Origin of the sequence: Cytobacillus sp. (assembly GCF_032154635.1) — a bacterium.
Lineage (GTDB): Bacteria > Bacillota > Bacilli > Bacillales > Cytobacillaceae > Cytobacillus.
This window is the reverse complement of record NZ_JALDXW010000010.1, coordinates 1-115,343: the sequence shown is the minus strand read 5'-3', so window position 1 is coordinate 115,343 and position 115,343 is coordinate 1. Positions and strand designations below refer to the sequence as shown.

Genomic DNA, 115,343 nt, shown 5'->3' with positions numbered 1-115,343 from the left:
TTAATAAGTAAATATAAACGAATCCATTTAAAAGTGAAGAAATAATTTCTTGTTCCTTAAAGTCAATCTTTACCTCGTCAATAGGGATATTCTTCATTAAATAAGAATAGTTTATATCTTTTTTTGGCAGCTGTTGAATGAATTTAATAACATATTCATTAACTGTTTCAGCCTTAATTAAATTTTTCATAAAGACGATTTCCAGACAATCTCCAGCGACCTCAATTGTCCTGCAAAGTAAATCTGGTGATTGGTTGAGGATATATTTAATTTTTTTATAATTTGGGCAGTTATTGTTATTTGGTGTGTTTGACATTTGAAAAAATCCTTAATAATTTTTACTTATTATTTGAAAAGAAAACAATTTTATTCATGGCTTTATAAAAAAACAAGTCCACAAAGTAGTTTATGGACTTGTTTTGAATTGAATTGTAAAGATAAAAGATGTAATAAACTGTGTGGAAACAGGATAAGTTGCTGCGTAATCAAAGAGGGTGATAAATCCTCATTTAGATACAACACGGTGAACCGTATCATAAGTAAATAAGGTTATTAAATTTATTAGGTAAACAGTCTAATTGTTTTATACAGTTAGGCTGTTTTTTCATGATAAAAGAAAGTTTTTAGATTGGTATTACTTCGTTTGTTGAAACAAAACCGGATATTCACACGGGTGAAGTAATAAGTGACGCACAGCGATTACGTGAAGTGGCAGAGGAAATTATCTTATGAGATAGGACTAGATGTATTTGGGATAGGTGAGCATCATTATGTATGTACCATTGAGCACGATGCCATATGACCAAGTGATAAGAGTTATTGAACTTCTGGGAATAGAGGTAGCTCCCAGAGTTCGAGAAGAAATAGACAAGTGGGAAGCTGAAACGGAAGGGAAAGTAGGAGAGAATAAATGAATTTCATAGAGATAGGTTAAAAGTAATTGACTAAGAAAAGAATCTACTAGTAAAGGTATGCAGTATTTAGATAGCCTCCTAATGGTCAAAAATCTGTAACACAAAACCTCGTCTAAGAATAGTTTGTAAAGGGAGTAAATTGGAGGAGGTTATTTTTGTGCAACCATATATTAATCAGAATGCCCTAGATGCTGAAAGAGATAGGAAGGATTTCCATAAAAAGTGTAAACAACATTTGTATCAAATTATTCAAGTTGAATTAAATGATGGCTCTATTTATCAGGGGATACTTCATAGTTATGACAGGGACAAAATGTATATCCTTATGCCAAGGATGGAGCATTCTCATATGTCCATGCATACAATGGAAGAAAGCAGCGAGAGCAGACAGTTTTTCCCTTTCTTTGGACCGTTTGGGTTATTTGGGTTCCCTTTCATTGGGGTCAGAAGATTCGGGCCATTCTTCCCATTCTTTATTTAAATATCATACAAAAAAGGCTTGTAGTGGATATGTCCCTACAGGCCTTTTCTATATAAAAGATTACATGACAATTACATGCTGGGTCTAAGAGCAGTTCATCATGTCCATATGAAAGTTTCTAAATCCCTATTTAGTACATAAAAATACTCTATAGTCCAAAGTTCCCTGATATTTTGCTATTATATTAAAATGCTGATGCATGATTTCATATAGTTCAGGTTCAATATACTCTGAGTAATGGAATTCGGGCATTGAGTGGTTTTGAAGAATAGGCGTTTTTCTTAAAAAAGTCTTTATATTTTTGAAACCGGTCTGTTTAAATAAAGCTATCCAGTCCTTTTCCATGAGGGTAGAATCTAACCCATAAAATCGTTTAATTTCCTCCTCAGCATTCGTCCCAATTCTTCTGTTAACGGTAAGCTCATTGGCAATAAACCTTCCGTCACGTTTTAATAATCGAAAAATTTCCTTAAGTGCTTTAGGCTTGTTAACAAAGGAAAGAACAGATTCGGAAATAATAAAATCATATTTATTGTCTGTTAATGGACATTTCTCTATGGAGCCCTGAATAATTTCCACTGGTAATTGGTATTTTATCATTCTGCTTTTGGCTTTTTCCACCATAATAGGGTTTATATCCATTCCTGTTACTTTTGCACCATAACGTGCCGCTAAATAAGCAGCTGTTTGGCCAGTACCACAACCTACATCTAAAACATGGGAAAGTTTGTTAATCTTTTCGTTCTTGAATATTTTCTTTGTTAGTTTAATCCCACCGGGATGTGCACCACTAATACCAAATTTAGACAAAAAATCTAAATACATTGAGATTCCAATAAGAACCACCTTCTCCATCATCTTATTTGTATAATATGATGATAAAAATAAGATGGTTCCTTCCAATTCTAGATCATTATTCAAAGAAAAACGGCTTCTTTTAAAGTTACGGTGAACCCGTACCATAAGTAACGGAGGAAAATTGGGGTGAGAGGGCCAGAGGTCTGTAAGAGCGATAATTTATAGGAAATGCTAGCCCTCTCTCAGTCCTTGTCCAATCCTAGATTATTTGGCTTTTTGTTCCGGAACGTTTCATGCTAAATTCATTCCAGATCGAGTCCTTTTCATTCAGCAATTCTTTTCCATTCCAAATTATATCGTAAATGTCACCCTCGTAAGCAATGGCTCGGCCAAATGCAAATGAAATAAAATAGTCCTTCCAGGATCCGAAGAATTGGCTGGCATCATCAGCAGCTCTCTCTATATAGTCCCATGCCTGTTCTTCGGTGATATAACCGAGTATGTAGCTCCATCTTGCAATATTTACAGCTCGGTCAAAATCCCAGGCAGCAATGGAGTCTATCTGTTCAAAATCGGACTTCGTAAAGGAAAGCTTATTCATCATCGCTTCTTGGGCTGCTTCATAGCATTCCTGCGATTTCCCAACTTCATCCTCTGTAAAAGACTGGCCAGCTTTTAATGCGATAAGAAGCTGATCATACCTCGCACGATGGCCTTCCGTAAGTAGCCATTCCAAGGTTTGTACAGCTTCCTCCGTATTACTAACGTCCCAGGATGAAGAAAGGCCTTCCTTCAAAGTATCATAATCTACCTTCACCGGCAGTATCCGTGGCGACTCAGAGCGGTAAAGAGAGAGGTTGGCACCGTAGGCAAGCAAATGCTGTTTCTCCTTCGGCAAAGTGTTAGCCATCTCCATTTCTACTCGCGATTTTTTATTCTTTTTCTCAATACGTTTGCTCGCTGTAATCAAACCTGCGATTAGTAAAATTACAATGGCAGCAATAATTCCCACAATCATTAGAAAAGTCTTCAAACCATCACGTCCCTCTCCATGGTATTCTTTGGCACAGTTAAAAAGGCCATGTTGTTTAGTGTTAACTTTTTCTTACATTTCGTATGTTATTGTAACACAATAAGTGGTAGATTCAACTAATATTTTACATAATAGGGACAAATTCGGAATATCGCTATACACCTATGACCTTATAAATACAAAAGAAATAATAAAGTGCCAGCCCCCATTTTATTTGTAGGCTGGCACTGTTAGTTTTAGTTTGACATTTGTTGCAAGAAGTTATTTTTATCACTAAATGGTAACTGAATAATAAAACGAGTTCCCTTTTCCAAAATACTCTTTACTTCAATTTTCCCATTGTGAGAGACGACATATTGTTTGGCAATGGCAAGACCTAAGCCTGTTCCTCCAGTGTATCTTGTGCGTGCTTCATCGGTACGATAGAAACGGTTAAATAAATGCGGCAGATGTTCAGGCTCAATGCCTATTCCTGTATCCTCGACGATAATTTTTAAAAAATCGTTATTTTCTTTAATTAGGCGAAAATAAATGGTTCCTTGAAAGGGTGTATAGCGTATGGCATTGGTTAATAAATTAAGAAAAACTTGTTTAATGCGATTCGGATCAACCAATACCGCTGTATCATTTGTTTGTACATCTAGATGAATGGAAATACTTTTATCTTCGGCAATTGGCTTCAATGCCAATATAAGTTGGTTAGCAATGTCCATCATATCGATAGGGATTTTATTTAATGTTAATTTCCCTGCTTCGGCTAATGACAAGATTCTTAAGTCTTCTACTAATTGATTCAAGCGGAGAAGTTCATCTTGTAACGGCAACAATGACTCAGGTTTGATCATTTTCCCCTGGTGCTGTAAATAATCTAATTTTCCACTTATGATGGTCAACGGTGTTCTAAGTTCGTGAGCAACATCGGCGGTGAGATTCTTGCGAACGATTTCCGCTTGCTCTAACTCCTTTGACATACGATTAAAGGCTTCGGTAATTTTTCCGTATTCATCTGTCGTATTGGCAGGGACTTGGATACCAAGTTCACCTTTCCCTAATCGGTCAATCATCGGCAGCAGGTTTCGAAGTGGAGCAGCTAGCCACTTTGATAAACGATAGGCAATGATAAGGGAGATGATAATCAGTACAGACCCGCTTAAAAGGAGCAGAAAAACGACTGATATCGGAATCCCAATCATGATTTTCTTGAAATTTGCCACCTCGGGGTCATAATAAAAAAATTGGCCAACTTTCATTTTGTCTACGCTTATTTCACTATTTATGCCTAAGTATTGGATTAATTTCCTAGGTGAGTTTCCTACTTTTAAAACTTGATGATCGTTGTCCATCACGACTATTTCTGGATGATCCTGATGAATATTTTGCAGTACATTTAATTGTTCCAAATCATTCCAAGAATGATGGTTCTCCATATAATAAGTAGTTAGTACTTTGTTGAGTTCAGTGATTTCCTGTCCTCTTGTTTCCTTTATGCCAGCTTCGATAGAGCTCTTCACGGTAAGATGAGTAAGGAAAATAAAGACAATGCTGATTCCCACTATTGAAATAACTAATGATAAAAAGATCTTTCGGTGTAAACTCATGATTAATCACCGAATCGATAGCCAAACCCATATACAGTTTGAATGTATTTTGGATTAGAAGGATCATCCTCTATTTTTTTTCTTAACCGGCTGATATGAGCATCAACCGTTCGTTCCAAATTTAATAGATCATCTTCTAATGCGGTTTTTAACAGCTGTAGCCGGCTATAAACAATCCCTGGTTTTTCTGCTAGGGTTAGCAAAAGTTTAAATTCCGTTGGTGTCATCGTAATTTCATTGCCATTCTTCCAAACACGATACTGTGAAACAGAGATGGAAAGATTTCCACGCTCTAAATTTTCTTCGGTTGATTGAACGTCTCCCATTCGACGCAATACGGACCGAATACGAGCTAATAATTCCCTTAATGAAAAAGGCTTAGTGATATAATCATCTGCCCCTACCTCAAGACCAACAATCTTGTCCATTTCATCTGATTTTGCCGTTACCATAATAATCCCCACTCTACTCACCTTTCGAATCTCGCGGCAAACATCAAGTCCACTCATATTGGGCATCATCCAATCGAGTACGACTAACGCTGGATTCACTCTTTTTATTTTATCGAGAGCTTCTATTCCTGATTGAGCCGTAACGATTTCATATCCCTCATTTTTCAGAAAAGAACGCATAATTTCAAGCACTTTTGCTTCGTCGTCTACTAATAAGATGGTTGTAGCCATCATTATTCCTCCCTTTCCTATCTATTTTCCACATTATACTCTAAGCTTCATTAGCTTTTGTCAATTTCATTGAAACTGTAAAGGATTGCAACAAGTTCACAACATTCCTTTGGTAAATTTAAAAAGATCTGAGATCAATCAGTGGATTCATACGTGTGAAATCAGGAGGTCATGTCTTATGGCATATAGATTGAATCAAAAGAAAAAAAGCGTATTAGTAGCCATTCATGTATTATCTGTTGCTTCATGGATTGGTGGAACACTGGGGATGCTGCTGTTATGTGCTTACCTACAAAACGCTGCCAATGGAGAGCAGCTTTTCTATACTCTGATAAGTATGGAAATCATAGATGAAAACCTGCTTAAATATCCTGCTTTATTGACACTAATAACAGGTATTATGTTGTCAGTATGGACGCAATGGGGCCTCGTTAAGCATTATTGGGTCATGGTCAAACTCGTGTTAACCATTTTGACAATTATGATTGGAATTTTATTTTTAAACAAATGGACAGTATTCTTAGTTGAAACAGTAGAGGATTTAGGCTTTGTAGCTCTACAACACACACCATTTCAATCTACTTGGTTATCGATTATTATCACGTCTAGCTTCAATCTATTATGTTTAGCTTTTATGACCTTTATTACGTACATGAAACCTTTTGGCAAGGTGCAAAGAAAAAATAGAAAAAGTAAGCAAGCTGCCTGACACAAAAAAGAAGGGAAAGGTAAGGATTCATATGACAAATTTAGAGGTATTCAAAAACAATATTGGATTAATTCTAGGTTTAGGTGCAATAGCGCTTATTAGACCAATTATGAAAATAACAGGAATCATGGATATAATCGGGCAACAGTTTGGAAGTATTCTAATGACAGTTATCATTTCGTTGGTCTGGATTTTCATTGTTGTGAAGAAAAAGAGTCCATATGTAATTCGCATATTGGTTTTTGCTGGAATCAGCTATGCTGTATTTGCGATTATCCTCAGTGGGATCTTATCACCGATCCTCCATGGTGAGCTACAAGGGCCATTAACCAATCCATTTGCCATTATAAGCGTCTTAGTTACCAATATTATTTGGGGATTACTATCAGGATTCATTGCTTGGGCTTTAAAGAAATTGACAGTTTAGTTAAAAACATTTGGTCTCTAACAGATCCATATTCAATAGTGTTGACAAAATGTCAACACTATTTGTATATTGGTAAAAGATTGAACTAGTTAGGAAGGAAAATGAGTATGGAACAAAAAAACAATGAAATAGGCCAGCTGCTGAAGAACTTGCTGAAGGAGCGGTCTTTATCCATGAGGAAATTAAGCCAGATGACGGGAATCGATACAGCAATTATCTCAAAAATTATTAATGGGAAACGCAAAGCGACCCCTGAGCATTTGGAGCGGTTTGCGGACAATCTTGGAGTTTCTATTTCCCGATTGTATGAGGCAGCGGGGTATTTGGTTGATCGAAAGCCGACGGAGCTGAATGAGTCGATTGCCCAAATTCAAGTTATCCTTGAATCTACTCAATTAGTAGATAAAGAGTTTCGGATGGAGGATGTGAAGCAGGAATTAGATAAATACGAACAGCTTTCGCAAACCGAGGAAGGGGAAGAAACCATAAGGAACAAGTTTGAGGGGAAGGTAGAAAAAGTCGGAAGCATCGGCCCTTTTATTCATTATTTAAAGGACATGTACGAAAAATTTTCCCTTAAAAGGGGGACAAAGTGGGAGCTTGCCTTAATGGGCGGTGCCCTCCTCTACTTTATCGCGGCTGTTGACTGTATTCCAGATTATATCTTTCCAGTCGGTTATATAGACGATGCACTGGTCATCAATTGGGTCATGAATGGACTGGCACTGAAAAAATAAATGTCAACGGCTGCAAATAAAAAGGATTGGAGAAAAAAATGAGCAGACAAAAACGCTATAAAAGAAAAAGCAGTGTTCTTAAAGTTGCTGCAGCATTGCTGGTAGTGTGTGTGGCTGCGATCGGATATTTTGTCTATCAATACCAAGCGGGTGTGAGTATGGCAGAATCAGTGGAGCATCAGGAATATGAATTCAATGGGGAGAAAAGTCTCGATGACAAAGTCAATGTCCTGTTGCTGGGAGTTGATGCCCAGTCGGATGAAGGGAAATCCCGAACGGACTCCATTATGGTCGCACAATATGATCCGAAGGCAGGGTCGGCTAAGATCATCTCTATCATGCGGGATATTTACACAGAAATCCCCGGATATAAGAACTACAAAATCAATACGGCCTTCTATCTAGGCGGACCGGAATTGCTGCGTGAAACCTTAAAAAACGATTTTGACTTGGATATTGAATACTACGCACTGATCGATTTTACAGGCTTTGAAAAAATGGTGGATGCTCTTGCTCCGGAGGGCATTGAAATCGATGTTGAGAAAAAGATGTCTGCCAACATCGGGGTTTCTCTGGAGCCTGGATTGCAAAGGCTTAATGGGAAGGAATTATTGGGGTATTCCCGCTTCAGGAAGGATGCAGAGGCAGATTTTGGGCGGGTAAGGCGCCAACAGCAGGTCATTAATGCATTAAAGGACGAGCTATTGAGTGCAAATGGTGTGGTAAAGCTACCAAAACTGATTGGAACTGCCCAGCCATATATTCAGACGAATCTTCAAACCGCGGACCTTCTCACCATTATGACGAGTGTTGCTATGCACCTGCCTGAAAAGATCGAAACACTGACCGTTCCCGTCCAGAATTCTTATACAGATGTAAGGTATGAGGGGGTAGGACTGGCGCTGGATATTGATTTTGAGAAAAATAAAGAGGCGATTCAATCCTTTTTGGAAGGGGATTCCGCGAATCAGGAACCAGGTCCCCTATCAGTGAGTGAAGAAAATGGCTAACGGCTGATCTTGTTAGGAGAACTTTAATATGGGTTATACATTTTTGAAACGGCTGGATAAATCAGTTTTGTTCATTATTTGTACATTTAGCATCCTGAGCATCCTTTCTATTTACAGCAGCCAGGGGACCGGCCAATACGGAGACCAGAATTTTGCGCTTAAGCAGGGTGTTAGCTATATGATCGGGTTCATCCTGCTGATTGCTGTTGCCTATCTCGATACAGACCAGATTGAAAGAATTGCCTGGCCCTTCTTTCTTGTTTGTTTTGCGTCCATCGTTCTTTTGCCGCTTATGCCTCCTGCGGTGGCACCGTCTATTTTAGGAGCGAAAAGGTGGTATAGTCTCCCATTGCTTGGCTCTATACAGCCATCTGAGTTTTTTAAAATCGCCTTGCTTCTGTTAATTTCCAGGTTAGCTCATCAGCATAATTTAGTATATCAAGAGCGGACGGTTTGGACTGATCTGCTATTAATTGGCAAAGTCTTATTAGCAGCGGGAATTCCATCCTTATTTGTCTATCAGCAGCCTGATACTGGGATGGTCGTTCTATATTTGGCTGGCGGCGCCACCGTTCTCTTCATGTCTGGCATCCAAAAGAAAATTCTTGCTGCAGCGGCCATTATTCCAGCAGCAGGCGCAGCCATTCTTTTGTATATCTACTTTCAGTATCCATCCGTCCTCTATGATCAACTGGTTCCATTATTAAAACCCCATCAGCAGGAGCGGATCTTAGGCTGGCTTTCTCCTAATGAATATGCAGATCATGCTTACCAGACAAATAAAGCCATACTGGCGGTTGGCAGCGGGGAATTAAAGGGAAATGGATTTGGCCACGGAACTGTCTATATTCCTGAAAAGCATACGGATTTCATCTTTGCCACCATAGCGGAAGAAGGCGGTTTTATTGCATCTGCTTTTGTCCTTAGTTTATTCTTCCTCCTGTTGTACCGAATGGCTATGATCGGCGATAACGCAGAATCTCCCTTTGGCTTATACATTTGCTCCGGGGCAATGGCTATGTTTGCCTTACAAATCTTTCAAAACATCGGAATGACAATCGGGGTCATGCCAGTCAAGGGGATATCTCTGCCTTTATTATCTTATGGGGGAAGCTCATTGCTCTCCAATATGATATTCATGGGGATCATATTATCGATACGAAAGCCGTACCGAAAATATATGTTTGAAACCAAATGAAAAATAAACAAAACAAAAAGGCGGCAAGCCTTTAGCGAAGTTGGCTGCCCTTTTGTTTTGCTTGGGAAAAGAAAGTAAGGGAAAAACAAAAATGATCATTTGCTTTATGAATAGTTGAATGTGCCTTTGCGTTTTTGAGTACTCTAATAGTCTCCTTTGATTACAAAAAACGAGCCCCGAATGGTTCCAGCCAATTTAGATTTCTGCCTAGCAAACTTAAACTTTCCTTCTAACTCCTTTGGTACTTCCATCCCCTCAGAAAGCTTAAATCCAACAGCCCGCTTCTTAGGGTTATCAACTGTATACATGACGTTGACCCCAAGGCCATCCTCAAAAAAGACGAAGGCCCATTTGATATTTTCCACTTGAAAACGTGATGTTTCTAAAGGTTCGGCCGCAAACTCAATATCTCGTTCTTCCTTCAAAATTTGGTTCACATAGTCAAGAGTCTCCTGGCTTTCGCTAGCTGGTTCAACTGTAAATTCATGCTTATATTTATTCATAAAGTAACGGGCTTCATTCGCACGTAATCCAGCCAGTGCGTCTGCTACAGGTGAAGACTCTAAGCCAACAGTAGACACTTTTTTAAAATCAACGGTATAGGACATTACTACGCTCCTTTTATTTTTTATTTCCTAACAACAGGAATCCACATTTCACCATATAATAAGCCGTTTTGCTGCCCCATCTCAACAGCTGCATTGGGCCCTCCAACATAAGCGACATTTTTTGCTTCTGGCAAAACTTGACCGAAGGCCATGCCAGTAAGTATATGACTCAACTCCTCAGATGTCTTAGCTTCCCCTTTAACAACGAGGTATTCCCCTTTAGGGAATTGAATCACTCTTGATGCTTCTGGCAGTGACTCTTCTGTCATGACGCCAGCATAATGCATCATCTTGTTATTCACCGCTTCGTTCACGACAAAGATGTAATCATTTTTGGCGATGGATTTTAATTTTTCAAGCCTTCCGTCCTCTTTAACTGCCTGCCAAAATTCTGCCTTTTCCTTATTAATGCCTGCATAGTCTGTATAATCGCTCTTAAGTTCAGTCCCAATGCCTAATACAGTAAAGCTTTCTTTTTCTTCTAGGATATAATTTGTCATAATCAAAACCTTCCTTTTTTTAAAAATTGATCAAATGATTTGTCTTTTCACTTGATGAGTTTATAATAGCCTTAAATCATGTCAAAAAATGATACTGTTTAGGAGGCGCCAATGAAAAAAGTTGAACGGATTAATGTAATGATGCGGTATATCAACAACCGCGCCCACTTTACAATTTCTGAAATCATGCGGGAATTTAACATTTCTCGTTCGACAGCGATTAGAGATATTAGAGAAATTGAAGCCATGGGGATGCCGCTAGTCGCTGAAGTTGGAAGGGATGGGGGTTATTTTGTCATGAATAACTCTGTCCTTCCTACCGTTCGTTTTACTGATAATGAGATCAAAGCTCTTTTTATTGCATTTATGGCTACTAGAAATCTACAACTCCCTTATCTAAAGAGCCGTCAGTCTTTAGCTGAAAAATTACTTGGCCTCATCTCAGAAGCCCAGCAGGAAGATATTGTTTTATTAAATCAAATTTTGCTATTTGAAGGGACCAATCCTAATAATCCCGACCTGCTTGATCTTTCAGACCTCCCTCATCCGATGTTGGAAAAACTGATTCAAACGCTCCTGTTAGATAGCTATCTATTAATTACAATCACTGAAGAGAAAGCAATAAAAACTTATTCCATTTTTCTTCTTCACCTTTACCGCGAAAAAAGTCTTTGGCTAATTGAAGGCTTCGACTTAAAGGCTGAAAAGCGGAGAATTTTCACTGTTGATAATCTTATCGATGTTCAACTATATCCGACGAAAAAAAGAATAAGTAAAAAGAAGATTTTAGAAAAATTAAGTAAGCAGGAGGAAGTAATAAACCTTATCCTTGAACTTGGCCCAAGGGCGATTGCCCAGTTTAAAAAATACCATCCTTTAAAAGTTTCAATTTCCTATACGAATCCATACCAAACTACAGCTATTCTAAAGACTTTTATTAATGTGAATCATTCAGAAGAGCTGACCGAAATAACTAATTGGCTGCTTTTCCTCGGTGAAGATATTAAGGTTAGGGAAATGCCGGAAGAAATCTTAGAAGTTTTACAGGGGAGATTACTCCTATACTGCCCATAAGTAGTGCCAGTTAAAACCTCTAAAAATTTGAGTTTGACGAGCTGCCGGTCCTTTAGGGATCATGCCTTTAAATTATCAGATTATTCTAAAATAATGATATAATATGACTCAGCGTCTATTTATTTCTCTATATCAAGAGTAAGAGAAGTGAAATCTATCTTACGGATATAACCAAATAAATAGATAGAAAGTTAGATATGATTGTTCAAATTCTTACATATTTGAAGAATAAGGAGGGATTGCTTTGGATTTAAATGATGTAATATTCGGACATAGATCCATTCGAGACTATGAAGATCGTGAAGTAAGTCAAGAACTGCTAGAGCAAATAATAGATGCAGGCATTCGAGCCTCGTCAAGCGGCAATATGCAGTCTTATTCGATTATTGTCACAAAAGACAAGGAGCTTAAGCGAAAGTTGTACACCGCACATATGGAACAATCGATGGTTGTAGATGCACCGATCCTATTAACCTTCTGTGCTGATTTTAATAGAATGAGAAAATGGCTTATGCTTAATGACGCACCTGTCCATTTTGATAATTACATGAGCTTTATGATAGGGGCGATTGATGCGTCTCTGGCAGCGCAGAACTGTGCTTTAGCAGCAGAGAATGCCGGGCTAGGCATCTGTTATATGGGTTCGACGCTTGCTAATTGTGATCAAATCGGTAAACTGCTAAACTTGCCGCCAAATGTCGTACCAGTTGTAGGTTATTCATTAGGCTATCCTGCGGAAAATCCTGCCCCGCGTGATCGGTTGCCAAGACATGGGATTGTTCACTATGACCAGTATCATGATTATTCAGAAGAGGAAATTTTAGAAATCTATAAAGATAGAAATGAAAAGGGATGGAAACGCTATATGGACATTCCAAGGCTAAAGGAAATGACAGAACGACTCGGATTAAAGAATCTGGCTCAAGTTTATACCATAGCCAAATATACGAAGGAATCTCACATTGAATTTTCACAGACGGTTCTGAATTACTTGGAGAAGCAAAACTTTATGAACAATGATGATTGATTATTAAGTAAAACAATTCAGAGAATCTTAATCTAGGAGATTTTCCTTTTATGTTGCTGTTAAAAAGATGAGATTTATCTAAATCAGATAAATCTTATCTTTTTATTTTGGTTTCATATAGAGAGGAGGAAGCTACGCAGTAACAAAGCAGGGGCTATTAATGAAATTCATGCTTTTTATTGAGACTATTAGCTAGAACTTTAAAGTATTCTTTTACAAACACACTGAATTGCTGTGCGGTCTCCGACAGATATCTTCTTTTTGACCAGGCTATTCCAATAGTCCTCAGGCAATTTGGCTCTGTAATATGCAGGCTATGCGGAAAACGGTCTTGTTGATGAAGCAATGTAATTTCTGGAATAAAAGCAACGCCTAATCCTTGTTTCACCAAATCCCCTATAACGGTTGAATCATCGCCTTCAAAGGCAATATGAGGTTCGAAGCCAGCTTCATGGCAAAACTGGTCTGTTAAATTCGGAAACCCGTAGCCGGTATGCATGTTGATGAAAGATTCATTTTTTGCTTCCGCCAATTTGATTGTGTCCCGGCTGGAAAAAGGGTGGCTAGGGGGGACGATCAGGTAAACTTCTTCGGTTATTAGAGGCTCCCATATGATATCCGGACCCTCAATGCGAACAGAGGAAATACAATAGTCTATGTTTCCCTCAATCAGTTGCACCTGCATGGAGGAAGTAGACTGAAGGAATTGTTGAAATTTTACATTCGGGTACTTGGATAGGAATGCCTTTTTAGTTGAACCCATTCGAATGGTGCTCTTGCCCTCTTAAGAGGAATTCCTGATGCAAATTTAACGATCCATCTCCATGTTCCTGCCTGGGTAAAAAGATAATTGCGGATTCAATTGGTTTTCTTTTGCCGTTCGTGCACTGGGAGTAAGTCTAAAAACCGCTGTATGACTTCCCAGGGAAGAGCGATATTTGTCAACATGGGCTTGAGAAAGGCTTTTATCGTAATAGCCGGGTACGTACTTATCTAGCATGGCTTGCATGGCTGCGGTCGCTTCTGTTAAATCACTTACCATTTCTAGTTCCCCGAACAGCATCACACTCATATAAGCAGTATCTGTCTTGGCAGGTATAGGACTTACCATCGTTCCGTAATCTTCAGACACTGTGAAACAACACTTAGGATTGGCATGAATCAAATTGATTTTTCTTCCTTGTGAAGCTCCATGGAAATACAAAGCTTCATTCATCCAGATAAAATTTAAAGGAACAACATAAGGATGCTCCCCGTCTGTTAACCCAAGGTAACCTGTCCGTGCACGGCTTAAAAACTGATCAATACGCTTATCATCTGTACATATTAATTTTTCCTGGCGGATCTTATGCATTTTTCATCCCAGCTTTCTTTATAAATGATAAAATCATTGTAAGAAATTTCTGTACATAGAAAAAGTGCCAGAATTAAATAGTTTAATAGGGACAGATGGAGGGCTAACTGTGGAAATTACCCCGTTTTTACAAAGGGAGCTGCCAGAACCGTTATACAGCCAGTTGTATCATTGGATTAAGAAGGAAATTGAAGAAGGCAGGCTCTTGCCTGGAATGAAGATGCCGTCTATTCGTCAGCTAACAGCACATTTAGAGGTTAGCCGGAATACGGTTGAGTCAGCATATCAGCAGCTGCAATCAGAGGGATACCTTGAAAGTGTCCCTAAAAGTGGCATATGGGTAGCTGAGATCGAAAAGCCTTTACTGCATCCGATCGAGCTGAAACATCCGGTTATGCCGGAATGTAAGCCTTCAAGTGATGTCCGTGTGGATTTTGAATATGGAAATGTCGATCTTGACAAATTTCCCTTGAAGCAGTGGAAGAAATGTCTCTCAGACGCAGTTGGTCAAGAAAACAATTGGTTATTTGAGTATAGTGAAAAACAAGGTGAGTCTGCATTGAAGCGGGAGATTTCAAACTACTTACTTCAATCAAGAGGTGTACGCTCTACACCAGAACAGATCCTTATAACCGCAGGAACACAAACTTCTATGGCGTTGATCTGCCGTCTCCTAGCATTGCGAGAACAGACAGTGGCCATAGAGGAACCAGGTTATATTGGAGTTCGATCGGTCATTGAAGACGAGGGGTGCTATATTGATCCTGTGCCACTTGAAAAGGACGGATTATCAGTAGAGCACGTTGAAAGGAGCAGGGCAAAGGCCGTATATGTAACACCTTCTCACCAATTTCCTTTTGGTATGATTCTGTCGATTTCGAAAAGAATGCGGTTGCTAAAATGGGCTTATCAAACAGGGGGATACATTATTGAGGATGATTATGACGGTGAGTTTCGATACCAGGGACAGCCAATACCTTCGCTGAAATCCCTAGATGAAGAGGAAAAGGTCATTTATTTAGGTACATTCTCTAAATCATTTCTTCCTTCGGTCCGGTTAAGTTATATTATATTTCCACCATCTCTAATGGATCAATATTCACGAAATTTCGCGGTTTATAACCAATCTGTCTCTCCTATCATTCAGAGGGCTATGGCCCTGTTCATGCAATCCGGAGAATTCGAAAGGCATATTCGAAGAATGCGGAAAATGTATCAAAGAAAACACCAGACTCTGCTAAAGAGTATTGAACAACATATGGGCACTAAAGTAAAAATTATTGGAGAAAAGTCAGGCTTGCATATCTTATTGCAGCTAAAAGGCATATCCACTATAGAGCTGATTGAAAAAGGGCTGCAAAAAGGGGTCAAAGCTTACTCCCCGATCCGTTTTTGGCTGAATCCACCTCCTGAAGGCAATTCCTATATCATGTTAGGGTTTGGAGGATTATCAATAGATGAAATTGAAAAAGGGGTAAGATTACTCGCTAGCTGCCTCCCAGAAACGGGAGATTGAAGCTATAAATCAAATGATCGTAGAAAAAGCTATATTATATATGCTAAGGTGAACCCGTCTCACAAATAGGCTGTTGTATCTCTTAAAGTAGTCATTAAGACTACTTTTTTATCTTTCAAACCTTTTAATCATCGTGTCACTCCCCCAATAAAAAACCTTAAGAAAATCTTAAGAATTCTATCCGCTAGTTTCTAAGATTTTATCATTAAGATAATCTCATTAGAAAAAAATTAGACCATAAATGAGTGGGAGGAGCGTTTCTTTGACTAATTATCATTCCTTGTTATTTCTACAATCCTTTATCCGTAAGCCAAAGGAAATCGGCAGTGCATGGCCAAGTTCAAGATTTTTGGCTAGAAAAATGGTTCAGCAGGTCGCATGGGAAGACGTAGGTGCAATAGCGGAGCTGGGTTCTGGTACAGGTGCGATTACAAGAGAAATTCAATCCCATGTACGAAAAAAAGCAACGGTCCTTCTGTTCGAAAAGGATGGGGAAATGAATGGAAATCTTCAGAATGAATTCCCGGATTACTTGTGTTATCAGAATGCTGTTGAGCTGCTGAAGATAATGGACCACCATCGTATAAAGCAATTAGACTGTGTCATTAGCGGACTGCCCTTTTTTAATTTTTCAAAGGAATTGCGTGAAAGGTTACTTACTCAAGTGATTGATTCATTAAAGCCAGGGGGCTATTTCATTGCTTTTCAATATTCATTACAAATGAAAAAGCTGCTTTCAAGAACTTTCCAGATTGAGAAAATTCATTATGTCCCGCTAAACTTCCCGCCGGCTTTTGTTTATGTTTGCAAAAAGGTTAATTAAAAACGAATAATAGAGGGAGGGACAGGACGTGTAGCTTATTTTAGGAGTGAACATAGTGAACATATTAGTTTGTGATGATGATAAGGCAATTGTTGATGCAATAGGAATTTACTTGGAAAATGAGGGCTTTTCCGTTTTTAAAGCTTTTAATGGTTTAGAGGCAATTGAATGGATTGATAGACAGGAAATCCACCTAGTGATTATGGATATTATGATGCCTACGATGGATGGAATAAAAGCTACCAGGAAGATTAGAGAAGAAAGCAACATCCCGTTGATTATGCTTTCCGCCAAAACAGAGGATTACGACAAAATATTAGGATTAAATTTAGGAGCAGATGACTATATTACTAAGCCCTTTAATCCTTTGGAGCTAATTGCGAGAGTTAAATCCCAGCTAAGAAGGTACACAACTTTAGGAAGCCTTGAAACGAAGAGTAGTGTATATAAAACAGGCGGGCTCATGATTGATGACGAAAGTAAAATCATTACTGTTGATGGAGAAACAGTTCAACTTACTCCAGTACAATATAAAATCTTAAAGTTTTTGACCGCAAATGCAGGACGAGTGTATTCTATCGAGGAGATTTACGAAAAGGTTTGGAATGAAACAGCCTTTAGCCCGGAAAATACAGTATCCGTTCATATAAGGAAAATTAGAGAGAAAATAGAAATTAATCCGAAAGAGCCAAAATATTTAAAGGTGGTATGGGGAATTGGATACAAGGTGGAAAAAATATAGCCACTCAATGACAACAAAATTGATCATCTTTATATTCATGCTTGCGTGTTTTTCTGGCGTGATGCAGGCGATTGGAAATTTAGTCTCAACGAATGATGGCGATATTGGAATCGTTTTTGAAGATAATTATTTCCATAGCCATTCTTATGTGAGAGAAAGTGAAAATCTCATAAGTGACCTTACTAGGCTGTTGGGAAATTATAAAAGTGAAGAAAATATTCTAAAGGGTGGAACAATCGATAAAGATGAACTAAGAATGGAAGAACAGAACTTATTTTCAGATTTTCAGTTTCATTCCAAAAGTTATAATCCCAACCTAAGTGAAGCAGAAAATTATGAGAAGTTCAAAGTTGATTATGCTGATAAAATTGCCCAGGTAAAGGATCAAATGATAAAGAGGGATTTAAGAGAATTTCATTTTCTATTGGAACATATCAAAAAGGTTAAAGATCCGTTGTATTATGCCAGCGACGGTGTAAATATTTATACAAATAGTACAATGGAAGAAAAACAACAATTTAAAAACCAACCATCTTACATGGTGTATGAGGGATATAATAGAGAGGTCTTTCCAAAAGAAATAGAGGAAAATAAATATTTTAATCGGGCTACAATGGAATTGGAAGAATGGGGCTCTGAGAACCATGCCATGTATATTGCTTTTTCAAAGAAGTTTTTAGATTCAAAAATAAGTGAGTGGAAAGAAAATAAAGTGAGTGCCACAAAGGGCTTTTATCGTCTACTAGGATTTTTAGCAGGATTTATCCTTTCTTTTTTCTATTTGGCACTTGTGACCGGGAGAACGTTCTTTAAGGACGAGGAGCTGCGCTTATATGCAGTCGATAAATTATATATTGATTTGAACATCTTACTATGTATAGGTCTTATAACGCTTTGGCTTATTATACTTGAATTTCTTGAACTTCCGAGCAACATAAACTGGGTCATTCTACTAACGATATTGTTTTCTTCTGCTTGTTTCTTACTGATTTTATCAATGGTGAGGCATGTTAAAAATAGAACATTGTTTAAGCATACCCTTATTTATCTAATAATCAAAGGACTTGTCCAATTTGTAAGAAATGTCTATGATAGCGGAAATGTGGGAGTAAAGACCGTTCTGATTGTCATCGGATATCCGCTGGTGATTGCTTTAACATTTTTTATGTTTCCAATAACCATAGGGTTTGCCGCCTGGTTTGCATTAAAGAAAGTTAAGTCCTTTCAGGCAATAAAAAATGGAGTAGAGAGAATAAAAAATGGGGACATCCATCACAGCATTGAATTGGATGGAAAGGGAGAGTTTGCGAGTCTGGCTGCTAATATAAACAGTATTACCGATGGGTTGAAAAATGCAGTAGATAACGAACTAAAAAGTGAAAGATTAAAAACAGAGCTTATCACGAATGTATCCCATGACATACGAACACCGTTAACATCTATTATCACATATGTCGATTTACTCAAAAATGAAAAAGACCTTTCAAAGATAGCGGAGTATACCGAAGTACTGGATCAAAAGTCTAAAAGGCTAAAGTTCCTAACGGACGATTTATTTGAAGCTGCTAAAGCTTCAAGCGGAAATATCCCAGTTCAGCTTGAGAAAATTGATATTGTCTCATTAATCACTCAGGGGCTTGGAGAAGTAAGTGAAGAGATTGAAGAGCTGGATTTAGAATTCAGGTTCAACTATCCCAATGAAAAAGTCTATGTAACAGCTGATGGGAAATTATTGTGGCGGTCTATTGAAAACGTATTATCAAATATATTTAAGTATGCTCTTAAAGGATCAAGGGTTTATATCCATATCGAAGAGTTAGAAAAAGAAATTCTACTTACATTCAAAAATATTTCAGCATATGAATTAAATATTTCAGCTGATGAATTAATGGAGCGTTTTAAAAGAGGGGATGAATCTCGATCCAGCCAAGGAAGTGGATTGGGCCTTTCCATTGCCGAAAGCCTGATTGGCATACAGAAAGGAAAATTTATGATTCAAATTGATGGGGATTTATTTAAATCGGTCATCTACATCCCTAAGCATAAAACGGAGTGAGTCATTAATAAATCCCATCAGAGGAGACGTTTCACGTGAAACAAAAGGATGACCCGAACGATTTTACGACACTTTCATTGAGTGTTTTGTAATCGTTCGGGTTTCTATTTATATTGCTTTGTTATTTTTAAAATCATTTGGTTTGCATAATTAACAAATTAGTTACGTTCCAGCCTTTTTTGAAAGAATGTAAGACTATGAGCAATAAAGAACTGGGCTGTGTAATAGGTGGTCATGATTAGAATAGATGAATAGGGAATATCGGATACAAACCGATTCCAAGCAAGTATCGAATCAGAAATAACGAATAAAAGACTCCCCGCGATGGCCCATTTATTGCCGGTCATTACAGCGGCCCATGCCATTGCAGAAATGATCATTGTATATAAAATAACTGGAATGATTAAATCATTATTGCCTTTTTCGCTAAGAGATTCAGCAAGGATACGACCAATAAAAATGGCATAGAAACTGATAGGAATAATAGATGAAGCTCGGATAAGGGAAAAACGCCACTCCTTAAAAAAACCAATACTATAGAAAATATGGCCGATTAAAAAAGCTGATAGTCCTATCAGGAACCAATGAAGTAAACCATCACCAAACATACAAAACAGTAGCCCTGTTAAAAGAATCCTGCTGGTGAAGGAACGGTTTTCCTGCAATCGCTTATACGCATAAGTCATAATTAACCACATTGGAATTAGCTTGAAGAGAAGATTACGAAGAAGAGGTTCGTCAGGAATAATAAAAATATATAATGCACTCGTACTTAAAATGAGTAGTGGCAAAAACAACTTTTTCAATTCTTCACACCTTTCTATAAGTTTATTTTTTTACACTATATTAGATGATTCTCTATTTAATACCTGGATCCTTTTGGTCGTCTTAGATTTCATATAAATGATTGGAGAAGTTGCGTGTGCAGAAACTTTTTCATAAATGTCTTGACCTTCAAGTAACTTGAAACTGTAACATTGGATTAAAGGAGTGAGGGATTTGAGCAAGCTCATGACAATACAGGAGTTTTCCGTGAGAACCGGTATCTCAAAAAGTGCTTTGAGGTATTATGAGTCAAAAAATTTACTGCGTCCAGCAGGCAGGGATTCCAGCGGGTATCGAGTCTATTCAGAGAATCAGGTTGCAATCATTAAGTTGATATCCAGTTTGCGTTTAGCTGATGTACCGATTAAGGACATCCAAGCATATTTAAAAGAGAAAGATAAAAACAGGCGAAAAAATATGATGGATCATTGGATGGAGATGATTAGGAAAAGGCTTGATATCTTGAAGGTAAGTTTACGATATTTAGAGAGTGATTCGATAGAAGATCAAATGTATCTGATTGAAAAAGCAGATGAAAATATCATCTGGTTCTCAGCGGAGTCTGAAACAGGAAAGTTCAGCGAACACTTTATAAAAAGAGGAAAGGAACTTGAAAAATTAAATATACCCATAAAAAGTGGTTATTTAAAATATCTATCGGGCAAAGACTTAATTAAAGCACATATAGGCTTTGGCGTACCTTTTGGCATCCAAACAGGCGGACTATCTGAAGTTGAATCAGTAGAACTTCTACCATCAAGCATATATATTGCCTTCTCTTTTAATGAGCCTATATCTGAAATACAAAATGGCTATTGGAAATTAATAAACTATGCAAAGGATCACAAATGGATTCCAACAGGCTCCATACTGGAATGGTATCGTGGGGATGACTTCTCAGAGCTTGATTTACTAATGCCGGTCACTAAATTGGAAACAGAGAGGATATAGGAAAATGTATAAAAAAGAAGAGCTGGTCGTTAGAATAGTAGAATTAAGAGGGGATTATTTTCAAATGGGCTTGGAACAAGGGAAAGAATTAAATTCATTATCAGGCTTCTTACAAATAGACCAGCTAAGGGAATGGACTAGCCAAGCGAATGGACAAAAGTCTAAGGAAATGGTAGAGGTTTTTTCTCCGGAACTTTTCCAGGAACTGAGGGGCCTGGCAGAAGGGTTAAATATGGAATTAGAAAGCACGATTAAACTATTCAGTGGGTATGATGTCGTTTTTCCAGAAATGGGGTGTACTACTTTAGTAAATGATGGTTATTACGTGCGCAATTATGATTTTAGCCCGGAAATGTATGATGCGAGACTTGTATTTATGCGGCCATGTAATGGCTATACTAGTATAGGTTTTAGTCAGCAAATTATCGGAAGACTTGATGGAATGAATGAAAAGGGGCTCGTTGTAGGGCTGCATTTTGTAAATGATGAACACAAAGACGAAGGCTTTATTGCAACGACGATTGTCAGAATGCTGCTCGAACGGTGTGCAAATATCGACGAGGCGATAGCCTTCATTACAACTATCCCACATGGCTATTGCTACAATTACTCGATTACAGATAAAAGTGGAAAAAGCCTTCTAATAGAAGCTTCTCCGCAACAACAGGTTATAAATTTTACCGATCCTCTCATATGCACAAACCATTTTAAATCAGAAAGATTAAGAAGCAAAAACAGAACAAATATACAAGGCTCAGTAAAACGGATGGAATATGTGAGTTCCTTATTAACTAGAGAGCTATCACCGATGTCAATTTACCATCATTTTAACAAAGAAAATTCCCCCTTGTTCTTTAAACACTATAAAGAGTACTTTGGTACGTTGCATACAGTTGTCTATTCACCAAAGGATTTAAGCGTCATAATTGGTATTGGAGAGAATTGTACACCGATGATATTTTCTCTTAAAGAATTTATCGAAGGGAGATTGACACTTCCTGAATATATAAAAGGGACAATCAATCAAGCTCCCCGTAAGTAATAGAGGTAAAGTACACTGTACGGTGTGGACGTTACCTTTATTACAATATAATGGAATAGGAGAGAATAATGAGATATTGACTATTCTAATATAGTATTATAAAGTTAGGGACGTAATAATTTCATATCATAAATCCTCATCAAACCGATGAGGTAGAGGTTGCAGTTTTTATTAGTAAAACGGACGAGATGCAGAGACATCATTTGACTCCGTTTGAAAGGAAAATCTGCCGAAGTGTGCTTGTCTCTCTGGTTAAGCATGCTGGGGCTGTCTCCAAATAGGAACAGAACTGTCACGATTGGTCCTACCAGCCATTCGTGTTGGGCTATCTTTCGGAAGGTATGATGCGGGCTATTTTTAATGTCACCTGAATCTGCTTCGGTGACATTTTTTATTCCAAGCTCCTTCCAGATTAGACAAGCTGATGGATCTTTTAGTTAAGACCCTGTGCTAGAAAAATTGAAGAAAAGGAGTAACATCGATGAAAACAGCAGAAGAAATAAATGATACCTTTAGTACTGGTGAACTTTCTTCCAAGAAAGAAACAACCGGCTTAAAACGCAGTTTAAAGTCACGTCACTTGACAATGATTTCTCTAGGCGGAACCATAGGGACAGGCCTTTTTCTCGCTAGTGGCGGAGCAATCCATACCGCGGGTCCCGGAGGAGCGATCCTATCCTATCTTGTGATTGGGGTTATGGTTTATTTCTTAATGACAGGTCTTGCGGAAATGGGTGCCTATATGCCTGTTGCGGGAAGCTTTAGCACATATGCTGCCAAGTTTGTTGATCCATCCCTTGGATTTGCTCTAGGCTGGAACTATTGGTATAACTGGGCGATAACGATTGCGGCAGAATTATCAGCTGTCACCATGATTATGAAATTTTGGTTCCCTCATACTCCTTCTATTATTTGGAGTGCGGTTTTCTTAGTAATCATGTTTTTATTAAACTATCTATCAGTAAAAGGCTTTGGTGAAACGGAGTATTGGTTCGCCTTAATTAAAGTGGTTACTGTAATTATCTTTATTATTATTGGTATTTTAATGATTTTTGGAATCTTAGGTGGTCAGGTAATTGGCTTTAAGAATTTTACGGTTGGAGATGCACCATTCCATGGCGGCTTTATGACAATGCTTGGCATCTTTATGGCGGCAGGCTTCTCTTTCCAAGGAACAGAATTGCTTGGTGTCGCAGCGGGTGAAACCGATGATCCTGGTAAATCCATCCCAAAGGCTGTAAAATCAGTTTTTTGGCGGATCCTTTTATTCTATATTCTAGCGATTTTTGTGATCGGTTTAATCATTCCTTATACAAATGGGAACCTTGCAAGCAGTGAGGTAACGGTTAGCCCATTCACGATTGTTTTCCAAAAAGCAGGAATTGCTTTTGCTGCTTCTGTAATGAATGCAGTGATCTTAACAGCCGTGCTGTCTGCCGGCAACTCAGGAATGTATGCTTCGACACGTATGCTTTGGAATTTAGCCCGTGAAGGAAAAGCGCCTAAGTTTCTTGGAAAATTAAATAAAAGAGGGGTTCCTGTAAATGCGCTGATTGTAACATCTTTAGTCGGAACACTTGCTTTCTTGGCTTCATTATTTGGTGATGGTACTGTTTATGTTTGGTTATTAAACGCTTCAGGGATGTCAGGATTTATCGCATGGCTTGGAATTGCCATATGTCACTATCGATTCCGCAAGGCATTTGTTGCTCAAGGAAAAGACTTAAACCTCTTACCCTACAAAGCGAAATTATTTCCATTTGGCCCTATTTTCGCGTTCGCGGTTTGTGGCTTTGTCGTATTAGGACAAAATTATTCGGCATTTCTAGGGGATCATATTGATTGGAATGGGATATTAGTTTCTTATATAGGATTACCTTTGTTCCTTATTTTATGGCTTGGATATAAATTTACGAAAAAGACGAAATTGATCCCGCTAAAGGATTGTGATTTATCAAATTAATTTTTTTGCACGCAGCCAGCGTGCTTTTTTTTACTTAACAAAAATATGTTTTTGAGGACTATAAGGGATGAGAGTTGTGTTTTACTTTGACTATAGTAACATGTAAGCTTCTATACGATTTATTTATATAAAAAAACCTTAAGATTATCCTGTTTATCAAGGGTGGCTAATAGAACATCCTTTACCTCGGTCTGATATAAACTTTTTAAATTAGAAATAACCCATTCTTCGCTCTTTTGAATCTGTTTTAACTCCTTGGAGTTAATTTTCCCTTCTTTAATAATGGTCTTTGGGAAATCGAATGGCTGTGTTTCCAGCTTCATGAATGAAGGGGTTAAAGGTTCGTATTTTGGATCCAAAAATACTGAGAACTTCCCATCTGCCTCCCAAATGGCTAAAGCTACTTTCTTAACATCTTCTATTTTTTCTTCCCGTAATTCTTCTAGTAACACATCAATGGATATTCTTGCTTTTTTTAATCCTTTATAAATGATCTCACCATTCTTGACGATGGTAATGGGTGCGGGAGTAATTATTCTCCTAAACCATGGCCATTTTAGGATTGTATAAATGCCGCCAAGATATAAGACCACTAATACGCTCGTTGTTATGATCGATCCTTTAAGCCCAAGTTTTTCATCTGATAGTGGATGGGCAATAATGTTTCCAATGACTAATGCAATTGCGAAATCAAGTGGCCTTAATTGGGAAATGGCACGCTGACCCAATACTCTCGTAACAACTAATAAAAAGAAAAAAGCTGCAACAGCTCGAAGGATCCACTCAAAGCTGGTAAGTGTTTCTTGGCTTTGGAAAAAATCCATATAAGACACATCCCTCACAAAAATACTAGTACATAGTTTAACACGGATGTTATTTTAATAAACTGCAATGAATCTAAAGATAAATATAATCGCAGCGAATGAATGGAATTGAGTCTATATGTATTGTGTTAACAAGCAAAAGGGAAGACCTTCCGCGATGATTTTGCTTATCGGAAGGTCTTTTTAAAGGAAGGTCCGTTGATTTACATACTTATAAAAAAGATGAGACTTATCTAACCAGATAAATTTCATCTTTTTTACTAGGATTGTGAAGTTGAAAATATTGGATGGATTTCGAAATGATTAACAGGACAGTTAAATAGAAATGAGAACTTCCTTTCTAAGTTCTAGTTTCCGATATACAAGCGCAATCAGCATGGCTGGCAAGGCACAAACAATCATTCCGATAAAGGCATATTGTGGTTTAATTTCGTATAAATAGCCTCCGAAAATTGTAAACACTGCGGTGCTCCAGCTGAGAGCAAGTGCTGAGTATATGCCTTGTGCTTTCGGTATCTGCGCATGTGGAATGTTGCTGATTAAATATTTCATAAAGGCATAATGCCCCATAGCAAACGAGAAAGCATGGAATGTTTGTGCGATACAGAAAACAATTACATTTGGAAAGGCAAATATTACGATCCAACGAACGGAAGAACCAATTGCTGATACTGTCAGTAGAGTACCTACGGAAAATTTATTAAAGCGTTTGTCTGCAATTGAGAAGAAGGCAATCTCTGCAAGTACGGCAATGTTAATAATCAGGCCAATCAGAGGGATGGGTGCATGGATATCCTTCAGAAAAATATACCCATAATTATAATAGGTTGCATGTGATGCTTGCAGTAAAATGACAATCATGAGTACCAAACCAAAGTGTTTGATCCGGAATAAATGTAGCATGCCTGCTTTCTGTATTTTATCTGCTTGCGGCTTTTTAGATAAAATATCGGGTGCATGCATGAATCCAAGACAAACAAATCCAATTATTCCAAGCAATAGGGCCCAAAAAATCATTTCCTCTCCAAACATGCCTGTAAATATGGTTAAAATCATACCGACAGAGACAAATCCGATGGATCCCCATTGACGGCTTTTTCCATAGTGCTTTAATTGTTTACTTTGTACAAGGACACTGGCAGCACTATCTAAAGCAGGCATAAGTGTAGGATAGAAAATATGTAAAACGATTGTTACTATTAGTAAACCTGTAAAGGAGCTTGCTGGAATATAACAAATAATAGATACCAATGTGCCGATTCCCGCCACATGTAAAAGACTTTTACTGCTAAATCTCCCGGATAAATAAGGAAAGGCAAATAATGTGGACAGGCCTCTCGCGATTAATCCAAAGCTCATGATTAAGCTAGCTTGTGAGACAGTAATTCCTTTTGTATAAATCATCCACCCAGACCAATAAGGCAGAAAAATGCCCCATGTCATAAAAAAACTAAAAAAATGTGTACCCATCCAGCGTTGTGTGTTCATTATTATCCTCCTCATTGGTTGCATGATATCATGGAATGAAATGAGTATAATATGAGATATCTCATGTTCTGGGGTGAAATATGGAAGTCTACAAAGGTGAGAAAAAAAGATTATATTTGCAGAATCACTCAATTGCCCATCTATTTTCCTTTCCAGTAGAAGCATTTATAGAAGTGCACGAATACCAACGGGATGAATGGATGATTCAAGAGGGCATGAGACCGGATTTTTTATTTTATGTAATGGAAGGGAAAGCCAAAATATATGTAACACATCAAAATGGAAAAGTATCATTAATAAATTTTATTAATGCCAATGATTACATCGGGGAAATGGAATTATTAAATGATGTGTATTATACAAAGGGAATCCAAGCATCAACAAAGACCATTTGCTTTGCGATTCCGTTTCATCGATATCGCCCCCAATTGCTGAATGATGCAAAATTTCTACGAGAATTAACTAAATTTTTAAGTGTAAAAGCGACGCAAATGGCAGCAAAATATTCTCAGAGCCTCGCTTTTCCCCTCGAAAATCGGCTTGCGGATTTTATATTGCAGACGGCAGATAAAGGGTTCTATAAGGAGAAGCATGTAACCGTTTGTGATTATTTAGGAGTATCCTATCGGCACTTGCTGCATGTATTAACACAATTTTGTGAGAAAAATTATTTGCAAAAGGAAGGACGGAACTATCAGATTAAACAATACCACTCCCTTTGTGAACTTGCCGGGGTATTAAAGAATACATGACTATTTTGATTAGAGGAAAGACTAGGGATTAATGGTTCCATTTCTTGTCCTTGATTTTTACAATTTCTTTATTACATCTTTGTTTAGAACTATAATTATGTTAAAGACAGGGGAAGGAGGAGCATAATGGAAAGAATCAATCAAGTCATTTGTGAGAAAAGGTCTTATTCTAGAGAGTTTAAATCTCACCAGCATGAGTTCGGGCAATTTCTATTCCCATTACAAGGCTCCTTAGAGATACAAACGAAAGGACAAGAGATAAAGCTGAATTCAGATTCCTGTTTCTATCTTCCTCCCCAATTTGTTCATACTTACCGATCTATGGATAGGAATGAGTTTTTAATTTTAGATATTCCCATACAATACCTTCCAGAGAATACACGAAGCATGTATATGGAGTTAGATAGACAGTGGACTTCTATCCGTTATTTGTTATTGGAGGAGGCGAGGAATCAGGCGAATACAGCCTCTTTAGTAGATTTAACTAGATATGTGACCAACAAACTGCCTGGTTCTAATACACCATCTATTGACTATATCCATAAGCATTTTAAAGAACCAATTAAGTTAGAAACTTTAGCAGAAATAGAACACTATCATCCAGTATATTATTCAGCATGGTTTAAGAAGAGAACAGGGAAGAGTCCGAAAGATTATATTTCTGATCTTCGTTTGAAAGAGGCTAAACATTTATTAAATTCAACAATGTGGACCATCTCAAAGATTAGTGAGGAATTAGGTTTTGAGAATGCCTCATCGTTTACTAGATGGTTTGTCCGCTGTGAGTCAATAGCTCCGCAAAAATATAGAATTCTTAATAATGGATAAAAGGGTTATTAAACTTGGTAAAGGAAATTTTTAAAAAATTTTCTATGATAAGTTTACTATCCTTTTTATTTTTTTATTGAGGTGAGCAGCATGAAAGGGAAATTGTCTCCTTTATTAATATTACTTGCAGCCATACTATGGGGGACCACGGGGACCACTCAGGCATTTGCCCCAGTAACAGCACATCCGATTGCCATTGGAGCCACTCGCCTTGCGGTAGGAGGGATATTTTTAGGATTAATGGTTCTGCTAATAGGAAAATTAGATTTTAAACATTGGCCAATCAAGGCAACGATATTGGCTTCATTAAGCATGGCATTGTATCAGCCCCTATTTTTCTCGGCAGTATCGATTACGGGAGTGGCCATAGGGACTGTGGTTGCTATAGGGAGTGCCCCTATCTTATCAGGTTTCATCGAATGGCTATTTTTTAAAAAACGTCCAGCTAAGGTTTGGTGGTGTTCAACTTTCTTATCAATAATAGGGTGTCTATTGCTCTTTAGTAATAAAGAATCTGTATATGTAGATCCTATCGGTATAGCAATGGCTCTTGGGGCTGGCTTATCCTTTGCTATTTATGCGCTTGTCAGTAGTACTTTAGTTGAAGGCCGTTCATCATTATCAGTAGTAGCAGTTGTTTTCACTCTCAGTGCGATCTGGTTATCTCCCTGTTTATTTATTTTTGATATGTCTTGGATATTGAGTGTTCGAGGTGTGGGGGCAAGTCTGCAACTTGGTATTATGGCGACGGGGATTGCCTACCTCCTATTTGCTAAAGGTCTTATCCATGTCTCTGCATCAACTGCCGTTACACTTACGTTAGCCGAACCATTAACAGCAGCGGTATTAGGCGTTTTCTTATTAGGGGAGTACTTAAACATAACTTCTTTGTTGGGGCTTCTTTTTTTACTACTTGGAATTGGAATATTAATATGGCCATTCAAAAGATCTGCTAATGAAAAGGAACTTAGTTTGGTTCAGAAATGATTGGGCAATGGAAATAGTATAAAGGTGGTTAGTTAAGTATGGCAAAACTAGAAGACTTTCTAAAATTAGACATTCGTGTAGGCACTGTCATTCGGGCAGCAGCTTTTCCTGAAGCAAAGAAACCTGCAATAAAACTAGAAATTGACTTTGGAGAAGAACTCGGCATAAAACATTCTTCCGCACAAATTACACGGAGATATAGACCGGAACAGCTTTGTGGACGTCAAGTGGTAGGAGTCGTTAATTTTCCGCCAATGCGTATTGCAGGGTATAAATCTGAGGTATTAGTAATCGGCGGAGTTCCGGAAGAGGGGGATGTCGTACTTTTAAAACCTGATGAACTTATTAGGAATGGAACAAGAATATCATAAATCTAATCAGTTTCTTGATATTCTGCTACTTCAACTCTATTAATTATGGCGAAATGAAAGATTCTCTCATATACCTTTCCTTTCTGCTAGTTATATTTCCTCAAAAGTGCAAGCAGAAGGAAGCCCCTTCTGCTTACTAGCTATCCTATTATTCGCAACGATTCCTGAACAAATGCTGGTATGTCATCCGGCTGTCTGCTAGTAACTAGCTGATTTTGGCAAACAACCACTTCTTTATCATGGACGTTTCCGCCGGCATTCTTTAAATCTACATGAATAGATTTATATCCGGTCACATCACGTCCTTCAAGTGTTTCCGCGGTGATGAGCAGCTGTGGGCCATGACAAATAGCTAATACTGGTTTTTTCGCATCCATAAATGCTTTGCTAAAATGAACAAAACGTTCATCGGCACGAAGAATATCTGGAGAAAAACCCCCTGGGATGAATAATGCATCAAAATCCTCTGGGGAAACATCATTTATACTTTTATCAATAATGATTTCACTCTGTCCTTGTTTTCCCTTTACTTTTTTTCCTTCTTCGATTTCAATGGTTGTTACCTCATAACCTTTTTCCTTAAACACTTTTACTGGTTCTGTGTATTCTGAGTCCTCAAAATGATCTGTTACTAAAACAGCAATTTTCTTCCTCATTTCTATCAGCTCCTTCATTTGTAATCTACCCCTTTTTTCATGGGTGAAACTAGTTTAGTAGTTTTGAACCTGATCTTGTCTTATCGATTCCAGAAGCGGTCTTGGGCAATGCCTTTAATAAATGATTCAATCGTGGTGTCTGATAAATTAAACACTCCTTCACCCTCTAAATTTATCCTGCTGGAATCTAATGCATGAGGATTACTTAGAGCAAGAGCTAAAGGTTTATAGTGTATAAAGGTTGTTTCCATGAATTCAAGGACAGGTGTCGGTATAAGAGATTCATTACTAATGACTAAAACAGCATCAAAAAAGCAGGGATCTGTTGTGTTATACGTATCGGTTACTTTTAAGAAATCATCGAAACGAGAAACCTTTTTATCAACGATGCTATAATTTAAACGGTGATTTGCTAGAGTCTGAACCCATTCTGACAGAAGGGGCAGATTCGGATTCCCATTCAATACAATCGCGACATTTTTGGAATCGGGTTTGTAGATAGTATTGGCCATGCTTAGTGCAGGAGATATTTTATCTGATTTTATTTCGAGATTTTCCTTAGGCAAAGGCACGCCGATATTGTCAGCTATCCCTTGTGCCAATTGGCGGTCAATATGATTCAAAAGAGCTACTGCATTAGCTTTCACCCTATCAGATTTGCATTTTCCAAGTTCGAAGCTAAATGCATCTTTTACATGCTGCCGTTCGAATGGAGCCAGGCTGTTATAGAATAATTTTGCTTGGGAATAAAAGTCTAGAAAGCTTTCACTGCGTCCTCTAATTTTATGTCCGTCAATCTTTTCTTGAAAATGCTCGTATCCTCCTTGTTCGATTGGAACGGGAGCTGGCTGATTATCATTTATGCCGTTGCGGTGATAGCTTGTTTGGCCTTGATGAATCGCCATTTGGTGCATGCCCTCTCGCTGATTATTATGAAAAGGACACACAGGCTGATTGATTGGGATTTGGTGGAAGTTCGGCCCGCCCAACCGGGATAATTGTGTGTCAGTATAGGAGAATAGCCGGCCTTGCAAAAGAGGATCATTTGAAAAATCAATGCCAGGTACAACATGACCAGGGTGAAAGGCCACTTGTTCTGTTTCGGCAAAGAAGTTATCGACATTCCGGTTTAATGTCATTTTGCCGACTCTTTTCACGGGAATTTCTTCTTCTGGCCATAATTTTGTCGGATCTAGAATATCAAAATCAAATGCATGTTCCTTCTCTTCCGGAATTAACTGTAATCCGAGCTCCCATTCAGGAAAATCTCCCTTTTCAATTGCTTCGTATAAATCTTGCCGATGGAAATCTGGATTTTTCCCAGCAATCCTTTGTGCTTCATCCCAGACTAATGAGTGAACACCTAAGGCGGGTTTCCAGTGGAATTTCACAAAATGGGCTTGTCCTTCTGCATTAATGAGCCGGAAGGTGTGAACGCCAAAACCTTCCATCATTCGGTAGCTGCGCGGGATGGCTCGATCACTCATGTGCCACATAACCATATGAGCTGACTCTGGATTCTGTGCAATAAAATCCCAAAAGGTATCATGTGCGCTGGCCCCTTGGGGGATATCATTATGAGGTTCTGGTTTGACCGCATGGACAAAATCAGGAAACTTAATTGCATCTTGAATAAAGAATACAGGCATATTATTTCCGACTAAATCATAATTGCCCTCATCTGTATAAAATTTAGTGGCAAATCCGCGTACATCCCTTACTGTGTCATTAGACCCTCTTGATCCCTGTACTGTTGAAAAGCGTACAAACACGGGTGTTATTTTGGAAGGATCTGTGAGAAAATCGGCTTTCGTGTATGCTTCTAGGGAATCATAAAGCTGAAAAAAGCCATGTGCTCCAACACCGCGTGCATGAACAACTCGTTCAGGAATCCGTTCATGATCAAAATGGGTCATCTTTTCACGAAAGTGAAAGTCCTCCATGAGGGTAGGGCCTCTTTGCCCGGCCTTTAAAGAAAATTCATCCTCAGCCATTTTTAATCCCTGGTTAGTCGTTAATGCGTGCTTTCCTTGGTTATCGATGATGTATTGTTTTAATTGTTTCGTCTTTTTATTTTCCACTAGAATCCTCCTCCATTCATATTCCTTTGGTAGATACCCTTTTTATTGGAATAAAAACATATAGTTGATTGCTAATTAACAATAAACGAAGCGATTAAGAAAGGAGAGAGGATTTTTAAAAATTACAGAAACCGGTTTCTGAAAAAATGTTGATTTTTCAGAATATTAGGTTTATAATCTGGATTGAAAGCGGTTTCTTTTATAAAAAACACGAAACTTCTTCACGATTTTAGAAATCGGTTTCCGAGTTATCTTGCAATAATTTTGTTTTAAGGCTCAAATTTCAAAAAAGAAGGTGAATAATACAAAAAGGAAATTGATTGCTTTAGTGGGGTTTTTGATTTTGTAAATGATTAATAGCTAAAAAAAGTGGGGGGAATGAAAAGTGAGAAGCTTAAAAAAACTGGTCGCTATAGGATTATCGACAGCCCTGGCATTTACATTAGCAGCTTGTAATAATAATGAAAAATCATCTTCAGATGATGTTGAAAACGAAGATAAACAAATTACCTTAAATTTTTGGACGTTTGGTGCAACTGGCTATGAAGAATTAGCTAAAGAATACGAAAAAGAAAATCCAAATGTAAAAATAAAAGTCCGAGCGGCTGAAACAGCAGAGCACCATGATGCATTATTCACAGCATTATCGGCTGGAAGCGGTGCTCCAGATATTTCAATGCTAGAAATTGACCAGTTAGACCGTTTTAAAGCAGCGCAAGATCGCTTTGAAAATTTATATGACCTTGGAGCAAAGGATATTAAAGATCAATACTTGGATTGGAAATGGAGCACTGGTGAAAACAATAAAAGAGATTTCTTAATAGGTTTACCAACAGATATCGGGCCGAAAGCATTATACTACCGCATGGATGTGTTTGAAGAAGCAGGTCTGCCGACTGAACCAGATGAGGTAGCGAATTTAATTAGTTCACCGCAGGCATTTGAAGAAGCGGGTTTAAAAGTAAAAGAACAAACGGGCAAACCGTTTATTGATAGTATTGAAATGGCATTCAGAGCTTATTTAGATGCAGCAGAAGAAACATTCCTTAATCCTGAAGGAGAATTATTGCTGGAAGAGGACGGCAATGCGGTTAAAAACGCCTATGACTATGCAGTTAAATTAAATGAGTTAGGCATTGTAGGGAAATTTGAAATGTGGTCGCCGGAATGGGCAAATGCAGTTAATAAAGGAGAATTTGCAGCAGAGTTAGGTGCAGGCTGGCTGAAAGGCTGGATGGAAGGGAATGCAACAGAAGCGATCGGTAAATGGAGAGTAGCTACCCTGCCATCAGAATTTGCAGCAAACTGGGGCGGCTCTTTTATCGCCATTCCAAAGGAAACAAAAAATGCGAAAGAAGCATATGAATTTGTTGAATGGTTAGTTTCACCTGATAATCAATTGAAATCATTCCAGACTAAAGGACTATTTCCATCTGCACCTTCTGTTTATGAGATGGATGAATTTAAGAATAATGAGGATGAGTTCTTTGGCGGGCAGGCAACAGCACCTGTTTTTGCGAAAGCTGCCCAAGATATCAACGGCGCTATCTACAAAGGGGAAAAGTATTTCCCTGTTTACCAGGAAGTGTTAAATGCCTTAAAGAATGTCCAATCTAAAGGGGCAGATCCAGAAAAGGAATGGAACGAAGCTGTTAAGCGTGCGAAGGATTTATTAAATCGCTAGGTTAATAGATTTTAGGGGTGGATGTGGAGCTTAAGGGCTTCACTTTCCGCCTATTGATCGGAAAAGAGGTGTGAAAATGCATGTTGAAAGTAATAAGGAAAAGGTGAGGAAGAAGGGAGACATGAGTACAGATCTAGTGCCAAGGAAGAAAAAGGTAAGAAAGAGGCGATATCGGTCTGAGGAGAAAAAGGATATGATTTCGGGCTATCTATATATTGCACCTTTCTTTATCATTTTTTCCCTTGTTGGTTTATATCCAGCACTATTTAGTATTTATTTAGGATTCCAAAAATGGAATGGCTTGAGTCCAATGGAGTTTGTTGGATTATCAAATTTTAAAATTGTCTTAATGGATCCTCTATTTTGGAAATCAGTTTATAATACAATTGTTATGGGAATTATGGGCACCGCTCCGCAATTAGTATTTGGAATCATTTTTGCTTTTTTGCTGAACCTGGCTTTTTTAAAATTTAGAAACTTTTTCAGAGTTACGATTTTTATGCCGTATATTACTTCTATGGTGGCTGTAGCCCTTATTTTTAGCGTACTGTTTAGCGATCACGAATCTTCCTTGGTCAATTATTTGTTAAGTTTGGCAGGCGTTGATCCGGTCAATTGGAGCAGTTCTGAATGGGGGACGAAAATGGCTATTTCCATTATGGTATTTTGGAGATGGGTAGGCTATAACACAATAATATATCTTGCTGGCATTCAAAGTATTCCAAATGACTTATATGAAGCGGCGACGATTGATGGGGCAAATAAATTTCAGCAGCTGATTTACATTACGATGCCGATGCTGAAGCCATTTATCATCTTAACAGTATTCACCTCGACTGTTGGGGCATTACAGCTATTCTCAGAACCTACCGTCTTTTTAGGAAATAGTGCATTTACGAGAGATGAGGCGATGACAATTGTTATGTATTTGTATCGGGATGCATTTAAATTGCAATCCTTTGGTACAGCATCTGCAACGGCCATTATTCTTTTAGTGCTGATTACCGTATTTGCAGTTATTAATACAACTTTAATTGCAGGGAACGGCAGAAAGAAGCGGGGGGAAAACGCATGAGTGGATTGGAAAAAAGAAAAAGCACCCCTGTTAGCAGAATCCTCATTTATGTACTTTTGTCCATCGTATCATTATTTTCATTGTTCCCGTTTTATTGGATGTTCGTCATGGCAACGAGTCCTAGTTCTGCTTATAACTCTATTCCTCCAACCATTGCACCAGGGAGCTTGTTAATCGATAACTTTAAAAAGGTTCTGGATAAAATTGATTTCTTTCAAGCGATGTGGAATTCATTCATTGTTTGTTCGATTGTAACCATTGTTGTTTTATTTATTAGTTCATTAGCTGGATTTGCCTTTGCAAAATTTAAATTTCGAGGAAAAAATATTTTGTTCACGGCCATTCTTTTAACGATGATCATTCCTCCGCAATTAGGATTAATCCCACAGTATTTCTTAATATCCAAGGCGGGATTCCTCGATACATTGCCAGGTGTGATGATATTATTCTTCTTAAATCCGCTCGGTATTTTTCTAATGAGACAATATATTAGTGAATCTATACCTGACGAGCTAATCGAAGCTGCGAAATTAGATGGGTGTTCCAATTTTAAAATTTATCGAAGCATCGTACTTCCGATTATCCTTCCAGCATTTGCAACGTTAGGGATTATCGTCTTTTCTGCAGCTTGGGGTGAGTTCCTCTGGCAGTTTACCGTATTAAGAGATCCGGAAAAGTATACGATACAAGTAGCCTTAGCCCAATTGAGCAATACACAGAATGTTGATTTCGGAATGATTTTGTCCGGAGTATTCTGGGCAACTGTGCCGCTTTTAATTATTTTCTTATTATTTAACCGTTTGTTTATTTCAAGTATTACCGAAGGTTCTGTTAAATAGGAGCTTTTCGTGAAATATCCTTGTTATCTGTTTAAACTCTTAGTAATCTAGCAATTAATTATCAAATATTTCCGCAAGAAATAGAAGGGATTAGAGATGAATTTAACGATTAAAGATATAGCACAAATGGCGGGTGTTTCCCAAGGCACTGTTTCAAAGGTAATTAATAATTATGCAGGCGTTAGTGAGAAAACGAAGAAACAGGTAATGGATGTCATTACGAAAATGGGGTATGAGCCCAATTTTTCTGCTAGAACATTAGCAAGGAAAAAGTCTAATCTGATCGGTCTTATTTATGCCGGGAAAATTAATGTTGATATGACACACCCTTACTTTAATGAGGTGATATCATCATTTAAAAAAAATATTGGTTTACTTGGCTATGATATTTTAATGTTTTCCAATGAACTTTTTCAATCAGATAATGGGAGTTATTTAGCACGATGCAAACATTTCCATGTAGATGGCTGTTTAGTCATTGCAGGGGAGGAGGTTGAGGAAGCTGTCTTTGATTTAGCAAAGGAAGGTTTCCCTTGCATCGGGATTGATATTGAATTAAAGGGTCCGAAATCTAGTTACATCATGACGGATAATATTGATTTATCAAGAAAGGTAGTTGAGTTCTTTTACCTACATTCAATAAAAAAGATTGGTTATATAGGAGGGAAATGGGATTCAACCATTTCTAATTTAAGAAATAAGGGATTCTTTGAGGCTATGAATCAATTTGGTTTAGATGTTCGGGAAGAATGGATTCAGTATGGGGATTTTCATGAGAAAAGCGGGTATGAGGCAATGAAGAAAATCCTAAAATGCCAAGAATATCCTGAAGCTATTTTTGCCATCTCTGACTTGATGGCGCTTGGTGCATTAAGGGCACTGAAGGAGGAGGGACTTCAGGCTCCTCACGATATTCGCATAATTGGATGTGATGATATTGCTGCCTGCCGTTATAGTGACCCAAAACTTACTTCAGTTAAACAGGATAAAGAGAAATTTGGAAAATTATCAGCATATATGCTGAATGACTTAATAAATGGAGAATCACAACTAAAGCCTGTATTAATTGACTCCGAATTAATTATCCGTGAGTCATGCGGAACAAAACAGTGAACATCTCCATCCCGTTTTAATAGGTAGTAAGACCTCATTGAGAGATATTCTGTTTTAAATGGTTGATAGGAGGTTGTTTGGTGAATTACTATGCGGTTCTAGATGTTGGAGGTTCCTCTATTAAATACGCTCTTATGAATGCATCCGGGGAGTTTATAGAAAAATCCTCTGTACCTACTCCTAAAGAGAGTCTCGAATTGTTTGTGGAACAAGTATATTTTATTGTAAAGGACTATCAAAAAATTCATGATTTAAAAGGAATGGCTATTAGTATGCCAGGTGCCGTAAATGTTGAAACAGGGTTTATTGCTGGCCTAAGTGCTCTTCCTTATATTCATGGACCGAATATGAAGAAACTTCTTCAGGAAACAACACAGCTGCCGGTTGAAATGGAAAATGATGCAAACTGTGCTGCGTTAGCTGAAGGGTGGATTGGTGCTGCAAACGATGTAATGGATTATCTATGTCTAGTGATTGGCACCGGAATTGGCGGAGCAGTAGTTCTTAATAAAAGGATTCGCCATGGGAAAAATCAGTTTTGTGGTGAATTTGGCTATATGATTATGGAAGATTATCTCGGAAAGTCAGAAGGAGAGACGTTCAGCTCTGTAGCTGCGGTTGGGGGATTAATTAATAAAGTAGCCAAGCGAAAAGGAGTGGACCCAGATAGCCTTAATGGCAAAAACGTGTTCGAATTAGCTGAAAATGGGGACGAGGAAGTTAAGGATGAAATAGACAAATTCATGAAACGCCTAGCCGTTGGAATTTATAATTTGCAGTATATGCTGGATCCGGAGAAGATTTTGATTGGCGGAGCCATCAGCAGCCGCACAGGTTTTATTGAACAGATTAATGAAATTCTATATCAGATGAAGCGCAGCCAAAATGACTTAACGATTCAGGTTGAAAGATGCCAGTTTGGCAATGACTCCAATCTAATTGGCGCACTGTACCATTTCTTGCAAAGGCAATCTGTTCATAAAAAAAAGAAGCGGTTTTCCGAAGGGCGACAAGCTTAAATCAGCCAGCGAAAAGAGTAGCAATTCCAAATGAAAAAGGGGTGTGTAAAATGATACATCAAACACTAAAATGTTTCCCGAAAGATTTTTTGTGGGGAGCAGCATCTGCTGCCTATCAAGTGGAAGGTGCGTGGAATAAGGATGGAAAAGGGATTTCGAATTGGGATCAGTTTGTCCGGATCCCGGGAAAGACATATAAAGGGACTACAGGGGATATCGCTGTAGATCACTATCATCGTTATCGGGAAGATGTTGCATTGATGGCGGAAATGGGATTAAAAGCCTATCGTTTTTCTGTTGCCTGGACCCGAATTTTCCCTAATGGACGTGGGAATGTCAATGAAAAAGGAATCGAGTTCTACGATCATTTAATTAATGAATTAATCAAATATAACATCGAACCAATCTTGACTCTATATCATTGGGATTTGCCGCAGTCGCTTCAAGAAGAATATGGCGGATGGGAATCCAGAAGAATTATTGAGGATTTTACAAATTATAGTGTTGAATTATTTAAACGCTTCGGTGATCGTGTGAAATATTGGGTCAGCCTAAATGAACAAAATATATTTACAAGCCATGGATATCTTCATGCTACACACCCGCCGGGGATGAATGATGAAAAACGATTTTACCAGGTCAATCATCATGCCAATCTTGCCAATGCCAGTGTCATTAAGGAATTTCGCAAATATATTCCTGATGGGAAAATTGGCCCTAGCTTTGCCTATTCACCTGCTTATGTCGCGTCTTCCAATCCGATAGATGTCCTAGCAGCTGAAAATGCAGAAGAGTTAAATAATTATTGGTGGATGGATATATATGCATGGGGGAAATATCCGAAATTGGCATGGTGCTATTTGGTGGAAAAAGGAGTTGCGCCTAGGATTGAAGAAGGGGATTTCGAATTATTGCAAGAGGGCAAGCCAGACTTTATGGGAGTAAACTATTATCAGTCAACAACTTATGAAAGCAATCCTTTAGAGGGTGGAGTAGGCGCAGGGGAAATGAATACAACCGGTGAAAAAGGGACATCAAAGGATTCGGGAATACCGGGATTATTTAAAACGACTGCCAATCCAAATGTCGAAAGAACAAATTGGGATTGGAACATTGATCCTCAAGGGTTAAGAATCGCTTTACGCAGAATAACTAGCCGTTATGATTTACCAATATTGATTAGTGAAAATGGATTGGGTGAATATGATCAGCTGGAACAGGGGGATGACATCCATGATGACTACCGCATTGAGTACCTCCGTTCTCATATTATCGCTATTCAAGAGGCCATTTCAGATGGAATTGATTTGTTCGGTTATTGCGTGTGGTCCTTCACCGACTTGTTAAGCTGGTTAAACGGTTTCCAAAAACGTTACGGTTTCGTCTATGTGAATCAGCATGAGGAAGGAAACCACGATCTCCGCCGAATAAAGAAGAAAAGCTATTATTGGTATAAAGAAGTCATTGATACTAATGGAGGAAACTGTTCTAGCTAAGATCGGACTCAAATGTGCTGTAACACAGAAAGGGGGCTAGGGCAATGGAGCTGGCAAAAGTCCGTTGGGGAATGATTGGCTGCGGTGATGTAACAGAAGTGAAAAGCGGACCCGCATTTCAAAAGGCTGCAAACTCTGAGTTGGTGGCTGTTATGAGGAGAACGGGAAAGCTTGCGGAAGATTATGCAAAAAGGCATCACGTGAGGAAATGGTATGATGATGCGGATGCGCTCATTAATGATCCAGAAGTCGACGCAATCTATATTGCGACACCACCTAGCTCACATAAGGAATACACAATTAAAACGGCAAAGGCCGGAAAGCCTGTATATGTAGAAAAACCAATGGCGCTTGATTTTGCAGAATGCAATGAAATGATTGCTGCCTGCAAGGCTGCAGGCGTTCCATTATATGTTGCCTATTACCGGAGAGCACAGCCAAAATTTATTAAGATTAAAAAGTTATTAGAAAGTAAGGAGATTGGTGAAGTCCGTTTCGTTTCAACCACACACTATCAAAAGGCTGCCGAAGATGTAAGGAACAACCAAAGTCCTCCATGGAGAATCCAGCCTGAATTATCTGGCGGAGGGCTGTTTTTTGATTTAGGCTGCCATACACTTGATCTATTAGACTTTTTACTAGGGCCTATAAAGGATGTGCAAGGCTTCGCTTCAAATCAAGCAGGCTACTATCGGGCTGAGGATATTGTAACAGGTACCTATCAATTTGAATCTGGCGTCCATGGGGTTGGATCTTGGTGTTTTTCTGCCTATGAATCCGTCGATTTGAATGAAATTATTGGAAATAAAGGGAAGATAACCTTTTCTACATTTGGTCCTAATCCTGTTTTGCTGACGACAGACAGTGGAATTCAGCAATGGAACTTTTCAGCGCTCCAGCATGTGCATCAACCCCTTGTTGAAAGAATTGTTGCGGACTTAACAATGGGATTTAGTCAGGTCCCGAGCACAGGAATGACTGGTGCCAGAACGACATGGGTTATGGACCAATTGGTGAAAAGCTTCAGAAGTTAATTAAATATGTAGATGGCTGTTAAAAAAAGTACCCGTTAAGTAGACTTGATGCATTTCTACTTTACCCGGGTACTTTGGATGTTGTTTATTGAACGACTTTAATATAAAAATAAATATCCTGTCCAAATTTCTCGGGCTCTGCTAGAAGCTGGTATCCGTGTTTGACGGCTTCTTCCGGCACACTGCGAAAAGATTGTGGACAATCCGCAATAACTTGAAGGATCTCTCCAATTTTCATTGTTTTTAGCGCATCCAGCGCATAAATAACAGGATATGGTCAAGGTTCACCGCGAATATCTAATGTATAGTTGACATCTATTATCTGGGACATGAATTATACCTCCTTGGTAACGTGAGACATCCGTTCCGTTTTTGGCTGTTTGATTCCTGTTCCGTAACGGAATCGTTTTTCCCACCAATTTGAGAATAAAAGCCAGGCAGCCAGCATGGCCATTGTTCCAAATAAGGCTCCCATCGGTCCCCATTGTTCAATTAAATTAACTTTCGGCCAATTTTCCACAAGGGCATGGTAGATGCCGAGATGATCCCAGCCATAGGCTAGTACTGTCGCTCCAATAATGTTGCCAGCGCCGACTACCCAATATAATAATTGGCCTTCCATTGCCCGATACATCATTCCCGTTTCACAGCCACCTGCAAGCACAATGCCAAACCCAAAGAGGAGGCCGCCAATCGCCGTGCTGGGAGCAGCTACTTTGATAAGAGCGAGTGAGCCGCTTTGAATATAGAAAAATGTAATGACAACACTGATCATCATTCCAACCGCAATTGCCTTTGACATCACGGCACGGCCGCTGATCCATAAATCGCGAAAAGCAGAAGTGAAGCAAATTTGCCCGCGTTCAATGAGTATACCAAACAAGGCTCCTGCGATACAAGCAACCGCGAGAATGCTCTTGCCTAATGCGAAAAAGTAAAAAATGATTGCCAGGTATAGAATAGCAAAAACGAGGCCCATAATGGGCTGGATATTCTTTTTCTTGACATCTGAATTTCCAGCTGGGCTTATCCGGCCCTTTATCATGGTTGGCTTTCCTCGCCACCATTTTGTACTTACAACTTTAACACCAAAGAAGGTTCCGATGGCTGTGGTCACCATAAAGATCCATGCATGGAATGAGAATTGAGGTACACCCGTGAAAAAGGCCGCTAAATTGCAGCCAAGCGCAAGACGAGCACCAAATCCTGCGATGATTCCCCCGATAAATCCTTGAAAGAGCCTTCTCTTTTGTTTCGGTATCCGAATTTTGAAACTGCTGCTTAATAAGATGGAAATCATTGCACCGATAAGCATCCCGATGACAATCCAGCCATCTGTACGGCTAATAGGATTTCCTTCGAGTCCCACTAGTTGGAAATACGCCCATTGCGATACATCAATCCCAAACCATTCTAAAATGTGCCCGCCGAATCTTGTAAATTCCCCGGTAACCGCCCAAACAGTACCTGTAATTCCAAAATAAAAGGCGCTAACAAGGCCGGCAATACCGATAGCGATGTATGGGTTCCAATACTCTTTGAAGACTTTTTTATAAAGATTCATGGAATTTTACTCTCCCTTTTATCGAGTCTAAAGAGACAGTTCCTCAGTAAATATAAAGAAATGGTCTCTATAGAATAGTCTAAAATAATTGTGCAGAAAAAAATGCCTTGGAATTTTCCAGGCATACTTACTCTTTAATGTAACTATTTTTATATTCCAAAGCAATTCAATTTATCGATAAGTTAGATTTTCTACTATCGTAATTTTGAATATAAAGGACTTAATTTTTTTGTTGACCTGTAAAATAAACAAGCTAGACAGGACATGTCCTGTCTAGCTTGTATTCTATTAATTCCGAATCAGATAATCAAAAGCACCTAAAGCTGCTGTAGCACCCGATCCCATCGAAATAATGATTTGTTTGTACGCGCTGTCGGTACAGTCTCCTGCAGCAAATACACCAGGAAGACTTGTTGCTCCACGTTTGTCTACAACAATCTCACCCGTTCTTGTGCGTTCAACAGTATCGCCTAACCATTCGGTACTTGGTACAAGACCGATCTGAACAAACACACCTTGTAATTCAACATGATGTTCTTCTTCTGTAGCACGGTCAATGTAAGTAATACCGTTTACCTTATCAGTACCAGTAATTTCTTTTGTTTGCGCATTTTTAATGACTGTTACATTAGGAAGGCTGTAAAGGCGTTCCTGCAGTACAGAATCGGCTTTAAGCTCCGGTGCAAATTCGATCACAGTCACATGCTTTACGATGCCTGCAAGATCAATGGCTGCCTCAATGCCGGAATTTCCGCCGCCAATAACAGCAACATCTTTTCCTTCAAATAAAGGACCATCACAATGCGGGCAATATGCCACACCTTTGTTCTTAAATTCTGCTTCACCTGGAACGCCGACATTACGCCAGCGAGCACCAGTTGAAAGGATAACGGCTTTGCTTTTTAGAATAGCACCGCTTTCTAGTTCAACTTCAACCAGGTCTTTCTTTTCTAAACGTTTTGCACGCTGTAAATTCATGACATCGATGTCGTATTCTTTAACGTGTTCCTCAAGGCTTGCTGCGAGTTTCGGACCCTCCGTGTATTTCACACTAATAAAGTTCTCAATGCCTAGTGTATCCATAATCTGACCGCCAAAGCGCTCTGCAACAATACCCGTGCGAATGCCTTTGCGTGCTGCATAAACGGCTGCACTAGCACCCGAAGGACCGCCGCCAATAACAAGTACATCAAATGGATCCTTCTCTGAGAGTTCAGAAGGGTCTGGAGTGCTTCCCATTTTCGCAAGAATTTCTTCCAATGACATACGGCCGCTGCCAAATGCTTCCCCATTTAGTAAAACAGTTGGAACTGCTAAAACGTTCTTGCTTTCAACCTCTTCTTTGAAAGCTGCTCCGTCAATCATTGTATGTGTAATGCCGGGATTAAGCACACTCATCACGTTTAGTGCTTGTACAACATCAGGGCAGTTATGGCAGCTTAAGCTGACATAAGTCTCAAAATGATATTCGCCCTTGATCGCCTTAACTTGATCGATTACTTTCTGATCAACCTTCGGAGCTCTGCCGCTTACCTGCAATAAAGCTAGTACAAGGGAAGTAAACTCATGCCCAAGAGGAATACCAGCAAAAGTTACACCAGTGCTTTCCCCGATGCGATTGACACTAAAGCTTGGTGTTCTTTCTAATGTTGTATTCTCTACTTTAATTTTTGAAGACATCGTTGCTAGTTCATCAACTAAAGCAAGCATGTCACTTGATAATTTATCAGTTCCTGCACTTACTTTAAGCAGAATATCGCTTTCTAGCAACTGAAGATATTGATTAAGTTGTGCTTTAATATCAGCATCTAGTATCATTTGATTCTACTCCTTAAATTTTACCTACAAGATCAAGGCTTGGTTTAAGTGTTTCAGAGCCTTCTTTCCATTTTGCTGGGCAAACTTCACCAGGATTGTTGCGAACATATTGTGCTGCTTTGATTTTGTTAATTAGCGTGCTAGCATCACGGCCAATGCCATCAGCATTAATTTCAACAGCTTGGATAATGCCGTCTGGATCGATGATGAAAGTTCCACGGTCAGCTTGACCTAGTTCTTCAACTAATACATCGAAGTTACGAGAAAGCGTATGTGACGGATCGCCGATCATTGTATAAGTAATTTTTCCAATTGCTTCTGAAGTATCATGCCATGCTTTATGTGTAAAATGAGAATCTCTAGAAACTGAGAATACTTCAACTCCAAGTTCTTGAAGAGCTGGGTATTGTTCTTGAAGATCTTCAAGCTCTGTTGGACATACGAATGTAAAATCTGCAGGATAGAAACAAACTACACTCCACTGACCTTTGAAGTCTGCATCTGAAACCTCAAGAAATTCTCCGTTTCTATATGCTTGTGCTTTAAATGGTTTAACCTCTGTGCCGATTAGTGACATAGTAAAAATTCCTCCTAAAAATGGTTTTTAAATGTTATAGATCGTTTGTTCAAAGGATACTGAGAAAAGTTATCTATCTATAACAATTTCTTGTTTATACTAATTATTATATAGGCGTAATTATTAATGTCAACCTAAATGCAATAATTATTTTAATTAAATATTCATTTTTACTTTATCTGTATAACTTCATAGATGATAAACTTATAGATATCGGACAGTAATTCACTGCTCAAATGCTTGTTTAAATGAGAAAATAAACGAATATAGGGCCATTAAAATAAAAAACGGATCAGATAAAGCCTTCATCAGTTTTTTGAAATAGATTCCTCCGGTTACCCGAGGTCATGACCTGTCATAACGATATAAACAATTAAGAAGATATTTAATAAAACGATGATAGCGGTGCATGCCCAGGCTACTATTTTTACTGGCCCTTTGTTTGCAAATTCCCCCATTTTGTTTTTATCACTTGTAAATATAACTAAAGGAATCACAGCGAAAGGAAGTGCTAAGCTTAACACTACCTGACTCCATAAGAGCAATTCCCCCGTACCTTTAGAACCAGCAAGCCAAGTCACTAGGAAGGCAGGAATGACTGCTAATAAGCGTGTAATTAATCGGCGAAGCCATGGGGAAATTCGCAGATTAATAAATCCCTCCATGACAATTTGTCCGCTAATTGTACCAGTAATTGTAGCGTTTTGCCCTGATGCAAGTAAGGCAACTGCAAATAAAGTACTTGCTATTCCTACTCCTAATGTGGGACTAAGTAATTTGTAGGCTGCTTCAATTTCGGATACGTTTAAATTAGTCCCATAGAAAGCAGCTGCCCCAAGAATCAAAATAGCAGAGTTAATGAGAAATGCGATAGATAATGAAAAAGTAGAATCAATTAGTGAAAATTTAATGGCTTCTTTTTTCCCCTCTTTTGTTCTTTTAAACTGCCTTGTTAGAACAATGGAAGAATGCAAATATAAATTATGCGGCATGACAGTTGCACCTAATATGCCTAGAGCAATAAATAGCATTTGCGGATTGGTGGCGATTTCCGCCTTTGGAATGAATCCGCCGAATAATGCGGCAATTTCAGGCTTTGATATGATTACCTCAAAGGCAAAGACAACAAATATCGTAACCATTAAAACGATGACAATCGATTCAATTATACGAAAGCTTTTCTTTTGTAAATAAAGCAAGAGCAGTACATCTAATGTCGTTATGGCAATCCCGAGTAATAATGGAATCCCGAATAATAAATGTAAGGCGATGGCTGAACCGATTACCTCAGCTAGATCTGTGGCGATGATGGCTAATTCCGCTAATATCCAAAGAAAGATGGCTGTTTTTTTTCCAGTTGCATCTCTCGTTGCCTGGGCCAGATCTCTTCCGGTAACGATTCCGAGCTTTGAGGCTAATGACTGCAGCAGCATAGCGATTACGTTCGATAGTAAAATAACAATCAGAAGTGTGTAACCAAAGCGTGCACCGCCCGCAATAGATGTCGCCCAGTTCCCAGGATCAACATACCCAACCGCCACTAAGGATCCTGGACCGGCAAATGCCAAAAGCTTGCGCCAAAAGCCGTCTTTATTTGGAATACGAACTGTACTATTAATCTCCTCTAAACTTACTGTTGAACTTTTTTTCAGCCAGCCATTATCTTCTGTTGCACCTTTTGATTGAGTGCTCATTAATAATTCCTCCTAAAAGATGTATAAAGGTAACATAGTTGCCTGAGTGCAACTTTTATTTTAAAGAAGTTCACGTTTAGTAATTTATATTGCAATAATTTTAACGCTGATTCTTTCCTTTGTAAACATTTTTTGCCTGAGTGCAACTTTCGTATTTAACTATCTTTTTGAAATGGTTTTCGTTTACTCCAACTAGCCAAACATCCTTGAAAAAGGTGCATAAATCTAAGGGGAATGTAATACAGTCTTTGAAGAGTCAGCAAATGGATGACGTTTCCATTACTCTTGAGTATAATTCAACTATAAAAGAGCTATTAGGACGGTGAGAGAAGAGTGAAAAAGATAACCGTTGAAAACTTGATTAAGGAGTTTTCCTTGAAAGTAGTAGCTGGTGAAGGTCAGCTTCATAAAATAATTACACAATCGCGGGTACATCGCCCGGGATTGGAATTCGTTGGCCATTTTGATTTTTTTCCGACAGAACGAGTTCAAATTCTAGGCAAAAAAGAAATTACCTATTTACATAAGTTAACAAAAGAGGAACGTAAAGTTCGAATAGGAAACATCGTACACTATCATCCCCCATGCTTTATTGTAACGGCTGGTGAAGAAGACCTTACCTATTTAACTCATCATTGCGTAGAACAGGGAATTCCTTTGTTAGTGGCAAAACGCTCCGAGACAACTTCAGAGTTTATTACAAGATTGGATGCGTATTTAGTAAAGGAATTAGCTCCAGAAATTGCAGTACATGGAGTTTGTATGAATGTGTCTGGCATTGGGATCTTAATTCGCGGCAATTCGGGGGTAGGAAAAAGTGAGACGGCGCATACATTAATTCGCAGGGGACACCGGCTCGTTGCTGATGATATCGTTGTCCTAAAGAAGCTTAGTCCACGAACAATCCTAGGTACACATGATGAGAAAACAAAAGAATTTTTGGCACTTCGAAGTATCGGGCTGCTGAATGTGGTTCGCTTATACGGTCGCAGGGCTTTTCAGGAAGAAACACGAATCGCTCTTGATATTCATTTGACAAGATGGGAAAAAGATGCCTTGTATAACGAATTAGACCAAAAATTTCACTATACAGATTATATGGGGGTGAAAATTCCATCTATTGAAATCCAGCTGCAGCCTGGAAGGGATGTAGGGGGATTAATTGAGGCAGCAGCAAATAACTGGTACTTGAAGCAGCAAGGATACAGCGCAGCGGAAGAGTTCATGAGCAGGATTAAGGCGGATATCCCAGAATAGTGGGTGAGAATCCAATCTTTAATGGACAATTGAAAGCGGTCAAATGAATCAGTAATGTAAAAACTCTCATGCAGATGCATGGGAGTTTTTTTACTGGATATTATTTTTGAAATTTAAAATTGTAAGGACAGTTCTTGTTAATATTTAGTTAAACACATGTAATTAATTGTCAAAAAATATTTTAAATAAAAAATAATAAATGACTCACAATAGTGTGCGTCATACAGTATAATGAAAATAGGAGTTGATGACATGAGGGATACAAATGAACATTTAGATAAACTAATGCAGGAATTAAGACGCGGCACGCTTACGATTGGTGTTCTAAGTCAGCTTTATGAACCGCAATACGGATATTCCCTTGTATCCTTATTAGAAGGAAAGGGGTTCCCTGTAGAAGCAGGAACTTTATATCCCTTGCTTCGAAGGCTAGAAAAACAAGGCCTTTTAGAAAGTCAATGGGATACAAATGAAACGAGGCCACGCAAATATTACCTTTTAAGTGAAAGTGGAAAGCTGGTGTTTGATCAGCTTGTTGCTGAATGGGAGGACATGGTAGGGAATTTAGACAATTTGCTTAAAAGCAAAGGGGGATTATGAAATGGAGATAATTGAACGATATGTTTATGCAGTCACTCAATTATTACCGCCATCTCAGCGAGAGGACATCGCAAAGGAGCTTCGCGGTCTTATTGAAGATATGCTGGATGAACGTGTACAAGATGGAGAAATAACAGAAAAACATGTGGAAGAAGTATTAGTAGAACTTGGTGAACCTAGGAAATTAGCAAATAAATATCGGGGAATGAAACGCTATTTAGTTGGCCCAGAATTATTTGATCATTATGTAATGGTGTTGAAAATTGCGTTAATTTCTACAAGTGTAGTCATTGGTGTTTCATTTATTATTAGTATTATTTTGGACCCGCCTTCTATATTACAATCTTTTATCTCCTTTATTATTTCTTTAGTGACGGGGTTACCGATGGCTTTTGGCTGGACGACATTTGCCTTTGCGATTATTCAATTTGCAGGCAATACACATCTTAAGAGGAAAGAACTGCAGCCAAAACGGAGGTGGAGCCCCTCTGATTTACCACCAGTTCCCCATCCTAAAGGACGAGTAAAAAGAGGAGAAGCGATAACTGGAATCATTTTCTATATCATCTGTATTACGGTTTTCGTATTTTCCGGTGACTATCTAGGTGTATGGTTATTTGATGCTGGAAAGTTTAAAGAAGTAATCCCCTTCTTTAACGAAGAGTATTATGGCTACTACGTTCTATTTATTTTGCTGATTTTCGGTTTTGGTATGATAAAAGAGTGTTTGAAAATGATTTATGGAAGATGGACAATGAAGCTTGTATTATTTACATTAGTCGTAAATATTATTTCAATTATTGGCTTACTATTTATTATTGCTGAACCGAACATTTGGAATCCAAACTTCATGGCACAATTGGTAGACAGTGGCTTACTAACAGCACACAGCGAAACTTATACAACCATACGCAGTGTTTGGGAACAAACGACATTATGGCTGCTTATTCTATTCTTATTTGCTTTAGTGTGGGATATCGCAGATGGTTTTATTCGAGTACGGAAAGGGAGATAAAGCTCTTAAAAAGTACAGGGGGACGATTTAAACCATTGTGCTTTTTTGGATTAAATCGTTGGTACGGGGAAGGCAGGAAAATAAGAATTTACCAAAATCTTCATTTATACACTTAGTGAAACAAAAAGCGGTGGTCAGGCCCCCACTTGTAGCATAACCAGCATGTAAACGGAAGAGAGGATGGTTATGACGGCAATCATTATTTTTAAAAAGTGAATAGGTACTTTATTTGCGAGGCGAGCACCGGTGAGTATTCCGATCATTGTCCCAAGTAAACTAGCAGCAATTAACGGGGTGGTGGTTTCCAAATTAGCATGGGCAAAGTAGCCAAATATAGATGGGATAGCTATGACAACGGAGTTTAATAGACTTACCCCCACTGCCACCCGAATATTGACGCCAAGGCTAACTAGTAATGGTACTAATAAGATCGGACCGCCTGCACCTGTTAGTGCGCAAATAGCCGCTGTTAGAAATCCAAGCAGAATAACAACAAATGAATGATTTAATAGAATGGATTGCTTTGTAATGGGATGTTCATTGTTTTTCTTAAATAAAATAGATAATCCAGCTAACAGGATAAATAAATAGAGAAGAAGCTCTGCCAGAAAATCAGAGATTAACACATTGATTTGCACACCTAGAAATGCACCTGGAAGGCTCCCAATATTCAAGAATAAGGCAAGTTTTAAATCCATATTTTTGGATTTCCAATAGGAATAGGCACCAATTATGCCCGAAACAGCAAAGGATAAGAAGCTTAGTGCAAGAGAATCATGCAAAGGCATCCCTAAAAGTCCAACATAAATTAAAGGGAGCAGAAATCCGGAAATTCCGGATATCCCTAATAAAACACCAATAATTAAATTGGAACAGATAACAATGCTAAAAAGAAATAAGTTTGTGAACATGTATTAGACCTCTATCATTATTTGCCATCAACTATACAATCCATTATATCATTGCTGTTAACAGATTCGATAAGTGTGTTTAACAAATGATGAGTAGGCTGTATATGAGGCTAATCGATGTTAGTTAAGATCATGTCTTCCTTTTTGCCCACGTCCAGTGAATAACCTTACTGTTATGTGATTGGCATCTCCTGGTTGCTCCTTTTCATACATCTAGTAAAGAAATCGGCGCATGCGCCGATTTCTTGAAATTCACCTTAAAGACTGGCAGGTGATTATTTTAATGTAACTGTAAGCTTATATGGAGATGTGCTTGCTTTTCCGAAAGCTTCACTAACTTCGATATAATATTTCCCTTTTTCTAATTCTACGTTTGCTAATTCTTCGTCATTTGCACCATATTGGTCAAAGCTCTTAATCAATTTGCCTTTTGAGTTGAAGATTTTCAATACGCCATCAAGTGAACTTTCCATATTAAGAACCATTGAGACTTTAGATTTCTTGTTTAAGTCTAGAACGAAATGATCGATATCGCCAAATGGAACACCAGCATTCATATATCCTTGACCTTCAAATTTAGTATTGTTTATTTTTTTCAATTTTAATGGCTTTTCAGGAACATGATTTGTCACTTTTCCATCCTCGTCAGCTAATTGATCTTTTAAGCCAACTAACTTAACTTGATAAGGCTTAAGGTTTATGGAAGAGAACATGGATTCGATAACGATGAAATAACCATTCCCCTTTTTGGCTTTAAAGGATGCTTCAATGTCCCCAGGAGAAAGATTAAATATACTTGCTCCAAAAGGAACGGCTGCTTGAATCTCGTTATTATCAACTTTTTTGTTTCCGTTTGTATCTTCAATTAATAGACCAGAGAAAATATGCTCATCTAGCAGGTCTTTAGGCAATTTATTTAATTCCTGAGCAGATAATTTTTTCTCTAAAATTTTCAAATCGATAATTTGATCTTTACCTGTATGTTTATAATAATAAAAATCTGTATCACCTTCATAAATGAAGTAATTATCATAAACTTTTCCCTGCTGAATGGCAACGGCATTTTCGATGCTGTTATTGTCTAAATCCTTTTCAGGTGAGTTCGTTACTTTCTTCATTGATAGTGTATAAGGATCAGCAGAAATATTCCCTGAAGCATTTTCTAGTTCAATGAAATACTGTGTATCTTTTTTAAAGGCAACATATGGAGATGGAGTGCCTGCCATTCCTAATAAGTCAAGAAGGCCTCCTCCACTTGACATGCTTTGATAAGGTATGAGCATTTTTGATTCTGAATCATACTCATAAATGGTCGTACTTATTTGTTGACCAGATCCTTTTTGTACAAATAGACTATAAATGGAATCTTCAGAAGGATTAACAGAATAATAGTCCTTATCCCCGGAAATTTGGAAAAATCCTTTTTGCTCTTTTTCTGTTAGTGGAATAGCATTTTTACGAATAGCCTCCGTTTGTATTTCAGTAAAGAAATCGTCCTCTTCGCTCAATAACTCATCGATCTTGTTTGCATGATCAGCAGTATCTTGTTCTTCCATCTTTAATGGTAGACCATCTTCATCCTGAGGAAGCTGAACTTGTTCAATTTTTAAATTATAAGGGTAAGCATGATAGTCAAAAGAAATTTCTTCTTCCGTTCCTTCTATACCCAATCCCTCACCTAAAAGAGAACCAATATCAAAATCAAAGTCTAGCATATTCTCATTTGATACTGTTAATAAGTACTTAACGCCGGGCTCAGCTTGGAACGAAAGATGTTTTTCAGTTCCTATCCCATTATCTTCGGCATTTGCGAGTAAAATGGGCTCTGTTTCTTCATCATTAAGCATGGAAACAAAAAGGGAAGAATTTACACCAGGTATGCCATCTAATGATGTTGATAATATAGTTGGTTCAGCAACTTCGAAAGCAAAGTAATCATAATCAGGCATATTGTCTGTGTTAAAAAGTGTTAATGGTTCATCTTTTTGCTGCTTAGAAGAGTAAGGGAATGCTTTTACTTCGATAGGACTTTGGATTGAGTTAGAATTTGGTACTAATTGGGCGAATTTCTCCGCTTTAAAGGTATATGTAGATTTACCTGATTTACTATAATTTCCGTTTACATCAGTAATACCGATAACTAAAGTACCTTCATTCTCTGCACTAAATAAGTATGCTTCCTGCTCACCTGCTTTTGCCCTATTCATTTTTATTGGTTCGACAGTTTTTGCCTCAGAGCCTTTAGGATAAAAATAAAAATCCATTTTGTAGTCATAATTTTTAGCAGCATCTAAGACGGTTTGAACATGCTGTCCGTTTTTAACAGGGATTTTATAATAATGTGTTTCCTCTTGTGCAGTTAATTTCCCTTTTTCAATATTTTCACCTTGCTCTTTCAGAGGCTTTGCTGCATTAATTTGTTCAATGCCTTTCAGCTTTTTATACTTAGGAAGCTTTTTTATATCAAATTGTAGAGCTGCAACAGGGTTGATTAATCCATTTGCAAATATCGGATCATACCCTTTTTCACCTAAATCAGTTGCCGTATTTTCAATAATATACTCAACTTCATATGGTGTTAAATTCGGATATTTCGATTTTAATAGAGAAACAGCACCAGCTATGACAGGAGCTGCCATTGATGTTCCAGTTAATTCCATGAAAGTATTGGGCTTATTGTCTGTATAAGCAGAACTATAAATATCTTCACCAGGAGCAACAATATCTACACTAGGGCCATAGTTAGATGATTCAGAAAGCTGTTTTTTATTATTAATATTTCCTACACTAATTACACCTGGATATGCCGCAGGATAGGAATACTCATCAGTAGATTCATTTCCAGCTGCTGCAACAACTGTAATACCAGCATCAATTGCTTTTTGGACAGCGTCAGCAGTAATTGGTGAACTAGAAGGACCACCAAGGCTCATATTAATGACATCTACTTTTTTCTCGATTGCATGCAAAATGCCTTGGGCAATGATGTAATCATTTGCAAATGGTTGCCCACCAAAAACATCAATTGGCAAGATTTTCGCATTTGGATTCACTCCGTGTCCACCAATGCCATTATTAGCTGTTGCTGCAATGATTCCAGCTACATGTGTACCGTGAAGATCAGGAATGCTTGATTTCGCTGGTGCTGCTGCATTATAAGGTGTTACAACCTGTGCTGATAAATCAGGATGTCGATAGTTAACACCAGCATCAATAACAGCAACCGTTACTTGATGCTTTCCAGCATATTTTAAAGCCTTATCAATATTTAATATTTGCAAATGATACATTTTATTTTTTTTCGGATCAACTTCACCAAATTTTTTATATTTGACACTTGGGGTGATGGATGTAATTTCTGCTTGCTTCTTATAGGTTTTTAAGACATCGCTTAATTTGCGTTTTTTCGGAACATAGACAACATCATAGCCCAGTCCAGGAAACGAATTAATAACTTGAGTTCCTGCCTTTTTATGAATGTTTCTTGGGATAGACTTGTTATATTTAATGATTAGTGTGTCTACATCAAGGGTCTCATTACTTTTTTTGTTATTTTTAAATGCTTCGAGTTTTAGCTCTGCTTCTGATTTAGCTAAGTTTTTTACGAGGGCCTCTTTGCTTGCTGCAATACTGCTATAATCCAGATTATTTTCAGCAGCGCTAGCTATCGAAGGGACAACTAGAATAGCAGATGCAGCAACGGCTAGTGATTTTTTCCAAATGTTTCTCACGAGTGTACCTCCTTCAGTTATGTAAAACTAACATATGTTTTGATTAAATGGTTTTTTAGAATGTTGAAGACAATAAGAATAATGATGGTTTCTCTAGGTGAATTTTGAACTGCTTTATTAGAAAAATATTTTTATTATATTTAGTTGTTTATTGCTGAATTTCACCAGCCTTCTCTTTATCTTGCATACGAATGCCTTTTCAAAATTTTAAGATGCACTTTTCATTCCATTATTCTTTTTCTCCAGCGTGATACACTATTAATAATAATTGCAATTAATAGAGCTTTATTCAAAAACCACTTATTCACGAACATGATGTAATACGTGTATAACTACTTAGTAGTTTCATAAAATAACAAGAATTACTATTAAATGGTAAATAAAAGTATTTTCTTAATATTTAAATTAGGAATAGCAACTAGTTATATCATTAATATTTCCGTCTCTTGATATTCCAATTTTTACAAGTGGAAAGGCACCTTACCTTTTTACCAAAATTAAATAGTTTATTATTATCAGAAATTAGTAGATATTTTAATCTATTAATAATTATAATAGACTAGGAGATAGTTATATAATTAAGATAGAAAAGGTGTGTTCCTAAGTGGCTCCAAGATTAGTTGCCACCTATGCAGCAGTGCCTACATTTTTGGAGAATATAGCGGATAAGGAAGGTTATTATGAGCAGCGTACAGAATAAAACAGACGTTATCTTAATTGGTGCCGGAATTATGAGCGCAACTTTAGGATCTTTACTAAAAGAATTAGCACCGGAATGGGAAATTAAAGTGTTTGAAAAACTTGCAAATGCAGGGGAAGAAAGCTCGAATGAGTGGAATAACGCGGGTACGGGTCATGCGGCCCTGTGCGAGCTTAACTATACATCCGAAAGGCCAGACGGATCGATCGATATTAGCAAAGCGATAAAGGTGAATGAACAGTTTCAGCTTTCCAGACAGTATTGGACTTATCTAGTTAACAACAATCTGATTCACGATCCGCAAGACTTTATCATGCCAATCCCTCATATGAGTTTAGTTCAAGGGGAAGAAAATGTAGCCTATTTGAAAAAACGATTGGAAGCGCTATCAAATAATCCTCTGTTTCATGGAATGGAATTTTCCGATGATCCTGAAACATTGAAGAATTGGATACCGCTTATCATGGAAGGCCGTACATCGAGTGAACCGATAGCGGCAACCAAGATCGACTCTGGAACGGATGTCAATTTTGGTGCATTAACACGGATGTTGTTTGACCACTTAGCGAGAAACAATGTCGAGATCAACTACAAGCATAGTGTGGAGGACCTCAAACGTACAAACGACGGCTTGTGGGAAGTGAAAGTTCGTGATATCCATGCCGGCAAAACGGAATCCCATACTGCAAAATTCGTTTTTATTGGCGGTGGAGGCGGAAGTCTTCCTTTACTGCAAAAAACCGGCATACCTGAATCAAAGCATATTGGCGGATTCCCGGTAAGCGGATTATTTATGGTATGTAACAATCCGGAAGTGATTGAGCAGCATCATGCAAAAGTATATGGAAAAGCGAAGGTTGGGGCTCCTCCTATGTCTGTTCCGCATCTGGATACAAGATTTATTGACAATAAGAAATCATTGCTGTTTGGACCATTTGCTGGCTTCTCGCCAAAGTTCTTAAAAACAGGTTCAAATTTTGATTTGATCGGTTCTGTAAAACCGAATAATGTTATCACGATGCTGGCTGCAGGTGTAAAAGAGATGGCATTGACCAAATACTTGATCCAGCAAGTCATGTTATCGAATGAAAAGCGCTTGGAAGAATTACGGGAGTTTATTCCGAATGCAAAGCTTGAGGATTGGGATATCATTGTAGCAGGTCAACGTGTGCAAGTGATTAAAGATACTGCTGCTGGTAAGGGAACACTTCAATTTGGTACAGAAGTGGTTAGTGCTTCTGATGGCTCTGTTGCAGCGCTTCTAGGTGCATCCCCAGGTGCATCAACTGCTGTACACGTCATGCTGGAGGTATTAGAAAGATGCTTCCCAGAGCATATGTTTGAATGGAAGGCAAAAATAAAAGAAATGATTCCTTCTTATGGCGTGTCATTGTCGGAAAACCCTGAGTTTTTCAAGGAAATTCATCGATCAACAGCAAAGGCGCTTGGTTTAAGTGAAACAAGCGAAAGAGAAATGGTATATAGCTAACTTTTTAGCAAAAGAAAAGACAATGCCCCTAGAACGTGTTCGCATGAATACTTTCTAGGGGCATTTTTATTTCGGCTAAGACTTTTCTATCTATATCATTTTGAATGAACAGGTAATTTCTCGGGATTCATTGTTATATAGATTTCGTTAATGATGTCCTTTCGGATATCAAAACTAAGGATACTTTGAAGTTTGCCATTCATGTATATGATAATGGCTGGCTGGCAATTAACGCCTTTCACTTCAAAATAAAAGTCCTCAGGGGCTTTTTTTATGACTCCGTATAATAAGGCTAAAACATTTGGAACGGATATAACTGGACGGACAGCAGCATGGACTTTCCCGCCGCCATCAGAGTATAGCTTGACATTTTCAGATAATAGTTCTAATAAGACATCCATGTTTTGTGTTTGAAACGCTTGGATAAAGCGAGTAATCATAGACTTATTCTTTTCGTAGTTTAAGCTTTCCCCTTCTACAAGAGAGATTTTTTGCTTCGCTCTGCTAAAAACCTTTCTGCAATTTTCTTCCTTCTTTTCAATAATGGCAGCAATCTCGGAGTATGGAAAATCGAGTACCTCTCTTAAAAGAAGGACTGCACGTTCATCAGGTGTTAAATGCTCCATCATTCGTAAATAGGCGATACTTAATCCTTCTTTTTGAATAATCAATTCTGATGGATCGAAGGCGTGTAACTTCTCAAGTAATAATGGTTCGGGGTTCCATGGGCCGACATATTGTTCTCTTTTGTATCTTGCAGATTTTAATAAGTCAAGACAGAGGTTGGTCATCATTTTGCAGAGATAGGCCTTTTTATTTTTAATGTCGTCCTCATTTATTTGGTAGGCTTTGAGAAATGTTTCTTGAACAAGATCTTCTGCTTCCGTTATGGAACCTAACATCCGATAACCTAATGAAAATAACAATGGTTTAAATAGCTGGTATTCTTCCGTTGAAATTTGCATAGTTTTTCCTCTCTTCGTTTAAAATGATTTCTTCCGCCGCCTGTTTGCCGCTGCTGACAGCTCCATCTGCTAATATCGAGTGGGGGCAAGCCCAATCTCCTGCTATATATAACCCTAGAATTTCTGTTTTAGAACGTTGCAGCATTAGCTCATCTCCTATTTGTGGTAAGCGTTGATTGACCGTAATGTCAGGGATAAAACGCCTTGAAATAACATATTGCTGCCAGCCTGGCTGCAGTCTATCTAAAAGTTGTTCAAGCTCGTTTTTAACACTACTTCCATCAATATGTTCTTTTGGATGATGATATTTAAATACATGAAGAATAGCATTCTTTGTAAGGTCGGAGAGGCAGGCATAGGTTGAATGAACAGAATAATAGAGGGGTTCTGTGATCCCAAGTGCGAACAATTTCTTTGGATTAGGAAGATGTGACAAAGCAACGTCTAATGTCGCCCCCTTTACAGGTGTTATTTGAGCAAAAAAATCTCTAATTGGAAGGCTCGCTTTTTTCCCTAGCATATGAATAAGTTCCTGTGGACCAGATGTACAAATCACATATTTCCCAAGGATCTCTTCGCCACTCGATAGAACGAACTTAAATGGATCCTCTTGGTGATCACGCTCAATTTGCTTAACAAGCGTCTGTGATTGAACATGAACACCTGAGACAATTGCTTTATTGTGAAGCTGGTCAATGATCGTTTGCCAGCCGCCATCTAGATAAAGTACACCTCCCATTGCATTTTTTAAGTGCAATGCCATTACTTTTGCCCCCATTCTTTCAGGTGCATGACAATAGGTTGCTAGTCTGCCTAGAGTATACAGGAGGGACGCAATGGTTTTAGATTGGGTAATTTGATTAACCCATTGTTGGAAAGTTTGCTTTGCTAACTTTTCAGGATCAACACTCAAGATTTTTAATAAAACGGCAATCCACTCCATCCGTTCTCTTGGATGTAAAAATTTGGTGGTAAATAGTTCGAAAGGAGAAAATGGTGCAGCGTATTCAACATTGTTTTCAATTAATGTCCCGCTTAATTTAGGTGATTTCCCATTAAGATGGACCCCTAAATCTTCGAGAATGTACCTGGCTTTTCCTTTTTTATAAAGGGCATGTGGACCAAGATTGAAATACTGTCCATTCATCTTGTTTGTTCTAGCCCTTCCGCCAACAATTTTTCCTTTTTCTAAAATTAAAATAGATAAATTGGTATTTGTTAAATAATTGGCTGCTACATAGCCTGCTAATCCTCCGCCAACAATGACAATATCCCATGTTTGTTTCATAAGATAACCCCCCACTGAATGTTTTTCATATCTCAAGACGAATATGGCAGAAGAGTTGTGACAGCATTTTATGAATATCTTTTAAAATAACCATTGATTATTTTATTGACACAGTGTATATAACTTCACAAAATAGATACATTTATGTATAATAACATTATCCTAGGTAATCATTTTATAATGAATTTTTTGAAAAATAAGTATATGAATTTCTATAAGAAAGGGAGATTATAATGGGACGTTTATCTGGTAAAGTAGCAATTATTACGGGTGCAGCATTAGGGATGGGAGCAGCTGAGGCGAAGCTTTTTGCAAAAGAAGGAGCGAAGGTTGTTGCGACGGATATTAAAGATGATGTACTGCAGGAAGTGATTAATGAAATTAAAGCTAGTGGCGGTGAAGCTATCGGATTGAAACACAATGTTGTTTCCGAAGAAGAGTGGAAGAACGTTATTCAAACAGCGGTTGATACGTACGGTAAAGTGGATATATTAGTTAATAATGCTGGAATTGCAAGTCCAAAAACAATGACACAAATGGATATGGCTGAGTGGAATAAGGTTATGGATATTAACTTAAACGGTTGTGTCCTTGGCATGAAGTACGTAATTCCAGAAATGCAAAAAGCCGGCGGCGGTTCCTTAATTAATATTTCTTCAATCGGAGGAATTGTTGGAATGGCTGGATCAAGTCCATATACTGCTGCAAAAGGTGCGTTACGCGCATTATCGAAATCAGCTGCTGTAGAATATGGAAAGGATAAGATTAGAGTGAATTCAGTTCACCCTGGAATTATTGAAACACCAATGACAGCTGACACTTTCACTGACGCACTGCCGTTCTATAAAACGTTTACACAACTTCCTTATTTCGGACAACCCGAAGATGTTGCGTACGGTGTATTATTCCTTGCATCGGATGAATCACGCTTTATGACAGGGGCAGAGCTTGTTATTGATGGCGGTTGGACAGCGTTATAATGATCGAATAAGAAAAATCCTCTCAAAAAGCTGAGAGGATTTTTCTTCATAAGAGATTAAGCTCTGCCCTTCATCGGATTCTGAATATATGGTCCTTTAATGGATAGATTCATTAATTGAAAGGCCATTTCTTTTTCTGATAGATGCATCCCTTTCTCTATCCACCAAATGATTACTTCTAAAAAGGCAGATTCCACATATTTAATAATTAATTCTCGATTGGCTGTAAGGTTATGATCGTTAGGTTCTATTTGATTTATTCCATCAGAGACAAACTCATGGATAAATGCCAATAGCCCTGAGGTCAATGAAGGGATACGATTAGTAACGAGTAATGCTCTGTAGAAAGAATAATTTTCACCTATTTGATGAAATAATTGAACAAAACTAGGATGAGGCTGATCTTCTAGGAAATCAAAATTATTTATAAATGATACTTGCTTACTCACCTTTTCATGCAGGTCATGTAAGGTTTCATCTATACAATGATTCATCAAATCGGTTTTATCCTTATAATGAAGATAGAAAGTCGCCCGTTTCACGGTGGCACGCTCTGAAATATCCGCAACAGTTATTTGTTCAAATTCCCTTTCCTCCATTAACTCAATAAAAGCACGCTTCAATAAACTTTGTGTTCGAACCGCGCGAGGATCTTTTCTTTGTGTAGACATGAAATACTTTCCTTTACAAAAAAGTTTTATATAAGATTTCTTATTTAGTTTATCATTTATTATAGTTGGAAAGAAGCGAAACTCTTGTTATAGGAAATTAAAGAATAAACTTGCATCTAAATGGCGAAGCATGAGGGATCGTTGCCTGTAGCTGAAGGAGGAAATTGCCAAAATGACACCTTTACCTATTTAGGCTATAATGATAAAGTTCTAATCACCTTTCAAACAGTGGAAAGGGGTTTTTTATGATTCATTTACATAAGGTTAGTAAAAGTTTTTCACAGTTTCAAGTCATTCAATCGGTATCCTTAACGATCGATAAAGGTGAGATCTATGGGATTATTGGAGCAAGTGGAGCGGGAAAATCGACGTTGCTGCGGTTAATGAATTTATTGGAAATACCTGATGAAGGGGAAGTGGAAGTGAATGGTCAAGATTTGACCAAATTGAACAGCAAAAAACTTCGACAAGCCCGGCAATCGATAGGGATGATTTTTCAACATTTTAATCTAGTAGCAAATAAAACGGTTTACGACAATGTGGCTGTCCCTTTAGAATTGGCAAAAGTGCCAAAAAACCTACGCCATAACCGAGTAGTGGAGTGTCTACAATTTGTTGGATTAGAGACTCTATCGGATAAATATCCTGCAGAGTTGAGCGGGGGACAGAAGCAGCGTGTGGCTATTGCAAGAGCATTAGCGAATCATCCACAAGTTTTATTATGTGATGAGCCTACCTCTTCTCTTGACCCTAATACAACAGCTGAAATATTAGGTGTATTAGAAAATATAAACAAAAGTCTCGGTGTGACGATTGTCATCGTCAGCCATGAGATGGAAGTCATAAAAAGCATATGTACACGCGTAACTGTCATGGCAAATGGTGAAATCCATGAAACAATATCCATTGAACCAGAGGGGATCAAACAATTAAGTAATCATCCAAGTTGGTTTGTTGAACAATTAATGAAGGATGGTGAAAAAAGCCATGCCTGAGATTTTAGTTCAGTATGAAGCCGAGATATGGAAAGCCATTATCGAAACGTTTGTAATGGTGGGTGTCTCTATTGCTGCCGCTGTCCTAATAGGACTCCCAGTAGGGACGCTGCTGTTCTTATGCAGGAAGGGAAAGATACTTGAGAATCCATTCGTTTTTTCAGTTTTAAATTTATTAGTAAATACAATCCGTTCTTTTCCTTTTTTGCTGCTTGTTGTTTTTTTAATCCCGTTTACAAGATTCATTATCGGGACGGCAATTGGTACAGCCGCTGCAACTGTACCATTATCGATTATTGCGATTGCTCATTATTCACGTTTAGTCGAACAATCTTTATTGGACGTACCAAAAGGTGTAATGGAAGCGGCCATTTCAATGGGTGCGTCTGTTAAGGAAATTATTTTTAAATTTCTTTATGTTGAAGCTCGTTCTGGCCTTATTCTTGGGCTAACTACATCCATTATTAGCTTTATTTCTTATTCAACGATCATGGGCGTTGTCGGAGGTGGCGGGATAGGAGATTTTGCCATTCGGTACGGCTACCAGCAATTTAAAACAGATTTAATGATTTATATGATCGTTATTATGGTAATATTAGTACAGCTTATTCAATTTACTGGTACAACCATATCCAGAATGATTGATAAAAGATAAATAGTAAGGAGAAAGAGGAAATGAAAAAATTAGTATTACTTGTCACCATGTTTCTATTTGTTTTGGCTGGTTGCGGTCAAAGTAATGATGAAACAAAAGATAAGAGCAGTGAAAAAACTGCACCCAAAAAAGAAGAAGTAACATTAAAAGTAGCTTCATTAATTCCGCCAATGACGGAAATCCTTGATCTTGTTAAGCCTAAACTAGCTAAAGAAGGCATTCATTTAGAAATGGTTGTATTAGGTGATAATGTACAGCCTAATACGGCACTAGCAGCAAAAGAAGTAGATGCAAACTTCTTCCAGCATGTTCCGTATATGGAGGAATTCAATAGAAACAATGATGCAGAGCTCGTTCCAATTGTTCCTATTTATTTTGCTAATTATGGGGTATATGCAAAAGAATACAAGTCGATGGATGAACTGCCTGAGGGTTCTGTTATTGCCATTGCGAATGATGTTTCCAATATTGATCGCTCTTTATCTTTGCTGGCTCAGCATGGGGTTATTACTTTAAAAGAAAAAACAGGACCATATTATACACAAGCAGATATTACTGAGAATCCTAAGAATTATAAATTCGAAGAAGTAGATTTGCTAATGCTGGCGAGAATGTATGATGACGCAGATGCAGTTGTTATGACGCCTGCTTATGCTGCACCGCTTGGATTAACACCTAAAAGCGATGCACTTCTAACAGAAGGAGTAGAGAATGATTTTGCTATTACTCTTGTCGCACGAAAAGATAATGCGGACTCCGAGCCAATTCAGAAGCTCGCTGAAGCAATGACAAGTCCAGAGGTACGCGAATTCTTAGAAAAAAATTATGATGAAACAGCTATTCCAGCGTTTTAATTAAGAGACGAAAGAGACCATTCAAGTTGTTGTACAACGGGGAATGGTCTTTTTTTATATGAAATCATTGCTCCGAAACCTTAAGAATATCTTAAGGTTTCTATTAAACTTTTCTTATGTTTTTGTATGTATAGTAAAACGCAGAGAAGTTTTCTTGAGACTTTTTGAGGAGGCTAATGATGACAGAAAAAAAGGTGTTTATTCTCTTAACAAATACGGGTTCAGTTTTAACAAGGCTAATAAAGCTATATACCAAAAAGCCATATAATCATGCATCCATTGCCTTTGGCCCTGATTTATCAGAGGTTTATAGCTTTGGGAGAAAAACGGCGCGGAATCCATTTATCGGAGGATTTGTAAAAGAAGATGTGACAGCGGGTCTATTTAAACAAGCGGACTGTGCCATCTATTCATTTACTGTAACGGATATTCAATTTCAAAGAATGAATCACTATTTACAAAAATTTAAAACACAAAAACACCTTTATCGCTATAATTTTATAGGTCTATTTGGTGTGATGTTTAATAAACCAATAACAAGAACAAAAGCTTTCTTCTGTTCACAATTTGTTGCATCTGTACTAGAGGAATGCAATATCCATCATTTTGAGAAGCCGCTATCACTAATAACCCCACCTGACTTACAAGCAGTTGATACATTTCGATTAGTATACGAAGGGAAGCTGAAGAATTACCATAATCAATACAAAACGAATAAGATTTGTATTCAATGGCCTTGTATTCCTGTTTAAATGATATGCCGTTCAAGCGGAATTTTAGAGCAGTGTAGTGCTATCAATATGTTTCGGCTTTTGTATAATCGTGCGTACTTCCCTTCGTTGGCCTTTAATATTTTCAGGTTAGTAGGGTTTAGAGAAAGTACATTTGAAAATTAAAAGAACCTTATGTCTTTCTTAAAAAAAACTTTAAAATCCTCAAATATACTCGGGACATAGGTTTAAGTAATCGTTGATCATGCTTAAACCTTAGTGAATTCTTCAAAATGGAGGGAATAGTAATGAGTAAAAACAAAGCCGGAAAAGGGTCATTCAAAAATATGAAAAGGGGCATGCTAACTGCGGCGGCAGTACTTGTAATAGGTACTTCTACTACTGTTGCTGCTGCCCAGAATACGGATTATTTTAAGATGTTTTTTAGTGTGAAAGAGATGAGCAATAAAACAATAGATCAAGTAACTATTGTATCAGGGATTAAAATGAAGGTAGAAGAAAGTATGAGTGGAGGAAAAAGTGCGATTATCATTGCCTCCTTTGAGAAAGCAGACGGGTCTATATTTCCTAAAGACGCAGCGATTCCTACTTTAGAATTAGATGTAAAAAATGGAGCAAGTTACATGGTTGATCAGCGAGTAACAGAAGATGGAAGGAAGCTTATTGCCATGTTTGACGTAGATGCATCAAGCAGCTTAAATGGTGAAAAAGTGACTGTAAGGGCAGATGCAATTACGAATGGGGAAACGGATGAGATCGTTGCAGAGGGGCCATTTAAACATACGTTTATAGTACAAGATCATTCCAATCGAATGGATATTGATTTAACCATTAAACAGCAAAACGAGGCAGCGGTGTTAAAAACGGTATATGTTTCACCGATTGGAATTGGCGTTGAGGGGAAACGTGTAGACGGAAAAACGGACTTCCTGCCTGAACACGCCCCGATTGTTAAGGTAATAGCGAAAGATAATGCAATCATTGAATTAAATACAAGCTCAACAAGCACTACTGACATTGGCTTCAAATGGCAATACAGTTTGGATCAAGATGGAAATCGCGTCTTTTTAGAAAAATCAAAGATTAAAGCGATTATGATCAATGACCAAATGATAAGTGTGAATGAATAAAAACAAAATACTAAGAAACGTATATTCGATTTTGAGTATACGTTTTTTTCATTAAGAAATCATTTTTCTTTTCTTTAAAAAAACTTTAGATTTACCCAATATACTGAAGCTATTAAATTGAAGCTAGGAGGAAAATTTTATGGAAAAATCAATCATGTTTACAATTGATTCATCGTATATCGTAGTTCCAGTATTTCTCATTTTTTTACTATATATTGTTTTTGCGTTTTTAAGATATAAGTTCAGTTTAGGGCAAACGGTCCTATTAACTTCTTATGCCATTTACTTCTTATGCATGATTCATTTAGTATTTTTCCCAATTGAAGTAAACATCGGAAAATATGCAAACTTGACTCCATGGTATAAGTCGATTAATTTCATTCCAATATTAACAATTGATATCGAAACCTTTCTTTTAAATATTATCATGATGCTGCCTTTGGGCATGTATTTGCCATTACTGAATAGAAAGTATCATTCATTTAAAAAAGCAGCTTATATGGGGTTTTTAGTCAGTTTATCTTTTGAGATCATTCAATTGATTATAAGGGTCATTCTTGGGAATGGGAGAAGTACAGACATCAACGACTTAATTGCCAATACATTAGGTGCTGTGGTAGGGTTTTTACTAATCAAAAAACTCTCACATGTCACGATCATTAGCCGCATTCTTCATAAAGTAAGCTTAGAAAAAGGAATGTAAGGACGCACATGTTTTTAAGGAGGCAATTTTATTGAGTAATACAATCTTAATTGTTGATGATGATAAAGAAATTGCAAAGCTTGTTGAAGTATACCTAAGAAATGAGGGGTTTCAGATCCTTCAAGCACAGGATGGAATTGAAGCATTAAAGGTACTTTCATTGAACCCAGTGGATTTAATTGTTTTAGATGTCATGATGCCTAACATGGATGGGCTGGAATTATGTAAGCAGATAAGGATCGATAATCAGGTGCCCATCCTCATGCTAAGTGCCAAAGTACAGGATATGGATAAAATTATGGGTTTAATGACAGGTGCCGATGATTATATGAGTAAGCCTTTTAATCCGTTAGAATTGACGGCTAGAGTAAAAGCATTATTGCGGAGAGCCAATTACAATCCCGCTAAAAATACGGAAGCTATTCAAATTAATACATTAGAAATTGATAAGCAAAGTCATCAGGTGACCGCAGGCGGAAAGGAAATTAAATTAACATCCATTGAATTCGATATTTTATATTTATTAGCTAAAAATCAAGGAAGGGTATTCAGCTCGGAGGAGATTTTTGAAAGGGTCTGGGGGGAAGAAAATATCGGTTCAAATAAAACCGTAATGGTTCATATTAAAAATATCCGCGATAAAATAGAAGCGGCGATACCAGGAGAATCAGTTATTCAAACCGTCTGGGGAGTGGGGTATAAAATTGAAAAAAGTCATCCTGTTTATTCCTAAATGGAAATTTCCTTTATATATTCTCCTTTCAGCCATTTTAACTAGTTTTACGGCCGTTTCGTTCCTTCCGACAATCAGGTATTTAGATACGCAGTCCTCACGAATATCAGATTTAATTGAACTTGTTGGCTCTTTCGGTTTAGCACCGATAATAATCATTTTTAGTTTGATTTTTATTTTCTATTTATTTCTTTTTTTCCTATATGAAAGAAATAGATATCATGAGCATCTATTTAATAAAATGATCGAAGAAGTCCAGCATATTTCAGAAGGTCATTTTGATCAAAAGGTAACCTTTGAGAACGAACAGCGTATAGGTGAATTAGGTAGTGCAATTAACAATATTATTCTTCAAGCAGAAAAGGCAATAGAGGATCAAAAAAAATCTGCACAAATAAAAAACGACTTGGTTACGAATGTGGCCCATGATTTGCGGTCGCCGCTAACTTCCATTGTTGGTTATTTGGACCTAATAAATGGTGATCAATATAAAGATGAGGTGGAATTGCGCCATTACATTCAAATTGTTCATAACAAGGTAGAGAGTCTTCATCATCTAATTAATGATTTATTTGAATATACGTTCGTTCAAAACAGAGAAGCTCTTTTGAATGAAGTACCAATTAATATCGAAGAAATGTTAAATCAGCTGATCGTTCAGTATCAATACCAGGTTCAAAATGCAGGAATGGAAATGAGACTATTCCTCTCTGCTAGAGAGAATCCTGTAATCTTGGGAGATGGAAACAAATTAGCAAGAGTATTTGAAAACCTTTTGCAAAATGCGCTTCGGTATGGCAAAGACGGAAAGTATATTGATATAAAGTTGATTGAATCGGATGAAGTGATTGAGATTGACATAACGAATTATGGTCAAGCTATTCCAGATGTCGATATCCCGCATATATTTGAAAGGTTTTACAGAGTAGAAAAATCTCGATCAGAATTTACAGGGGGTTCGGGTTTAGGTCTGGCTATTGTAAAAAGTATTGTAGAATTACATGGTGGGCAAATTGGAGTGAAGAGTTCAGCAGGGAGAACATCGTTTACTGTGAAGCTTTGGAAAAATTATAAAACGTGATATAGGCGAAACATGATAAAATTTGACTGCAAAGCCCTACTTTCTATTGAAAAGTAGGGCTTCGTTGGCATTGTTGAAGTTGTTAAAAAAGGGACATTCCACGAAGGTTGTGGGAAAAGAATCCTGTCCCCCTTTATAGTGCCCGCAGTACAGCGCGTACTGGGCTGGCGTCTGCACCTACAATAGAGAGCGGTAGGGCGATGAGTTCGTAATCGCCTGGTTTGATCGTTGTTAGGACGATATTCTCCAATATATAGATCCCGTTCTGATTTAACGAGTGGTGTGCGGTTAATGATTTACTGTCAACTGGATCCACAGAGGGGCTATCCGTACCAAGCAAGCGAATTCCTTTTTCTTTGAGGAACGTGCCGATATTTTCCCGCAAGACTGTAAATCTTTCAGGGAAATGTTTTACATCCCTAGCTGCACTTGTTTTTAGTAAGAGCCGTTCTACGCCTTCTAAGTCATATTGATCCAGCTCCTCTTTCCCGATTATTGCATGGCCAGTAACATCGATGATCCGCGCTTTTCCAACATATAAATTTATGTCTAGTTCATGCACTTTCTTGCCGTGCTCATCGAAATGATAGGGTGCATCGATATGTGTCCCTGTATGAACACCTGTATGGATTTGCCCAATATTTACGGATCCAGTTTGCTCCTTTGTCACACTTATTTTGAATGTAAATGGAAGATCTCCTGGCCAAACGGCTATGTCATTTGTTAAAGGCTGTGTAATGTCAATCCATTTTCCTTCTTTCACAAAAAGCACCACCTATGAGTTAATATATTGCAGATTGAGGAACTGTACACACGTCTTATGATTCAGATAAGGCCGAGCGTATTTAAAAATACAATAATGATGGTAATGGGGGCTACAACTATCATCAGAAAGCGCCAAGCAGGATATAGCCTTGGTGCTGCAGTGCTGTTTAATTCGAATTCATTTTTAACGAGTGATTTATCCGCTCGATAGATGATGAAAAATGATATCAGCAGACTGCCGAAAGGAAGCATGATATTGCTGACAAGGAAATCTGTTGCATCAAAGATGGTTTTTCCAAAAATCATAAAGTCGCTTAGGCTGCTAGAAGATAAGGCAGCTGGAATGGCTGCTAGGAAGATGATGAGTCCAGAAATCCATGTCACCTTGCTTCTTGACCTTTTTGCATTGGCCGTAAACGCAGACACAATGATCTCATACAAGCTAAAGGATGATGTCAACGTAGCAAATAAGAATAGCAGCAGGAACAGGCATAAGAATACTTCACCAAATGGCAGCTGTGAAAAAACAGCTGGCAATACGATAAACAGCAAGCCAGGACCTTCTGCAGGCTCATATCCAAAAGCAAATACGACTGGGAAGATGGCAAGTCCAGCCAATAACGAAACAAATATATTCATGCCAACAACTGCACTAGCAGAAGACGTTAAGCTTACATCTTTTTTTAGATAAGAGCTGTAGGTAACCATACAGGAAAATCCAACTGCTAGTGAGAAAAATGATTGTCCTAACGCATATAAAATGGATTTGCCTGTTATTTTCGAGAAGTCAGGCGCCAGGAAGAACTTGACTCCTTCCAATGCACCATCAAGTGTCAATGCACGCACAACTAGAATAATAAAAAAGATAAATAATAGCGGCATCATATATTTATTAGCTTTTTCAATGCCATTTGAGACACCAAGCGAAATGACAAGAATGTTTATTAATGAAAAAATCAGCAAGCCTAAAATCGTAATCCAGGGTGTCCCAATAATTGAGCCAAATAAATCAGGATAGCTTGCTCCTTCTGCAATAATCTTTCCAGAGATAGAAAGTCCACTATACACAAGAACCCATCCGCCAACGACACTGTAAAAGGATAGGAGCAAAAAGCATCCGAGAACGCCGATTCGGCCAACTCCTACCCATAGGCTGTTTGGAGCTAATTTTTTATAGGCGCTGATCGCCTCTTTCCCTGATCCCCTGCCAATAATAAATTCAGAAATGAGCAGAGGCAAGCCGATCAGTAAAGTAAATGCCACAAATATGAGGAAGAATGCCCCCCCACCACTCATTCCGGTTACATAAGGAAATTTCCATATAGCACCGAGACCTATAGCTGCTCCAGCAGACGCCAAGATAAATCCAATCTTGGATGTCCATTGATCTTTAACATCCATTTCACGCCCCCCTTTTCTTACTTTTCTAAATCCATTATTGGAAATATCGCCGGTCCATCTCCGGACCGGCGATAGAAAATAAGTTTATCATAGAATCATGTAACCGATTAGAAAAACTGTACGATTGGAAGCTTCGCTCTAAAGTTCAGTGCGTAAATCCCAGAGTTCAGGGAAGAATCGGTGATCGAGCACCTGCTTTAAATAATTAACCCCTGAAGAACCTCCAGTTCCTACTTTGAACCCAATAATTCGTTCTACCGTCTTCATATGGCGGAAACGCCATTGCTGGAGCCAATCTTCAATATCTACGAGCTTTTCAGCCAATTCATATAGGTCCCAGTATTGATCGACATTGCGGTAAACCTCCCGCCAGGCTGCTGCTACACTTGGGTCCCCTGCATATACTTTTGAGAAGTCCCGATCAAGCAGATCTGGGTTAATGTCGAAGCCTGCACGGGCTAATGCTTTAATCGAGACATCATAAATGCTCGGTGCTTGAAAGGCAGTTTGAAGAGCTGCATGGATAACTGGGTCCTTCTCATAGATTTTTAGAATGTGAGTGGACTTATAGCCTAGAGCAAATTCGATCATTCTGTATTGGAAAGATTGGAAGCCAGAAGCCTTTCCAAGTGTGTCGCGGAATTGCAAATACTCAGCAGGTGTCAATGTTGATAGAACATCCCATGCTTGAATGATTTGCGTTTGGGTTTTAGAGACCCGCGCAAGCTTTTTGAATGCAGAGTGCAGTTCATCCTGTTCAATTTCCTTTATAGCTGAGGAAAGCTCGTGCAAAATCAGCTTCATCCAAAGCTCGCTTACCTGGTGGATAATGATAAACAGCATTTCATCATGATGGTTTGACAGTCGATTTTGACTTGTAAGAACTTTATCGAGATTTAAATATTCCCCATAAGTCATAGTCTCTTTAAAATCCGTATAAATTCCTTTTTCTTTTTCCAGATTTTTATAAAGGTCTGAAATGGATTTTGACATGGTATTCTCCCCCTTAGAGTTAGCTGTCCTGTATCTGCCTTTTAGATATTCTTTGCCGAGGAATCCGCTAGAGAAAGCGCTCTCTTTTTAAGCGACAACATCACGCTTATTTTCAAATTTTTTATACTGTTCTTCTTTCATGATCTTTTTCAAAATCTGCACAACTTCCCAAACTTCTTCAAACGTATTATATAAGGCAACTGGAGCAAGCCGAATCCCGTTTGGTGTGCGGAAGTCAGGAATAACTCCGTTTTCTTTTAACGCTTTACAGATTCTGGCTGCCTCTTCATGCTCAAGAAATACATGACCGCCCCTCTGTACTGAATCAAGCGGATTTCCAATCTTAAATCCAAAATCGCCTAATTCTAAGTTAATCAGGTCAATCATATAATCCGTTAACTTTAAGGACTTTTTGCGAATTCTATCTATTCCAGCCTCTGCGAACATAGATAGAGAGCCTAGAAGCGGTGCTGCACTCAGTAAATTTGGCGTGCCCATTTGCATCGCTCCTGCATTTGGTGCAGGCGTTAAGTCATGCTCCATGTCAAACTGCTTGTTTTTATCTGAACTGAACCAGCCAGCAAGCCCAGGGCTTGCACTAAAATGTTTCTCATTTACATACATGCCTGCTACTGCTCCTGGTCCGCCGTTTAAATGCTTGTAAGAGCACCAAAAGGCATAATCAACTCCCCAATCACTTAAAGAATGCGGAATGGCTCCAATTGAATGGCATAAATCAAACGCAACCAAAATGCCCCTTTTATGTGCCTCCTCCGTGATCCGCTTCATATCTAGTATCTGGCCACTCCGGTACAGAACACCTGCTAGGACAATGAGTGCTACGTCATCCGTCATGGCTTCGATAATATCCTCTTGGTCAAGCGTTAATCCATCTCTGCTTTTCACTTGAACTAAATGTTCTTCTGGATGGAGTCCACGAATTTTTAACTGGCTTTTAAGCGCGTAAATGTCAGTTGGGAAATTTAACTCATCCGCAAGAATTTTTGTTCTCTTTCCTTCTGGTTTATAGAAGGTGGAGACAATTTGATGTAAATTAACCGTCGTGGAACCAGTTACAATTACTTCTGAAGGCTTTGCGCCGATTAGTGGAGCTGTCATCTTGCCAAGTTTTTCAGGGAAATAGAACCAAGGATTCTCTCCTTTAAGCCAGCCATCAATGCCATAGGTCTTCCACGATTCAATGACGGTATGGAGTGCTTGCTCTGCTCTCTTTGAAAGGAGTCCAAGGGAGTTCCCGTCAAAGTAAATGGTTCCTGGCTGCAGGTAAAATTCTTTACGATACGATCTCAGTTCGTCATCTGAATCAAGTGTCTGGGCAAAGGTCTTATTTAATAAATCCTTTTTACTCATCTGTCGCAACTCCCTCTATTATGTGAATTTTCTTTATAAAATGTGTGTGAATTGTTTAATTGATATTATGTCAATGATATAATATCAATTAATACATTGTAAAGAAAATACTTAAAATTTTGAATATATGATAAATGCGAAGAATAGAGGTGAAATTAGTGAGCAAAGAGGACGTTTTATCCAAGAGACAGCTGAAGGCATTGCAAACCCGGTTAAATTTATTACATGCAGGTAAAGTGATTTTTCTAAAAGAAGGTTTTCAAAAAGCAACAATGACTGAGATTAATAAAAGAGCTAAGACTGGCTATGGCACTGCCTATGTATATTTTAAAAATAAAGACGAGCTCTTTGCTGAGCTAATGGACAATATAGTTGAGAAAATGTATGGTGTTGCAAGCCTTCCCTTTGAACCGAAAACAAATGAAGAGGCGTATACACAAATAAAGACACAGGTTAGATTGTTCATCCAGGCTGCCTTAGATGAACAAGAAATGATGAAGGTTATAAAAGAGGCAATTGGTGTTTCTGACATTGTAGCGGGGAAATGGAGCCAAATCCGTGCCCGGTTTATCGCAGGTATTTCAAAGGATATTACATACGTTCAGGAAGCAGGAATGGCCAACAAGGATATCGAAGCTTCTTTAATTGCTAGAGGCTGGTATTATATGAATGAGCAGCTGATGTGGGATATTGTGCTTGGGGAGGTTGTGGAAGATCTGAATAAAGTAGCTGAAAATCTTGCATTACTCTATACAAGAGGCCTCTACAAAGCTAGGTAATCTATAAGAGTTTAAAAGAGCCTTATCAGGACATCCTGATAGGGCTCTATTCCTTTAATCCTATTATTTTCTACCAGCCGTCCAATTCATCCCCCATTTATACGCACGATCCATTTGCTTATGTCCATCATAGTATTCTACGAGCCTTTTAACATTAAAGGTTTTGTTTTGGACATTTTCAATCATGGCGATGGCACACATAATTTTGCCATTTCGGTGTTCATCCATTTGGACAACAATGTCTTGGCCATTTTGATATTTAAGGGTTACGACGCCATCAACTTGACTCCAGTTGGCAGCCCCCTCATAGATAAAAGCGTATACGAGGATTCTTTTGATTTCGGATAATTGATTGCCATTAATTCGAATGTTTTCTCCACCGACGGATGCGCCTGTTCGATCATCATGATCCAACTGGATGTAAGGGGCATATTGTAAGTTGCCGAATGCATTTCCTAAGGCTTGTACACAACCTTTTTCTCCATTATGTAATTCATAAAGACAGCCTAAATCTAGATCAGCTTGTTTAGAGCCGCCGCCAAAAAGGGTCGAAAAAAATCCGCCGGATGCCTGAGGTTTCTGGTTCCAATTCAAGTTTACTAGAATTTCACCAAATAAGGCATTCGTATCTTTTGATAAGTTAATGGACTCGCCTTTTTTTGTTAACTGAATCATTTTACCACTCCTTATTCAAATTTTTCATTGACAGGGTACATACACAATTGTTCCTAAGTAAGACTTTCAGTAGGTATATTTGATGCAAAGGACGTGGTGTTCTTAGTTACGGGGTGTAAGAAAATTGCAGTTACCACCATCTTACAAAAAATCAGAAAAAATAGATACCCTTCGTGAGAAAACTTCTCTAGTTAGGATGTATCAGTCAGTTTATTTATATTTAATTGGCGGTTGTGCTGGGGAAAAAAGATTGTGAAAACAAAATGTAATCGAGCGTTTTATATAAAGTGAACCTCTGAAAAGCAGAAAGGAAACAACAAGTGACACAGGAATGCTTAAAGCGACTGGAAGATCAATGCCCAGTCCAATACTCATTTTTATTTGTTCGAAACCAATTGTTCGTAATATCCCGGCCAGTAAGGAGATTAGTGCACTTAAGATCAGTCCCAGGTAAAGGACAGACAGGACAGGGATTGTTAACGACAATAAGAAGGAAAAGATTAGTTTTTTTATTTTCATCGATCTTCACTCCTTATAATCTGTTGCACTTTAGCATTTGGAGAGATGGTACAGCTTTCTGAATAAGTAAGCGTTTCAATATGGCACTGGCTGCCAACATGCACAACATCCCCCTCAACGAATTTTGCATCTGTATAGGCAAGCTGCAATTGTTTTCCTTTAATTAGATGACAAACTAGTTTTTTCTTAAATGAAATAGACCTTCTATCCTTTTCTATAAGTGCTTCATCCACAATTAATCGGTTGATCCTGCTCTCTCCAGATAATTTTAGCTGAAAGTGTTTTGTGTGAATTTCTTTTGCGGCAATGATCCCAATAGACTCAAAATGTTCTGAATGAAGTGTTTGCTCAATGGTAAGTTTTCCTGAACTGTGGAGCTTCTTTGCACGAACATTCTTCATTTTTAAATTTCCTGCATTGATGATCTCTTTTATCTCGCAATTGCCCTTTATGGTACATGAGCCAGAGCTTTTTAACAGTTCCGCCGCAACACGTGAATGAAAGGTACTAAAGCCATGAGTGGAGATCTCTTTGAGGTGAATTTCTTGGTGTATCGAAACAGAACCACGTATGTTCAATCGTTCGCAGTCTTTAGCTATTTCCTTGTTATGGCCGCTTGTCAGTGTGATGCTTTGGGGGTTTTTTGCCCGTTCATTTTTCATCCTTTACACCGTCCTGTTTTAATTAATATATATTTTAATAATTAAAATATATATTAATTAAAGTATAATGATGAATGATTTGTCAAGAATGAATCCAATTTTTTATCTATTCCATCTGCTGTATGGGGAAAAGCGTTCAACATAATTGGACAATAAAAAAAGGACTTCAATATAAATGAAATCCTTAAAAAATTGCACTCATTAATGTATTGACTTCTTTTAATATTTTTTCCATTTCTGATAGTTTCTCTGATGGGAATTTTAAAAAGATGGCACGAACTTTCTCTTCCCCCATCCTAGTAAGGACCATTTTTACAACCCTGCGATCTTCACTTTCTCTTACACGGTGAACCAAATTTAACTTTTCCAGTTTATCGCACATAGATGTAACAGCCCCAGGGGTAACATTGAAAAAATCAGCAATTTCTGTTGCTTTCATTCCGCTATTGATCTTTAGTTGGAGCAGAAGGATAAGCTGGTTCTGGGAAAGGGACTCCCCTTCTGATAATAAATGAACAAACATTTTAGATTTTTGCTGTATTTCAATCATTTCCCTCATTATGACTTCTACATTGTGCATCTGTTCCTTTTTCGCCATTATTGTCTCACAGCCTAATCTAGTATTTTACTTATTAAAATATATGGTAAGTATATAATTTATTTTTGTCGATGCCAACATAGCTTTCATTGAATGGCACCAACTGACCAAATAACGGCATTGTCCCCTTCTTATATATTCGAAACCGCTTCCCCACTTTGATCACCTTTCATATAGAAGGGAGCCCACTCCATATAGGAGGAACAACATTCATCATCGATTGGATATCTCCTTTTGTAGAACCAATCCCCTTATTGCGGATGAGATCGGGCGACATAAAGTGTCGATAAGGTAGATGCGACATAGAAAGTATTACATAAAATTACTATTTGACGTTTTCCGCGGCATTCTATATTATGTTGGAGAGAATACCCGAACTTGATCGGGAGAGGTTCATAGCTTATACCCTCTATAAAAAACTATGGATACATGACAATATGCCATGTCCATAATAGGACATGGCTTTTTTGTTTGATCCTGTTTGTTTGCAATAGAATGGTTGAACGTGCCTCTTTTGAAAAGTGTTGGGAAACATTTTTACAGGAGGTTTTTTTATGTCTGGACGGAAGATGGAAGAAGGATTAAAGGATTTAACACTGTTAGGCAATCAGCAAACACAATATCGATCCGATTATGCACCAGAGGTATTAGAAGCGGTTGATAGTCTACATTCTAATCGGGATTATTTCGTGAAATTTAATTGCCCGGAGTTTACAAGCTTATGCCCGATTACAGGTCAGCCAGATTTTGCAACAATGTATATCTCATACATCCCAGATAAGAAAATTGTGGAGAGTAAATCTCTGAAATTATATTTATTCAGTTTTAGAAATCATGGGGATTTCCATGAGGACTGTGTGAATATTATTATGAACGATTTAATTAAATTACTGGATCCACGTTATATTGAGGTTTGGGGGAAATTTACACCGCGCGGGGGCATATCGATTGATCCATGGTGCAATTTTGGGAGACCAGGCACAAAATATGAAGAGATGGCGAATCATCGGCTGATGAACCATGATCTCTATCCGGAAAAAGTAGATAATCGATAAGGCAGGTAGACGAAATGATTTTATATTTAAATGGTATCTATGTCGGACTTTTAATTTTAGCAAATATTGTGGCTGTTAAGCTATTTAGTATTGGTGACTTTGCGATCTTACCCGCTGCTGTGATTATCTATATTTTTACGTATCCAATCATTGATGTGATTGTTGAGGTTTATGGAAAAAAAGAAGGGCAGAAGACCGTGTATGCTGGTTTAATCATGCAAGTTTTAGCGGTTCTATTTATTATAATTGCGGTTCATTTGCCAGCTGCTCCCGTATTTAGAAACCAGGAGTCATTCGAAACCATCTTAAACGGAAGCTTTCGCGTGATTATCGCGTCTTTACTTTCTTATGCAATTAGTCAAAATCTAGATGTTTTTGTTTTTAATCGTTTAAAGAGCAAGCATGGGCAGAAAAAACTATGGCTGCGCAATAATGCTTCTACCATGCTGAGCCAATTGGTCGATACAACCATTTTTATTGCGATTGCTTTCTATGGTACAATGCCTGTTGCTGTACTTGGAGGCTTGATATTGACCCAGTATATTTTTAAATTTTTTGCATCGATTCTTGTTACTCCGCTCGTATATTTATTCGTTCATCTAATTAGGAGACAAGAACCGGCCCCTATTGTTCAAAAGGAAATGTAACATGTTTCGTGTGAAATTATAAGTGCTAAAAAATAGTCCAGCCCCCATTCGGGTGGACTATTTCTTTATTATGATTGATATAGCAGATTTGGTCCTGTTCCACTGGGACAATGAACCTGTCCCCATGTCCCTACCATTCTGTATGAAAGATTCCAGGACGGTCTTTTCGTTCGTATGTGTGTGCGCCGAAGTAGTCGCGCTGTGCTTGCAATAAGCTGGCATTGGATGTGCCTGTGCGGTAGCTGTCATAGTAAGTGAGTGAGGCGCTTAAGCAAGGGAATGAGATTCCGGAGTTAATGCCTTCAGAGACCACTTTTCGCAATCCTGTTTGGTATGCCTTCACTTTTTCAGCAAAATACGGGGCAATTAACATATTAGATAAATTTGGCTGATCCTGATATATTTTGCTTATTACGTTTAAAAAGTCTGCACGTATAATGCAGCCGCCGCGGAAAATAAGCGCAATATCCTTCAAAGGCAAATTCCAGCCATACCGTTCAGAAGTCACCTTATATTGTGTGAACCCTTGCGTGTAGGCACAAACCTTTCCCATATATAATGCTTGTCTGATATACTCAATCCACAAATCTTTATCTAAAGGCTGCTGATCCATATTTGGGCCAGCTAGGATGCTTTCTGCTGTTACTCGTTCCTCTTTTAAAGAGGATAAGTATCTTGCAAATAATGACTCTGTAATTATGGATGAAGGGATTCCGTTATTGATCGCTTGAACACTCGTCCACTTTCCTGTTCCTTTTTGTCCTGCTTTATCTAGAATAGCATGGATGAGAGGCAATCCTGTTAATTCGTCTTTTTTTCTTAAAATATCTGCTGTAATTTGGATTAAATAACTATTTAGTTCTCCTTGATTCCATATGTCGAAGATGTCTGCAATTTCATGGACACTCAAATGGAGTCTGTCTTTTAAAAAAGTATAGGCTTCTGTAATTAACTGCATATCTGCATACTCGATCCCGTTGTGTACCATTTTTACAAAGTGGCCAGCCCCTTTCGGACCCATATAAACACAGCATGGGCTGTTATCCACTTGTGCGGCTATTTTCGTAAGAATGGGTGCAACTTTTTCATATGCTTCTTTATCCCCGCCAGGCATGATAGATGGTCCCTTTAAAGCACCGACTTCACCGCCAGAAATCCCAATTCCTAAATAGTTAATTCCTTTGGACTTCAGCTCAGCGTATCTGCGTTCCGTATCCTCATAATGAGAGTTCCCGCCGTCCATAATGATATCGCCTTTTTCAAGGACAGGCATTAAGGCATGTATCATGGAATCAATCGGTTTGCCTGCTGTAACCATAAGAAAGATTTTTCTTGGTGTTTCTAATGACTGAACAAAGTCTTGGATTTCATAGTATGGATGAATCGCCAGTCCTTCACTTTTTTGAACGAGCTGATCGGTTAAATCCCTCGTATAGTTATAAACGGCTACTTGTTCTCCTTTGCTTGCCATGTTTAAAGCGAGATTACGGCCCATTACGCCTAAACCAATCATACCGATTGTATTAAACATTCTTCCTGCTCCTTTTACCTTAGATTAATAGGCAGCAAAACGGTTCAACCGAAATTTTACTGCCTAGAAAGGATACATGTATGTTGCCATTAGAAAAGGATTATACGAATAAACTAAGTAGTAGAATGAATCCTAATCCAGCTACTGAAATAATCGTCTCAAGTAATGTCCATGTTGCAAATGTTTCCTTCATGCTTAATCCGAAATATTCTTTAAACATCCAAAAACCAGCATCATTTACGTGAGAAGCAATTAAGCTGCCCGCGCCCGTTGCAAGTACAACTAAAGCAAGGTTCGCATCAGATTGTCCTAACATTGGAATAACTAACCCTGCGGTTGTTAAAGCTGCAACGGTTGCAGATCCTAAAGAAATTCGCAAGATGGCTGCAATGATCCAAGCAAGTAAAATAGGTGATAGGGAAGTATCATTGAATAATTCAGCTACATAGTCACCTACACCGCCATCAATTAAAACTTGTTTAAAGGCGCCGCCGCCCCCAATAATTAAGAGCATCATCCCAATTTGTGTGATAGCTGTCGTACATGATTCCATGACTGTTTTGATGGGAATTTTTCTTGCCAGACCCATGGTATATATGGCAACCAATAGAGAAATCAGCATGGCGGTACCAGCTTCGCCAATAAATCGGATTGCAGCTAAGATGCTATTGTCATCAAAGCCCATAGTCTTTTGCAGCATCGTAATTACGGTAGCAATCGACATAAGGATAACCGGAAGGATAGCTGTAAAAACACTAATGCCAAACCCAGGAGTATCCTCTAGCTTGAAGGATTTTTGCTCCCCTAATGAAGCAATATTGCCTGTTTTGGTAAATGATGCAGGGACCATTTTTTTAGCAAGCTTCGTAAAGATAGGTCCAGCGATAATGACCGTTGGGATAGCAATAATAAATCCGTAAAGCAACACTTCACCAATGTTTGCCCCATATTCACCAGCAATAACAGTTGGTCCTGGATGCGGAGGCAAAAATCCATGGGTGACAGATAAAGCAGCAGTCATTGGTATACCAAGATATAGAATCGATACCTTTAGTTCTCTTGAGATGGCGAAAACAATGGGAATTAATAATACTAATCCAACCTCGAAAAATAGTGCAATCCCAATAATAAATGAGGCAAATACGACAGCCCACTGAATATTTCTTTCACCAAATTTGTTGACAAGAGTCATCGCAATTCGCTGAGCCCCGCCAGAATCAGCGATCAATTTTCCTAACATGGCACCGAGACCAAAGATTAACGCTAAATGACCAAGTGTTCCTCCTAAACCGGCTTCAATCGTTTTAACAATTCCATCTAGAGGCATGCCGAGAGATAATGCAACGCCAAAAGATACGATTAGTAATGATATAAAAGTGTTTAGTTTGAGTCCCATTATTAAGATCAGTAAAACAATGATCCCGATGGCTACAATGAATAATGGCATGTTTATCCCTCCTAATTATTTATTTGAGTCGATTAAGCCGCGCTGATAGCTGGCTATTTGTGTATATTCATTGGTTAATGCTCGAGATAGATTGATAAAAATCGGCAATAACTGTCGATATTCTTTAACCGCTTCATCTCTTGGTGTGTGCTTAAAGGTACTGCCAATCATGTCAGAGGCTATTTCAAATGAATCGATTTTGCCTGTTGCGTAGAGCCCCAAAATGCAAGCACCTAAACAAGAGCTTTCATAGCTTTCAGGAACGACTACTTCAGATTCAAAGATATCGGACATCATCTGTCTCCAAACTTCAGATCTAGCAAAGCCTCCAGTTGCTTGAATACGGGTAACAGGACTATTCATGCATTCCATTAAAGCCAAAAAGACGGTATATAAATTGTAAATGACACCCTCTAATGCTGCGCGTATCATATGTTCTTTCTTATGTGAAAGTGTGAGGCCGAAGAATGATCCTCGCACATTGGGATTCCAAAGAGGCGCGCGTTCACCTGCTAGGTAAGGATGAAACAATAGTCCATCAGCACCTGGCCTTACACGCTGAGCAATCTTCGTTAATACCTCATAAGGATCAATGCCAAGTCTTTTTGCTGTTTCAATTTCAGAAGAGGCAAACTCATCTCTTATCCACCGAAGGATCATCCCGCCATTATTGACCGGCCCGCCAATTACCCAATGATTTTCGGTGAGGCAATAGCAAAATATTCTGCCCTTTTCATCTGTTTGCGGTTTATCAATAATTGTGCGAATAGCACCGCTTGTCCCTATTGTTACCGCAATCTCGCCTTTTCTTATTGCATTTACACCAAGATTAGAAAGTACACCATCGCTTGCCCCAATAATAAAAGGGGTTAGCGGATTGATTCCAATCTGTTTTGCTAAATCAGGGTGACAGTTCTTAAAGATAGCGGTTGTCGGTACGAGCTTAGATAATTGGGTGCGTGTTACACCAGCAATGGCTAAAGCTTCCTCATCCCAATCCAATGTTTTAAGATTCATCATCCCCATTGCTGAAGCAAGGGAGTAATCGACAACATATTGGTCAAAGAATTGCTTAAAGATATATTCTTTAATTCCAATATATTTTTTAGCTTTGCTAGCGATTTCAGGACGTTCATTCACAAGCCAGGTAATTTTTGTTAATGGTGACATGGGATGTATAGGTGTGCCTGTACGTTTGTATATTTCATGTCCATTCCGCTCATCTTTTATTTGATGTGCCCATGCTTCACTGCGATTATCTGCCCAAGTAATACAAGGGGTCAGTGGCTGGTCATGTTCATCCATCGCAATCAGACTATGCATCGCACTGCTGAATGATATAAATGATAGCGTTTTTTGCGGATGATCCGTCGTTATATTCGAAATCGCTTTCAGGACAGCCTGGAAAATTTCCTTAGGATCTTGTTCAGCGGTAGAAATATCCGGTGTGTAAAGGGGGTAGCCAATATTCTCCTGTTGGATAACCTCGCCCTCTTCAGTAAATAAAACCGCTTTCGTACTTGTCGTGCCAATGTCTATGCCTAACATATAGCTATTCATTTTCTAGCTCGACTCCTTTAGATAGCATCTGTTGGGACATCCATAAATCCTCTACCTTTCCTTGAACATCATCAAAATTTTGGTGTAAGGATTTAATCATAAGCGTTCGATCTTTTTTCTTTATTGCTTCAATATAAAGCTCATGATTTTCTACAATTCGTGTGAAGTCCTCATATTTTTCTTTAAAACGAACACGCATTGATAAGAGGATTAAGGATTCCATTACTGGTTTTAGATTGTTCCAGATCATTAGAATATATGAATGATTAATTGAACGAATAATTGTTTCATGAAATAAGACATCTTGAAAAGAAAACTCATCAGCATCTTGGAATTTGATAGCTACTTTCATCATTTCGAGGATTTTGCTTAGCTCCTTTACCAACTCATGAATGTCCATATTAACAAGTCGTTCAAACACAAACGTTTCTATAAGTAAACGTACATCGTAAATTTCTTCAATTTCTTTTTCAGCTAAGCCAACAACGACGGCGCCCATTCTTTCTAATCGGATGATATTTTCGGAAGCAAGTATTTTTAATGCTTCACGAACGGGTGAGCGGCTCACAGTAAAATCTGCAGCTAATTTATTTTCAGATAGAATGGTACCGCTTTCAATCAAGCCGGAAATAATTCGCATTCGAAGTTCACATGCTACACGATCCCCAGCTGCAGCTTTGGAAAGCCATTTTTCTGGATAGAGGAATTCTTTATGTTCAGTCAAAAAATCACCTTCTTCAATTAGTGAAGTATACTTGTATACAAGTATATAACCGAGATGCTTAACAGTGCAAGCGCTTTGATTTAAGAGCATCTATGTATATTTTGGGAAATTAATTGTATCTAATGGTTGTTGACGGATTTTGATTATGTAGGGGGGCAGCCTAAAATACTAATGGATGTTTTCGTTTTATATTGGAGAAAATACCTAAACGGAACATCCCCATCTGCCATGTTCATTTGGACATGGCAGATGGGGATGTTCCTGCAATTATCTAATATAAGGGAGAAGTTATTTAAGCTCCTAATTACGATTAATTGAATGGATGTCACATATACATAGGCTTCATTTCTTTAGGATAGGAAAGCATAAATCCATTATGATCATGTTTTCTTCATCTTCATTTTCAGAGTAAATTTCCAAACCATAAGTATCCGCTAAACTGTATTCAGACTCCTCAATCCAATTATACAAGGCGTCATAAATATGCCCGGCTTCACCCTTTGGCCCTTTGTAGGTTGTGATGGCATAAAGGTTTTCTGGAAATTCATAACCGGCCATATTTTCTGGCACTTCGGATAGATTGTCTACTTCAACACCAGCAACCCAGGTAAATTCATCCGTTTCATATTGATAATTTGGCGGGTCGATAAAAATGCCGTAAACGAATGTAGGACTCTTTTTTGCTTTAATTTCGTGAATCCGTTTATCAAATTGGTCATGTAATTTAGTAATAAGTTTATGTTTACGTTCAACTTGAAGCAGCACCGATAAAGTCATGCCAATAATTTTAAGAGATGGTTTTCTTTCCATACGCACGTCCATGAATATTCCCCCTTATTTTTTCTGAACTGCAATAAAGAGATCAAATGATAACCAATACTTGAAAGGCGTCTTTCTTTTATACTTTAGGTTCCGTCATGTGAAAAGAACTCTCCTTTTATTATAGTGATTAATCCTAACTAGCTTTACATGCCTGTGGTATTAATTCTGTAAAGGGGATTCTTTTGTGGAGTCTAAGAGGTGAAATTTAAAAAGCGGTTACCATAAGATTAACTTCTCTATTTATTTGTTTTTCCCTCCCAAAAATGGAAAATATGGATTTAAAATCATTTTGAAAGTAACTATGAGAGACACCTAAGGTCAGAGTCGAAGTTTTATAAAGAATATTTAAGCGAAAATAGAGATGCTATAATAACTAAAATAATGCAATCAGGAGATTTTTATGTCTTTTTCAAAAAAATACTTAAGTAAGCATTTTTATCAATCGGAGGGATTTATAGTAGCTATTACCGCTTTACTGACGGCGGTTCTGAGTGAAGTGAAGGTAGTACCATTCGATGGGGAGGCTTTTCGTTTTGGTCTTGGAAGCATTACTTTTTTTCTGCTTATTCTTATTTGGCAGCCGTCATCGCTTATACGTACAGGAATTGTCACAGGGGTAACTGTTGTTGTCTTTCGCTTAATTGAGGATTATTTCTTTAGGGATATACCTATTTCGGTAAGTTATCATAGCCATTTGCCGGCGCTAATCTTTTATTTTATCTTTGCTCTTGGATTACATACAATTAAAATCGAACAGTACAAAACATTTCCGCTCATTTTGGGAGCCTGGGCTTCCTTGTTTGAATTGATCGGAAACGTTTTAGAAAACGTCATGCGGCACGGGTTGCTGCATCAAACGAATGATTTCAAGGATTGGGTACTATTATTTGGGGTGGCATTGTTCCGCAGCTATTTTGCGGTAGGATTATACAGCTCTATTACAGTTTCAGAACAAAAGAAAAGAATGCAAGAGATGCTTAAGGTAGGATCAGAATTATATGGAGAAGTACTCTACTTACAGAAATCAATGAATCATATGGAGCAGATTACTGCGGAGGGCTTTGATTTATATCGAAAATTAAAAAAGCTTGGGCAGCGTCCATTAAATGTTCAGGCTCTTCGCATTGCACAAGAAATTCATGAAGTGAAAAAGGATTCGCAAAGGATTTTGGCCGGGCTTTTAAAAGTAACTGGAAGAAAACATAGTGATACTCTTTTTCTAGCAGATGTGCTGAACCTTGTCGTAAGGGCAAATGAAAAATATAGTGAGATGTTAAAGAAAAAGGTCACCTTTTATGTGAATTTAACTGCTGATTTTGAAACCAATCAGCTCATTCCGCTTCTTGCTTTATTAAATAATCTGACTGCTAATGCAGTTGAATCGATATCTGAGAACGGGGAAATTCATTTTGATATAAAGGATGAGTCTCCGCATATTTGTTTTGTCATTAAGGATTCTGGCAAAGGAATTGCAGAAGAGGATGTATCGATTATTTTTGAGCCGGGGTATACGACAAAATTTAATGATGAGGGTGTTGCTGCAACTGGGATTGGGCTATCCCATGTTAGCGAAATTGTCCAAAAGCTAGAAGGGCAAATCCATGTGGAGACGTCTAATAAAGGAACGGTTTTTCACATTCGCATTCCAGTTAAAAATATACGAAAGTGAGTTGAATGATCCTGCGTTATTTCATTGTAGATGATGATCCGGCAAGCAGAACGATGCTGAAAAATATAATATTAGATGGGGATTTGGGAGTGGTCATTGGTGAAGCAGAAAGCGGTGCATCTGGATTACAGACCATCCTTACGGTCAATCCGGATGTTGTCTTAATAGACTTATTAATGCCAGAGCTAGATGGAATTGAAACGATTGAGCTTTTAAAGATGAAGGGATTTCGGGGCCAATTTATTATGATTTCCCAAATTGAAAATAAAGAAATGGTTGGGGAGGCATATGAAAAGGGAATCGAGTTTTTTATTCATAAGCCAATCAATCGTGTGGAAGTACAAAGCATCTTAAAAAAAACAGCGGAACAATTCCGATTAAGAGGTTCATTGTTAACAATACAGGAATCATTAGCCAATATCGGGTTGACGAATCAAATGAAAAGGCGGCCAAGCGTAAAGGACATTGTTTTAACGATATTAAATGATATGGGAATCATTGGGGAGGCAGGAAGTGATGATATTATAGCCATCATTGAATGTCTGATGAGTCAGGAACATGAGGTTGCTCAATTGCCCTCTTTGAAAGATTTATATGAGGCGGTTGCGAGAAAACAAGGATATCATGATTCAGATATAAATAAGGAAAGTAAAGCGATGGAGCAGCGAATTCGCAGAACACTTCTTACGGCAACAAATAATTTGGCTTCATTAGGGGCTATTGATTATACGAATCATGAGTTTGAATATTATGCTCCCAGGTACTTTGACTTTCAGGAAATTAGAAAACAAATGATATGTATTCAAGAAGGAAAAGAGGAGCAAGTAAGGATAAAAATTAACAGCAAAAAGTTTCTGCAAGTACTTTATCTTGAAACACTGGAAAAATACAGCCACAGTTAGTTAAATAATGGCTCATTTTAAAATTATTAAAAAATATAATTGTCGGATTTTGTCGGATCGAGTAAGTCACCCGTAAAATTATTTCAATAAGCTATCTCAGCTAGAGAAAGCGTTTTCATTCGTATAAAAGAGGTGACTTCTTGATGAAGAAAAAGTTTAAATTTTCTTTGGCCTATCAAATTCTTACCGGTCTTGTGCTCGGGATTATTATTGGAGCCATTTTCTACGGGAATCCAGCAATAGAAACTTATTTACAGCCTATAGGTACGATTTTCCTTAATATGATAAAGATGATTGTTGTGCCAATCATTATTTCTACTTTAATTCTAGGTGTTGCTGGAACGGGAGATATCAAACAGTTAGGGAAACTTGGCGGGAAAACACTAATATACTTTGAGATCGTTACAACGATTGCGATTATTGTCGGTCTATTGGCAGCGAATATTTTCCAGCCTGGCCACGGGATAGACATGTCTTCACTTTCTAAGGGGAACATAGATCAATATGTTAAAACGACGGAAGAAGTGCAAAGTGAAAGCCATGGAGTTTTGGATATCCTTGTCGACATCGTTCCAAGTAATGTGATTAAATCAATGTCTGAAGGCGATATGCTTCCGATTATTTTCTTTTCCGTGTTATTCGGTTTAGGGATTGCAGCCATTGGAGAAAAAGGAAAACCCGTTCTTGCTTTCTTCGAGGGGATGGCAGAGGCGATGTTCTGGGTGACAAACATGATTATGAAGTTTGCTCCATTTGGCGTTTTTGCCTTAATTGGGGTAACGGTTTCAAAGTTTGGATTAGAATCTTTGCTCCCATTAGGAAAATTAATGATTCTCGTTTATGCAACGATGGCCTTCTTTATTGTTGTCGTGCTCGGCGGGATTGCGAAACTGGTCGGGATTAACATTTTCCATCTAATCAAAGTATTGAAAGATGAATTGCTTTTAGCCTATTCAACTTCTAGTTCGGAGACTGTCTTGCCTAAAGTGATACAAAAGATGGAGAAATTCGGCTGTCCGAAAGATATTGTTTCTTTTGTTGTGCCAACAGGCTATTCCTTTAACCTCGATGGGTCTACACTATATCAAGCGCTAGCGGCATTATTTATTGCGCAAATGTATAATATTGATTTAAGTATTACGCAGCAAATTACATTAGTATTAGTATTGATGGTTACATCAAAAGGAATCGCTGGGGTGCCAGGAGTATCCTTTGTTGTTTTACTGGCAACGCTCGGAACGGTAGGCATTCCTTTAGAAGGTCTTGCATTTATTGCGGGGATTGACAGACTCCTAGATATGGCACGTACAGTCGTAAACGTAATCGGCAACGCACTGGCTACGGTTGTCATGTCCAAATGGGAAGGCCGATTTGACTCAAAGAAAAAAGCGGAATACTACTCATCTATTAATCAAGCCGTGTAGGTGGGACAGGGGGACAGGAACCTTGTCCCTTCTTTTTCAAGGATTATAGGATGCTATTTATTACTATTAACATAGTAAAATGTTGTCATTGACAATAAGAGTAGTTTCCTGCAATAATAAAGTCAATTAAATATTGGTACCTTTAATTCAGTCCAGAGAGGCTGACAAGGACAGCGGAAGTTAACGATCATTCATGGGCGTGCGTATATAGGCATCCTGTGTTTATTGTGAACGAAAGGGGTTTGTTGTCAGATATGGCGATAAACCCCTTTTTGTTTTGTCCGAGCTTATTCGAGGACCAATTTCAACACAAAATTGGAGGAATATGCATGGAAAAGATAGATTTAGAGTTTTCATTACAGCCCGTACCAAAGGAACATCGAACAGGGTTTTGGAAGATCCTCGCTGTCATGCTCGGTTTTACATTTTTCTCTGCAAGCATGTGGTCTGGAGGAACATTAGGGAACGGTCTATCATTTAGCAATTTTATTCTGATTGTATTAGCAGGGAATCTAATTCTAGGAGTCTATACAGGAGCGTTAGCACATATTGCGGCAAAAACAGGATTATCGACACATTTGCTGACTAAATATGCTTTTGGGGAAAAAGGTTCCTATTTATCCTCTCTTTTGCTAGGAGTTACGCAAGTAGGATGGTTTGGTGTAGGTGTGGCGATGTTTGCTGTGCCGGTTCAAAAGGCAACAGGGCTCAATGTGTACTTGTTAATAATTTTATCTGGAATTTTAATGACGGTTACGGCAATATATGGAATAAAGGCGCTTGCTATACTAGGAGTTGTTGCTGTTCCGTCTATAGCCATTTTAGGAAGCTACTCTGTTTTAGAGGCGACTGAAACAGCCGGCGGATTTCAAGGACTATTCGATTATCAGCCGCTTGAAGCAATGGGAATGGCAACAGCGATAACCATTTGCATCGGTTCATTTATTAGTGGGGGAACACTTACTCCCGATTTTGCCCGGTTTGCCAAGACTGCTCGTTCTGGAGTCGTTTCAACGGTTATTGCTTTCTTCCTCGGAAATTCATTAATGTTTTTATTTGGGGCAGTAGGAGCAATTGTCTATAACAAATCAGATATATCAGATGTGATGTTTTTACAAGGATTAATTATACCGGCTATTATTGTGCTCGGTTTAAATATATGGACGACAAATGAAAATGCTTTATATGCTTCGAGTTTAGGATTTGCCAACATTACAAAAATCTCTAAAAAGAAGATCGTTGTATTTAACGGGACAGTTGGAACAATCACAGCGATGTGGCTATACAATCACTTTGTCGGGTTTTTGACTCTACTAGGATCTACACTGCCTTCGATTGGGGCGATCGTATTAGTCGACTATTTCTTGTTAAAGCGTGGAAAGTACAAGCCATTTAATGAAATGAAATTTAAAGCGGTGAATTGGCTTGCAATCGTTGCATGGGTAGGCGGAGTGGCGGCTGCTAACTTTATTCCAGGCATTCCGCCGATTAATGGGCTAGTAGGAACAGCCATTCTTTACGCTGTTTTAATGAAGTGCATTCCACAGCGAGACGAAGTGGTTAATCATTTGGATATTAGAAAAGGCGGGGAAATAAATGATTATTAAACAGGCAAAGCTTAGAGGAAAAGATGGATTGTGGAATATCGTTGTTCAAGATGGAAAGATCAGCCGTGTAACACAAACCTTGGAAGAGGTTTCTGGCCATGAAATCATTGATGTCGGCGGGGCTCTTGTACTCCCTCCTTTTATTGAACCGCATATTCACCTAGATACGACTTTAACTGCCGGTGAACCGGAGTGGAATCAAAGCGGTACCTTGTTTGAGGGGATTCAAAGATGGGCACAAAGAAAAGAGACGCTAACATTTGAAGATGTAAAGACGCGATCGAAAACAGCCCTAAAATGGCAAATTGCTCAAGGAATTCAGCATGTCCGTACACACGTAGATGTAACAGATCCAAAGCTTACAGCTTTAAAAGCCATGCTTGAAGTGAAGGAAGAGATGGCTCCTTATGTAGATATTCAACTAGTTGCTTTTCCGCAGGAGGGAATCCTCTCCTATCCGAATGGGGTCGAACTGTTAGAAGAATCTTTAAAGATGGGGGCAGATGTAGTCGGTGGCATCCCGCATTTTGAATTTACTCGTGAATATGGTGTGGACTCGTTAAAAACCGCATTTGACCTTGCAGAAAAATATGATCGATTAGTGGATATTCACTGTGATGAAATCGATGATGAACAATCCCGTTTTGTTGAAGTAGTAGCAAAAGAGGCCTATGAGCGTGGAATAGGTGCGCGTACAACTGCTAGCCATACAACAGCCATGGGTTCATATAATGATGCATACACTTACAAGCTGTTCCGATTATTAAAGCTTTCGTCTATTAATTTTGTATCGAATCCGCTAGTTAATATTCATCTACAAGGACGATTTGATACGTACCCGAAAAGAAGAGGTTTAACGAGAGTCAAAGAACTTCAAGAGGCAGGATTAAATATTTGTTTCGGTCATGATGATATTTTTGATCCGTGGTATCCGCTTGGAACAGGCAATATGCTTCAAGTCCTGCATATGGGGATCCACGCTTCACAATTAATGGGTTATGATCAAATTGTACATTCGATTGATTTAATTACGAGCAATAGTGCGAAAACACTGCAAATCGAAGCTGTATACGGAATAGAGGAAGGAAAACCAGCGAACTTTATTGTTTTATCTGCTGAAAACGAATATGAAGCCATTCGCAAGCAGGCATCCGTACGATATTCCATCCGAAACGGCAAAATAATCGCAGAAACAAAACCAAGCGAAACAACCATAACACTCAGCCAATCAAAAGAAAGCATCAATTTTAATAGATAATGGGACAGAGGGACAGGTTCATTGTCCCAGCACGGAGCATCACCCTTTTAGCCATTCCTATTGAAAAGCGACTTCCTAATCCATAAATAGATATAACCCCGCAATTTGGTATGGGCTTAATACAGCTGAATACCAGATTGGGGGTTTTTTAGATGTTTTAGACTATAAGAGCAAGATTGAGGATGCATTGGATGCTGCTGCATTGATAAAATAGAAGTAATTGAAAAGAGCCTTCATACTTGTCTGGAAAGGGAAAGGAGATCTATGGTGACGACTATCTGTCTTTCGTTTGATGAAATGTGGGAGAAAATTATGGCTTGTGATCGTAAATATGACGGATTATTTTATACAGCTGTGAAAACAACCAAGATCTATTGCCGCCCTTCTTGCAGATCTAGAAAGCCGAAGAAAATGAATGTAGCATTTTATTTTGATATCAATGAGGTCGAACAGGCTGGTTTTCGAGCATGTAAAAGATGTCAGCCAGAAGTGGAGCATTCACCGCATATTGGTTTGGTTCGAACAACCATTTCCTTTTTGGTAAACCATTATAGACAACAGCTTGCATTACAGGATATTGCCGACCATGCAGGGATAAGCCCTTATTATCTTGAACGGGTTTTTAAACAGGAAATAGATGAAACCCCAAGAACCTATTTAGAAAAAATACGTGTTGATAAGGCAGCATACCTTCTTACAAGCACAGACCGAACAAACCTAGAGATTTGCTATGATGTAGGCTTCCAAAGCCCGTCTAATTTTTACCGGGTCTTTCGGCGGTTAAAAAATTGTTCCCCCAGTGAATATAGAAATCTTGATAAGGGGATGGAATCATGAATTGGACGGATTGCGAAACTTATCTTGAAATTTACCCGCCGCATGAGTTCGGCTTTGAAGAATGTTTAGTGTTTTTAACCAGGTCTGACCAAGAGATATTGCATCAACTGATTGACGGTTTCTTATATAAGCTCATTGAAGTTGAGAAAGAGTTTATTTTATTAAAAATAGCGCATACTCCACATGCAATAAAAGTTGAATTCCCAATTAATTTGCCTGCGGCGAGTGTCCGTAAAGCAGCGGCAGCATATGTATGGGAATGGTTTGATATGGGACAGGATTTGTCATCCTTTTATAAAACAGCTTGTCAAAGTGAACTTTTGCAGCGGCTTGTTCATAAATATGAGGGGCTGCGGATGGTATGTATGCCGGATTTATTTGAAGCCCTTGTTTGGGCGATCATCGGGCAGCAGATTAATTTAACTTTTGCGTATACGTTAAAAAAGCGATTTGTGGAACAATTCGGAGAGTGTATTTCCTTTAAAGGAAAGCAATTTTGGTTATTTCCGTCGTTTGAAAAAATTGCCGAACTAGATATATCGAAATTGCAGCAGCTTCAATTTACTGTTAGGAAGGCAGAATATATCATTGGCGTTGCCAAGGCAATGTCGAAGGGGGAAATAAAAAAGGAACTCATGCTTCAGAAAAATAATTATCAGCAAGCAAAACAAGCATTAATGGCGATTAGAGGTGTAGGCGCATGGACAGCGGATTATGTGCTGATGAAATGCCTACATTACACATGTGCCTTTCCAATTGCAGATGTCGGTCTGCACAATGCACTAAAGAAGCAAATGGGGCTTGAAAAAAAGCCGACAATAGAAGAAATTAATCATATAGCAGCAAACTGGGAAGGCTGGCAAGCATACGCAACATTTTATCTATGGAGGTCCTTATATGAATAATCAGCAAGCGGGACAGAGGGACAGGTTCCTTGTCCCAGGAAGATCCGCTGGGACAAGGAACCTGTCCCAGCGTCCCACATATAAATTAGATTATGTATCACCTGTTGGCGTCCTTGAAATAATAGGTACGGATGAGGCGATCTGTTCCATTTTATTTTCTGATGTGGATACACCCGTAAATGTTAAGAAAGATGATACACCAAACGTATTGCTGGATTGTTATGAGCAGCTAGATGAATATTTTAAAGGAAAGCGCCATGAATTTACTTTTCCTTATATATTTGTGGGAACAGCCTTCCAAAAAGATGTGTGGAATGCATTAACGACCATATCTTATGGGGAAACAGGTTCTTATAAAGATATAGCGGTTGCTATTGGAAATGAAAAAGCAATTAGAGCTGTAGGAAGTGCGAATGGAAAAAACAAATTAAGCATTGTCATTCCTTGCCATCGCATTATCGGCTCAAATGGGAAATTAACCGGCTATGCAGGAGGGTTATGGAGAAAAGAATGGCTGCTCAAGCATGAAAAGTCATTTAAGAAATAGTCAATCGGCGGGACAGAGGGACAGGTCCCGCGTCCTTAATTAAATGGAAGAAGGGACAGTGAACCTGTCCCCCTGTCCCATTTATGGTAAAATAGTAAGATTGAAAATTTTATTGAGGGTTAATGTGAATGGAGGGCGGGAGCATCATTGGATATTAAACATATGCAGTATTTTATGGAGGTTACGCGTACGGGCAGCTTTACGAAAGCAGCAGAAAACCTGTACATTACTCAGCCCGCCTTGAGTAGAATCATCAAATCATTAGAGGCCGATGTTGGTGCCACGCTTTTCATTCGCTCCCGGAAAAGCCTGATTCTAACGGATGCCGGAAATGTACTATATAAGCATGCGCAAGTAATCGAAAAGCAGCTGCAGCTACTGGAAACGGAGCTTGCCAGTATGATTACTATGAGAAAAGGCCATATCCGCATAGGACTGCCGACGATTGTCAACTCTTTCTTTTTTTCTAAGCTAATAGCAAGCTTTCATCAAGAATATCCTGAGGTTACATTCCAGTTAGAAGAGGACGGATCCAAGCGGATTGAAGAAAAGATTATGAATGGCAAACTGGATTTTGGTGTGGTTGTTTTGTCTGACAAAAACGATCAGCTAGATGAATATACATTTGTTAATGAGAAGCTGACACTTGTCGTCCCCTCATCCCATCATTTAATTGAGAAGCAGGAAGTAGCCTTGCAAGAGTTAAAGGACGAAGCGTTTATTATGTTTAATCAAGATTTTGAGCTGAGAAATCTAATTCTAAAGGCGTGCAAAGAGGCTAATTTCCAGCCAAGAATTATTTCAGAAACCTCACAACTGGATTTTATTGAAGAATTGGTTGCCTCTAACTTGGGCATTACGCTTCTGCCAGAAAGTACGAGCAAGGAACTGACAGCAGACGTTCAAACCATCGCGGTAACGAATCCTGTGATTGAATGGAACCTTGCTATTATTTGGAAAAGGGATGAATATTTATCCCAAATGAATAAGGAATTTATTAGTTTTGCCAGAGATAAGCTATCACACATCAAGAACAACATTTGATAGTAGAATAGTCATCAGATAATGGTCTTCTCCCATTTAGGAGAAGGCTATTTTTGTTTGGTGAATTGCGTGCGCTTACATAACATTTTCTTATAAAAGGTATGTCTGATTGGCATTGTACTTCGATCGAACAGGGGTACTATAATGGTCTCTGTGATAAAAATGATTGCACAAAGGCTCATTCTTCAAAAATGCAAGATAGACAAGGAGATGGATGTATGGAGCCAAAAAAAATTAAAGACACTCGTGTTGTTCAAACAGATCAGGTACTTATTAATGATTTAAATAATTATCATACATTATTCGGCGGCGTTCTTATGAAAAAGATGGATGCATGTGCGACTCTTTCTGCCAGAAGACACTCAAGAATAAAGGAATGTGTAACGGCATCAACAGACTCCGTGAACTTTATTGAACCAATTCGGCAGAGTGATTCCGTTTGTATTGAGTCATTTGTTACGCATACGGGAAAAAGCTCGATGGAGATCTTCTGCAAGGTGATTGCTGAGGATTTAGATACAGGTATTCGCAGGTTGGCTGCCACTGCCTTCCTTACCTTTGTTGCCTTGGATGAAAACAAAAGGCCAGTGGAAGTAGCGAAAGTCGTTCCGGAATCTGAGGAAGAAAAATATCTTTTTGAAACTGGAAAAGAACGGGCAAAAATAAGCAAATTGAAAAGACAGCAAAATAATGAGCTTATCTCTAAACTTTCATTACAAAAGCCTTGGGATTAAGAGTAAAAGGAGAGATTTATATGCTGATCGCATCAAGCATTAATGAACTGCAACGTGCAAAAGGGGCGATCGAAACATTAAAATCGACAGAGCCGGCACTATTTCAAAAGTTTATGAATTCCATTCGTTTAACACATCAATTACAGTTTGGATTTCAATATATGGGCTGCCTCATTACAGAAGAGGACCCAAGCAGTTTCCGTCCGGCGTCTCAGGATGAGTATGTACTATCTGTCTATCAGAGAGAAATAAAAGAACTAAAGGCAGATAGTAAATTTCACGATTTGAAGCAGCTGCTAGCAAATTATAAACAAATTAGCTATGCAAATATTTGTAAACTTGCAATGGGAATCGATCCGAAATCGTTGGTTGGTCCAACGTTCATTCGGTAAGAGATTGTATATATAAAGAAGAACTGCCTCCCTTTTAAAAGAGAGGCAGTTTTTTTATAGATATCCCTATATATAATTTAATACGATTCCACTCCTATTAACATATAAGTGTGTTTAATCAGGTGTAAAATCAATAAGTTTATCTTATTGATTTTTATAAAAACTATTAAATTTATTTATGTCACTTATGAGAATATACTTTAGCTAAGGGGGTGTGAATTTGGAATATCTGCTTATTTTCTTTATCGGTATATGTGCAACAACTGTTGGTACGCTTGCTGGCGGTGGGGGTCTAATCAGTCTACCGGCCATGCTGTTAATGGGAATGCCCGTCCATTCTGCAATCGGTGCAAACAAAGTGTCGAATACGGTCAGTTCCTTTTCGAGCTTTTTCCATCTATACAAAAAGGGGGATATTTCACTTAAAGAGTCATTATGGATTATCCCGGTAAGTGTTGGCGGCGGTATAAGCGGTGGGTTTATTGCATCAAGAATTTCAGAAGGAAATATGTATATCGTAGCTATACTCTTACTTGTATTTGCTTTTATCACTTCATTTATCGGAAAAAGGGATTTCTCGGGAGATGCCCAATTGAAAATGAATAAATTAAGTATTCCGGGTCTTTACGGAATTGGTATTTACGATGGTCTCTTCGGTCCTGGTCAAGGAACGTTAATGCTTTATTTATTTGGGTATCTACAAATCTCTTATATTCGAGCGGTTGGTTTTGTCCGTCTTGCAACTTTTTCAAGCTGTTTTGGTGCAGCTATTACTTATATTGCAACAGGTAAAATCATTTGGCCATTAACATTAGCGCTTCTTTTTGGGTCTGTAGCAGGTGCGCAAATTGGGGTACGTATAGCTAAAAAGCTAAGACCGCAATATGTTAAACCTATTTTGCGTTTGGTTACCATAGCTCTTATCATACAGATATTTGTAAATAATGTTCTTTAGGGACAGATAGAAAGAGCATCTACCTATTTAATAATAGAAGATGCTCTTTCTATTTAATGAATGTTAATCAGTAAAATCATTTATTGAACGGAAGAATTCTATCCTGAAATATCCATTATAACTATTAGAATCAGCTATATGGCCGATAATCTACTTCGACCTTGTCTTTTTCCTGGAAGGGGGAAAGCATAAATGCTGCTTTGAAGTCAGATGTGCCTTTGTTTATGAGATAGTGAACTTTCTTTGGCTCTACATGGATTAGATCGCCTTTTTTACAATGGAATATCTCATTTTCGATATGAATTTCGAGTTCTCCTTCGAGAATGAAGAAGTTTTCTTCCATAATGTTGTGATAATGAGCTGGAAAATCCTGACCGGGTTTCAAGACGACTATACCGAAGTTCATGCGTGGGCCGCGTAATAAATATTTGGGACCGTTGTCTCCAAATCGATATTCTTTTTCTTTTTCATTCACAATTGTCATGAGCTTCACTCCGTCTCTATTATTTTAATCCAGGGGCAATCCACATATTGTCTGTAAGCTTCTTGTCTGCTAATTCAAGTTGCTTTTTGTAGACCTCCTTCCATTTCAAAAAAAGCTCTTCATATACTTCATTATTTTCGGGATCTGGATGATAGGTTTTTTCGAATGTAATTACTTTTGAGATAGCATCATCGAAACTTTGGTAAACCTTGGCACCTACACCCGCGCAGATTGCGGCTCCTAAAGCGGTCGATTCTCTTATGACTGGGATTTTTAATGGAATGTTTAGGACATCGCAAACGATTTGGCACCAGAGATCGCTTTTAGAAGCGCCGCCAGCAAATACAATGGATTCAGGAGATGTACTAGTAATGCTGTTAACCAAATCGATATTTCCTTTTGTGACAAAGGCTGCATTCTCCATAATTGCTCTGTAGAAGCTTGCTTTGTTAAATTTATCGGGGTCTAGTTTGAAGTTGATAAAGCTTGGAGCTGCATGTTTCCAAGATTTATAATTCATGATGTCGGAAAAAGTACATAGCATACCATAGCTGCCGACTGGAATGTTACGCGCGCGTTTTTCCATTTGGGAATAAATGCTTTCACCTGTTTGAGTCTGGATGTATTGTTCAAGGTCACAAAAACTATCCCGAAACCACCTCATAACTAAGCCGGGGAAGAAAGAGATCGCTTCATATTGCCAAGTATTCGGAACTGCGTGGCAGTTAATTCGAACTCTGCATTCTTCATCAATTTGTACATGATTGGTTGTATATTCATATTGCCAGAAGCTGCCGCCAAATACGGCAGCATCTCCTTCATTTATCACTCCTGCGCCGATACAGCCCAGTTGAGCATCTCCACCACCAGCTACAACTAATGTACTTGTACTCAGTCCTGTAAGCGCTGACATTTTTTCGGTCACGTTGCCAATTACTGTTCCGCTTTCATGGACTACTGGGAAAATATCATTTCTAAGATTTACTTGGCTTGCGATGTCAGGGTCCCACACTCTTTTCTTCAGATCGAAAAGACCAGTGGTACATCCGTTTGAAGGCTCTACTGAAATTACACCGGATAAGCGGTATGTAATCCAGTCGTTCAGCATGGAGACATACTTAATTTTATGATAGGTCTCAGGGAGGTTGTTTTTTATCCAGAGGATTCTAGGAATCGCTCCTAAAGAAAAGGTTTGACCTGAAATTTTATAAAGATTCGTTTCTAGTGTATCACTCATGTTATATAAATGATTAACTTCATTGTTGGAACGTGAATCTACGTTCGCACATGCCCATAATTCGTTTCCGTTTTCATCGTATAATACGATTGCTTCTCTCATGCTTGTGGTAGATAAGGCGATTATCTCTTTTGGATCTATGTTGCATGTTGCAATTATTTCTTTGATCAGATTTATAATGATGTTAATGTTTTGAATAATATCGAAATCCATAGAACCAGGATATCTTGGATCCTCTTTATGTGTCCATTCAGATTGCGCTACACCTAATTCCTGCCCCAAAGTATTAAATAAGATTACTCTTACACTGCCGGTTCCGGCATCAATAGCCATTAGGTATTTATCCATCATTATCTACCTTTCGTATGTTTTTTTGAAAAAAGCATCGGAGAAAAAATAACACAATAGCGAACATGCGAAACGATTAGTATGCAGAACTAGGGGCGTGAGTCATGCACATGTCCGGTAGGTTAATCAATCCCCGCAAAAAACGAAAAGCTTCTTAAATCAAACTCTGAGCGACTATTTCATCTGTAATCAATACATCAATGTATCCCCCTTTTAGCGCACCGATGATGGCATCCTTTTTGGCTAAACCACCCGCAACGGCAACAACATTATGAAGTGATTTCAGTACATCTATATCCGTACTAATTAGCATATTATGAAAATCCAAATCCAAAATATTCCCATTAATATCATAAAACTGGCTTAATAGGTCACCAACAGCCCCCTTTGACTTTAAAATTTCAAAATCATTGGTATCCATGTAACCTTCTTTAATTAAAGTTGCGCGATCATTTAAGGCACCAATTCCGATAACAGTAATATTGGAATACGGAATCATATCCAATATTTTTTTTACTTGCTTTTCCTCTAGCAGGTGACTAGCAATTTCTTTAGAGGACACAAGTAATGGGGAAGGTACAATATAGTGATTGTAATTTGGATTTGTGTAATAGTCTGATCTTGTATCAATTGCTGTTGGCATATAGAACTTCACACCGCCAGATAAGGATACGAAGGTGACATTATATTTAGTAGAAATCCGTAAGTGTCCCAATGTCTTTGAAACGGCCTCTCCGTAACCAATGCTAATCATTGTGTCGCTTGTAATGCGATCTTCAATGTATTGAGCAGCAGCGATGGGGAGACTGTCTGTATTTGTATCATGGGAGGTTGGGACAATATAAATGTCCTTTAAGCTGTATTTTTCTTTAATTTTATTTTGAAGCTCAATATTATCGAGCTTTTCTAAGTTGATTTTAAATTGAATGACATTATTGGTTTTTGCCTTTTCAAGGTACTTTATAACCTTCATTCTTGAAAGATTTAAAGATTCAGAGATTTCATTTTGCGTTTTCCCTTCAATATAATACTGCCACGCAATTTTTACGATTAAATCATTTTCATACATCATCATAATCACTCTTTGTATTAAATTTGCTTTACAAAATATTTATAGTAAAACATTTGTTGGTTATTGGGATTACTATACCAACGAATGATTTGTTCGTCAATATCTATCCGCTTTAATTTTTATTATTTAACAAACCTAAGGAAATCCCTTAAATAATAGTGTTTGTACTTATAATAATATTTGCGGTTGCTATATTTTATGAAGAGATTATTATTATTTATTGAATAATTGGAATTATCAAAATAAAAATAAAATGATGCTTGATTAATAAAATGTTTTAAATTATAATTTTGTATCAAAGAGAGAAAGCGTTTTCAAAAATTCTGCATACATAGATAAAAGTACAAGTATGGAGGGTGTTTTATGGGGGATGTGAAACAATTAGTAAAGTTAGCTCAAATTGAGAAGTCATTTAACCAAAATAAGGTATTAAAAGGTATTACGCTGGAAATGAACCAGTCTGAAGTAATCTCAATTATTGGTGGGAATGGGGCTGGGAAAAGTACGCTGATGAAAATTCTTACAGGCGTTTATAAAGCAGATGAAGGCAGCATCGAAATTAATGGAGAAAAGATAACGAATTATAATCCATCCATCGCTCATGAAAAAGGTATTTATCTAGTCCCTCAAGAACCTTTACTATTCCCTAATATGACGATTGAACAAAACCTAACAATTGGTTTTCATAAGAAAAAACAGGAAGTTAGAGAGTCAGCGAAAAAACTAATTGAACAACTAGGCTGGACGATTGATTTAAATCGATACGCCATTTCGTTATCAATTGCTGAGCAGCAGCAGATCGAAATTATTAAAGGACTCCTAAGGGATTCGAAGGTTTTAATTTTAGATGAACCTACATCTTCTTTAACATTTGCAGAAACCGAGTCCTTATTTAAGCTCATTGGACAATTAAAGACTGCTGGGGTTGGTATTTTTTATATTACACATCGATTAGATGAAGTGTTTCAAATCTCGACACATGCAGTGATATTAAGAGACGGAAAAGTCACGCTAAAAGGAAAGATAAATGAGTTTACTAAGGAAATGCTGATCCAGGGACTCTTACCAATAGATAGTGAAAAAGATGGTAGTTATTCGTATGAGAAGAGATACTTGGATCGAACGAAGGAAAACAAAATTTTACAAGTGCAAGATTTGTGCGGGGACGGCTTCAAGAATATTAGCTTTGATGTGTATAAAGGAGAAGTTGTTGGATTAGCAGGTCTTGTAGGAGCTGGGAGAACAGAGATAGCAGAGGCTATTTATGGGGTTAATCAAGTAAAGAGCGGGAAAGTCATCTTAAACGGAAAAGACATCACCCATCTTCGTGTTAAGGAAACAATTGAAAGCGGATTGGCCTATATTCCTGAGGATCGTTTTTTGAATGGGATTTTCTCGATCAGCTCGATAAGCAGTAATATAACAGCCCAGGTCATAAAGAAACACAAGTATTTTATTGATAAACAATTTGAGAATCAGATTACAGATGAGTATGTTAACAAATTAAGTATTAAAATTAGCAGCCGTGATGATGAGATTCGATCATTATCGGGGGGGAATCAGCAAAAGGTCGTGATTTCAAGAATACTATCAACAAATCCGCAGCTGATTATTATGGATGAACCTACTAGAGGAATTGATGCCGCTGCAAGAAGTGATATTTATAACATCATTACTCAATTAAAGGAACAGGGGTATTCCATATTACTTATTTCATCCGACTTAGAAGAGATTGAGCGGATAAGTGATCGAATCTATGTCATTTACCGCGGGACTTGTCATGTATGTCTCGATTTTGAAGAGATTAATGCAACAAACGTGATGAGAGCGGCCTTTGGCACACATAAAGGAAGTGAAAATGATGTATAGGCTTATTAGCTTCACGAAGCATCGAGAAATTAGGACGATACTCTTCTTGATTTTGCTATTTCTACTAGTAGGAGTGGTTAATCCGGATTTTATAACTGCCTCCAATATGGAGAATGCTGTGAAAAATAGCTTGCTGTATATCGTTTTAGCAGTTGGGGTGACGTTTGTTTTACTTACAGGCGAGATTGATATATCGGTTGGTGGGACACTAGGTTTGAGTGCTGCCGTAAGCGGCATGATTTTGCGGGATGGTGGAAATATTTTATTAGCCATTCTTATTGCGATTGTAATTGGTGGCGTGATTGGTTTAATAAATGGCTTAGGGGTTACAAAGTTAAGAATTTCTTCCTTTATTATGACTTTAGGGATGCTGGAGATTGCTAGGGTTGTTCAAGTTATTTATACAGATGGGAAATGGGTTGAGAATCTACCAAAAACGTTTAAGCAATTATCACAGAGTAGTATTTTAGGTATTAACACGCTCGCAATTATTGTCATTATCGCAGTTATCCTCATTCATTTTTTCTTGGTGAATAGTAGAAATGGCAGGTATTTCGCTGCCATTGGCGATAATCAGGATGGTGCTGTATTAATAGGAATACCCGTAAAGCGATACAAGATTTTTGCTTTTATTATTTCCGGTATTTGTGCTGCTGTCGCAGGGCTGATCTTTGCTAGTCAAATAGGATTTATTTCTACAACGGCTGGGGTAGGGATCGAGATGACTGTTATCGCAGCAGCGGTTCTAGGAGGCGTATCCTTAAGTGGAGGAATAGGCTCTGTTATTGGCGCATCGATTGGAGCGATTATTATGAGTTCGATCAATTCAGCTCTCGTATTTTTAAAGGTTCCTGCATTTTGGAATTCAGCGATTTCAGGCTTACTCTTAATAATGATCGTTGTAGCAGATGTCCTAATTGTGCGTCGAGCAAACAAAAGGGCAAACAAAGAACGATTAAATGCAAGAATTTTAAACTATCAGGAAGGGGCGTAGGAATGAGATGCTACAAAAAATACCTAAATGGAATCTCGTACTCTTCCTTATTTTGGTCACAGAAATAATCCTTTTTGGTTTATTGAACCCTAGATTTTGGAACATACATGTCCTTTTAAATAGTTTTAATGATTTTATCGGAATCGCCATTATTGCCTTTTTTGTTACGTTTGTCATTATTACAGGCGGGATTGATATTTCGGGTGGAGCGATTATCGGTTTAACCTCTGTTGTTGTGGGGATATTATCTCAAGTGGCAGGATTAAATATTTGGATTGCAGTTCTTTTAGCAATACTAGTTGGTGGTCTTTGTGGCTTGTTGAATGGCATTCTTATTGCTTATGCGAGAGTGCAAGCGATGGTTATTACTCTCGGCGGAATGCTTCTATACAGCGGTGCTGCCCTCGTGTTGGTTGGACTGTCTGGGGCTAGTACGTATGAAGGAATTTCAGGCTTTTCTCAAGGGTTTATTAATCTAGCAAATGGGAAGCTCTTTGGAATTCCACATTCCGTTTTCATTTTCTTCCTATTGTTGTTAGGTGCATATATTCTACTCCATCGTACGAGATATGGAAGATACATTTATTTAACTGGGATTAACCAAAATTCAGCAGAATACTCGGGGATTGATACGAGAAAAATGATTGCGAGTACGTATGTATTATCGGGGCTAAGTGCAGGTATCGCGGGGGTAATTCTAACCTCGTATCTGGGCAGTGCGCGTGCGGATTTTGGTGCGGAATATTTAATGCCCATCCTCACTGCTGTTGTATTAGGGGGAACATTAATAACTGGAGGTAAAGGGGGTGTTGTCGGTACTGCTCTTGCAAGCATCATCGTCGGTTTTTTAAAGCTCGGTTTACAAATGGGGGGCATACAAACACAATATATCGGATTGGCTACAGGGTTACTTTTGATTATTTCCGTTGCATTCTTAGGCGTTCCAGAATTCAAGTCCAATGTGAAGCGATTCGTTACGTTTAAAAAGGATAGAGGGGGCAAACTAAATGCGTAAATCAAAGTTTTTTAAAATATTAACCGGTGTGGCACTTTCAACTCTTGTTTTAGCAGCTTGTAATAGTGAGGATGCTGGAAAGAAGGCAGAAAAAGATCCTAGTGATATTGAAGTAGTATTTATCCCCAAAATGACAGGAAATGCGTTTTTTGAGTCTGGGAATGATGGTGCCCAGGAAATGGCCGAAAAAATAGGATTCAAGGTTAAATATGATGGAGCACCTGAGGGGACAGTTGCCAATCAAGTACAAATCATTAATAGTGCTGTAAATAGCGGTGCAGATGCAATTGCCATTTCATCGGTATCCTCGGACGGTCTCAATCAAGCATTACAAAAAGCATTAGATGCTGGTATGAAAGTGGTTACATGGGATTCTGACGTAGATCCGAAATATCGATCTGTATATATCAATCAAGGCACACCTGATATTCTAGGTTCCATGCTCGTAGATATGGCTGCAGAACAGCTTGAAAATCCTGACGATGCGCAAAAGGTCGCATGGTTCTACTCAAGTCCCACGGTTCCTGACCAAAATTCATGGGTTGAATATGCTAATAAGTATATGAAAGAAAAGTATCCAAAGTGGGAAGTGGTTACAACCCAATTTGGTGAAGGGAATGAGCAAAAATCTTTACAAGTAGGAGAGAGTATCCTTGATACGTATCAAGACATTGATGTCATTATTTGCCCTGACTCCACTGCCCTGCCTGCAATGGCGCAAGCAGCGCAAAATAAAGGGTTGGATAAAAATGATGTAGTGATTACAGGATTTGCATCACCGAATTCAATGAGACAGTATTTAGAAAACGATACAATTGAAAATCATGGTTTATGGGATGTAAAAGATCAAGGAGCTCTAGCGGTATACATTGCCTACCATCTAGCATTAGGGAATAAACTGAAGGTTGGCGGTAGTGTAGATGTACCGGAGCTTGGTGAAGTGAAGGTTGAGCCAAACTCTGTTCAGGGCTATGACTACGAGGCAGAGGATTCAGGAATTATCGTACTGCCTGAACGAATTGTATTCACGAAAGCAAATACGGGAGAATATGATTTCTGATGATCACCCTCCCGTTATATAAATTATATAGTTTACTAGATCATTAACTAGGGAAAGGAAGTATAACGATGGCAGATATTATTGGAAACAAAGCAGCGAAAAATTTCGCAGAGAGTATTCCTTTTGCAAATAATGGGGACTTCCATGTAAAGGGTGCGGCAAATGTAGATTGGGGAATGAAAGACAGACTATCAAGAATTTTTAACCCGAAAAGTGGGAAGACGGTCATGCTTGCATTTGACCATGGCTACTTCATGGGACCAACATCAGGGTTAGAGCGTTTAGATATTCTAATTCCTAAACTAGCAAACTATGCAGACTGCTTAATGGGGACTAGAGGTGCGATTCGAACGTGCGTACCGCCAAGCTTTAATAAATCCATTGCCCTTAGAGCTTCTTCTGGTTCAAGTATTTTACAAGATGATTTAAGCCGTGAATCGATGGTTGTGGACATTGAGGATGCCATTCGAATGAATGCAAGTGCAATAGCGATCCAAACATTCATTGGTGCAGTGGGGCAAAAAGAAACGATTGAACAATTGAATAAGGCGGTAAACCTTGGAACAAGATACTCGATTCCGACAATGGGTGTCGTAGCGGTAGGGAAGGAAATGGAGCGTACAACTCAATTCTTCTTATTAGCAACAAGAATGCTTGCTGAATTTGGAGCTTCCATCGTTAAAACATACTATTGTGATGATTTTGAAAAAGTTGCTTCAGCTTGCCCAGTTCCTCTAGTAGTTGCAGGCGGAAAGAAAATTCATGAAAAGGATGCGTTAACGCTAGCGTACAGATCTGTTCAAGGCGGTGCAGCAGGGGTTGATATGGGAAGAAACATATTCCAATCTGAATTCCCAGAAGAAATGATTCAAGCCGTTACAAAGGTTGTACATGAAGGATACACAGACATAGAAGCATATGAATTTTTCTTAGATCTAACAAATTAGGGACAGGGGGACAGGTCCCTTGTCCCGCCTCATTCTCATCAAGCTTCTACTGGAATAAGGTAGAAGCTTCAATGTTTTAATCAAGTTAAAACGATGAATGGAGGGATTCAAAATGGCAAAAGTTGCATTTTTACTAGCGCCGGATTTTGAAGACTCAGAAATGAAAAACCCTTATGAAGAATTGAAAAAAGAGGGTCATGAAACGATTATTATCGGGAATGAAAAAGGAGTTGAATGCACGGGCAAGAAAAAGACCGTAACGTACGTAACAGAAGCCGCTTCTTCTGAAGTAAACGCAGATGAGTTAGATGCTATCGTCATCCCCGGCGGGAGTGCGCCTGAAGAATTGAGAATAAATCCGAATACCATTCAACTTGTAAAACGTTTACATGAAAGGTCAAAAGTTATTGCCGGAATCTGCCACGGTCCGCAAGTGATGATCAGTGCCGATATCCTTAAAGGAAAGGAAAGCACCAGCTATATTGGTATCCGTGCCGATGTCATTAATAGTGGAGCGACCTATCTTGATGAAGAAGTCGTTGTAAGTGGAAACATCATTACCTCTAGAACCCCAAAGGATGAACCTGCTTTTATTCGAGAAATATTAAATAAATTACCGTAAGAAATGTAAAAATTAATATCCATGCTAATAGGATAGAGATCATTATTGCAGGGGCCCTAGTTTTGTTTCTATCGGCGGTAACCTACTTTTCACCTTTCTGAATTAAATCATGTTAGTATACAATTAAAAAGATAGGGTAAATGGGGCAATGGTTTTTCGGGCAATCAGCCAGGGCGGTAAGCTTGTCCCTTATCAGAGAAAGGTGGATTTTGGTGGCAAAAACAATTGTAGAAAAACTAAATCTGCAAAAGTATAAAAAGGCAGCTGTTTTGAACTTACCGGAAGGTGCGGATTACTTAGCTGAGTTAGCAGATTATGACAAAGAGCTTACTGATACATATGATCTCATCTTTGCATTTGTACTGGATATGGAGTCTTTGCAAGGTGTTGTAAACGACGTCATTAAAAATAATTACTTGAATAAAAATGGCTACATTTTCTTAGCTTATCCGAAAAAGGGCAACAAAGTTTACCCGACTTTTATTCATCGCGATGATTTGCTAGCAGGGCTAGGGGCAAATGAAGATGGGTATGTGGGCACAAGTAATATTAAATTTGCCCGCATGGTCGGGTTGGATGATGTTTTTACGGTTGTCGGCTTAAAAGAAGATTCCAAGGGTAAAAATAGTGTATCGACAAAAGCAAGCCAATGTGTTGACGATTATATTGAGATGATTCCTGCAATAGAAAAGGATTTACAAGATCGTCCCGATTTACTTGCCTTCTATCAATCACTCACCCCCGGGTATCGAAAAGACTGGGCTCGCTATGTATATAGTGCGAAACAAGATGCAACGAAAGCAAAACGCCGTGAGGAAATGAAGCAAATTATAGAACAGGGCTATAAAAGCAGGGACTTATATCGAGCACATAAAAAGTAACTCATGGAACAGGTTCAATGGTCCGCGAAGATAAGCAGGGACAATGAACCTGTCCCCTATGAGGTTGCTTTAAGATTCCTTAAGAGGAAGTTTTTTACCTCTTCTATGGATAATCCTAAACGTTTAGCTTCTAGTATCAGTTTTACCCATTCTTGATCTAACAATTATTTCACTCCTTATTCCTGCGCATAGATATAATTTTGAAGAGATAGATTAGATATTCTTACTTTATCTTGATAAGGTTAAAATTAAGTTAAAATATGATAAATATCACAAAATAAAGACTATAGACAATAATCCGTCAAATTAAGCGAAATATAAAAGCCGCTAACATTAGCGGAACGTATTCCACTCATGTTGGCGGCTTTTCGTCTTTATAGAATGAGGAGTTGAAAATTTGTAGCCAAATCCCCGTACGGTTTGGATATATTTTGGTTTTCTGGGGTCATCTTCAATTTTTTTCCTTAAAGTGCTTAAATGTACAAGAACCGTTTTTAACTCTGCATCCGAATCAATTCCCCAGATCGAATCGTATAGTTGTTCAGCACTAATTACTTGATTCGCATGTTCTGCTAATAAGAAAAGTAACATCCGTTCTTTTGTAAAAAGCTCAATTTTTTCCCCGTTCTTATGCACGCTTTTATCTAAAAAGTTTATAGATAAATCTCCAGCATGCAGCACTTTAGAAGAAGTAATGCTGCTTCTTCTTAAATTAGCTTTAATTCTAGCCATTAATTCTGGAAGGTCAAACGGTTTCGTTATATAGTCATCACAGCCAATTTCAAAACCTTGGATAATGGAATCTTTTGTTCTTTCTCCTGTAAGGAAAATAAGGATTCCATCAGAAATTTCACGGTATTTATAGGCTAATTCAAACCCATTTTTATCTGGCAAATGGATATCTAATAAAACGATATCTGGTTTTACTTCTTCCATTAATCGTAGCCCATCCGCTGCATTCAATGATGAAAAAACTGTATAGCCTTCTTTTTCAAGATAAAGACGCAAAATATTTATGATCGCATATTCATCCTCAATGATTAGAAGTTTAATTGAATGCACACTGTGAGGCCCCCTTTATTGAAAAAAGTTCCAATTTATCTTAACTATATCATATTGAAAGCGACATTTTCTATGCATATCCTTTCCTTTTGCCCTATATATATAGGTTTATTGTAATTTTCAGAAAAAATATTTCTAAATCAATACATATTGATAGTATGATAAGGAAAAAGGTGTAGATATCGAATTAAAGGGTGTAAATGATGAAAGCAATGAGCTGTAAGATTCTCATAGTCCTAGCCCTTATTGGGGTATTTTTCACAGGCTCTAATGTATTGGCAGGGTTAAATGGGGAAGTGCCAAATGGAATCTATTCTATCAGCCAATTTCCAGACAATAAAATATTACAATTAGACGGAAATTGGGAGTTTTATTGGGATGAATTATATACACCAGAGGATTTCAGGGGGGAAACGGTTCAGCAAACACCCCTAATCGTAGATGTACCCAATACATGGAGTACTTATCTTCTTGGTGGAGAGGAATTGCCGATAATGGGGTATGCAACTTATCGATTGCATCTTGATTTTCCAAAGGAAGAGATTGGTACGACAAAAGCTTTGTACGTTCCTAATATATCGTCTGCCTATACATTATGGATGAATGGGGTAGAGGTATCTAAGAATGGAGTAGTGGGAAAAAGCAGAGATTTGATGGAACCAGTAAATACACCAAAGGTAATACAATTTGAGGTTCAGTCCAATCCGATTGAACTCATTATACAAATATCCAATTATCACCAGAGAAAAGCAGGGATTTTTGATTCGATTTTAATTGGGGAGCCCGAAATGGTTCTTCAATTTAGAGATACAAAGATTATCTATCGATCGGTTATTGTTATGAGTTTGGTTACGATGGGGCTCTATCACCTTGTTTTATATTTATTTAGAAGAAAAGAGCATTCCTTATTCTTTTTTGGAAGTGTATGCTTACTTATTGCTATCCGCGCTACGCTTCTTGAAGAAGGACTAGCCTCATATATTCTCCCATTTTTATCTTGGGAACTCGCAGTAAAGCTTGAATATTTAGGGGCATCACTTGGTGTTTTATTTGTTTCCCTGTTTACCTATACACAATTTGCCAAAGACATGAATCAAAAGCTAAGAGATGCGATAATTGTTGCTATGTCAGTATACAGCCTTTTCGTCATATTGACACCAGCAGTTGTATTTACAAGAACGATGATTCATTTTCAAGTACTCATTATCTTGATTTTTTTATATTTAATTTCTGTTTATCTTACAGCCATTTTAAGAAAACGAGAAAGCTCCCTATTAAATACGGTCGCTATTCTTATGTTATTTGGGACAGTGATCAATGATATTCTGTTTTTTAACAATATCGTAAAAACAACTGAACTAACCTCTGTTGGTCTATTATTCTTTTTATTTACTCAATCCATTATCCTGTCAAAGCAATATTCCATGTCTTTTATGAGAACGGAAAAGCTATCACAGGATTTAGCCATTCTTAATGCATCATTGGAGCAGCAAGTGCATGAACGGACGACGGAGCTGCAGCATACGAATAAAGAGCTTCAGGCTGCAAATCAAAAGTTAAAGGAGGCACATCAATCAAGAAGCAAATGGATTCATAATATTTCTCATGAAATTTCAAGCCCCTTAACAAATATTCGCGCATATACAAAGGGGATGCTAGATGGGGTCATTCAAAGTGACAAAAACTATATTGAGTTAGTCTACGAACAGAGCTTGTATTTATCTCGAATGCTGCATGATTTACATGATATGACTGATATGGAAAATAGGCAGATCAGATTTGATATGAAAAGAGTTGATATTCAGGAATACATCTATAAGGTATATCAAAAATATAAATGGGATTTGGAGAAGCAGGGTATAGATTTTGAATGTAAGAATTTCCTTTCCGATCAAATAGAAAATCGATTTGTTCATATTGACGAGGTCCGGATTGAACAAGTGATTGTAAATTTATTAAATAATGCACAAAGATTTGTTCCTGAGAATGGGAAAATAGTTTTGGAGCTAACCAATGACCAAGATAAGAAAGTTAAGATTAAAGTAAGGGACAATGGGCTAGGGATTGAGGAGCAAGAACTTAAGCTAGTATTTAATCGCTTTTATAAGAATGGAAATCAAGGAAAAGCACATAGGGGATCGGGGCTAGGGCTAGCGATATCCAAGGAAATAGTCGAATATCATAACGGAACCATGGGCGTAACAAGTAAAAAAGGAAAAGGCAGCAGCTTCTACTTTACACTTCCATTTGGGACAGAGGGACAGGATCGTCGTCCCGATTGAAGCAGTGGGGACAAGGGACCTGTCCCAGGTGGTTCAATGCGACTTCCCAACTGAAATTGCGTGGTTTTCCCACATGATATTTTCTATGAACGAAAATTGACTATTACTACATTGAATAATGACGGCAACTTCAGGTTGTTTTTTCGTTGTCCTCAATTTGAGTTTGTTTTTATTTGGAAAAAAGTACAAGGCGTAACCTATGGCGAATCCAATAACTGCACCAAGAAGTCCACAAACAATGGGTCCTAAATACAATATATATCCGACACTGGCACCAATAACTGCACTACCTGTAGCGCTTGCCATGCCAATTTCAAAAGCGTTTGAATGGATATTTTGTGTTCTTCCTGGAATCTGAATAGGAGAAGGTTTTCCATCCAAAAATACGACTAGGATCTGATCCTTTGAAATAGAACTATGCTCTAATACAGTTAATGCTTGCTCTATTCAATGGATTGTTCAAATGTTCCAACAATGATCATATAAATCACACCTGCTTATTGAAGATAAGAAAATTATCTTCTTTCCCATAGCGTTTTGTTAGATACTGACGTTGTGCCATACGGTAAAGCTTATTGTGTTCAATGACTGTAACATAGGCATGATAGATGGCTCCACCCATAACAGATGGCATAAATAAAAACCAATGCTGCTGTAGAATCAAGCTTGACGCTTGAAGATTCCCAAGCACTAATTGTAAAAGAGACTCATGCAGCCTGGACAAGTATAGATAAATCTACCACCAAATAATGGTATAAAAGGATAATCCAAACCGGTAAACATACAGCTGGCCTAAACCTGGAAAAAGAAAAGAGTAAATAGCGCCAACACTCGGCTTTTTCCTATCAATAAATTGAATTTCAGAAGGGAAAATACCTATGCGCTGGATGGGTTCATTTTTTAAATATGTTAAATCATATAGTTTATTTTGGTAAGTAGCCAAGCGGTAACTATCCCAAATGGATAGCATATAAATAATGAGATAACCAAAGGCCCATTTAGGTTGAACAACCGATTGTGCGAGTTCAAACTTCCCGCAAAAAGAGTAAATCATTGCATCATTAATGTGAGCAAAGGTATTAATGGAAACCTCAGATAGCGTTAAAAAAGTTGCTCTTATATAGTGATTAAGTAAGTAATGACCTAAACCAGGGAAAACAGCAGACCACCATGCAACCATATTGGGGCTTTGTTTTTGAAGGTGAGTAATACCAAATACACTTATTCTTGCAAGAGAAGGAAGAAATGGATTGATCATATGGCAGCACCTCTTCGACTGTGGTTTTCCCTGAAGATATAAACCTTCCGATAGCATTTGTTAAAAATTAACATTTTATTCAAGGGCGATTTTTGGACAATCTTCTATCTATGATTCCTGTAAGAAGAATAAGGAATAATGATAAACAAACATAATATATTCGATCCCACCAGACTAAGCTATGAAGTAGATCCATATTGATTAGCATTTGATCTACTGTGTACATGAGTACACCTGTTAATGCATATTTTATCCATTTCATTTTCCAGTTGACTCTAATTATTAAACAATAATATACAGTTGCACATACATAGAATATTGCTGCTAAAGCAATGGAATCCCTTCCTAGATCTTCAAACCAGCCAGGTGTATACACTCGATTGGATAAAAAGATAATTGGAAGAATATGAAGACTGCAAGATATGGATCCCATAATTAAATAGAGTAGCAAATAATGCTTAACTCTATTTACAGGATGTTCAATCCAATTTCGGAATAGATATGCAGTTGCAAAGTAAAAAGGTAGCCCAAATCCCGTATATGCTAAACGCCACCAGTTGTGTGAATAAATATTCAATTTTAAAAATAACCATTCAATCCCAACGAATAGTCCGGAAAATAGGAATAGCCAGATCCAGCTTAAGTGAAAGGTTGCTATCAAAGTGGCAATAACAGGCAAGGCAAAAGCGTTTGATGCAAATGCACCTAGATTATTATCATAAAAGGAATTATGTTTTATAAAGTTTGGGTTATAATTATAGCTTCCTAAAAAATTAAATATGACGGTTTCAATAATAAAACCAAACCCAATCATTGTTAATAACAGGAAAAGGGACTCAGTATTTCTTTTTTTTGATAAAATAAAACAAAACGTGATAAGGCTTGAAATAATAAGTGCTAGAAACCAATATGAATTATACACACTGATCACTCCGATAAAACGAGAATATATTTAATTTGTACCAATGTTGGGATAGTATTCAGCTTTTCGGAAATAACTGCTAGTTATGTTGAGTTGACAGAATAGGCTTACTACTGTAGGATAATGAATATAATTTAATAAGACCTCATCTTTACTGATGAGGTAGAGGCGCGGTATTTAATAGTCTTTAGTGGAGCTTGAGAAGCGAGGATGCTAGAGAGAAGGAAATATCGCCGAAGCTTGTAATATTCTCAGTATTACTTGCTGGGTCTGCAGTTAAGAGCTGCAGGACTGTCTCAATGAACGTACCCGGTTTGTTGAGTTGTGCTATCTCATTTAGGGAAAGAAGAGGGATTTTGGGGCAAACTATAAACGTTGCGACCTGAGTTCATCTCAGGTCGCTTTTTGTTTTTAGTAAAATGCCTAAATGCAAGAGGTCAAGCATATATTAGACTATTAAATCAAATAAATAGGGGGAAAATAGCATGAAGAAAAAACTATCATTATTTTTAGCGATATCTCTTTCAGCCATTATTTTATTAGCGGGCTGTGGAACAAGCGGTGATTCAGATAAGAAGACAGAAGGGTCGGGATCATCCTCGGAAAAAGACACCTTTAAAGTAGGATTGGAAGCAGGCTATGCACCATTTAACTGGACACAAATGGATGATTCAAATGGTGGCGTTAAAATCGATGGCAACGCGGAGTATGCTGGTGGATACGATGTAGAAATCGCCAAGAAGATTGCTGAAGGCTTAGGAAAAGAGCTAGTGATTGTGAAAACAGAATGGGATGGACTTGTACCGTCACTAACTTCAGGGAAAATTGATGCGATTATTGCGGGAATGTCACCGACAGCAGAACGTAAAGAAACGATTGATTTCTCAGATAACTACTACAAATCGGATTTAATTATGGTTGTCAAAAAAGGCGGGAAGTATGAGGGCGCAACATCAATCCAAGATTTCAAAGGTGCAAAGGTTACGGCTCAATTAAATACATTCCACTACTCGGTCATTGATCAAATTGATGGAGTGGAAAAAAGACCAGCAATGGATAACTTCCCAGCTATGAGGGTAGCGCTTGAATCAGGCGTGATTGATGGATATGTATCTGAGCGTCCGGAAGGTGTTAGTGCATCCGCTGCGAATGATAACTTTGCGATGGTTGAATTCACTGAAGGATTTAAGACGTCTGAGGATGATACGGCTATTGCAGTTGGTGTTGCAAAAGATAGTGAGTTAACAGCAAAAATAAACGAAATATTAGCTGGTATTTCTGAGGAAGAACGCATCAGTATTATGGATGCCGCCATTAAAAATCAGCCAGCAGCAGAATAATGGTTTGTGAAGCCGGCTGCATCAGCAATGTAGTCGGCTTCCATGTTTAAGGAGAGGATACGAATGGATTTGAGTTTAGAATGGATGATAAAAATTATTGAAACAAACTGGCCAATGTTTCTGCGCGGGGCTGGCGTAACCCTCTTAATTGCATTGATCGGAACCATTTTTGGGGCATTGATCGGGTTATTGGCAGGCATCATTCGTACCATTCCAATCCCTGAGAGGGGTGCAAAGAAGGGCCTCTTAAAATTCATTAATATTATTCTATCCGTATATATTGAGTTTTTCCGTGGGACACCAATGATTGTACAAGCGATGGTCATCTATTATGGATCTGCGGCAGCATTTGGCTGGCAAATGAATCCAATCATTGCAGGGGTCGTTATTGTAGCAATTAATACCGGTGCATATATGGCTGAGATTGTCCGAGGAGGGATTATTTCAGTTGATGCAGGACAATATGAAGCAGCCCAAGCCATTGGCATGGACCATGTCCAAACAATGACTCATGTTGTAATGCCACAGGTTATCCGCAATATTTTACCGGCAACAGGCAATCAATTTATCATTAATATAAAAGATACAGCCGTTTTAAGTGTGATTTCCGTTACTGAATTATTCTTCCAAACGAAAACAGTAGCGGGCAATAACTTCAGGTATTTTGAAGCATTCTTTATTGTATGTATCATTTATTTTATTTTGACATATGCAGTAACATTAGTTCTTCGCTACTTTGAAAGAAAGCTAGATGGACCAGATAATTATACAGTTGTAGGCAATCACGCTCAGATTGAAGCTGAAGGACATAAAGGGCTTAGGCAATAATGAAGAAGGAGGGAAATGGCATGGACACCGTCATTGATATTCAACGATTAAGTAAATCCTTTGGAAACCATGAAGTATTAAAAGATATCCATTTCTCAGTGAACAAAGGGGAAGTTGTCTGCATCATTGGTTCTTCTGGTTCAGGGAAATCCACTCTTCTTCGCTGTGTCAATCTATTAGAAAAACCGAGCGGCGGTAAAATTATTTATAACGGAGAAAATATTCTGGATGATAAGCATGATATTCATGCTTATCGAACAAGATTAGGAATGGTATTCCAACAATTTAACTTATTTAATAATCATAATGTACTGGGCAATTGTGTGGTCGGACAAATGAAGGTATTAAAGCGCTCGAGGGAAGAAGCGGAAAAGGTAGCGATGAAATACTTGAAAGTAGTTGGGATGGACAGGTTTGTGAATGCGAAGCCTAGACAGCTGTCTGGTGGTCAAAAGCAGCGGGTCGCTATCGCAAGAGCCCTTTCAATGGAACCAGACGTTCTGCTGTTCGATGAACCAACTTCTGCACTAGATCCTGAAATGGTAGGAGAAGTTCTTAAGGTTATGAAAGAGCTTGCAGAGTCGGGGCTTACGATGCTAATCGTTACCCATGAAATGGAATTTGCCAAGGAAGTATCGGACAGAGTGGTGTTTATGGACAAAGGGGTTATAGCAGAGGAAGGGAGTCCTGATCAGATTTTTAACCACCCGACTGGTGAGCGAACGAGGGAGTTTTTAAAACGTACATTAAGGGAAATCTAAGTTTTGAATAACTTAGATAAACTATGTCAAATAACGCCGATAGTAGGAGAAGGAAAGTCATCTTGTATGGATGGTTTTCCTTCTTTTTTTATGAACTTAAACACTTTAGGTGAAGAACGTGTAAATGAGAAAAGTCATAGTAAAATAGAAGGAATTGCGGTAAGATTTAGTATTATCATAAACTATAAAAAATAGGTGATTGAATTGAGAAAATTAAAATTAGGCATGAAGATAAATTTGATGGTTCTGGCCATTCTCCTTGCGTTATCAGCGATTATCGGCGTTGTAGTAAACCAGGAAATAAGAAAAGGAATTAAGGAATTTGCGATTGAAAAGGCAAAAGCAGATCTGACTTTAGCGTATAAATATATAGATATAAAATATCCTGGAGAGTGGTCAATTAAGGATGGACAGCTTTACAAGGGAACGACTCTTATAAATGAAAATAATGACATGGTCGATGAAATCGGCCAGGACACTGGAGACACAGTGACGATTTTTCAAGATGACACACGTGTGTCGACTAATGTTATTAAAGATGGGAATCGTGCAATTGGCACACAAGTATCGCAAGAGGTCTCAGAGGTTGTTCTGAAAAACGGGGAACATTTCTATGGAGAAGCGAATGCTGCAGGACATATTTATCAGGCCGCTTATATGCCAATTAAAAATGCCTCCGGTAAGATTATAGGTATTTTTTACGTGGGTGCTTCTCAAGACATAATTGAAAGTATCTTATCAAGTTTCTTAATAAAATTTATTACTATTCTATGTTTAGTCATTGTCATGGCAGGTATGGCTACCTACTGGTTTACAAAAAGAATGAAGAAAAGGCTAGCAAAAATTACATCAGCTCTTGAGTTAGCAAGAGATGGGGACTTCACCTCTCAAATTACTGATAATGCAGGAGATGAATTAAACGATCTTGCTATAAGCTTCAATAGGATGGCTGACAATCTTAGAGAAATGATGAATGAAGTGAATGTGGCTTCTGATCAAGTTGCTGCTTCTTCAGAAGAATTAACGGCTAGTGCAGAGCAAACGAGCCAGGCAACAGAAATAATTACTGATACCATACAGCATGTGGCACAAGGTGCGGAGCAGTCAACAATTAGTGTACAAGAAAGTGCAGCAGCTTTGGAGGAGGTTTCAAAAGGGGTACAGTCTATTGCGGAAACAGCCTCCCTTATATCTGAAGCAAGTTCTCAGGCAACCCAAAAGGCGAAGGACGGTGGAGTGTTTGTAGACAGGACGGTTAAACAAATCAATGCAATCAGCCATTCAGTCAGCGAAAGTGGGGAAGTCTTTCAATCATTAGATCAGCGCTCAAAGGAAATCGGAGAAATTACAAAGGTGATCTCCGATATTGCGGATCAAACCAACCTGTTAGCATTAAATGCGGCGATTGAAGCTGCCAGAGCAGGAGAACATGGAAAGGGATTTGCCGTCGTTGCTGATGAAGTTCGGAAATTAGCAGAGCAATCTCAGCAATCCTCTTCTCAAATTTCTAGCTTAATTGTTGAGATTCAACGGGATATGGTCTATTCCAATCAATCTATTGAACAAGTAACAAAGGATGTTCAGGCAGGACTGAATATTGTTGGGCAAACGGAAGATAGCTTTAAAGGGATTCTTCATTTTATGAACAACCTAGCAGAGAAGATTCATGATTTGGCTGCTACAGCAGAACAGGTCTCAGCAAGTATTGAAGAAGTATCTGCAACGGTATCCAGCATCACACAAATATCTTCAGGAACTGCTGATCATTCCAAAAATGTGGCTGCATCAGCTGAAGAACAGCTCGCGTCTATGAAAGAAATATCTATATCCGCCCAATCATTATCCAAATTAGCAGAAGACTTACAGATATTAATTGGAAAGTTCAAAGTCTAGTAGAAAGAAATAATAAAGTTGTGATTAGCTATCTATTATAGTTAAAGGGTAAGAAATATTCCTATTCCAAGAGGGGAAGAAGACACCAAAGTTTGGTGAAATTCTTCTTCTTTTTTTATGGGAAAATATAAATGGTCGGTCTGATTAATTAAGCAGACCGACATTTACATACTTGGTTGTGTGCAGA

At 38.2% G+C, this 115,343-nt stretch carries 111 protein-coding genes, 3 pseudogenes and 3 riboswitches (1 of these 117 running past the window's edge); of the genes and pseudogenes, 69 read left to right on the top strand and 45 right to left on the bottom strand.

The window, feature by feature from the left end; genetic code table 11:
• Positions 1–316, bottom strand: partial view of a spore germination protein gene (locus RUH74_RS09520; RefSeq protein WP_066390213.1) — the beginning only. It extends 1,169 nt beyond the left edge of the window; the window shows 316 of its 1,485 coding nt (coding positions 1–316); the start codon lies at positions 314–316; its stop codon lies off the left edge, out of view.
• A gap of 311 nt (positions 317–627) precedes the next feature.
• Between RUH74_RS09520 and RUH74_RS09515 the strand changes: the two are divergent.
• The 3 genes and pseudogenes from RUH74_RS09515 to RUH74_RS09505 form a co-directional block, all read left to right on the top strand.
• Positions 628–769 (top strand): annotated as a pseudogene (locus RUH74_RS09515) (LLM class flavin-dependent oxidoreductase); the annotation flags it as partial.
• 1 nt (position 770) lies between these two features.
• Entirely contained in the window at positions 771–914 is a 144-nt protein-coding gene (locus RUH74_RS09510; protein WP_313800062.1) for a hypothetical protein, read from the top strand.
• A gap of 157 nt (positions 915–1,071) precedes the next feature.
• Complete coding sequence (locus tag RUH74_RS09505; RefSeq protein WP_313800061.1) at positions 1,072–1,395, top strand: hypothetical protein; 324 nt, start codon at positions 1,072–1,074, stop codon at positions 1,393–1,395.
• Positions 1,396–1,521: 126 nt separating this feature from the next.
• Here RUH74_RS09505 and RUH74_RS09500 read toward each other — a convergent pair whose 3' ends face one another.
• From RUH74_RS09500 to RUH74_RS09485, 4 genes are all read right to left on the bottom strand, one after another.
• Positions 1,522–2,316: a class I SAM-dependent methyltransferase gene (locus tag RUH74_RS09500; RefSeq protein ID WP_313800060.1), complete on the bottom strand. Its 795-nt coding sequence runs from the start codon at positions 2,314–2,316 to the stop codon at positions 1,522–1,524.
• Positions 2,317–2,452: 136 nt separating this feature from the next.
• Positions 2,453–3,226, bottom strand: a complete 774-nt coding sequence (locus RUH74_RS09495; RefSeq protein ID WP_313800059.1) for a DUF1266 domain-containing protein — start codon at positions 3,224–3,226, stop codon at positions 2,453–2,455.
• A gap of 236 nt (positions 3,227–3,462) precedes the next feature.
• On the bottom strand, positions 3,463–4,824 hold the full coding sequence (locus RUH74_RS09490) for a sensor histidine kinase (RefSeq protein WP_313800058.1): 1,362 nt from the start codon (positions 4,822–4,824) through the stop codon (positions 3,463–3,465).
• A 2-nt stretch (positions 4,825–4,826) separates the two neighbouring features.
• Positions 4,827–5,507: a response regulator gene (locus tag RUH74_RS09485; RefSeq protein WP_313800057.1), complete on the bottom strand. Its 681-nt coding sequence runs from the start codon at positions 5,505–5,507 to the stop codon at positions 4,827–4,829.
• A 178-nt stretch (positions 5,508–5,685) separates the two neighbouring features.
• Between RUH74_RS09485 and RUH74_RS09480 the strand changes: the two genes are divergently transcribed.
• From RUH74_RS09480 to RUH74_RS09460, 5 genes are all read left to right on the top strand, one after another.
• Positions 5,686–6,216: a hypothetical protein gene (locus tag RUH74_RS09480; RefSeq protein ID WP_313800056.1), complete on the top strand. Its 531-nt coding sequence runs from the start codon at positions 5,686–5,688 to the stop codon at positions 6,214–6,216.
• Between the two features lie 31 nt (positions 6,217–6,247).
• Positions 6,248–6,643, top strand: a complete 396-nt coding sequence (locus RUH74_RS09475; protein WP_313800055.1) for a hypothetical protein — start codon at positions 6,248–6,250, stop codon at positions 6,641–6,643.
• 101 nt (positions 6,644–6,744) lie between these two features.
• Positions 6,745–7,380, top strand: a complete 636-nt coding sequence (locus RUH74_RS09470) for a helix-turn-helix domain-containing protein (protein ID WP_313800054.1) — start codon at positions 6,745–6,747, stop codon at positions 7,378–7,380.
• Positions 7,381–7,418: 38 nt separating this feature from the next.
• A complete protein-coding gene (locus RUH74_RS09465; protein ID WP_313800053.1) occupies positions 7,419–8,390 on the top strand; it encodes an LCP family protein in 972 nt (323 codons plus the stop codon).
• A gap of 28 nt (positions 8,391–8,418) precedes the next feature.
• Entirely contained in the window at positions 8,419–9,588 is a 1,170-nt protein-coding gene (locus RUH74_RS09460) for an FtsW/RodA/SpoVE family cell cycle protein (protein ID WP_313800051.1), read from the top strand.
• A gap of 143 nt (positions 9,589–9,731) precedes the next feature.
• Here the strand turns inward: RUH74_RS09460 and RUH74_RS09455 are convergent, their stop codons facing one another.
• Together RUH74_RS09455 and RUH74_RS09450 are read right to left on the bottom strand one after the other, a co-directional pair.
• Positions 9,732–10,196, bottom strand: coding sequence for a phage tail protein (locus tag RUH74_RS09455; protein WP_313800050.1), 465 nt, complete (start codon positions 10,194–10,196; stop codon positions 9,732–9,734).
• A gap of 20 nt (positions 10,197–10,216) precedes the next feature.
• Positions 10,217–10,696: a GyrI-like domain-containing protein gene (locus tag RUH74_RS09450; protein WP_313800049.1), complete on the bottom strand. Its 480-nt coding sequence runs from the start codon at positions 10,694–10,696 to the stop codon at positions 10,217–10,219.
• Positions 10,697–10,807: 111 nt separating this feature from the next.
• Here RUH74_RS09450 and RUH74_RS09445 point away from each other — a divergent pair, with 111 nt between their 5' ends.
• Both RUH74_RS09445 and RUH74_RS09440 read left to right on the top strand, forming a co-directional pair.
• Positions 10,808–11,770, top strand: a complete 963-nt coding sequence (locus tag RUH74_RS09445) for a helix-turn-helix transcriptional regulator (RefSeq protein ID WP_313800048.1) — start codon at positions 10,808–10,810, stop codon at positions 11,768–11,770.
• Between the two features lie 244 nt (positions 11,771–12,014).
• Entirely contained in the window at positions 12,015–12,797 is a 783-nt protein-coding gene (locus tag RUH74_RS09440; RefSeq protein ID WP_313800046.1) for a nitroreductase family protein, read from the top strand.
• A gap of 157 nt (positions 12,798–12,954) precedes the next feature.
• Here the strand turns inward: RUH74_RS09440 and RUH74_RS09435 are convergent.
• Together RUH74_RS09435 and RUH74_RS09430 are read right to left on the bottom strand one after the other, a co-directional pair.
• Positions 12,955–13,542 (bottom strand): annotated as a pseudogene (locus RUH74_RS09435) (LysR substrate-binding domain-containing protein); the annotation flags it as partial.
• Positions 13,543–13,605: 63 nt separating this feature from the next.
• Positions 13,606–14,151 carry a pyridoxamine 5'-phosphate oxidase family protein gene (locus tag RUH74_RS09430; protein ID WP_313800045.1) on the bottom strand — a complete coding sequence of 182 codons (546 nt, stop codon included), beginning with the start codon at positions 14,149–14,151 and terminating at the stop codon, positions 13,606–13,608.
• Positions 14,152–14,260: 109 nt separating this feature from the next.
• Between RUH74_RS09430 and pdxR the strand changes: the two genes are divergently transcribed.
• The 4 genes from pdxR (at position 14,261) to RUH74_RS09410 (ending at position 19,288) form a co-directional block, all read left to right on the top strand.
• Positions 14,261–15,667: a MocR-like pyridoxine biosynthesis transcription factor PdxR gene (gene pdxR / locus RUH74_RS09425; RefSeq protein WP_313800044.1), complete on the top strand. Its 1,407-nt coding sequence runs from the start codon at positions 14,261–14,263 to the stop codon at positions 15,665–15,667.
• A gap of 241 nt (positions 15,668–15,908) precedes the next feature.
• Positions 15,909–16,490: a class I SAM-dependent methyltransferase gene (locus tag RUH74_RS09420; protein ID WP_313800043.1), complete on the top strand. Its 582-nt coding sequence runs from the start codon at positions 15,909–15,911 to the stop codon at positions 16,488–16,490.
• A gap of 55 nt (positions 16,491–16,545) precedes the next feature.
• Complete coding sequence (locus tag RUH74_RS09415) at positions 16,546–17,232, top strand: response regulator transcription factor (RefSeq protein ID WP_313800042.1); 687 nt, start codon at positions 16,546–16,548, stop codon at positions 17,230–17,232.
• On the top strand, positions 17,207–19,288 hold the full coding sequence (locus RUH74_RS09410) for a HAMP domain-containing sensor histidine kinase (protein ID WP_313800041.1): 2,082 nt from the start codon (positions 17,207–17,209) through the stop codon (positions 19,286–19,288). Before RUH74_RS09415 ends, RUH74_RS09410 begins: the two co-directional genes overlap by 26 nt.
• A 158-nt stretch (positions 19,289–19,446) precedes the next feature.
• Here RUH74_RS09410 and RUH74_RS09405 read toward each other — a convergent pair whose 3' ends face one another.
• Positions 19,447–20,094, bottom strand: a complete 648-nt coding sequence (locus RUH74_RS09405) for a lysoplasmalogenase (RefSeq protein ID WP_313800040.1) — start codon at positions 20,092–20,094, stop codon at positions 19,447–19,449.
• A 193-nt stretch (positions 20,095–20,287) separates the two neighbouring features.
• Between RUH74_RS09405 and RUH74_RS09400 the strand changes: the two genes are divergently transcribed.
• The 3 genes from RUH74_RS09400 to RUH74_RS09390 all read left to right on the top strand — a co-directional run bounded on the left by RUH74_RS09400 (position 20,288) and on the right by RUH74_RS09390 (position 24,069).
• On the top strand, positions 20,288–21,064 hold the full coding sequence (locus tag RUH74_RS09400) for a helix-turn-helix domain-containing protein (protein WP_313800039.1): 777 nt from the start codon (positions 20,288–20,290) through the stop codon (positions 21,062–21,064).
• A gap of 4 nt (positions 21,065–21,068) precedes the next feature.
• A complete protein-coding gene (locus tag RUH74_RS09395; protein WP_313800038.1) occupies positions 21,069–22,106 on the top strand; it encodes a C45 family autoproteolytic acyltransferase/hydrolase in 1,038 nt (345 codons plus the stop codon).
• Positions 22,107–22,251: 145 nt separating this feature from the next.
• Positions 22,252–22,442: riboswitch (Lysine riboswitch) on the top strand.
• A gap of 145 nt (positions 22,443–22,587) precedes the next feature.
• Positions 22,588–24,069 carry an amino acid permease gene (locus RUH74_RS09390; RefSeq protein ID WP_313800037.1) on the top strand — a complete coding sequence of 494 codons (1,482 nt, stop codon included), beginning with the start codon at positions 22,588–22,590 and terminating at the stop codon, positions 24,067–24,069.
• A 119-nt stretch (positions 24,070–24,188) separates the two neighbouring features.
• On the opposite strand, the gene RUH74_RS09385 is transcribed toward RUH74_RS09390, so the two are convergent.
• Positions 24,189–24,893 carry a DUF421 domain-containing protein gene (locus RUH74_RS09385; RefSeq protein ID WP_313800036.1) on the bottom strand — a complete coding sequence of 235 codons (705 nt, stop codon included), beginning with the start codon at positions 24,891–24,893 and terminating at the stop codon, positions 24,189–24,191.
• A 315-nt stretch (positions 24,894–25,208) separates the two neighbouring features.
• Complete coding sequence (locus RUH74_RS09380; protein WP_313800035.1) at positions 25,209–26,381, bottom strand: MFS transporter; 1,173 nt, start codon at positions 26,379–26,381, stop codon at positions 25,209–25,211.
• An 80-nt stretch (positions 26,382–26,461) separates the two neighbouring features.
• On the opposite strand from RUH74_RS09380, the gene yeiL reads away from it, so the two are divergent.
• The 4 genes from yeiL to csaA all read left to right on the top strand — a co-directional run bounded on the left by yeiL (position 26,462) and on the right by csaA (position 29,319).
• Positions 26,462–27,133, top strand: a complete 672-nt coding sequence (gene yeiL / locus RUH74_RS09375; protein WP_313800034.1) for a transcriptional regulator YeiL — start codon at positions 26,462–26,464, stop codon at positions 27,131–27,133.
• 126 nt (positions 27,134–27,259) lie between these two features.
• Entirely contained in the window at positions 27,260–27,961 is a 702-nt protein-coding gene (locus RUH74_RS09370; protein WP_313800033.1) for an AraC family transcriptional regulator, read from the top strand.
• A gap of 90 nt (positions 27,962–28,051) precedes the next feature.
• A complete protein-coding gene (locus RUH74_RS09365) occupies positions 28,052–28,948 on the top strand; it encodes an EamA family transporter (RefSeq protein WP_313800032.1) in 897 nt (298 codons plus the stop codon).
• Positions 28,949–28,986: 38 nt separating this feature from the next.
• Positions 28,987–29,319, top strand: a complete 333-nt coding sequence (gene csaA / locus RUH74_RS09360) for a chaperone CsaA (protein WP_313800031.1) — start codon at positions 28,987–28,989, stop codon at positions 29,317–29,319.
• A 140-nt stretch (positions 29,320–29,459) separates the two neighbouring features.
• Here csaA and RUH74_RS09355 read toward each other — a convergent pair whose 3' ends face one another.
• Together RUH74_RS09355 and RUH74_RS09350 are read right to left on the bottom strand one after the other, a co-directional pair.
• A complete protein-coding gene (locus RUH74_RS09355; RefSeq protein ID WP_313800086.1) occupies positions 29,460–29,975 on the bottom strand; it encodes a type 1 glutamine amidotransferase domain-containing protein in 516 nt (171 codons plus the stop codon).
• 80 nt (positions 29,976–30,055) lie between these two features.
• A complete protein-coding gene (locus RUH74_RS09350) occupies positions 30,056–32,056 on the bottom strand; it encodes a catalase (protein WP_313800030.1) in 2,001 nt (666 codons plus the stop codon).
• Positions 32,057–32,441: 385 nt separating this feature from the next.
• On the opposite strand from RUH74_RS09350, the gene RUH74_RS09345 reads away from it, so the two are divergent.
• From RUH74_RS09345 to RUH74_RS09315, 7 genes are all read left to right on the top strand, one after another.
• On the top strand, positions 32,442–33,740 hold the full coding sequence (locus RUH74_RS09345; protein WP_313800029.1) for an ABC transporter substrate-binding protein: 1,299 nt from the start codon (positions 32,442–32,444) through the stop codon (positions 33,738–33,740).
• Between the two features lie 121 nt (positions 33,741–33,861).
• On the top strand, positions 33,862–34,815 hold the full coding sequence (locus tag RUH74_RS09340) for a carbohydrate ABC transporter permease (RefSeq protein WP_313800085.1): 954 nt from the start codon (positions 33,862–33,864) through the stop codon (positions 34,813–34,815).
• On the top strand, positions 34,812–35,654 hold the full coding sequence (locus RUH74_RS09335; RefSeq protein ID WP_313800028.1) for a carbohydrate ABC transporter permease: 843 nt from the start codon (positions 34,812–34,814) through the stop codon (positions 35,652–35,654). Before RUH74_RS09340 ends, RUH74_RS09335 begins: the two co-directional genes overlap by 4 nt.
• 96 nt (positions 35,655–35,750) lie before the next feature.
• Complete coding sequence (locus RUH74_RS09330) at positions 35,751–36,767, top strand: LacI family DNA-binding transcriptional regulator (protein WP_313800027.1); 1,017 nt, start codon at positions 35,751–35,753, stop codon at positions 36,765–36,767.
• Positions 36,768–36,847: 80 nt separating this feature from the next.
• Positions 36,848–37,786: an ROK family protein gene (locus RUH74_RS09325; protein WP_313800026.1), complete on the top strand. Its 939-nt coding sequence runs from the start codon at positions 36,848–36,850 to the stop codon at positions 37,784–37,786.
• A 50-nt stretch (positions 37,787–37,836) separates the two neighbouring features.
• A complete protein-coding gene (locus RUH74_RS09320; protein WP_313800025.1) occupies positions 37,837–39,282 on the top strand; it encodes a glycoside hydrolase family 1 protein in 1,446 nt (481 codons plus the stop codon).
• Between the two features lie 44 nt (positions 39,283–39,326).
• Complete coding sequence (locus RUH74_RS09315; protein ID WP_313800024.1) at positions 39,327–40,316, top strand: Gfo/Idh/MocA family protein; 990 nt, start codon at positions 39,327–39,329, stop codon at positions 40,314–40,316.
• Positions 40,317–40,401: 85 nt separating this feature from the next.
• Here the strand turns inward: RUH74_RS09315 and RUH74_RS09310 are convergent, their stop codons facing one another.
• The 5 genes from RUH74_RS09310 to RUH74_RS09290 all read right to left on the bottom strand — a co-directional run bounded on the left by RUH74_RS09310 (position 40,402) and on the right by RUH74_RS09290 (position 45,969).
• Positions 40,402–40,581 carry a sulfurtransferase TusA family protein gene (locus RUH74_RS09310; protein ID WP_268877052.1) on the bottom strand — a complete coding sequence of 60 codons (180 nt, stop codon included), beginning with the start codon at positions 40,579–40,581 and terminating at the stop codon, positions 40,402–40,404.
• A gap of 69 nt (positions 40,582–40,650) precedes the next feature.
• Positions 40,651–41,880 carry a selenium metabolism membrane protein YedE/FdhT gene (yedE, locus tag RUH74_RS09305; RefSeq protein WP_313800023.1) on the bottom strand — a complete coding sequence of 410 codons (1,230 nt, stop codon included), beginning with the start codon at positions 41,878–41,880 and terminating at the stop codon, positions 40,651–40,653.
• A 288-nt stretch (positions 41,881–42,168) separates the two neighbouring features.
• Positions 42,169–43,698 (bottom strand): alkyl hydroperoxide reductase subunit F, encoded by a 1,530-nt coding sequence (ahpF, locus tag RUH74_RS09300; RefSeq protein WP_313800022.1) that lies wholly within the window; start codon positions 43,696–43,698, stop codon positions 42,169–42,171.
• 13 nt (positions 43,699–43,711) lie between these two features.
• On the bottom strand, positions 43,712–44,275 hold the full coding sequence (ahpC, locus tag RUH74_RS09295; RefSeq protein WP_313800021.1) for an alkyl hydroperoxide reductase subunit C: 564 nt from the start codon (positions 44,273–44,275) through the stop codon (positions 43,712–43,714).
• A 335-nt stretch (positions 44,276–44,610) separates the two neighbouring features.
• Complete coding sequence (locus RUH74_RS09290) at positions 44,611–45,969, bottom strand: Nramp family divalent metal transporter (RefSeq protein ID WP_313800020.1); 1,359 nt, start codon at positions 45,967–45,969, stop codon at positions 44,611–44,613.
• Positions 45,970–46,302: 333 nt separating this feature from the next.
• Between RUH74_RS09290 and hprK the strand changes: the two genes are divergently transcribed.
• From hprK to RUH74_RS09275, 3 genes are all read left to right on the top strand, one after another.
• Positions 46,303–47,226 carry an HPr(Ser) kinase/phosphatase gene (gene hprK / locus RUH74_RS09285; RefSeq protein ID WP_313800019.1) on the top strand — a complete coding sequence of 308 codons (924 nt, stop codon included), beginning with the start codon at positions 46,303–46,305 and terminating at the stop codon, positions 47,224–47,226.
• A gap of 252 nt (positions 47,227–47,478) precedes the next feature.
• The gene (locus RUH74_RS09280) at positions 47,479–47,826 is read left to right on the top strand and encodes a PadR family transcriptional regulator (protein ID WP_313800018.1); all 348 of its coding nucleotides are present in this window, start codon (positions 47,479–47,481) and stop codon (positions 47,824–47,826) included.
• 1 nt (position 47,827) lies between these two features.
• Positions 47,828–48,841, top strand: coding sequence for an HAAS signaling domain-containing protein (locus RUH74_RS09275; RefSeq protein WP_313800017.1), 1,014 nt, complete (start codon positions 47,828–47,830; stop codon positions 48,839–48,841).
• A 134-nt stretch (positions 48,842–48,975) separates the two neighbouring features.
• On the opposite strand, the gene RUH74_RS09270 is transcribed toward RUH74_RS09275, so the two are convergent.
• Positions 48,976–49,752: a sulfite exporter TauE/SafE family protein gene (locus RUH74_RS09270; protein ID WP_313800016.1), complete on the bottom strand. Its 777-nt coding sequence runs from the start codon at positions 49,750–49,752 to the stop codon at positions 48,976–48,978.
• A gap of 275 nt (positions 49,753–50,027) precedes the next feature.
• Positions 50,028–53,483: a S8 family peptidase gene (locus tag RUH74_RS09265; RefSeq protein WP_313800015.1), complete on the bottom strand. Its 3,456-nt coding sequence runs from the start codon at positions 53,481–53,483 to the stop codon at positions 50,028–50,030.
• A 680-nt stretch (positions 53,484–54,163) separates the two neighbouring features.
• Here RUH74_RS09265 and RUH74_RS09260 point away from each other — a divergent pair.
• Positions 54,164–55,672 carry a malate:quinone oxidoreductase gene (locus tag RUH74_RS09260; protein ID WP_313800014.1) on the top strand — a complete coding sequence of 503 codons (1,509 nt, stop codon included), beginning with the start codon at positions 54,164–54,166 and terminating at the stop codon, positions 55,670–55,672.
• Between the two features lie 95 nt (positions 55,673–55,767).
• On the opposite strand, the gene RUH74_RS09255 is transcribed toward RUH74_RS09260, so the two are convergent.
• Positions 55,768–56,637, bottom strand: a complete 870-nt coding sequence (locus RUH74_RS09255) for an RNA polymerase sigma-70 factor (RefSeq protein WP_313800012.1) — start codon at positions 56,635–56,637, stop codon at positions 55,768–55,770.
• The gene (locus RUH74_RS09250) at positions 56,603–57,925 is read right to left on the bottom strand and encodes a phytoene desaturase family protein (protein ID WP_313800011.1); all 1,323 of its coding nucleotides are present in this window, start codon (positions 57,923–57,925) and stop codon (positions 56,603–56,605) included. The genes RUH74_RS09255 and RUH74_RS09250 overlap by 35 nt, the downstream gene beginning before the upstream one ends.
• A 233-nt stretch (positions 57,926–58,158) precedes the next feature.
• Between RUH74_RS09250 and RUH74_RS09245 the strand changes: the two genes are divergently transcribed.
• Complete coding sequence (locus RUH74_RS09245) at positions 58,159–58,905, top strand: SDR family NAD(P)-dependent oxidoreductase (RefSeq protein WP_313800010.1); 747 nt, start codon at positions 58,159–58,161, stop codon at positions 58,903–58,905.
• Positions 58,906–58,961: 56 nt separating this feature from the next.
• Here RUH74_RS09245 and RUH74_RS09240 read toward each other — a convergent pair whose 3' ends face one another.
• Positions 58,962–59,576 (bottom strand): TetR/AcrR family transcriptional regulator, encoded by a 615-nt coding sequence (locus RUH74_RS09240; protein ID WP_313800009.1) that lies wholly within the window; start codon positions 59,574–59,576, stop codon positions 58,962–58,964.
• A 245-nt stretch (positions 59,577–59,821) separates the two neighbouring features.
• On the opposite strand from RUH74_RS09240, the gene RUH74_RS09235 reads away from it, so the two are divergent.
• From RUH74_RS09235 to RUH74_RS09200, 8 genes are all read left to right on the top strand, one after another.
• Positions 59,822–60,571, top strand: coding sequence for a methionine ABC transporter ATP-binding protein (locus RUH74_RS09235; RefSeq protein ID WP_313800008.1), 750 nt, complete (start codon positions 59,822–59,824; stop codon positions 60,569–60,571).
• Positions 60,564–61,226: a methionine ABC transporter permease gene (locus RUH74_RS09230; RefSeq protein ID WP_313800007.1), complete on the top strand. Its 663-nt coding sequence runs from the start codon at positions 60,564–60,566 to the stop codon at positions 61,224–61,226. The genes RUH74_RS09235 and RUH74_RS09230 overlap by 8 nt, the downstream gene beginning before the upstream one ends.
• Before the next feature lie 20 nt (positions 61,227–61,246).
• Positions 61,247–62,080 carry a MetQ/NlpA family ABC transporter substrate-binding protein gene (locus RUH74_RS09225; RefSeq protein WP_313800006.1) on the top strand — a complete coding sequence of 278 codons (834 nt, stop codon included), beginning with the start codon at positions 61,247–61,249 and terminating at the stop codon, positions 62,078–62,080.
• 179 nt (positions 62,081–62,259) lie between these two features.
• Positions 62,260–62,832 (top strand): hypothetical protein, encoded by a 573-nt coding sequence (locus RUH74_RS09220; protein ID WP_313800005.1) that lies wholly within the window; start codon positions 62,260–62,262, stop codon positions 62,830–62,832.
• Positions 62,833–63,098: 266 nt separating this feature from the next.
• Complete coding sequence (locus RUH74_RS09215) at positions 63,099–63,941, top strand: hypothetical protein (RefSeq protein ID WP_313800004.1); 843 nt, start codon at positions 63,099–63,101, stop codon at positions 63,939–63,941.
• Between the two features lie 139 nt (positions 63,942–64,080).
• The gene (locus tag RUH74_RS09210) at positions 64,081–64,644 is read left to right on the top strand and encodes a VanZ family protein (RefSeq protein WP_313800003.1); all 564 of its coding nucleotides are present in this window, start codon (positions 64,081–64,083) and stop codon (positions 64,642–64,644) included.
• A 31-nt stretch (positions 64,645–64,675) separates the two neighbouring features.
• On the top strand, positions 64,676–65,377 hold the full coding sequence (locus RUH74_RS09205) for a response regulator transcription factor (RefSeq protein ID WP_313800002.1): 702 nt from the start codon (positions 64,676–64,678) through the stop codon (positions 65,375–65,377).
• Positions 65,343–66,458, top strand: coding sequence for a sensor histidine kinase (locus RUH74_RS09200; RefSeq protein ID WP_483863902.1), 1,116 nt, complete (start codon positions 65,343–65,345; stop codon positions 66,456–66,458). Before RUH74_RS09205 ends, RUH74_RS09200 begins: the two co-directional genes overlap by 35 nt.
• Before the next feature lie 133 nt (positions 66,459–66,591).
• On the opposite strand, the gene kynB is transcribed toward RUH74_RS09200, so the two are convergent.
• From kynB to kynU, 4 genes are all read right to left on the bottom strand, one after another.
• On the bottom strand, positions 66,592–67,221 hold the full coding sequence (kynB, locus tag RUH74_RS09195) for an arylformamidase (RefSeq protein WP_313800000.1): 630 nt from the start codon (positions 67,219–67,221) through the stop codon (positions 66,592–66,594).
• Between the two features lie 62 nt (positions 67,222–67,283).
• Entirely contained in the window at positions 67,284–68,624 is a 1,341-nt protein-coding gene (locus RUH74_RS09190) for a sodium-dependent transporter (RefSeq protein WP_313799999.1), read from the bottom strand.
• A gap of 138 nt (positions 68,625–68,762) precedes the next feature.
• Complete coding sequence (gene kynA, locus RUH74_RS09185; RefSeq protein WP_313799998.1) at positions 68,763–69,617, bottom strand: tryptophan 2,3-dioxygenase; 855 nt, start codon at positions 69,615–69,617, stop codon at positions 68,763–68,765.
• Between the two features lie 87 nt (positions 69,618–69,704).
• A complete protein-coding gene (gene kynU / locus RUH74_RS09180; RefSeq protein WP_313799997.1) occupies positions 69,705–70,988 on the bottom strand; it encodes a kynureninase in 1,284 nt (427 codons plus the stop codon).
• Between the two features lie 158 nt (positions 70,989–71,146).
• Between kynU and RUH74_RS09175 the strand changes: the two genes are divergently transcribed.
• Entirely contained in the window at positions 71,147–71,767 is a 621-nt protein-coding gene (locus RUH74_RS09175; RefSeq protein WP_313799996.1) for a TetR/AcrR family transcriptional regulator, read from the top strand.
• Between the two features lie 63 nt (positions 71,768–71,830).
• On the opposite strand, the pseudogene RUH74_RS09170 reads toward RUH74_RS09175, so the two are convergent.
• From RUH74_RS09170 to RUH74_RS09155, 4 genes and pseudogenes are all read right to left on the bottom strand, one after another.
• A pseudogene (locus RUH74_RS09170) lies at positions 71,831–72,445 on the bottom strand (TerD family protein); the annotation flags it as partial.
• Between the two features lie 207 nt (positions 72,446–72,652).
• Positions 72,653–72,961 (bottom strand): hypothetical protein, encoded by a 309-nt coding sequence (locus RUH74_RS09165; RefSeq protein ID WP_313799995.1) that lies wholly within the window; start codon positions 72,959–72,961, stop codon positions 72,653–72,655.
• Positions 72,958–73,623, bottom strand: coding sequence for a hypothetical protein (locus RUH74_RS09160; RefSeq protein ID WP_313799994.1), 666 nt, complete (start codon positions 73,621–73,623; stop codon positions 72,958–72,960). The genes RUH74_RS09165 and RUH74_RS09160 overlap by 4 nt, the downstream gene beginning before the upstream one ends.
• Positions 73,624–73,807: 184 nt before the next feature.
• On the bottom strand, positions 73,808–74,221 hold the full coding sequence (locus tag RUH74_RS09155) for a MarR family winged helix-turn-helix transcriptional regulator (RefSeq protein WP_313799993.1): 414 nt from the start codon (positions 74,219–74,221) through the stop codon (positions 73,808–73,810).
• 382 nt (positions 74,222–74,603) lie between these two features.
• Positions 74,604–74,650, top strand: a riboswitch (PreQ1 riboswitch).
• Positions 74,651–74,775: 125 nt separating this feature from the next.
• Here RUH74_RS09155 and queF point away from each other — a divergent pair.
• The gene (gene queF, locus RUH74_RS09150) at positions 74,776–75,276 is read left to right on the top strand and encodes a preQ(1) synthase (RefSeq protein WP_313799992.1); all 501 of its coding nucleotides are present in this window, start codon (positions 74,776–74,778) and stop codon (positions 75,274–75,276) included.
• Between the two features lie 14 nt (positions 75,277–75,290).
• Entirely contained in the window at positions 75,291–75,923 is a 633-nt protein-coding gene (locus RUH74_RS09145) for a queuosine precursor transporter (RefSeq protein ID WP_313799991.1), read from the top strand.
• 130 nt (positions 75,924–76,053) lie between these two features.
• On the opposite strand, the gene gnd is transcribed toward RUH74_RS09145, so the two are convergent.
• The 5 genes from gnd to RUH74_RS09120 all read right to left on the bottom strand — a co-directional run bounded on the left by gnd (position 76,054) and on the right by RUH74_RS09120 (position 82,007).
• Positions 76,054–77,454 (bottom strand): decarboxylating NADP(+)-dependent phosphogluconate dehydrogenase, encoded by a 1,401-nt coding sequence (gnd, locus tag RUH74_RS09140; protein ID WP_313799990.1) that lies wholly within the window; start codon positions 77,452–77,454, stop codon positions 76,054–76,056.
• Positions 77,455–77,554: 100 nt separating this feature from the next.
• Positions 77,555–78,901: a GntP family permease gene (locus tag RUH74_RS09135; RefSeq protein ID WP_313799989.1), complete on the bottom strand. Its 1,347-nt coding sequence runs from the start codon at positions 78,899–78,901 to the stop codon at positions 77,555–77,557.
• Between the two features lie 15 nt (positions 78,902–78,916).
• Positions 78,917–80,461 (bottom strand): gluconokinase, encoded by a 1,545-nt coding sequence (gene gntK / locus RUH74_RS09130; RefSeq protein ID WP_313799988.1) that lies wholly within the window; start codon positions 80,459–80,461, stop codon positions 78,917–78,919.
• A complete protein-coding gene (locus tag RUH74_RS09125) occupies positions 80,454–81,185 on the bottom strand; it encodes a GntR family transcriptional regulator (RefSeq protein WP_313799987.1) in 732 nt (243 codons plus the stop codon). The genes gntK and RUH74_RS09125 overlap by 8 nt, the downstream gene beginning before the upstream one ends.
• Positions 81,186–81,527: 342 nt before the next feature.
• Positions 81,528–82,007: a GyrI-like domain-containing protein gene (locus RUH74_RS09120; RefSeq protein ID WP_313799986.1), complete on the bottom strand. Its 480-nt coding sequence runs from the start codon at positions 82,005–82,007 to the stop codon at positions 81,528–81,530.
• Positions 82,008–82,407: 400 nt separating this feature from the next.
• Here RUH74_RS09120 and RUH74_RS09115 point away from each other — a divergent pair, with 400 nt between their 5' ends.
• The 12 genes from RUH74_RS09115 (at position 82,408) to RUH74_RS09060 (ending at position 94,281) form a co-directional block, all read left to right on the top strand.
• A complete protein-coding gene (locus RUH74_RS09115; protein ID WP_313799985.1) occupies positions 82,408–83,676 on the top strand; it encodes an ATP-binding protein in 1,269 nt (422 codons plus the stop codon).
• An 11-nt stretch (positions 83,677–83,687) separates the two neighbouring features.
• On the top strand, positions 83,688–84,578 hold the full coding sequence (locus RUH74_RS09110; RefSeq protein WP_313800084.1) for a response regulator: 891 nt from the start codon (positions 83,688–83,690) through the stop codon (positions 84,576–84,578).
• A 143-nt stretch (positions 84,579–84,721) separates the two neighbouring features.
• A complete protein-coding gene (gene gltP / locus RUH74_RS09105; protein WP_313799984.1) occupies positions 84,722–86,002 on the top strand; it encodes a glutamate/aspartate:proton symporter GltP in 1,281 nt (426 codons plus the stop codon).
• Between the two features lie 329 nt (positions 86,003–86,331).
• Positions 86,332–87,609, top strand: coding sequence for a cytosine permease (codB, locus tag RUH74_RS09100; RefSeq protein WP_313799983.1), 1,278 nt, complete (start codon positions 86,332–86,334; stop codon positions 87,607–87,609).
• Positions 87,599–88,867, top strand: coding sequence for a cytosine deaminase (locus RUH74_RS09095; RefSeq protein WP_313799982.1), 1,269 nt, complete (start codon positions 87,599–87,601; stop codon positions 88,865–88,867). The genes codB and RUH74_RS09095 overlap by 11 nt, the downstream gene beginning before the upstream one ends.
• 264 nt (positions 88,868–89,131) lie before the next feature.
• Positions 89,132–89,704: a bifunctional transcriptional activator/DNA repair enzyme AdaA gene (locus RUH74_RS09090; RefSeq protein ID WP_313799981.1), complete on the top strand. Its 573-nt coding sequence runs from the start codon at positions 89,132–89,134 to the stop codon at positions 89,702–89,704.
• Positions 89,701–90,609: a DNA-3-methyladenine glycosylase family protein gene (locus RUH74_RS09085; RefSeq protein ID WP_313799980.1), complete on the top strand. Its 909-nt coding sequence runs from the start codon at positions 89,701–89,703 to the stop codon at positions 90,607–90,609. Before RUH74_RS09090 ends, RUH74_RS09085 begins: the two co-directional genes overlap by 4 nt.
• Positions 90,602–91,156: a methylated-DNA--[protein]-cysteine S-methyltransferase gene (locus RUH74_RS09080; RefSeq protein ID WP_313799979.1), complete on the top strand. Its 555-nt coding sequence runs from the start codon at positions 90,602–90,604 to the stop codon at positions 91,154–91,156. Before RUH74_RS09085 ends, RUH74_RS09080 begins: the two co-directional genes overlap by 8 nt.
• Positions 91,157–91,303: 147 nt before the next feature.
• On the top strand, positions 91,304–92,200 hold the full coding sequence (locus tag RUH74_RS09075) for a LysR family transcriptional regulator (protein ID WP_313799978.1): 897 nt from the start codon (positions 91,304–91,306) through the stop codon (positions 92,198–92,200).
• A gap of 218 nt (positions 92,201–92,418) precedes the next feature.
• Positions 92,419–92,934, top strand: a complete 516-nt coding sequence (locus RUH74_RS09070; protein WP_313799977.1) for an acyl-CoA thioesterase — start codon at positions 92,419–92,421, stop codon at positions 92,932–92,934.
• A 20-nt stretch (positions 92,935–92,954) separates the two neighbouring features.
• The gene (locus tag RUH74_RS09065) at positions 92,955–93,326 is read left to right on the top strand and encodes a hypothetical protein (RefSeq protein ID WP_313799976.1); all 372 of its coding nucleotides are present in this window, start codon (positions 92,955–92,957) and stop codon (positions 93,324–93,326) included.
• A 220-nt stretch (positions 93,327–93,546) separates the two neighbouring features.
• On the top strand, positions 93,547–94,281 hold the full coding sequence (locus tag RUH74_RS09060; protein ID WP_313799975.1) for a sulfite exporter TauE/SafE family protein: 735 nt from the start codon (positions 93,547–93,549) through the stop codon (positions 94,279–94,281).
• Between the two features lie 130 nt (positions 94,282–94,411).
• Here the strand turns inward: RUH74_RS09060 and RUH74_RS09055 are convergent, their stop codons facing one another.
• From RUH74_RS09055 to RUH74_RS09045, 3 genes are all read right to left on the bottom strand, one after another.
• Positions 94,412–94,765 carry a cupin domain-containing protein gene (locus tag RUH74_RS09055; protein WP_313799974.1) on the bottom strand — a complete coding sequence of 118 codons (354 nt, stop codon included), beginning with the start codon at positions 94,763–94,765 and terminating at the stop codon, positions 94,412–94,414.
• Positions 94,766–94,784: 19 nt separating this feature from the next.
• Positions 94,785–96,353: an autoinducer-2 kinase gene (lsrK, locus tag RUH74_RS09050; protein ID WP_313799973.1), complete on the bottom strand. Its 1,569-nt coding sequence runs from the start codon at positions 96,351–96,353 to the stop codon at positions 94,785–94,787.
• 151 nt (positions 96,354–96,504) lie between these two features.
• Positions 96,505–97,425, bottom strand: a complete 921-nt coding sequence (locus RUH74_RS09045; RefSeq protein ID WP_313799972.1) for a sugar-binding transcriptional regulator — start codon at positions 97,423–97,425, stop codon at positions 96,505–96,507.
• 360 nt (positions 97,426–97,785) lie between these two features.
• On the opposite strand from RUH74_RS09045, the gene RUH74_RS09040 reads away from it, so the two are divergent.
• The 7 genes from RUH74_RS09040 to RUH74_RS09010 all read left to right on the top strand — a co-directional run bounded on the left by RUH74_RS09040 (position 97,786) and on the right by RUH74_RS09010 (position 104,810).
• On the top strand, positions 97,786–99,291 hold the full coding sequence (locus RUH74_RS09040; protein WP_313799971.1) for a sugar ABC transporter ATP-binding protein: 1,506 nt from the start codon (positions 97,786–97,788) through the stop codon (positions 99,289–99,291).
• Positions 99,275–100,285 (top strand): ABC transporter permease, encoded by a 1,011-nt coding sequence (locus RUH74_RS09035; RefSeq protein ID WP_396229963.1) that lies wholly within the window; start codon positions 99,275–99,277, stop codon positions 100,283–100,285. Before RUH74_RS09040 ends, RUH74_RS09035 begins: the two co-directional genes overlap by 17 nt.
• A gap of 7 nt (positions 100,286–100,292) precedes the next feature.
• Entirely contained in the window at positions 100,293–101,300 is a 1,008-nt protein-coding gene (locus tag RUH74_RS09030) for an ABC transporter permease (protein WP_313799970.1), read from the top strand.
• The gene (lsrB, locus tag RUH74_RS09025; protein WP_313799969.1) at positions 101,293–102,360 is read left to right on the top strand and encodes an autoinducer 2 ABC transporter substrate-binding protein LsrB; all 1,068 of its coding nucleotides are present in this window, start codon (positions 101,293–101,295) and stop codon (positions 102,358–102,360) included. Before RUH74_RS09030 ends, lsrB begins: the two co-directional genes overlap by 8 nt.
• A gap of 68 nt (positions 102,361–102,428) precedes the next feature.
• A complete protein-coding gene (lsrF, locus tag RUH74_RS09020; RefSeq protein WP_313799968.1) occupies positions 102,429–103,307 on the top strand; it encodes a 3-hydroxy-5-phosphonooxypentane-2,4-dione thiolase in 879 nt (292 codons plus the stop codon).
• A 112-nt stretch (positions 103,308–103,419) separates the two neighbouring features.
• A complete protein-coding gene (locus RUH74_RS09015; RefSeq protein ID WP_313799967.1) occupies positions 103,420–103,929 on the top strand; it encodes a type 1 glutamine amidotransferase domain-containing protein in 510 nt (169 codons plus the stop codon).
• A 209-nt stretch (positions 103,930–104,138) separates the two neighbouring features.
• The gene (locus tag RUH74_RS09010; protein ID WP_313799966.1) at positions 104,139–104,810 is read left to right on the top strand and encodes a YdeI/OmpD-associated family protein; all 672 of its coding nucleotides are present in this window, start codon (positions 104,139–104,141) and stop codon (positions 104,808–104,810) included.
• A gap of 56 nt (positions 104,811–104,866) precedes the next feature.
• Here the strand turns inward: RUH74_RS09010 and RUH74_RS09005 are convergent, their stop codons facing one another.
• Entirely contained in the window at positions 104,867–104,974 is a 108-nt protein-coding gene (locus tag RUH74_RS09005) for an anti-repressor SinI family protein (protein WP_313799965.1), read from the bottom strand.
• A 169-nt stretch (positions 104,975–105,143) separates the two neighbouring features.
• A complete protein-coding gene (locus tag RUH74_RS09000; protein WP_313799964.1) occupies positions 105,144–105,872 on the bottom strand; it encodes a response regulator transcription factor in 729 nt (242 codons plus the stop codon).
• A gap of 200 nt (positions 105,873–106,072) precedes the next feature.
• Between RUH74_RS09000 and RUH74_RS08995 the strand changes: the two genes are divergently transcribed.
• Positions 106,073–108,154 (top strand): sensor histidine kinase, encoded by a 2,082-nt coding sequence (locus tag RUH74_RS08995; RefSeq protein ID WP_313799963.1) that lies wholly within the window; start codon positions 106,073–106,075, stop codon positions 108,152–108,154.
• 199 nt (positions 108,155–108,353) lie between these two features.
• A complete protein-coding gene (locus tag RUH74_RS08990; protein WP_313799962.1) occupies positions 108,354–108,512 on the top strand; it encodes a hypothetical protein in 159 nt (52 codons plus the stop codon).
• Positions 108,513–108,641: 129 nt separating this feature from the next.
• Here the strand turns inward: RUH74_RS08990 and RUH74_RS08985 are convergent, their stop codons facing one another.
• From RUH74_RS08985 to RUH74_RS08975, 3 genes are all read right to left on the bottom strand, one after another.
• A complete protein-coding gene (locus RUH74_RS08985; protein ID WP_313799961.1) occupies positions 108,642–108,878 on the bottom strand; it encodes a hypothetical protein in 237 nt (78 codons plus the stop codon).
• A 12-nt stretch (positions 108,879–108,890) separates the two neighbouring features.
• Positions 108,891–109,412 (bottom strand): hypothetical protein, encoded by a 522-nt coding sequence (locus tag RUH74_RS08980; RefSeq protein WP_313799960.1) that lies wholly within the window; start codon positions 109,410–109,412, stop codon positions 108,891–108,893.
• A gap of 79 nt (positions 109,413–109,491) precedes the next feature.
• Complete coding sequence (locus tag RUH74_RS08975) at positions 109,492–110,334, bottom strand: hypothetical protein (RefSeq protein WP_313799958.1); 843 nt, start codon at positions 110,332–110,334, stop codon at positions 109,492–109,494.
• Positions 110,335–110,489: 155 nt separating this feature from the next.
• A riboswitch (Lysine riboswitch) is annotated at positions 110,490–110,672 on the top strand.
• A gap of 147 nt (positions 110,673–110,819) precedes the next feature.
• On the opposite strand from RUH74_RS08975, the gene RUH74_RS08970 reads away from it, so the two are divergent.
• The 4 genes from RUH74_RS08970 (at position 110,820) to RUH74_RS08955 (ending at position 115,156) form a co-directional block, all read left to right on the top strand.
• Positions 110,820–111,674, top strand: coding sequence for a transporter substrate-binding domain-containing protein (locus RUH74_RS08970; RefSeq protein ID WP_313799957.1), 855 nt, complete (start codon positions 110,820–110,822; stop codon positions 111,672–111,674).
• Positions 111,675–111,743: 69 nt separating this feature from the next.
• Positions 111,744–112,502, top strand: coding sequence for an amino acid ABC transporter permease (locus tag RUH74_RS08965; RefSeq protein ID WP_313800082.1), 759 nt, complete (start codon positions 111,744–111,746; stop codon positions 112,500–112,502).
• A gap of 20 nt (positions 112,503–112,522) precedes the next feature.
• Positions 112,523–113,263, top strand: a complete 741-nt coding sequence (locus RUH74_RS08960) for an amino acid ABC transporter ATP-binding protein (protein ID WP_313799956.1) — start codon at positions 112,523–112,525, stop codon at positions 113,261–113,263.
• A 195-nt stretch (positions 113,264–113,458) separates the two neighbouring features.
• Positions 113,459–115,156, top strand: coding sequence for a methyl-accepting chemotaxis protein (locus RUH74_RS08955; protein ID WP_313799955.1), 1,698 nt, complete (start codon positions 113,459–113,461; stop codon positions 115,154–115,156).
• The last annotated feature ends 187 nt before the right edge of the window (positions 115,157–115,343 follow it).

Excerpts from the sequence above, each read along its gene's own strand:
- gnd (WP_313799990.1), bottom strand. The coding sequence starts at position 77,454 with ATGTTTAATACAATCGGTATGATTGGTTTAGGCGTAATGGGCCGTAAT.
- RUH74_RS09240 (WP_313800009.1), bottom strand. The coding sequence starts at position 59,576 with ATGTCTACACAAAGAAAAGATCCTCGCGCGGTTCGAACACAAAGTTTA.
- RUH74_RS09510 (WP_313800062.1), top strand. The coding sequence starts at position 771 with ATGTATGTACCATTGAGCACGATGCCATATGACCAAGTGATAAGAGTT.
- csaA (WP_313800031.1), top strand. The coding sequence starts at position 28,987 with ATGGCAAAACTAGAAGACTTTCTAAAATTAGACATTCGTGTAGGCACT.
- RUH74_RS09450 (WP_313800049.1), bottom strand. The coding sequence starts at position 10,696 with ATGACAAATTATATCCTAGAAGAAAAAGAAAGCTTTACTGTATTAGGC.
- RUH74_RS09190 (WP_313799999.1), bottom strand. The coding sequence starts at position 68,624 with ATGGATGTTAAAGATCAATGGACATCCAAGATTGGATTTATCTTGGCG.
- RUH74_RS09230 (WP_313800007.1), top strand. The coding sequence starts at position 60,564 with ATGCCTGAGATTTTAGTTCAGTATGAAGCCGAGATATGGAAAGCCATT.
- yedE (WP_313800023.1), bottom strand. The coding sequence starts at position 41,880 with ATGAATCTTTATAAAAAAGTCTTCAAAGAGTATTGGAACCCATACATC.
- RUH74_RS09430 (WP_313800045.1), bottom strand. The coding sequence starts at position 14,151 with ATGCATAAGATCCGCCAGGAAAAATTAATATGTACAGATGATAAGCGT.
- RUH74_RS09365 (WP_313800032.1), top strand. The coding sequence starts at position 28,052 with ATGAAAGGGAAATTGTCTCCTTTATTAATATTACTTGCAGCCATACTA.
- ahpF (WP_313800022.1), bottom strand. The coding sequence starts at position 43,698 with ATGATACTAGATGCTGATATTAAAGCACAACTTAATCAATATCTTCAG.
- RUH74_RS08980 (WP_313799960.1), bottom strand. The coding sequence starts at position 109,412 with ATGATCAATCCATTTCTTCCTTCTCTTGCAAGAATAAGTGTATTTGGT.
- RUH74_RS09390 (WP_313800037.1), top strand. The coding sequence starts at position 22,588 with ATGAAAACAGCAGAAGAAATAAATGATACCTTTAGTACTGGTGAACTT.
- RUH74_RS09120 (WP_313799986.1), bottom strand. The coding sequence starts at position 82,007 with ATGGACGTGCGTATGGAAAGAAAACCATCTCTTAAAATTATTGGCATG.
- RUH74_RS09145 (WP_313799991.1), top strand. The coding sequence starts at position 75,291 with ATGATTTTATATTTAAATGGTATCTATGTCGGACTTTTAATTTTAGCA.
- RUH74_RS09250 (WP_313800011.1), bottom strand. The coding sequence starts at position 57,925 with ATGAAACAAACATGGGATATTGTCATTGTTGGCGGAGGATTAGCAGGC.
- RUH74_RS09275 (WP_313800017.1), top strand. The coding sequence starts at position 47,828 with ATGGAGATAATTGAACGATATGTTTATGCAGTCACTCAATTATTACCG.
- lsrB (WP_313799969.1), top strand. The coding sequence starts at position 101,293 with ATGCGTAAATCAAAGTTTTTTAAAATATTAACCGGTGTGGCACTTTCA.
- RUH74_RS09215 (WP_313800004.1), top strand. The coding sequence starts at position 63,099 with ATGAGTAAAAACAAAGCCGGAAAAGGGTCATTCAAAAATATGAAAAGG.
- RUH74_RS09030 (WP_313799970.1), top strand. The coding sequence starts at position 100,293 with ATGCTACAAAAAATACCTAAATGGAATCTCGTACTCTTCCTTATTTTG.
- RUH74_RS09085 (WP_313799980.1), top strand. The coding sequence starts at position 89,701 with ATGAATTGGACGGATTGCGAAACTTATCTTGAAATTTACCCGCCGCAT.
- RUH74_RS09480 (WP_313800056.1), top strand. The coding sequence starts at position 5,686 with ATGGCATATAGATTGAATCAAAAGAAAAAAAGCGTATTAGTAGCCATT.
- RUH74_RS09055 (WP_313799974.1), bottom strand. The coding sequence starts at position 94,765 with ATGACAATTGTGAATGAAAAAGAAAAAGAATATCGATTTGGAGACAAC.
- RUH74_RS09235 (WP_313800008.1), top strand. The coding sequence starts at position 59,822 with ATGATTCATTTACATAAGGTTAGTAAAAGTTTTTCACAGTTTCAAGTC.
- RUH74_RS09220 (WP_313800005.1), top strand. The coding sequence starts at position 62,260 with ATGACAGAAAAAAAGGTGTTTATTCTCTTAACAAATACGGGTTCAGTT.
- RUH74_RS09330 (WP_313800027.1), top strand. The coding sequence starts at position 35,751 with ATGAATTTAACGATTAAAGATATAGCACAAATGGCGGGTGTTTCCCAA.
- RUH74_RS08995 (WP_313799963.1), top strand. The coding sequence starts at position 106,073 with ATGATGAAAGCAATGAGCTGTAAGATTCTCATAGTCCTAGCCCTTATT.
- RUH74_RS09320 (WP_313800025.1), top strand. The coding sequence starts at position 37,837 with ATGATACATCAAACACTAAAATGTTTCCCGAAAGATTTTTTGTGGGGA.
- RUH74_RS09255 (WP_313800012.1), bottom strand. The coding sequence starts at position 56,637 with ATGCAAATTTCAACGGAAGAATACCAGCTATTTAAACCATTGTTATTT.
- RUH74_RS09155 (WP_313799993.1), bottom strand. The coding sequence starts at position 74,221 with ATGGCGAAAAAGGAACAGATGCACAATGTAGAAGTCATAATGAGGGAA.
- RUH74_RS09340 (WP_313800085.1), top strand. The coding sequence starts at position 33,862 with ATGAGTACAGATCTAGTGCCAAGGAAGAAAAAGGTAAGAAAGAGGCGA.
- RUH74_RS09160 (WP_313799994.1), bottom strand. The coding sequence starts at position 73,623 with ATGAAAAATGAACGGGCAAAAAACCCCCAAAGCATCACACTGACAAGC.
- codB (WP_313799983.1), top strand. The coding sequence starts at position 86,332 with ATGGAAAAGATAGATTTAGAGTTTTCATTACAGCCCGTACCAAAGGAA.
- RUH74_RS09290 (WP_313800020.1), bottom strand. The coding sequence starts at position 45,969 with ATGAGCACTCAATCAAAAGGTGCAACAGAAGATAATGGCTGGCTGAAA.
- kynA (WP_313799998.1), bottom strand. The coding sequence starts at position 69,617 with ATGTCAAAATCCATTTCAGACCTTTATAAAAATCTGGAAAAAGAAAAA.
- RUH74_RS09260 (WP_313800014.1), top strand. The coding sequence starts at position 54,164 with ATGAGCAGCGTACAGAATAAAACAGACGTTATCTTAATTGGTGCCGGA.
- RUH74_RS09485 (WP_313800057.1), bottom strand. The coding sequence starts at position 5,507 with ATGGCTACAACCATCTTATTAGTAGACGACGAAGCAAAAGTGCTTGAA.
- gntK (WP_313799988.1), bottom strand. The coding sequence starts at position 80,461 with ATGAATAGCTATATGTTAGGCATAGACATTGGCACGACAAGTACGAAA.
- lsrF (WP_313799968.1), top strand. The coding sequence starts at position 102,429 with ATGGCAGATATTATTGGAAACAAAGCAGCGAAAAATTTCGCAGAGAGT.
- RUH74_RS09040 (WP_313799971.1), top strand. The coding sequence starts at position 97,786 with ATGGGGGATGTGAAACAATTAGTAAAGTTAGCTCAAATTGAGAAGTCA.
- RUH74_RS09370 (WP_313800033.1), top strand. The coding sequence starts at position 27,260 with ATGGAAAGAATCAATCAAGTCATTTGTGAGAAAAGGTCTTATTCTAGA.
- RUH74_RS09460 (WP_313800051.1), top strand. The coding sequence starts at position 8,419 with ATGGGTTATACATTTTTGAAACGGCTGGATAAATCAGTTTTGTTCATT.
- RUH74_RS09090 (WP_313799981.1), top strand. The coding sequence starts at position 89,132 with ATGGTGACGACTATCTGTCTTTCGTTTGATGAAATGTGGGAGAAAATT.
- RUH74_RS09270 (WP_313800016.1), bottom strand. The coding sequence starts at position 49,752 with ATGTTCACAAACTTATTTCTTTTTAGCATTGTTATCTGTTCCAATTTA.
- RUH74_RS09445 (WP_313800048.1), top strand. The coding sequence starts at position 10,808 with ATGAAAAAAGTTGAACGGATTAATGTAATGATGCGGTATATCAACAAC.
- lsrK (WP_313799973.1), bottom strand. The coding sequence starts at position 96,353 with ATGATGGATAAATACCTAATGGCTATTGATGCCGGAACCGGCAGTGTA.
- RUH74_RS09335 (WP_313800028.1), top strand. The coding sequence starts at position 34,812 with ATGAGTGGATTGGAAAAAAGAAAAAGCACCCCTGTTAGCAGAATCCTC.
- RUH74_RS09165 (WP_313799995.1), bottom strand. The coding sequence starts at position 72,961 with ATGAAAATAAAAAAACTAATCTTTTCCTTCTTATTGTCGTTAACAATC.
- yeiL (WP_313800034.1), top strand. The coding sequence starts at position 26,462 with ATGGAAGTCTACAAAGGTGAGAAAAAAAGATTATATTTGCAGAATCAC.
- gltP (WP_313799984.1), top strand. The coding sequence starts at position 84,722 with ATGAAGAAAAAGTTTAAATTTTCTTTGGCCTATCAAATTCTTACCGGT.
- RUH74_RS09455 (WP_313800050.1), bottom strand. The coding sequence starts at position 10,196 with ATGTCCTATACCGTTGATTTTAAAAAAGTGTCTACTGTTGGCTTAGAG.
- RUH74_RS09015 (WP_313799967.1), top strand. The coding sequence starts at position 103,420 with ATGGCAAAAGTTGCATTTTTACTAGCGCCGGATTTTGAAGACTCAGAA.
- RUH74_RS08960 (WP_313799956.1), top strand. The coding sequence starts at position 112,523 with ATGGACACCGTCATTGATATTCAACGATTAAGTAAATCCTTTGGAAAC.
- RUH74_RS09475 (WP_313800055.1), top strand. The coding sequence starts at position 6,248 with ATGACAAATTTAGAGGTATTCAAAAACAATATTGGATTAATTCTAGGT.
- RUH74_RS09490 (WP_313800058.1), bottom strand. The coding sequence starts at position 4,824 with ATGAGTTTACACCGAAAGATCTTTTTATCATTAGTTATTTCAATAGTG.
- RUH74_RS09395 (WP_313800038.1), top strand. The coding sequence starts at position 21,069 with ATGTATAAAAAAGAAGAGCTGGTCGTTAGAATAGTAGAATTAAGAGGG.
- RUH74_RS09420 (WP_313800043.1), top strand. The coding sequence starts at position 15,909 with ATGAGTGGGAGGAGCGTTTCTTTGACTAATTATCATTCCTTGTTATTT.
- RUH74_RS09210 (WP_313800003.1), top strand. The coding sequence starts at position 64,081 with ATGGAAAAATCAATCATGTTTACAATTGATTCATCGTATATCGTAGTT.
- RUH74_RS09315 (WP_313800024.1), top strand. The coding sequence starts at position 39,327 with ATGGAGCTGGCAAAAGTCCGTTGGGGAATGATTGGCTGCGGTGATGTA.
- RUH74_RS09045 (WP_313799972.1), bottom strand. The coding sequence starts at position 97,425 with ATGATGATGTATGAAAATGATTTAATCGTAAAAATTGCGTGGCAGTAT.
- kynU (WP_313799997.1), bottom strand. The coding sequence starts at position 70,988 with ATGAGTAAAAAGGATTTATTAAATAAGACCTTTGCCCAGACACTTGAT.
- RUH74_RS09245 (WP_313800010.1), top strand. The coding sequence starts at position 58,159 with ATGGGACGTTTATCTGGTAAAGTAGCAATTATTACGGGTGCAGCATTA.
- RUH74_RS09380 (WP_313800035.1), bottom strand. The coding sequence starts at position 26,381 with ATGAACACACAACGCTGGATGGGTACACATTTTTTTAGTTTTTTTATG.
- RUH74_RS09135 (WP_313799989.1), bottom strand. The coding sequence starts at position 78,901 with ATGCCATTATTCATTGTAGCCATCGGGATCATTGTTTTACTGATCTTA.
- RUH74_RS09355 (WP_313800086.1), bottom strand. The coding sequence starts at position 29,975 with ATGAGGAAGAAAATTGCTGTTTTAGTAACAGATCATTTTGAGGACTCA.
- queF (WP_313799992.1), top strand. The coding sequence starts at position 74,776 with ATGTCTGGACGGAAGATGGAAGAAGGATTAAAGGATTTAACACTGTTA.
- RUH74_RS09070 (WP_313799977.1), top strand. The coding sequence starts at position 92,419 with ATGGAGCCAAAAAAAATTAAAGACACTCGTGTTGTTCAAACAGATCAG.
- ahpC (WP_313800021.1), bottom strand. The coding sequence starts at position 44,275 with ATGTCACTAATCGGCACAGAGGTTAAACCATTTAAAGCACAAGCATAT.
- RUH74_RS09095 (WP_313799982.1), top strand. The coding sequence starts at position 87,599 with ATGATTATTAAACAGGCAAAGCTTAGAGGAAAAGATGGATTGTGGAAT.
- RUH74_RS09470 (WP_313800054.1), top strand. The coding sequence starts at position 6,745 with ATGAGTATGGAACAAAAAAACAATGAAATAGGCCAGCTGCTGAAGAAC.
- RUH74_RS09065 (WP_313799976.1), top strand. The coding sequence starts at position 92,955 with ATGCTGATCGCATCAAGCATTAATGAACTGCAACGTGCAAAAGGGGCG.
- RUH74_RS09385 (WP_313800036.1), bottom strand. The coding sequence starts at position 24,893 with ATGGATTTTTTCCAAAGCCAAGAAACACTTACCAGCTTTGAGTGGATC.
- RUH74_RS09465 (WP_313800053.1), top strand. The coding sequence starts at position 7,419 with ATGAGCAGACAAAAACGCTATAAAAGAAAAAGCAGTGTTCTTAAAGTT.
- RUH74_RS09280 (WP_313800018.1), top strand. The coding sequence starts at position 47,479 with ATGAGGGATACAAATGAACATTTAGATAAACTAATGCAGGAATTAAGA.
- RUH74_RS08970 (WP_313799957.1), top strand. The coding sequence starts at position 110,820 with ATGAAGAAAAAACTATCATTATTTTTAGCGATATCTCTTTCAGCCATT.
- RUH74_RS09080 (WP_313799979.1), top strand. The coding sequence starts at position 90,602 with ATGAATAATCAGCAAGCGGGACAGAGGGACAGGTTCCTTGTCCCAGGA.
- RUH74_RS09115 (WP_313799985.1), top strand. The coding sequence starts at position 82,408 with ATGTCTTTTTCAAAAAAATACTTAAGTAAGCATTTTTATCAATCGGAG.
- RUH74_RS08990 (WP_313799962.1), top strand. The coding sequence starts at position 108,354 with ATGGCGAATCCAATAACTGCACCAAGAAGTCCACAAACAATGGGTCCT.
- RUH74_RS09225 (WP_313800006.1), top strand. The coding sequence starts at position 61,247 with ATGAAAAAATTAGTATTACTTGTCACCATGTTTCTATTTGTTTTGGCT.